This is a genomic window from Novosphingobium percolationis (genome assembly GCF_020179425.1).
Taxonomy (GTDB): domain Bacteria; phylum Pseudomonadota; class Alphaproteobacteria; order Sphingomonadales; family Sphingomonadaceae; genus Novosphingobium; species Novosphingobium percolationis.
The window spans coordinates 1-114,700 of the sequence record NZ_JAILYM010000001.1; the positions used below are offsets into that span (position 1 = coordinate 1).

Consider the following 114,700-nt stretch of genomic DNA (forward strand, 5'->3'; position numbering starts at 1 on the left):
GGTCATCGCGCTCGACTGCGTCAACATGGTCAAGGACTATGTGCAGGGCAAGAAGCTGGTCGAAACCCGCGCGCAAGTCCCGCCCGAAAAGCTCGCCGATGCAGGCGTGCCGCTCAAGGAAATGGTGGCGTAGAAGGAGCAGGTGAGAATTGCGCAGGGGCACACCGGCAGGCAGTACGAGGCCTGCCTTTAGCTGCAATGATAGTGCCAAAGGGCAGTGTAAAAGGATCGAATCTGCGGCAGTGCGGCAGATGAGGGGAGCGATTTGGGTTTTCCCAGCATCGTAAGCCAGCCAATTCGTTGCGGTATTTCCGCTTCCCGCTCGGGCTTCCGAACTGATCCTAGCCTATGCTCATGGCGGAAATACCGCGCCGGCGGATATAAAGAAAGCGCAGTTTTCGAGAAAATATATATATTTTTTTAATAATTTCACATCAAAATCGATATTTAAATTCGTATAATATGAGATTTTTACATAAAAATTAGAATCACCGGGAGTAAATTTATAATTTATATGTTACTGAATATTGTCGAATATATTATAATATATCAATATATTTATATATAATTATAGTTTTTGGTTGGTCATCATCGTCTAGATTGGGCTATGATGGGCCCATGAATACCTCCTGGTGCAGTATTGCATCACCATCGTACATGGCTTTCTCGCGGAGAAACATTTCGGGTTTGGCACGTGAAACCCTCGGGTCGACTTTGCCGAACCATATGAAGCAGCCTCTTATTTCGCCCCCATGGCCTGATCGGCTGCACCGGGCTGCAGCCGACTGGATCGAAGCTTCGCGACTGCCAGATCGATGAACGCCCTGACCTTTGCAGGAGCATGCTGGCCTTCGGGATGAAGCACGTGGATCGGAAATGCAGGTGGCTCATGGCTTTCGAGCACGACCTGCAATCTCCCATCTGCCAGGGCGGCACCCACCTGATAGTCTAGCACGCGGGTCAGGCCCCAGTCGCTGATGGCGGCATTGATGGCGGCATCGTTCGTGTTGCACAACAGTGCCGGTTCGGTGCGGATGCGCAGGTCGCCTGCGAATTGCCATTCGGGTGAGGCCCAGGCCGCAGTGGAAGCGGCGATGCGGAAGCGCTTCAGGTCTTCGGGACCGGAAGGCATGCCGTGGTGCTGGAAGTGGCCCGGAGCGCCGACCACCACCATTCGCGTGGTGCCGACCCGCGTGGCCACCATCGCGGAGTCCGCGAGGTGGCCTATCCTCACGGCAAGATCGACGCCTTCTTCGATCAGGTTGACGGGACGGTCGACGAAAAGGGTCCGACCCAGCACCTGGGGGTAACGGTCGAGATATTCGGTCAGGATCGGCAGCAGGTACATCCGCCCGAACATGGCTGGCGCGGTCACGGTCAGCGTGCCCGAAGGCGTGGCGTAAGCACCAGCGGCGACGGCTTCGGCCTCGTCGATGTCGGCAAGGATCCTCTGGCAATCGGCAAAGTAGCGTTCGCCCGGCTCGGTAAGCTTGACTGACCGGGTCGAGCGCAGCAGCAGCCTGGTGCCGATATGCTCTTCGAGCGTTGCCACGGCGCGGGTGACGGCCGGGGCGCTCATGTGCAGGCGTCGGGCTGCTTCGGCGAAGCTTGCGTACCGGGCGACTTCGGCGAAGATGCGCATCGATTGCCAGCGATCCACCGTGACCTCCTTGGAGACAGGCGCGTCAAAGCACCCGGGCGAGCGTTTCGGGCAAGGCAAGGCCCTGATGGTCGAGCGATGCACCGAGATAGTCGGGCCGCGGCGCAGCCCCGCGTCAGCGTCGGGCGAAGCCTAGCCGTTGGGCAATGGCTTGGCAAAGGCGCGCCGCGATAAGCATCAGAAACCGAAGTCGCTAAGGCCCGGACTATCGTCCGGGCGGCGACCGAGCGGCCAGTGGAACTTGCGATCCTGTTCGCGAATGGGGTGCTCGTTGATGCTGCAGTGGCGGACTTGCATCAGGCCATCTTCGGCAAACTCCCAGTTCTCGTTGCCATAGGCACGAAACCACTGGCCGCTGTCGTCGTGGTATTCGTATGCATAGCGGACCGCGATGCGATTGGCGGTGAAGGCCCAGAGTTCCTTGATCAGGCGGTACTCCAGTTCGCGGTCCCACTTGCGGCGCAGGAACACTTCCACCTGATCGCGCCCGGTGAGGAACTCGGCGCGGTTACGCCAGCGGGTGTCCGCGCTGTAGGCCAGCGCCACGCGGGCGGGCTCGCGGCTGTTCCAGCCATCCTCGGCAAGGCGAACCTTCTCGATGGCGCTGGTTTCGTCGAAAGGGGGGAGAGGGGGACGGGACATGGCACGATCCTTTCAGGACGGGATCAGGGGCAGGGCCGGGCAGCGCGGTCACCGCGCTGCCGGCAGGGACATCACGCGGCAAGCGGCAGCGTTTGCGGGAAATCGAGCGGGGTATCGAACGCCAGATTGACGTAGTTCGTCAGCGTATTGAGCGCGATGTGCGCCACGATCTCGACCAGTTCCGCATCGTTCAGCCCGGCCGCGCGGGCCTCTGCGACCGTGGTTGCATCGATCGCACCGCCTGCGGTGGCGAGCGCGACAGCGAAGCGCAGTGCGGCATCGGCCCTGGCATCGCCGGAGCGCCCGCTGCGCGCCTTGAGGATCTCTTCCTCCGCCAGCTTCGCAACGTTGCGACCGATGAAGCTGTGGGCGGCAAGGCAATAGTCGCAGCCGTTCACTTCGGCCATGGCCAGGGCGATGCGTTCGCGCAAGGGCGGGGCGAGCGCACCCTTTGCGAGCGCGCCGCTGAGGCCGAGATAGCCGTCGAATGCCGACGGGCTGGTAGCAAACACCCTAAAGATGTTGGGGATGCGGCCCATCTGCTTCTGAATGGCGGCAAGCTGGGGGCGCGACGCTTCGGGCGCGTCCTCGATGGTGGCGGGAATTGCAAGTCGGGACATGGGCATTCTCCAGTGGGGGGTGAGCGCTTTGCTCGTTGCAGTATCTGAACCTTGACGGCCGCCTGCGGAACGTTCGAACCGCGCACGACATCGTTGCGCCTCAGGCAATGAAGCGGTTTGTCTCACGCCTCGATCCGGACGGGGTCGGACCCTTCGGCCGGTGCGGCGCAGCACAACAGGACTTCGCCCTCGCCGATCGCGGCAGAGGGTGTCTTGGGGTAGGCCACGGTGCCGCCGACCAGCCTGACCTTGCACGATCCGCACGATCCGGAACGACAACCGAACGCAAGGTCCAGCCCGCGCGCCTCCGCCAGTTCGAGCAGCGATCCATCGCCCGGCGTCCACCGCGCTTCCTTCATCGATGCGTCGAACAGTACCGGCACGGCAACGCCGGAAGGAATCGCAGATAGGGTTCGGGCCTCGCCAGGATCTGGGCGGCGCTGCAACCCGGAAGGGCCGAAGGCTTCGGCATGGATGCGATGATCGGGCACATTCGCTCCGCGCAGGGCATCGTACACCGCCTGCATGAAGCCACCGGGGCCGCAGAGGTAGAAATCGTGATCGCCGAAGGGCAGGACGCTGGACAGAAGCGCGAGGTCGATGCGCCCGGCAACGTCGTAGTCGCGGCCCGCCTCGGCACCGCTTGGATCACCCAGCACGCGAACGCTCCGCACCTTGTCGGCAAGATCGGCCAGTTCGGCAGCGAAGGGGCGGTCTGCGGCCGATCGGGCGGACTGGAGCAGTACGACCGGGCGGGCAGGCACGCCATCCTGGCCTTCGTTCATCAGGTGCCGCAGCATCGACACCATCGGCGTGATGCCGACGCCAGCACCGATCAGCACCGCGAGCCGGGGGTGTTGCGGATCGATGTGGAAGCCCCCCGCAGGTGGGCGCGCCTCGATAACATCACCTTCACGCAGGTGATCGTGAAGGTGCGACGACACCAGCCCGTCCCGCTTCACGCTGATCCGGTAGAGGGGATCTGCAGGTGCCGAGGACAGCGTGTAGGTTCGCACCAGCGGCTGTTCCGTTCCCGGCACGAAGACCCGGATCGGCAGATGCTGGCCCGCGCGATGCTGCCAGCCGGGGTGGGGCGCCAGCGGCTGCAGATGAAACGAGCGGATAGTGGCGCTCTCCTCCACGATCCGCTCCACCCGCAATCGGTGCCATGACCCGCGCTGCCGCCATTGACCGGTGGCAAGCGCAGCGGGAGACCAGCCGTCTTCACGGAAGGACCATCGCAATGCCAGCGCGCCGGGGCGCATGACGATCTGGTCGGCCTTAAACGTCCAGAGCCGCTCCGCATCGGCGAAGGCCGCGATCTCGGGCGAATCCAGCAGGACCTGCGCCGTACCGCTCAATTGCAGCAGGTCGCCGCTCTGGAAATCGACGAAGACCAGCCCGGCTCGTCCGTTGAGCAGGATGTTGCCGAGCGTCGAGAAGAAGAGATTACCGGAGAAATCGGGGATGGTGAGCATGTCGTCCGGCCCCACCCGCACGAAGCCGGGCTTGCCGCCCCGGTGGGACACATCGACTTGCCGGTCGTTCCCGCTGCTGTCCGCATAGGACGCGACGAAGAAGGTATCGGCCGCAGCGATCATCGCACGCGCGCGCTCGTCAAGCGAAGGCACATGCTGCGCGCAGGCGGCCGAGGGGGTGCCCGGCTCGCGGCTGTAGGTGGCGTCGCGCAACTGGATGTATTGCGGACAGTTGCCGAAGCTCTGGCCCACCACCAGCGTGGGCACGTGATCCGGCGCCATGCGCACCGTGCCGTTCACGCGGTTGCGGCGGCGCGTGTGGAGTTCGATCCCCAGCAGGCCGAGTGCCGCGCCATCGGCGATGCCACCGAGGGCCGGGTCGTTGCGAAGCGGCAGCGCGCCGAGCGCAAGTTCATGGGGCGATGGCGAGGACAGAAAGCCGGGCTGGCCTTCGACCAGCGTTGCCCAGGCCGCACCATCGGGATCGACGCTGCCCAGCACGACGAAGGCAAGCTGTTGGTAGAACGTGCGATGCTGGTCGGGCATGAACGAACGGATCACGCGGGACCCCACCTCCTGCATGCGCTCGACCACGCCGACATGGGCCTGGATGGCGCGTTCGCCTTCGTGCCAGATGGGGGCCTGCGGGACCGCGTCGTCGGCCATGGCGTTCTCCTGCGGGTGTGCATTCGAGGTGGGGCGGTGGTTTGCGGCGGAGGCAGGCGGCAAACCACCGGCGCGCGATCAGGCTGCGGCGCGCAGGCCGGCAGCGGTTCGGACGAAGGGCACGAAGCCGGGCAGGCCTTCGATGCGGGCGAGAAGTCCGCGCACCTTGGGATAGGAATCGAGGTGGACATTGCCTTCGGGCGCGCTCGACAGGTAGCTGTAGAGCGCGATGTCGGCGATCGTCGGCGCGCTTGCGGCCAGCCAGTCGCGATGTTCGAGATGGCGTTCGAGGTTGCCGAGAAGGGCGTGCGTGCGTGCGATCACTTCCTCCGGGTTGTGGCGCGATCCAAATACGGTGACGAGCCGCGCCGCTGCCGGGCCATAGGCGACTTCGCCTGCGGCAACCGACAGCCAACGCTGCACCGCGGCGGCCCCGGCAGCGTCTTCGGGAAGCCAGTCGGTGCGATGATGCTTGCGCGCCAAATAGACGAGGATGGCGTTGGAATCGGCGACCACCGCACCATCGTCGTCGACCAGCACGGGCACTTGTCCCAGCGGATTGAGGGCGAGGAAGGTCGGGTGCTTGTGTTCGCCCGCCAGCAGGTCGACCTCGACCAGTTCGGCGTCGAGGCCGAGAAGGGCGACGAACAGGCGCGCGCGGTGCGAATGGCCCGACAGGGGATGGTGATACAGCTTCATCGTGATGCTCCTGAATGATGCCGGGTCCGTGGCCGGCCCGCCCGCTGCTGATGCGCTCCGCGACGCGCGCCGATAACGCGCATTCCGGACACGGCATCATTGCGTATCGCGGAACGTTGCCACCCCGGTCGGATGCGTGCCGAGTTCGCGCTTGATGCGATTGCGGTCGGTCGCCGGAGGCAGGCCGAAGAGCCGCGCATACTCGCGTGTGAACTGCGAGACGTTGTCGTAACCCACTTCACGGCCCACTGCCGCCACACCCGCGCCCGATGCAACCAGCACCGAGCGGGCGCGCAGCAGGCGCAGGTGCTTCTGGAATTGTACCGGGCTAAGCGTGGTGACAGCCTTGAACTGCCGGTGAAACGCTGAAGGGCTGAGCGATGCCGCGTGGGCCAGCTCGGCAACGGCCAGGGGCTGCGCGAAGCGCGTCCGGATCTGCTGGATGGAGCGACGGATACGGGCATAGGCACGGTCCGGCGTGGCAATCGCGCACAGGAGGGGGCCTTGCGGGCCGAGCAGCGCGCGATAGATGATCTCCCGCTCGTAGCCCGGCGCCAGCATCGGAATGTCTGCCGGGCAGCCACGCAACCGCAGCAGGCGCGCCCAGGCATCGAGCATTTCAAGGTTGACCGGCGCGTCCGGCGCGGTGCCGGGCGTTTGAGGCCGACTTTTCGCCGGTTCGGCCTCGCAAATGACCGCTTCGACGATCTGCGGATCGAGTGTCAACGAAAGCGCGAGATAAGCCCGACCGTCGGACTCCGGCGAGACCGAGCCTGCGGCAGGGCGGTCCATGCTCGTCACCAGACAGCTTCCGGGACCAAAGCGCAGCACGTCGTCGCCGATCGACAAGGTTCTGTAGCCCTGCAGGACCAGAGTGATCGTCGCCTCATGGTCGGCCGCTGGCGTCCGGTCGGGCTGCTGCCACCGCATCACTGCTAGGCGGGGTATCGCGGTCCGGGTCTGACCGTCCGGGCCATCCGAACAGAGCGCGCGCAGCACGGCGAGTCGCTCATCCATGTGCCGCCCCATCACCTGAAGCGGGCGGCCAGCGAGCAGGATCGTGCAAGTTGTTGGCAGGATTGGCTAAAGACCTGGTGAGCCAGGTCCCGCTATGCGGTCTCCATCGAACACGCCCGGAGAGACCATCATGCAGACAGTCATCGTCACAGGCGCCAGCCGCGGCATCGGCCGCGCCATTGCCAAGGCTTGCGCCACCAGGGGCATGGCAGTGATCGCGACCTATCGGACCGGAGCGGCCGATGCCGCAGCGCTCGTCGAAGAGATCGCGACCAGCGGCGGGCAAGCCGAAGCACTGTACCTCGACGTGGCACAGACGGACAGCTTCGCCGCCTTCGGCGAGCAGGTGCGAGCCGTGGCGTCGCGACGCTGGAGCGCCAGCGCGCTCGCGGGATTGGTCAACAACGCGGGCGAAGGTGGGTTCGAGCCGATCGAGACGTTCGGAGAAGACGCCTTCGACGCGCTTTATCGGGTCCACCTCAAAGGGCCATTCTTCCTGACGCAGACCCTGCTGCCCATGTTCGCGCGGGGCAGTTCGATCGTCAATATCGGCAGCGCCACCACGCGCGTCGCCAGCGTTGGCGTCGCCCCTTACGCTGCATTCAAGGGCGGCCTCGAAACGTTGACGCGATACATGGCCAAGGAGTTCGGCCCGCGCGGCATCCGAGTCAACACCGTCGCGCCCGGTGCGATCCGGACCAACCTTGCCGGAGGGATTCCTGAGGAGTTCGAAGTCATGGTCGAGCGCGAGACGGCGCTTGGCCGGGTCGGTGAAGTTGGCGACGTCGCCGGCGTCGTCGCATCGCTGCTCGGGACCGACTGGGCCTGGGTCAATGCCCAGCGGATCGAAGTGTCCGGCGGGTATTTCATCTAGAACGGAACCATGACCATGACCGACGCAACCGACATCCTGAACGTCCTCGGTCGCTACGCTCGCGCCCACGATTACCGCGATTCCGAAGCCATGGCCGCGCTCTTTGCCGACCATGCGACGATCGAGATCTTCAACGCCCGCGGCAGCACGATGACGCCGATCGGCAAGCTGGAAGGCCTCCCCGCCATTCGCGATGCCGTACGCCAGATGATGGCGCCGCACGGCGAACGGGCCTGGAGCCAGAACGTGATCAGCGCACCGATCATCGATGTGGGCGGCGATGAAGCCGTGATCGATGCGCAGTTCATGGTGTTCAGTATCGTCGCCGCGACCGAACCGGAGAACGGCTGGCCGGCGGCCACGTTCGGTGCGCAAGGTGCCATCGTGCCGATCGAGGCCGGCCAGTACCGCGCGCACCTGCGCCGGACTGCGCGTGGCTGGACGATCGCCGCGATGCGGATCGAACATCGGTTGCCGATGGTGTTTGGCCAAGGTTAGCAGGACAGCGAAGCTCAGGAAGGTGGCGAGGGTTTGGCGAGCAGTCCAGGGCATCGCGCTTCACCGCACGTCCGGCCGGTCAAAGCCGGTCGCTTCGGATGCAGCGCGCCAGGTCGCTATGTCTGCGGCAACGGCAGCCAGCTTGCCATCGATCCGGGCGAGGGCATCACGCCCGAGCGGCAGACGCAGGGGCGGCTGCTGCGCCAGAATGGCCTGCATAAGCACGGCTATGCCCCTTGCGGGATCCCCGGGCTGCGCGCCGTCGTTGGCATTGCTGAAGTCTCGCGTTGCGCCGCTGGTGCTATCGTATTCCGGCAGGCGCATGGCGCCGGTGGCGATCGAGCGGCCCAGAAATTCGGTGCGGAAGGCGCCGGGCTCGACGATGATCACCTTGATGCCGAACGGCGCGACTTCCTGGGCAAGGGCTTCTGACAGCCCTTCGACCGCGAACTTGCTCGCATTGTACAGGCCGAAACCCGCCCGCCCGGTAAAGCCCCCGACCGAGGACAGGTTGACGATGCGGCCGCCTCCCGTGCGCCGCATCAGGGGAAGCGCGGCGCGCGTCATCTCGATGACGCCGAACAGGTTGGTCTCGAACATTGGCCGGTATTCTGACGGTTGCAGTTCCTCGACTGCGCCGACAATCCCGAACCCTGCGTTGTTGACGAGAACGTCGAGCCGCCCGAACCGCGCGGCCACTTCCGCCATGGCTGCGGCGGGCGCCGCCGGATCGGTCACGTCAAGCGCAAGCGTAAGGACCGCGCCGGGAAAGCGGGCGCGCAGATATTCCAGTTGTTCGGGCCGACGTGCCGTGGCGACGACCCGGTCGCCTTGGGTCAGGGCCAGTTCGGCAAGGATACGGCCAAATCCGGAAGAGCAGCCGGTGATCAGCCAAGTTCTGCTGGCAGGAGAGGACATGGTCATCGTGGAATCTTTCGAAACGGAGGGAAAACGGGGCGTCGCCGCCCAATGGGAAAGGCGCGTGGCCGGTCAGCCGATCGACACCGCGATCTTGCCCTGTTGGCGCTTGGCCCCATTTCGCCCGAGGACTGCGTCGTAGGCTGCGTCCGTTTCCGCCAGCGAGAAGGCGCGCGGGTCAAGCCGGGGCAGCAGTCGCCCGCGCTCGGCAAGATCGGTAATCGTGGCCAGAATTTCGCCGAAATGTTCGCGGCCCTCATCAGCCAGCAGGGCGTGGAGAGTGAACACGCCCGAGTAGCTCGCTTGCTTGAACGAAAGCGGTGCCAGCGCGTGCGTGCCCCAGCCGAGGCAGCTTACCACGTGGCCGAACCGCGCCACGGCCTTGAACGAGGCGTCAAGGACGCTACCGCCCAGCGTGTCGTAGACGACGTCGAAGCCCCGCCCCGCGGTATGCTCGGCCACATAGCTTTCCACATCGCGCCTGGCGTCAATCGGCACCGCGCCAAGGCTGTGGACATAGGCGAGGTCATGGTCGAACGCGGTGGCGAACACCCTGGCGCCATGGGCCAGCGCGATCTGGACGGCTGCATGGCCCACGCCGCCGCCGCCGCCCTGGACAAGTACGGTCTGGCCCGGCGCGATTCGGGCCCGGTCGATCAAGCCTTCCCATGCCGTGATCACGACCAGCGGCAGGACGGCGGCTTCGCGCATCGAAAGGTTGGCGGGCTTGTGGGCCAGCAGCCGCGCATCGGCAGCAAGGTATTGCGCATGCGAGCCCGGCAGACCGGCAACGCCGCCGGTAAAGCCGTAGACTTCGTCTCCCGGCGCAAACGTGCTGACATCCGCGCCCACGCTTTCGACCACGCCTGCAACATCCATCCCGAGCACGGCGGGCAGAGCATGGTGGGCGTGAGGGGCCTGGCCCGCGCGGATCTTGGTGTCGAGCGGATTGGTCCCGGCGGCCACGACTCGAAGCAGCACTTCCCCGGCGCGTGGCGCGGGACGCGCGATTTCTCGGATGGTGAAAGGTCCGTCGAGCGTTTCGACGACAGCGGCGAGCATCGAACTTGTGGTGGTCATGGCAATTCTCCTCTGGATGCAAGGAGAATGGTCCGTTCAAAGTTGAACGGAAATCCAAATGACTGCATAACAGTCATGCGATTTTGTATGGACTGTGCTCATGGCAACCCTCTCGCTTGAATGGAGCGACCTTCCGGTCTTTCTCGCGATTGCAAGAGAAGGAACGCTTGGCCGTGCGGCGCGCAGCCTGGGACAATCGCAGCCGACGATGGGACGCAGGCTACGCGCGCTGGAGGACGCCATGGGGCTGACGCTATTCCAGCGCACAGCGGACGGCTTCGTTCTTACCGACGAGGGCGCAGTTATGCTTCGCCATGCTGAACGGATGGAAGCAGAGGCGCAGGCGCTGTCGCGCGAACTGGCGGGCAGCAGCGGCGGCCTCGAGGGCATGCTGCGGCTGACTTGTTCGGACTGGTTCGGCCGCATCGTGCTCGCTCCGGTGCTGGCCGAGTTCCACCGATTGCATCCCGGCGTCATCGTCGAGACGCTCACCGATCAACGGGTCTACAGTCTCGGTCGGCGCGAAGCCGACCTAGTGTTCCGGATCACCGGCTTTGACGAACCGGAAGTGATCGCGCGCAGGCTGATGACCGTGCCATATGCCGTGTACGGACAGATCGGCCGATGGTGCCCGCGCCCGGGCGATGGCGAGGCCTATCCCGTTGTCGTGATGGACACCGCCTTCGGCACCATGCCCGATGTGGGCTGGCTGTTGCAGACGCTTCCGGGAGCAAGGATCGTCGCCCGCAGCAACAGCCGGGAAATTCAGGCGGAGCTTTGCGGCTTGGGCACCGGCCTGGCGGTTCTGCCAAAACCTCTGGGGAATGCCACGCCCGGCATCGAACTGCTTGACCTCGGCGATGCTCCACCTGCGCGCGACACATGGTTGGGATATCACAGAGACCTGAAGCGCCTGCCGCGATTGCGCGCGCTGGTCGAACTCATGATCGATCGTCTCGTCACCAAGCGGGCTACTTAGATGGGCTGTGACCCTGCCCCGGATTTTCCGCAGGCCAGAGCGGGCGATCCAGCGCTTCCCGCCAACAACGATCTGTGGATGGATATTTCGGCGATCGCCTATTCCGCCAGGAATCCGCCGTCGATGACGAGCGGATGGCCGGTCATGTAGCTGGCGCGGTCGGAGGCGAGGAAAACCACGCCTTCGGCCATTTCTTCCGGCTCGGCGATGCGGTTCATGGGGTGGGCGCGCGCCTTGGTCTTGAGCGATTCTGGATCGTGGCGCTTGCTCATCATGCCGCCGAAGGTTGCGCCGGGGCACAGCGCGTTCACGCGGATGCCCTGTTCGGCATAGCGCAGCGCCGCCGCGCGGGTGAGGCCCATGACCGCGTGCTTACTGGCGACGTAGCCGGGCCCGGCAATGCCGGAGAAGGCGGCCGTCGAGGCGGTGTTGATGATGCTGCCCGCACCCTGCGGCACCATGTGGCGCAGCTGGGCGATCATGCAGATCATCACGCCGCGCACGTTCACGTCCATGGTCTTGTCGAACAGGTCGAGCCGGTCCCAGTGATCGCGCTTGTTCTCGATGTTGATCCCGGCGTTGTTGAAGGCGACGTCGAGGCGGCCCCAGCGTGCCACCAGAGCGTCGATGGCGGCATCGACTGCGCTCTGGTCGGTGACGTCGACCGCGACGGCATAGGCTTCGCCGCCTGCTTGCGCGATCATCGCGGCGGTTTCTTCCGCGCCGTTCAGGTCGGCAGCGAGCACCTTTGCGCCCTCGCGCGAGAAGGCCCTGGCGGTGGCGCGGCCTATGCCGCTGCCAGCGCCGGTGACGAAGGCGATCTTGCCCGCGAGCATTCCCGAAGGCGTGATCATGCCGCCAGCCTCCCGCCTTCGACTGCGACGGTCTGGCCGGTGACGTAGCTCGCCTGATCGGAGGCTAGGTAGCAGATGAGGTCGGCGGCTTCCTCGGGCTGGCCCAGCCGCTTCATTGGCGGGCCTGCGGCAATGTGGTCCTTGCCGCCGACCTTGAGCGCGACGCGATAGAGCATCGGGCTTTCGATCTGGCCGGGCGCGATGCCGTTGACGCGCACGCCCATGGCTGCGCCCTCGATCGCGCCCACTTTGGTCAGCCCTTCGACGGCGTGCTTGCTGGCGCAGTAGAGGCCGAGGTTGGGGCGCCCGCGAAAGGCCATGGTGGAAGAGATGTTGACGATGGCGCCGCCGCCGCCCCGCTGCATCGCCAGCATTTCATGCTTCATGCACAGCAGCAGGCCTCGGACGTTGACGTCGAAGCATTCGGCGTAGGTCTCGGCGGTATGCTCGACCAGCGGCAGCGATGCGCCATCGGTGCCGGCGTTGTTGATCGCGATGTCGAGCCGGCCGAAGCGGTCCATGGCGAAGGCGACGAGCGCGGCGATCTGGTCGGGCTTGCCGACGTCGCAAGGGGCGAACACGGCCTTGCCGCCATTGGCCTCGATCTGCGCTACCAGCGCGGCACCGACATCGGCCTTGCGGCCCGAAACGATCACGGTTGCACCGCGCTGCGCCAGCCCCACGGCCGTCGCGCGACCGATGCCCGAGAGTGCGCCGGTGACCAGCGCGATCTTGCCTTCCATGGATCCTGCCCTTTCGGTTCCGTCCTTGGAGACGATGGCTAAGGCGGCGGCGAAATATGGGCGATGGACGGGATTCCGTTGCTTTTCCACGAGGCCATTCGCGCGGAAAAGCGATCATGGCGGGGCCGCGTGCGCCCCCGACACGGGATTCCCTCGGGAGAGAACGATGCTGATCAAACACGACGATTATCCGGTCCACCAGACGGCGGAACCGCTGTCCTACATGTTCTCCAGCGAGCGCAACATGTACGCGCGCTACTGGTACAACGGGTACGATTTCGACGGTGAGTTCTACATCGGCATCGCCTTTGCCGCCTATCCCAACCGCGAAGTGATGGACGGGGCGGTCTCGATCGTGCGCAAGGACGGCACGCAGGACAGCTTCCGCGCCTCGCGCCACCTGACCGGCGATCGCACCGACCTGTTCGCCGGGCCGATGCGGCACGAGATCGTGGAACCGATGAAGACGGTGCGCGTCACCGTGGAGCCGAACGACACCGGCTTTGCGTGCGACCTGACGTTCCACGCGACCACCGTGGCGCACGAGGAACCCGCCGACCACATGAAGCAGGGCGTGCGGACGGTGGCGCAGATGAAGCGGTTCAGCCAATTCGGCCGCTGGGAAGGCTGGATCGAGGTGAACGGCAAGCGCACCGAGATCAGCCCGAAGACCACCTATGGCACCAAGGACCGTTCGTGGGGCTGGCGCTGGACCGGCGAGACCGAGAAGGGCGTTTCGCGCGACATTCCCAGCCAGTTCTTCTGGCTGTGGGCGCCGATCCACTGGGAAGACCGCTGCACCCACTGGGGCCAGCACGAATACGAGGATTCCAAGCGCTGGAAGGAATTCGCGCAGGTCTTCAAGACTTTCGACATGGGCAGCGACTTCGATACCCTGGATGAAGGACAAGTGTCGGCTGCGATCTGCGGCAATCACCGGCTCGAGTTCGCGCCCGGATCGCGCATGATCAGCCGCGCCGAGATCGACACAACCTATCCCGACGGCCGCACCGAGACGTTCGTGCTCGAACCGCTGCTGCGCTATCACATGTACGGCACCGGCTATAATCACCCCGAATGGGGCCACGGCTTCTACAAGGGCAAGGAAGCCTGGACGCTGGAAAGCTGGAACATCAACGACATCGACATCAACGCGCCGCAGTTCATGCACGTCCAGCACGTCGTGCGCGCCACCTGCGGTGACAAGGTGGGCGTGGGCGCACTGGAGCAGTACATCGTCGGCCCGCACACGCGCTACGGCATGAAGGGGTTCCTTGACCCGCTTTGACTTGCTGATGCTTGATCGAGCGTAACTTCTGGCAAAAGAAGGGCCGACCCTCCGCGGGGAGGGTCGGCCTCGAGTTTGCCCACAGGGAGGGCTGGACGCTGTAGAGAGCTTCAGCGCCCGAAGCGGGACAAATCGGTAAAGCGCACGTTCTGGCGTTCGAGGCCTTCGGTCAGTACATCGATCCCCCCGGCGCGGATCAGCCATTCGAGGCGATGGTCGCGGAACTGGCGCTTGAAGTCGCCCGCTTCGAGCAGCCCGGAATAGTGCGCCATGCCCGCGACGGAGGCAGCGGCCTCGCCAATGGTTTCGGCGACGGCGGGGCGCTGGATTACGCGTTCGAGCCAGGCATTGAGCGTCGAGCCCTCGGCGGGCGGGAAGCCGAAGATCTGCGACATGGTGACATAGGGCACGGCGGCGAGATCGGCCCAGCCGAAGCTGTCGCCGCTGAGCCAGCCGCCTGCGCCTATCTGCGCTTCGAGCCAGGATTGCATCGCGCGGGTTTCCTCGCCGGCCACCGCGCTCAGCGCATCGGCCTTTGCGGCGCCGCGCCCGAAGAAGCGGATCTCGCCAAGGCCCCAGTTGATCGCTTCGTAATGCGTGTCGCAGATTTCCTCGATCAGGCGGCAGCGCGCGCGTTCGAGCGGATCGGCAGGGCGCAGGGCGGGCGTGGGATGTGCGTCTTCGAGATATTCGAGGATCACCGTGGAATCGAACAGCGTGGTGTCGCCCACGACCAGCGCGGGGACTTCCATGCGCGGGTTGTGCGCGGAATAGCCCGTGTCCTCGCCCGAACCGAGGCCGTCGGGCACCTCGATCGAAAAGGGCAGGCTCTTCTCGCGCAGCATGATGCGCACCTTCTGCGCATAGGGCGAAAGCGGGTGGTCGTAGAGGATCATCGGCCCGTTTCCTTACATGTTCTTGAGCGTGTCGAGCTGCGCGCGGAACACGGTGCGAGCCGGACCATCGCTGGCTGCGACCCCGCCGCGTCGCTCGATCTCGGCGAGCACTTCATCGTCGGCGCTGAAGTCGTACTCGTACTTGTCGCGCCCGCCGTCGCGGAACCAGGCGAAGGAATCGGCGAGGCCTTCGGCCAGCGAGAACTTCGGTTCCCAGCCGAGGTCGCGGCGGATCTTGTCGATCGAGAAGACCATGCTGCCCCGGCTCGCTTCGAGCCAGTGGACGATCGGCGAGCGCATGTGTGCGGGCAGGTCGTCGGGCATGACGATGATCCCGGGTTCAACCCCGACGGCCTCGGCCATCAGGCGCATATAGTTGATGATGCTGGAGAACTGCTTGCCCGCGACGTTGTAGATCTGGCCGGAGGCCTGAGGCTTGCCCAGCACGGCGACCAGCGCGCGGGCGACGTCGCGGGTGTGGATGAAGTGGACCATCGCTTCGACCTTGCCTGCGATCAGCAGCGGGCGACCGAGTTCGAGGCGGCGGAACGTGCCCGGCTCGCGCGTGACGGCGGGGCTCATCGGGCCGCAGGAATGGGTGACGCGCAGGACGGTGTAGGGAAAGCCGTTTTCGGTGCGTTCGCGGGCCAGCCGTTCCTCGCACTGGACCTTGCCCGCAGCATAGGCGCCATAGAGCGCGGTGGCGGCATCGCGACCCACTTCGCCGCTTTCGTCGATGGGTTGGGCGGCTGCCATTTCATAGACCGCGACCGAGCTGGTGAAGACGAAGTGCTGCACGCGGCCGCGGAACAGCTCGATCATCGGTTCGAGGTGTTCGGGGGTATAGGCGGTGTTGTCGAATACCGCGTCGAAGTCGTCGCGCAAGGGGCCGAGCAGCGTTTCGAGCGTACCCGCATCGTGCCGTTGGCCGTGGAGGCGGCGGACGCTGGCGGGAAGGGGGGCTTCGTGGCTGTTGAGGACGGTGACCTCGTGGCCCTGTTCCACCAGTTCGTGGACGAGCTGCAACCCGATGTAGCGGTTGCCGCCCATCACCAGCACTTTCATGTCATCGCTCCCGCACTCGATTGTCCGTTGTGTGCTTCTGCGCCGGTAAACGGGGCGGGCAAAGGGACGGGATTCCGTCGGTCCTCGTCCCCGCGCGGGTGGCTAGGCTGGCTCCACAACAAGGATGGAGCGGATAATGCGGAATATCGGAAGGCATGGGATGGAGGACATCGGCCAGCTGATCGCGCTGGACGAACACCTCAACCACCAGATCGTCGATACGATGGCGACGGTGCACACTTCGGAACACAGCTGGACCGAGAAGATCTGGACCGCGCTGGTCAAGAAAGACGGCAGCCTTGCCATCGATTTCGGGCTGGGCCGCTACCACAACCGCGGCGTGATGGACGGCTGGGCGGCGGTGTCGCGGGGCACGCAACAGTGGACGGTGCGCGCGAGCCGCGAACTGCGCGACGATCCGATGCTGACTGAGGTTGGGCCGCTGGCCTATGCGATCGAGACGCCGTTCGAGCAGTTGCGCTTCACGCTGGCCGCCAACAATGAGCAGCCGATTGCCTACGACATCCAGTTCAATTCACTCTATCCGCCGTTCTTTGAAGACCGCCACCGCCAGCGCGAACCCGATGGCTTTCGCGTGGGGTCCGACGTGATCCGCTACCACCAATTTGGCGCGCCGAGCGGCTGGGTCGAAATCGAGGGCGAGCGCATCGAGATCGTGCCCGAGGAATGGTGCCAGGTGCGCGACCATTCGTGGGGCATCCGCCTCGACGTGGGCGCGCACAACCCGGACATCAAGCCCACCACCGACTTTGGCGGCGCGAGCTTCGGCAAGGACAGGTTCCTGCTGGTGTGGAGCCCGTTCCTGCTGACTGGCCCGGATGGCGAGCAGGTGGCGTACCACATCTATCACATGGCGAAGAAGGGGAGGGTCTTCTACTCGTCGGGCTATCGCAACCTGCCCGATGGCACGCAGGAGAAGATCAGCCGCGTGCGTCCCGAACTGCGCTATGACGACAAGACGCGGCGGCTGCTGGGGGGCAAGCTGCACTTCGACATGTTGCAGGGCGAAAGCCGCACGCTCGAGATCGAGGCGCTGGGGCCTTCCGGGGTCCACCTCGGGCCAGGGCTGTACCTCGGCTATGAAGGGCGCAAACACGGGATGTGGAAGGGGCCGCTCGAGGTCGAGGGTGACTACGTTGCCAATACGCTCGATGTCGAAACGCTGCGCCGCATCCACCAGCTGCGCGACTGCCCGATCCGCGTGACCGAAGGCGCGATGACCGGCCATGGCATCATGGAAACGATCATCCACGGTGCGGACGAGGAACTGGGGCTGACCGAGGCCGCGTCGATCATGTGACCGGCGTTGCAGGCGCAAACGGAAAGGGCGGCCTTGCGGGGCCGCCCTTTTTCTGTGCCTGCTGTTGCCGTCAGCTCAGTTCAGTACGCCGTTCATCCGGGCGACCAGCGCGGCGCGGTTGTGGATGCCTAGCTTTTGGTAGATGCGGCGCAGGTGGTTCTCCACGGTGCATTCCGACAGACTGGCTATCCACGCGATTTCCTTGTTCTGCTTGCCCTCACAGACCAGACGCGCGACTTCGGTTTCCCGCGCGGAGAGCGAGGCGAGCCTGGCGTCGACCGGTGCGGCCTCGGCACTGACCACGTTGAGCAGCGTACGATAACCCTTGCCGCCCGCGAGCAGGGAGGACAGCAGGTTCGAGGCGATCTTGGCCTGCAACACGTCCATGCCGAAGTTCAGCCGCTCGACCGGCAGGCTGCCGCGCTTGCGGTAGGGGTTCCGGTGCGCGCCAATCATCAGGTAGAGGCGCGGCTGGAGCTTCATCGTCGAGGCACCGACCACGTCGATGCTGTGCTGCGAAACGAACTGGAAATAGTCGCCCGCGCGGGAGCGGCTGCGTTCCAGCGCCGGATCGTTGGTGACGTGGAAGCGAGCACCGTCCATCGTTTCGAACAGGTTGGTGTCCGTGAACGGATCGACGTCGCAGATCTGCGTGCGGTAATAGCGGTCCAGCACTTCCTGATCGACGCCGAAATTGCCCAGATGAAAAATCTTCGTCTGCTTCGTCGTCTTGTCGGCGATGAACACGCACGTGCTGTCGATGTCGCAATCGCGCGCCAGCGTGTTGGCGTATTCACAGATATTGTTGCTCAATTCCATGGCAGCCTCCGGTGCGACGGGACGTTGTTCGTCCCTGTCCGCTCCTTGATCCTCTTCCTGACGGACGACGCTTTCCGCGCCTGTCCGGGCGGTTTCGCCCTTGCGCGATTGTCCTACCATCGCTGTCTTGCGATGTAAATATTCGCGGATGTTTCGAGCCGATGGCATACGGAAATCCGTCGATGTTCACCACAGAACCCGCTTGGCATGATCACATCATAGACGTCGGAAAGAGCAATAAAAATGCATTAAAACAAAATCTTGACGCGCATTTCGTGGTGTATTCCGGGCAGGTTCGACCGATCCGACAACCGGTCGTCCTGATCTAAAAACGTCTGACAATACCGTCGGTCGAAAAGGCCGGGCAGTTGGGAGTGGTATCTGGAGATCCGTACAGGGTTTCCGATGCCGGGAGAGAGGACAGCGATGTCGAAGAACGGCCATATCAAGCGCGACCTGGGTCACGTGACCGCCCGCCTCAAGGCGTGGCTTCCCGATGGCGACAAGGTCACGGGCCTGCGCGTGCTGTCGGCGGGCCATTCGAACGAGACCTTCTATATCGAGGGCCTGAACCGCGTGCTGCGGATGCCACCGTCGACCGGCGGGCTGTTACCGCCCTACGACATGCCCAAGCAGCACCGCATCCTCGCGGCGGTTGGCGCGATGCAGGACGGACCGCCGGTGCCGGCCGTGTTCGAGGTCTGCGAAGACCCTGCGGTGCTGGGCGATCCGTTCTTCATCATGGAAGCGCTCGTCGGCGAGGAATATGAATATGCTCCGCCGCAGTGGCTGCTCGATGCCAGCGAAGCGCAGCGCACCGCGATGAGCACGCGCTGGGTCGATGCCATCGCCTCGCTGCACGATCGCCCCGCGGAAGAGATGCCCGAGCGGCAAGTGTCGACGCGCGACTATGCCGAGAACTGCCTGCGCATGACGCAGGTGCCCAACGGCGATCCGCAACTGATCCGCCTGCTGGAAGACTTCGTGGCAAACCCGCTGGCGACCAGCGGTGCGCCTACGCCGGTTCATGGCGATCCCAAGATAGGCAACATGATGTGGCGGCCCGATGGCACGCTCGTCGCCATGCTCGATTGGGAAATGGCGCATCAAGGCGAGCCGTTGCACGACCTCGGTTGGGCGCTGTGCCTCTATAATCAGCCGCTCGCTTCGGCGGGGCTGGACCTGCCGGGCTGGCTTCAGCCTGAACAGATGGCCGAACGCTGGGAGGCGCGCACCGGGCGGTCTTCGGAGGGGCTCGACAAGTACATGGTGCTGGCCTTCGCCAAGATCTGCGCGATCAACACCTGGGGCATCCATCTCTACGAATCCGGCCAGACCAAGGACGAGCGCTATGCCGCCTGGGGTCGGGGGATGTCGCAGCTCCTCGAGATCCTGTTCAGGCGCGCAGACAGGATGTGATCAGCCAGACGACCGCGACGACAAATTCATAAAAGGGGGAGGACGAAATGTCCGCAATCACGATCAACCGTGCACTTCTAGCGACCGGTTCCGCGCTCGGCCTCGTGCTGGCCGCGCCGCAGGTTGCCTTCGCCGCCGACGACCAGACCGGGGCCAACGATCCCGTGGCCGCGAATGGCCCGTCCTACGGAGAGATCATCGTCACCGCGCAGAAGCGCGAGCAGAAGCTCTCCGACGTCGGTCTGACCATCTCGGCGATCAGCCCGGATGCTCTCAAGGATCGCTCCATTCAGTCGCTGGCGGACGTGGCCGCGGCCGTGCCGGGCCTGTCGTTCATCAACAGCGCCAACAACACGCCGGTCTACAACCTGCGTGGCGTCGGCTTCTACGACACCTCGCTGGGCTCGTATCCCACCACAAGCGTCTACCTGGACCAGGTGCCGTTGCCGTTCCCGGTGCTGACCAACCTGACTGCGTTCGATCTCGAGCGCATCGAAGTGCTGAAGGGGCCGCAGGGCACGCTGTTCGGCCAGAACTCGACCGGCGGCGCGATCAACTACATCGCCGCCAAGCCGACCAAGGAGCTGAAGTATGGCGCCGAGGCCAGCTATGGCCGCTTCGACGACTTCATCGGCAGCGCCTATATCAGCGGCCCGCTGTCCGACACGGTGCGCGCGCGCATCGCGGTGAAGGGCGAGAAGGGCGGCCCCTGGCAGTATTCCTATACGCGCCCGAACGAGAAGAATGGCCGCAATAAGAACATCGCCGGGCGCCTGCTGGTGGACTGGGATGCGTCGAGCAAGCTCAAGTTCGAGTTGAACCTCAACGGCTGGCAGGACCAGAACCAGCCGCAGGCGGTCGCCTATTCCAAGTTCAACGTGCAGGCGATCACCAACGTCTCCGATGCCGTGCGCAACTATCCTTTCGCACCGACCGACGATCCGCGCGCGGCGGACTGGAGCGCCAACAACGGGATGTTCCGCAACCTGAAGTTCGGGCAGGCCTCGCTGCGCGGCGACTGGGAGTTCGTGGACGGCGTGGCGCTGACCTCGATCACGTCCTATGTCGGCTTCACCGAACGCGGCGCGCTCGATCAGGATGGCATCAACTACCAGGACATCGACCTGCGCTTCTTCCGCGGCAACATCCAGTCGTTCTCGCAGGAACTGCGCCTTGCCAACACCGACAATGGCCCGCTGAAGTGGATCGTGGGTGGAAACTTCAGCAAGGACCACGTCTTCTATCGTGAGAACATCGTCTATGGCGATGGCTCGGGCGGCAACAACCAGTCGGCACCTTACCAGATCGAATCCTCGGAAAACTATTCTGACCAGCACATGAAGAACTACGCGGCCTTCGCGAACGTCGAATACAAGGTCGTGCCGCAAGTGACGCTGAAGGCGGGCATCCGCTACACCAAGGCCGAACGCCGCGCCGACATCTGCAATCTCGACGGCACCACCACCCGCGACGGGGGGCCTGCCAACCGCAACTTCCCGGTGGGCGGTGCGAACCGGCTGTTCAACCTGCTGGCCGACCTTTTGGCGCCGGGCAACGACTACCCCGACATCCAGCCCGGCCAGTGCTTCAACCTCAACGATCCCAGCCCCCTCAACCCGATGGCGAACCCGGCGCGACCCTATGAACCGGGGCTGTTCCGCAGCTCGATCAACGAGGACAACGTCTCGTGGCGGCTGGGCGTTGACTTCAAGGTGACGCCGGACGTGCTGCTCTATGCCAACGTCTCTAAGGGCTACAAGGCGGGCGGCTTCGGCAACATCAATGCCGCGATCAACTACCAGTTCCGCCCCGTCGTGCAGGAATCGATCCTCGCCTACGAAGGCGGCTTCAAGGCCTCGCTGGCCAACCGTCGGGTCGCTATCAACGGCGCGCTGTTCTACATGGACTATAAGAACAAGCAGCTGCGCACGAAGGACATCAACCCGATTTTCGGTATCATCGACGCGCTCAACAACGTGCCCAAGTCGCACCTCGAAGGCGGTGAGATCGAGGCGCACGTCTACCCGGTCGATGGCCTCGAGCTGGGCGCGGCGGCCACCTACATCAAGTCGGAGATCGACAAGTATTCGGGCATCAACGCCGGCGGCGTCGTGGCCGACTTCTCCGGCTCGGTGATGCCGTTCACGCCCAAGTGGCAGGTCGCGCTCAACGGTCGCTACGAAACCCCGGTGGCCGATGGCATCAAGGCCTTCGTCGGAGCGCAGATGAACTATCGCAGTTCGACTTATGCGGTGATCGGCGGCGGTATCGGGCTGGCCGACGGCTACGAGATCAAGTCGTTCACCACGGTCGATGCGCAGCTCGGCATCAAGTCAGACAAAGGCTGGCGCGCGATGCTCTGGGGCAAGAACCTCGGTTCGACCTACTACTGGACCAACGTGGTGGCCGGGCAGGACCAGGTCGTGCGCTACGTCCAGAAGCCGGCGACCTACGGCGTCACCCTCGGCTTCGACTTCTAAGGCAGGGGGAGCCTTCACATGACCGACCACATCCGGCAAACGCTTGAAGACGGCATTCTCCGCCTGACCAAGACCAACGTCGAAAGCCGGCAGGGCGTCAGCCTGTCAGTCCTCGCCGGGCTCTCGGCGGCGTTCGACCGGGTGCGGCAAAGCCCCGAAATCCGCTGCGTCGTGATCGACGCAGCGGGCGACGGGTTCCACAACGGCGCGGTCATGCTGGGCGAACTGGCCGACGACTGGAACGACCTGACGCCTGCAGATTATCGCAAGATCATCGATCTGGGCCACGGCGTCGGCCGCCAGATCGCGGCGTGCGAGGTGCCGGTGATCGGCATCGCGCCTACCGGAGGGCTGGGCGGTGGGCTGGAACTGCTGTGCCGCTCCGATCTCGTCTATACCACCGATGGCGCGCGCTTCAGCTTTCCCGAGGTGACGCTCGGGCTGGTCGCGGGATGGGGCGGCACGCAATGGGCGGGCCGTCTCGTTCCCTTCCGCAAGGCGCAGGAATTCCTGCTGCTCGGCGAGGAAATCGACGGGCGCGCCGCCGAGGACTGGGGCCTTGTCACCCGCTCCTTCGCCGATGCCGCCGCGCTCGATGCCCACGTCGTCAAGGTGACCGAGCGCTTCAAGCGCTGCGCGCCGGTCTCGGTGAAGTGGCACAAGGAATGCCTGCGCGCGCTGTGGCAGAAGAGCCTGACCGAAGGCGAGGCGGTGGAAGCCGTGGCGGTGCCCGCCGCGATGGAGACGCGGGCGTGGTTCGGCCCGACCGCCGCCTTCTTCGAGGGCAAGGGCTGGGACTACACCAAGAACGAGGCGATCGAGGCATGAAGGCTGCCGTCATTCACGAACAGGGTGGCCCCGACGTCCTGCGCTATGAGGACACGCCTGATCCCGTGCGGGGGCCGGGTGACGTGGTGATCGACGTCGAGGTCATCAGCCTCGAGGGCGGGGACCTGCTAAATCGGTCGATCCTGCCGGTGGCGCACTTTCCGCACGTGATCGGCTATCAGGCTGCGGGGCGCGTATCGGCGGTGGGGGCCAAGGTCACGCGCTTCAAGGTGGGCGACCGCGCGGTCTGCTTCGCCTTTTCCGGCAGCCACGCCGAAAAGTTCTGCGTGCCGGAACACCACGCCTTCGCCGTGCCAGATGAGCTCGATATGCGCATCGCGGCGACGATGCCAGTCACCTTTGGCACCGCCGACTACGCGCTGTTCGCAGCGGGCGATCTGAAGGCCGGTGAAACCGTGCTGATCCAGGGCGGTGCGGGTGGCGTCGGCCTCGCCGCGATCCAATTGGCCAAAGCGGCGGGCGCGCGCGTCTTCGCGACGGCGCGCAGCCATCATGCCGAGGCCATGCGCGCCTATGGCTGTGACCTGCCAATTGCTTACGACAAGGAAGATTTCGCCGAGGTCATCGCCGCCGAGACCGGGGGGCGCGGGGTCGATCTGGTGGTCGATCTCGTGGGCGGCGATGCCGCCATGGTGTCGAGGCTGATTTCGGCCGTCGCCTATCGCGGGCGGCTGTCTGTGGTGGGGCTGTCGAGCGGGGAAGCGCCGTCGATCCCGTTCTGGGAGATCGTGCCCAAAAACATGGCGGTGCTGGGCGTGCTGTTCGGCGCCGAAATGCATACCCCGCGCGCCCACGCGATGCTCGAGCGCCATTTCGCCAGCGCGGGGGCGGGCAAGCTGACGATGCCGATCGCGGCGGCGTTCCCGCTTGCCGAGGCGGCGGCGGCGCATCGCTTCGTCGAGGAAACGCGCCCGCTTGGTCGCGTGCTGCTGCTTCCCTAGAACCCCGTGCAGGGAGAGCCTTCCATGAGCGTCAGCGCCACCGACCTGATCGTCCACCAGTACAACCTCGAACCCGCCTTTTCGCGCAAGACGCGCGCGATGCTGGGTTTCAAGGACGCTGCATGGTTCGCCTGCGACCATTCCACGATCCTGCCCAAGCCCGAACTGGCGGCGCTGACGGGGGGCTATCGCCAGATCCCGGTGGCGCAGGTGGGGGCCGACATCTACTGCGGCAGCGAACTGGTGATGGACGTGCTCGAAGCGCGCATTCCCGAACCCTCGCTGACGCAGGCGAGCGGGCCGGGGCTGGGCCGGGGCCTTGCCTACTGGGCCGAGGATACGCTGTTCTGGCTGATCGTCCAGATCGTCTGCGGATCGGACTTCGCCTCGACCGAGCGCCCCGATTTCGATGCCGACCGCAAGCTGATGCTGCCCGGCATCTATGACGTGGCGGCGATGCAGGCGGCGCTGGCGACCAACATTCCGGTGCTGCGCGCGCATCTCGATCTGATCGAGCGGCAGCTGGCGGACGGGCGCCCGTTCATGCTGGGCGATGCTATGGACATAGCCGACATCTCGCTTTGGTTCCCGATCGACTTCCTGCGCCACTGCCGCAACGGCAACGAGCGCATTCCCGACGAATACCCGGCGATTGCGGCCTGGATGGGCCGTGTCGAGGCAATCGGCCATGGTCGGCGGCAAGAGATTTCGCGCAATGAGGCGCTGGCCGTGGCGCGGGCTGCAACGCCCACCGTGCGGCGGATCTCGACCGTGCGCGAAGGGCCGCAACCGGGCGACACAATCCGCTTCCAGTGGGGCGCTTACAGCCCGATCGACCTTGAAGGCGAAGTCGTGGAAGCCCATCCGCGCACACTGGCCGTGCTGCGCTCCGATCCGCTGGCGGGCGAGGTGGTCGTCCACGTACCTCGCAGCGCGGGCGTTCTCATTTCCTGAACGGCGACAGGCTCGCCAGAGGCGCAAGGTCGGTGAAGCGGATGGTGTCGGCGGCAAGGCCGTTCGCCACCACCACCGCACCGCCCGCGCGCATCATCCATTCCAGCCGGTGATCGCGGTAGTGGCGACGTAGCAGCCCTGCATCGAGCGCATCGGCCACGGTGTGCAGCAATTCGCTGCCCGCCTGCGATTCCGCGAACGTTTCCGCCACCGTCGGGCGCGCCGAGACGCGCGCGAACCAGCGCCCGAGTGGACGCGACGGATCAAGCGCCACACCGTTGAAGCGCGACCCTTCGATGAACGGCGCGACCACCACGTCGCCAAGGCCGAAGGCAGGGCCGCCGAACCACGGGTCGGCGCCCAGTTGAAGCTCCAGCCAATCGTGCAGCACGGCAAGGTCGGCGCGTGCGGCCGCGAACAGCGTTTGGGCAAGACCTTCGCCCTGGCCGCGTTTGAAGTAATTGAGTTCGAACAGGCCCCAGTTCACTGCCTCATAGTGGGTGTCGCAAACGTCCTCGATCATCCGCACCCGGGCCCGCGCGGCTGCGCTGGCCGGGCGTAACGGCACTTCAGGAAAGCGGTCCTCCAAGTATTCAAGGATCACCGTGGAATCGAACAGAACCACGTCGCCTTCGACGAGCGCAGGCGCTTCGGAGCGCGGGTTGGCAGCGATCAGCGCGTTCGAAACGCCCACCCCGATCCCGTCGGGCACTGCCGCGTCGAAAGGCAGCCCCTTTTCGCGCAGCGCGATCTTCACCTTCTCGACGAAGGGAGACAGCGGCGTGGACCACAGGAACATGCTCAATGGTGGGCTCAACCCGCGACGGCGGCCAATGCCACCACGGGCTGGCCAAATTCGATCAGCGCGCCCAGTGCATGGTGATGCGTCACAACTTCGCCGTCGCTCTCGGCCATGATCAGCGTTTCGCGGTCAAGCACGCGCAGCGTTGCAACAGCCTGGCCAGCCGATACGCGCTTGCCCACCGCAGCGACATCGGCCAGCGTGCCAAGGTGTGGCGCGGCCAGATCGTTGGCCGGGCCAACAGCGGCGGGAGGGGCCACCGCCGCCGGTTGGGCGGCGTAGCGCACCGTTGCGTCGCGGCTTAGGAACAGCGAGAGCCGGTCCGTCCGCACGTCGAGTGCGCGCGCCTTGGAATGAGCGAAAGTGCGCAATAGCGCGCGGGCTTCGTGCAGCGGCGTGGCTTCAGCCATGATTGGTCCCCAGTACGGCAAGATCTTGTGCCTCGGGCACGGCGATGTAGCGCGTGTCGCCCGCTGCTTCGGCCCAGGCCAGCAGCTTCGACAGCCAGGGATGGTCGTTGGCCTCGGGGGCGATCATCGGCAGGGTGCCGGCATAGACCCTGCCCCCTCCATCGACGGTCACGACCTGTCCCGCCAGCGCCATTACGCCGCCGCCGCAGCCGACCACGCAGGGGCGGCCCAGCGCGCGGCTGACGACCGCGGCATGGCTGGTCGCGCCGCCTTGCGCGGTGATGATCGCCTTGGCGGCGATCATGCCGTGGATGTCGTCGGGGCTGGTGGTCTCGCGGGCGAGCACCACCGCTTCGCCTGCACGTGCGCGCGCTTCGGCCTCGTCGGGAGTGGTGACGACCACGCCGCTGGCGACGCCGGGGCAGGCGCCTTCGCCGCTGGCGATCGCGGTCAGCGTATCGGCACTGTCCACCGCCAGACGCGGGCGCAGGATTTCGAGCGTCTGCTCACGCGAGACGCGGGCCAGCGCTTCAGCGCAGTCGATCAGACCTTCTTCGGCCATTTCGACCGCGCAGCGCACTGCGGCTTCGGGCGCGCGCTTGGCCGAGCGCGCCTGCAGCAGGTAGAGCTTGCCCTTCTGCACGGTGAACTCGATGTCTTGCATATCGCGCGAGTCCTGCTCGAGCGTTTCCGAGGCGGCGAGCAGCTGATCGTGCGCCGTGCGCACGCGCTCGTGCATGGCTTCAAGGCGCAGCGGGGTGAACTTGCCCGAAACGACATCCTCGCCCTGTGCCTTGGGCAGGTATTCGCCGAAAGGCACGCGCTCACCCGAGAGCGGATTGCGGCTGAACAGCACGCCGGTGCCGCTGTCCTCGTCGAGGTTGCCGAATACCATCGCCTGGATGGTGACGGCGGTGCCGAGATCGTCGGGGATGCTGTTGTGCTGGCGATACTTGCGCGCGCGGCGGCTGTTCCAGCTGTCGAAGACGGCTCGCACAGCGGCCTTCAGTTGTGCGCGCGGATCGAGCGGCACGTTCTGGCCGGATGCGGCTTCGATTTGGGCGCGCCATGTGGCCGGATCGGCACCTGCTTCCAGATGCGCAGGGGCTCTCAGGACGATGCTGGCGAAGAGTTCGAGGAAGCGGCGGTGGGTGTCGCGGGCAAAGCCCGGCTCACCGCTTTCGGCGGCCAGCGCGGCTTCGGTCTGATCCGAGATGCCGAGGTTGAGCACGGTGTCCATCATGCCCGGCATCGAAATTGCCGCGCCGGAGCGCACCGACAGCAGCAGCGGGGTGCTGCCGTCGAAGGTGCGCCCGGTCTGCGCTTCCAGCCAGGCGAGGCCATCAGCAATTTCGGCATCGAGGCCTTCGGGCCAGCCGCCGTCCTGATAGGCGGTGCAGGCCTTGGTGGTGACAACGAAGGCCGGGGGCACCGTCAGTCCCAGCGAGAGCATTCGGGCGATCGACCAGGCCTTGCCGCCGATCAGCGCGCGGTCGGGCAGGACCTGCCCATCGAGTTTCAGAGTCCACGACATCACTTCATTCCCATCATTCAACGCGCGTCTGGCCCATGATCCGCAGCAGGTCCTCGTGCAGTTCGAACCAGACAGTGTGGTAGCTGTCGCGGTGGATATCGCTGACCCACTCGGGTTGGCCGGATTCGACCCTGTCGAGCGCGGCTTCGAGCTTGCGGCCATAGATCGCCATGCGCGGCAGTCCGCGTGCAAGGCCCGCCAGCACCGTCTCGGCGCGTTCGTGCAGTGTGCAGAGCCGGTCGATTACCTTGTCGTCGTAGTCGGGATCGCTGTGGTCGTTGACCCGGCGTTCGCCGCGCACGTTCATCGTCTGCCAGTCGGTGATGACGGACTTGAGTTCGGGATTGATCCGTTCGAACCCATGGTACGCGGCGGCAAAACCCGCATCGGCGCGCTGGGCGGCGAAATCGACTTCGTACCGCGATTGCAGCGCGACGCGGGCGAGCGGGGTGAGAGTGTAGGCACCCTGCGCCTCGATCGCGCGTCCCGAGGCGACGGCCGTGGCGAGCTGTGCCTGCGCCGCGTCAGGCGAAAGGCCGGTGAGGTCTGCCACGGCTTCAGCCTTGGCGTGGCGCTTGATGGCAAGGCCGTGGAGCGCGAGGTTGCGATCGTCCATCATGCGGCGTCTCCCACGATCCAAACGCGACCGGTGCGCTCCGTGGCGGTCTGGTAGTCTTCGGTTGTGCGGGGGGGGGCGGTGGCTTCCATCTCCACCGTATCGCCATCGCGAATGCCGCTCAGCTTGGCGTTCATGAAGCAGGGGATGCCATATTCGCGCGACAGGATGCCGAGGTGCGATCGTACCGTGCCGCCCGCGCAGAGGATGCCGGCGAACTGTTCGATGATCGGCGCCGTGAGTGTGCCGCCCGAATCGTCGATGATCGCGATGGTGCCCGACGGCACGCCTTCGGTCAGGTAGGCCAATACGCGCTCGTTGGTGCGGATGTAGCGCGCGGTGCCGGTGACGTTGGCCTCGTGCCGGACAACGTTATCGCCCTGGCCCGCCAGCGCGCGGCCTTGTTCGTCTGCTTCGGCGGTGACCGCCTCGGGGTGATCGAACACCACCGCGCTGCTCTGGTCGCCGCCGCCCTTGTAAGCTTCAGGACGTTCGGCGAGCGAGATCGCCGCCGACCAGTCGAAGCGGTGCCCGGCATCGAGCAGGGCCTGTTCGACGACAGCAACGTCGTCCTTCGTGACGTTGCAGCCCAGCCCGGCAAAGGCGAAGTCGCCAAAGTCCGTGCCGCCGGCGGCCAGATGGGCGTCGAAAGCGGCGCGAACCTTCTGGTGGAGCAGGCCGAGCGTCGCTTCCACGATCGGGCTGGCGGGCGGCGGGACGGGCCGCATCTGGTCAATCGGCAGGCGTGCCATGGGGAAACCTCTCCTTCGTATGCTGCGACAATTCCACATTAGCGACGCCCGAACGACTGACGAATTTCTGTCAGTCGATCATCTGTCGTTTTTGTCTGACAAAGATGGTGACAAGGCAAGCGATTGAAGGTTAGGATTGGCGCTATGAGTGGAATGGAAGGCATTGCAGGCAAGCGGATCCTGATCGTCAACGACGACGGTATCGACGGCCCCGGCATAAAGCTGCTGGAAAGCATCGCGCGCGAGTTTTCGGACGATGTGTGGGTTGTGGCACCCGACGAGGAGCGTTCGGGCGCGAGCCAGGCGATCTCGATCTCGCATCCCATCCGCTACAGCCAGCGCGACGAGCGCCACTTTGCGGTGCGCGGCACGCCCACCGATTGTGCGCTGCTGGGGATCAACGTGTTCCTCGAAGGGCGCAAGCCCGACATCCTGCTTTCGGGTATCAACGCCGGGCCGAACCTGGCCGAGGATGTCCACTATTCGGGCACTTGCGCCGCCGCGAAGGAAGGCGCGCTGCTGGGCATTCCCTCGTTCTCGCTGAGCCAGATGCGGTCCTATGGGGTGCCGACGCTTTGGGAAGCGTCGGAGACGCACCTGCCGGGGATCATGGGCAAGCTGCTGGGGATGGACTGGCTGCCGGGCAGCTTCGTCAACATCAACGTGCCCAACCTGCCGGCCGCACAGATCGCGGGGGTGAAGGTCACGCGGCAGGGTCAGCGCCTGCCCGGTGGGTTCCTGCCGGTGCGCCGCGTGGACGAACGCACGGTGCCCTATTTCTGGGTCAAGATCAGTCCTAACGCGCCCGAACTGGTCGAAGGCACCGATCTGCACGCGGTGGCCCACGGCGCGATCTCGGTTACGCCGATGCAGCTCGACCTGACGCACACGCGCATCGCGGCGGAAATCGCCGGGATGTTCGGCGATGCGGACCTGACGGCGGCCGTGGTTGCGGGCGCGGAAGCGTGCATCTAGGGATGGTGGCGTGAACAAGACCGAGGTGATTTCCGATGCCGAAACCGGCGAGGTCAAGGACACCATCCAGCGCCTTGCCGATGGCATCATCTATTGCATCCGTGCCGGGCAAATGGTGCCGGGCCAGCATCTGGTCGAAGCCGACCTTACACGGCGCTTCAACGTCAGTCGCGGCTCGCTGCGCGAGGGCTTGAAGCACCTCGCCGCCGACGGCATCGTCACGCTCACCCGTTTTCGCGGCGCGTTCATCTCGGCGATGGACCGCAAGGCTGTACATGACCTTCTCGACGTGCTCGAACCGCTCTGCTCGCTGGCCGCGCGGCTTGCGGCGGAACGCGGCGGCACGCCCAAGCAGATGGAAACGCTACGGCTCATAGCGCAGGAAATCGCCCGGCGCGGCGCTGGTGCACAAATCGCCTCCTATCTCGAAAACCGCCGCCATTTCTACGATCTGTTGATCGAGATGGGCGGCAACGGTGAACTGGGCCGGGTGATCCCGCTGACGCGCACCGATCTGTTCCGCGCTCAATTCGACAAGGTCCAGACGCGCGAGCAGCAAAAGCGCCATGCCGTCGGCTATGGCCGCATTGCCGAGGCGGTTGTCGCGCGCGATCCAGGTAAGGCGGAAAAGGCCGTGCGCAAGCACTTCATTGGGACGCGCGCCACCGTCGACGAACTGCCCGACGAAGCGTTCAGTGCGACATATGTCTGAGCGGGGCTACAGCCGCTCCAGAATGGTCACGCAGGACATGGCATCTTCCACGCCGTAGAACCCGCCGCTGTTCTCCGCGAGCGCAATCTTTGCGCCTTCGACCTGACGCTGACCTGCAAGCCCACGCAGTTGCGTGACAAGCTCGTGGATCTGGGCAAGGCCCGTCGCCCCCAGGGGATGGCCTTTTGAGACAAGCCCTCCCGATACGTTGATCGGGCAGCGTCCGCCCAGCGAGAGTTCCCCGCGCAGCGCCGCGGGACCTGCCTCGCCGGGCGAGGCAAGGCCCACCGCCTCGATCTGGACGACTTCTCCCGAGGAACTGGCATCGTGGACTTCAGCAAGCTGGATGTCCTGCGGGCCGACGCTCGCATCCTCATAGGCAAGCCGCGAGACCCGTCCGCTGACATGCGCTGCATAGTCCGCCGGATCGCGGTCAGTGCCGGTCAGCGAACGGCAGGCGCGGATGCGGATGGCTCCGCGCGCGGCGAAGCGGGGCGTAAGCTCTGCTGCACAGACCACTGCCGCACTGGCCCCGTCGCTGATCGGCGCACACATCGGGACGGTCAGCGGCCAGGCTACGGCGGGCGCGGCCATGACCTCCTCGATGCTCATCGCGTTGCGGTACTGCGACAGCGGGTTCCACTGCGAATGCATGTGGTTCTTGGAACTGATCGCGGCGAAGTGCTGCTGCGTGGTGCCATAGGTCGCCATATGCAGGCGGGCCTGTGCGGCATAGGCCTCCATCAGCACATTAGGGCTAGGGCCATCGAAGCCTGCCGGAACCGGGGCAAGGCGACCGGTCGTGGTCGTGAGATAGCGCTGTGCTTCCACGACATCGAGTGGTTGCTGGAAGACCGCGAGCCGCTTGTCGCGGTCATCGTTGTAGAGCTTTTCGGCACCCACCGTGAGGACCACATCGGCAATGCCCGTGCGGACGAGATCGTAGGCTAGGTGCAGTGCCATCGTCCCGCTCGCGCAGGCCGCTTCCACCCGAAACGCGCGCACGCCGGTGATGCCGAGCGGACGCAAGGCGTATTCGCCGGGTATCGACATCTCGCCCGTGACGAAGGCCTGCACCACGTTGGCGTAGACCGTGGTGTCGAGATCGGAGGCCACGATCCCGGCATCGGCCATCGCTTCGCGCGCGGCCTGCTGGATCAGGTCTGTGTGGGTCAAGTCGCGGTGACGGCCGAAGGGCGTCATGCCCACGCCGATGATGTCGACGGCGCGCATCAGATCGTCCTCTCGCGGTTCTGCCAGTAGGGCTTGCGCAATTCGGCGCGCAGGACCTTGCCCGCGTTGCTGCGCGGCAGGCTGTCGATGTAGGTCAACTGCTTGGGCGTCTTGACCGCGCCCAGGCGTTCGCGCGCAAACGCCAGCAGGTCCTCGACCGGCGGCGGGGTGACCCCGGCGCGGCATTCGACCACGGCGGTCACCTGTTCGCCCCACTTGTCGTCGGGAGTGCCGAAGACGGCGCAATTCTGCACGGCGGGGTGGGCGTGGAGCGCCTGTTCGACTTCCGCCGGGTAGACGTTGAAGCCGCCCGAAATGATCATGTCCTTCTTGCGGTCGACGATGAAGAACCAGCCGTTGTCATCGCGATAGCCGATGTCGCCGGTGTGGTGCCAGCCGAAGCGTGAAGCCTCCGCCGTGGCTTCGGGGTTCTTGTAGTAGCCCGCCATCACCAGCGGTCCGCGCACCACGATTTCGCCGTGCTGGCCGGGGGGAAGCAGGTTGCCGTCATCGTCCATGATCTCGACGCGGCTGAGCAGGTTGGCCTGACCGCACGAACCGGGATGCGCCAATTCACCATCGGCGCCCAGATGCAGGTGCGGCGGCATGGCGGTGACGCACATCGGGCTTTCGGTCTGACCGAAGCTGGCGTTCATCACCGGGCCGAACACTTCGATGGCCTCTTTCAGCCGGTCGAGCGACATCGGCGCGCCGGCATAGGAGATGTATTCGAGGCTGGAGAAATCGCGGGTTCGCACGCCGGGATGCGACAGCAGCATGTAGATCGCCGTGGGCGGCAGGAACATGTAGGTCACGCGGTGCCGCTCGATGGCGTCGAGCACGGCGGCCGGCTCGAATTTCGGCAGCACCACCACCGTTCCCCCCAGCGCCATGCTGGCGAGCGCCAGCGGCCCAGCGGCGTGGGTCATCGGTGCGGCGACAAGGTTCACCGGCGGCTGCTTCATCGGCATCGAAGCGACGAGGCTGGAGACCAGCGATTGCCACACGAGGTTGGTCAGCATCACCCCGCGCGAACGCCCCGTGGTGCCCCCGGTGTTCGCGAGGAAGGCGAGATCGTCGGGCGCGCCGCTGCGGCGTTCGGGCACTTCGCCGTCGCCCGCCGCCGCGATCCAGTCGCCGAGGAAGGCGTCGGCTTCAGCCAAAGGCACGTCGATGCTGACATAGCGACGGATGTTGGGGCACTGCGCGCGGAACGCCGTGATGCGGTCGGCGACTTCGGAATGGAAGAACAGCGTGTCCACGTCGAGCAGGTCGAGCAGGTAGGCGTTTTCATCCACCGAGGCGCGGTTGTTGGCCATGGTCCACACGCCATCGGCGCGCAGGATGCCCAGGATCGCCTCGAACGCGGTGGGATCGTTGCCCGAAAGCACCGCCCCGTGCGCGCCGGGGGCAAAGCCGTCCGCGATCAGGGCATGGGCGATGCGGTTCGATCGCTCGCGCACCTCGCGGTAGCTGCGGCTGCCCGTATCGGTCACCATGCAGGGCCGGTCGGGCGCATTGCGCGCGCCCCGGTCGAAGAAGTCGATCATGCGCATCGTGTGTCGCCCGTCAGTTGCGCAGCGTCAGGTCGAGCGCTTCGGTCTTGAGCCGCACTACGGGCGCGGTCGCCACGCGCATCAGCTTTTCGACCTGTGCCAGTTCGGGCGAGGACAGCATGGGGAAGTCCTTGGCGGGCGGGCCCGACTTGCGCATCCGGGCAATGTCGGAGGCCGGAACCAGCGCGCGCAGGATCAGCTCGTCCTCGTCGTCGGTGCCGTGCTGGCGCTTGAGGTCGGCGAGGGTCGGTTCGGGCGGCGGGTTGTCGAAGATTTCCTTCGCACGCGGGGCCGAGGCGATGCGGTCCATCACGTTCGGATCGATCGGCGCGGGCGGCTCGCCATAGTAGCCCGCCGCATACTGGATCACCTCGTCGGGGATCGCGCCATAGCGCTTGCCGGTGACGATGTTGAGCACCGCCAGCGTGCCGATCAGCTGGGCAAACGGCGTCGCCATGCCGGGATAGCCCAGCTCTCGCCGCACCGCGCCCACTTCCTCGAGCACCACGGGCAACTGGTCTAGCATGTTCTGCTGCGCCAGCTGGTTGCGCAGGGTGCCCATCATGCCGCCGGGGATCTGGCTGGTCAGCGAGGTGACGTCGTATTCGTAGGACTGGTCGTGCAGGTAGCCCGCAGCCTTGGCCACCTTGCGGAAGTGGTCCGACACTTCCTGCAACTTCGACGTGTCGATGTCGTGGGTGTGGCCCAGCGCCTCCATGTTCTTGATCATGATGTCGATCGAAGGGATCGACGGGCCGTTCGCCATCGAGCGCGCAGCGGTGTGCAGCACGGTCACGCCGAATTCGACCGCATCGCAATAGGCCTTGGCGCTCTGGCCCAGCATGTTGTTCGAATGCAGCTCGATCGGCTTGCCGCGCGCCTTTGCCTTGATCGCGGGGATCAGCGTCTTGATCCGGTCGCGATCGAGCACGCCGCCGGTATCGTAGAGCAGCAGGCTGTCGACGTCGGGCAGCGCGGACAGCTTGTCGGCCTTGTCCGCCCAGAACGCATCGTCATGCACGGGCGAGAGCGTGAACAGCATCGTCGCGGCGACCTTGCAGTCGTACTTCTTCGACAGCTTGGCGAGGCGCGCCATCTTGTCGACGTTGAACAGCACGTCGTAGATCCACCACGAGCGCACGCCGTGGACGCACAGGCGCTCCATCCACAGGTCCATCAGCACCTGCGGGGTGAAACCGAACGTCACCGAGCCGTTCGAGCGGATGCCGCCGCGCACCGGGGTGTGCTTGATCTGGCTCATCATCAGGTCGAAGCCCGCCCAAGGGTCTTCATGGCAATGGCGGGTCAGCACTTCGAACAGCGAGGAGCCGGCAAGGCTGATCGTGGAATAGCCGGTCTTGTCGATGGTCGGCAGCACCGGATAGGCCTGTCCCGCCTGCATCCGCATACCCCAGAGGCTTTGCTGGCCGTCGCGGCAGGTTTCGTCGAGGAAGCTGATATGCGCCATGGCTTGTGTTCCGGCTTACTGGCCGAGGCTGGGCAGGAGGACCTGCTCGAGCCAGCGGGTGTGAATGGAATTGCTGCGGAAATCGGGGTGGGCAACGATCGCCCGGTGCAGGCCTATGGTGGTAGGCACGCCCTCCACCACGAAGTCGGCCAGCGCGCGTTCGAGCCGCGCGATCGCGTCAGCCCGGTTTTCCCCGGTAACTATCAGCTTGCCGATCATGCTGTCGTAGTAGGGCGGGATCGTCGCGCCCTCGCTCATGTGCGTATCGAGCCGCACGTCGTCGCCCGCAGGCGGTGACCAGCGCGTGATCGTGCCGGGCGAGGGGATGAAACCGCGCTCCCAGTTCTCGGCATTGATGCGGCATTCGATGGCGTGGCCGGTGACGGCGATGTCGGACTGGTCGATGTCGAACGTCTCGCCGCCCGCGATGCGCAATTGCCAACCGACAAGGTCGTGCCCGCTGACCATCTCGCTCACCGGGTGTTCCACCTGGATGCGCGCGTTGACCTCGATGAAGTAGATTTCCTCGCGCTCGACGTCGAACAGGAACTCGGCGGTGGCCGCGCCCTTGTACTTGACGCTGGAGGCGAGTGCGACGGCGCTGGCGTGGAGCTGGCGGCGCAGGTGCTCAGGCATCGCGGCAGACGGCGCTTCCTCGATCAGCTTCTGGTAGCGGCGCTGGACCGAACAGTCGCGCTCGCCGAAATGCAGCACCTTGCCGGTGCCGTCGCCCATCAACTGGACTTCGACGTGGCGGGCGCGGGGTACGAAGCGTTCCATGAACAGCGTGCCATCGCCGAACGCGCTTTCCGCCTCGGCGCTGGCCTTCCCGAACCCGGCTTCGACATCGGCGCGGTTGTGCGCGATTACCATGCCGCGCCCGCCGCCCCCGGCAGAGGCCTTGAGCAGCACGGGATAACCGATTTCCTCGGCCACGCGCACGGCATCGGCGGCGCTGGCGATCTGGTCGCTGCCGGGCACGAGGGGCACGTTGGCGGCGCGGGCCATGCCGCGCGCCTGGATCTTGTCGCCCAACGCCTCGATCGTGTCGGCGTCCGGCCCGACGAAGGCAATGCCGTTCGCGGCGCACAGGCGCGGCAGGATCGGGCGTTCGGACAGGAAACCATAGCCCGGATGGAGGCCATCGCAGCCGGTTTCGCGCGCGGCATGGACCACCAGCTCGGCGTCGAGATAGCTCTTCGCGGCAGGGCCGGGGCCGAGCACAACCACGCGGGTTGCCGCGCGCGCTGCGGCGCTGTCGCGGTCGGCCTCGGACACACCGAGCACGGTTTCGATGCCCAGCTTCTGCGCCGCGCGGATCACCCGCAACGCGATTTCGCCCCGGTTGGCGACAAAGACACGGGTCAGCGCCATGGCCTCAGCCCACCGGCTCGAGCGCGAACAGAGGCGCGCCTTCGGCCACCATCTCGCCGTCCCTGGCGAGGATCTGCCGGATGACGCCCTTACTCGGCGCGCTGACGGCGGTGAACAGCTTCATCACTTCGACAAGGCACAGGTCGGTGCCCGCCTCGACCGTCTGGCCCAGCTCGACGAAGTTCGGCTCGCCCGGCTTGGGCGCGCGGTAGAACGTGCCGAGGTAGGGTGCGGTGACCACCACGTGGCCATCGGCCACCGCCGTCGATGCAGCGGGTGCAGGTGTTGCCGCAGTCGCTGGGGCGGGGGGCGCTGCCGAGGTGCTGGCCTTAGGCGCAGCAGGAGCCGCTGCAACTGGAGGCGCAGCCATGGACACGCGGCCCATGGCGAAATCGGCATCGGGATTGCGCGACAGGAACAGCTCGATGTCGGCCGTACGCAAGTGCATCTCGGTCAGGTCCGAAGCCTGAAACTGGCGGACGAGGGCTTCGAGATCCTCATCCTGTTGCGGATTGGTCATGCTTATATCCTTCCGTTCGGGGCGCATCGCTCAGGCCTTGCCGCGCAAGCCCTCGATCTGCTCTGGCGTCAGCCCCAAGCCCTTGCCCCTGAGATTGCGCGAAAGGCGCTGTTCCAGCCGGTAGAGCTGGTCGACGCGCGGATCGGCAGGGTTCCACTTGATCCAGGTGTCGTTGAGGCCCCGCAACTCGGGCGCCATCTGCGCCGGGCGGCATGCCTTGGCACGCGCGTTGTAGTCGGCCAGCGTCAGCACGCCTTCGCTAGTGGTGTAGCTGTCGAGCTTTCTGGCGTGTGTGGTGACGCCCGGCGCAATATCGTTGCCCATGCTGGCACCGTGGCCATCGCACACCGTGAAGGGGATATGGGTAATGTAGCGTGCGCTCTGGTTGTTGTGCTGCATCATCACATGAGAGGGCTGGTGCTGGCTGGGCAGGTCCACGAGGCCGACCATCTCGCCCAGGAAATCGCGCCCGAACTCGTCGTTGAGTAGCGGGCGGAAGCGATCCGCGCGCTCGTCGATCGTCATCCAGTCGTCGTGCTCATAGACCCCGGCGACGTGGGCGAAGTCCTTGATCAGCGAGAAATAGACGAGCGCGCCCGAATCCATCATCTCGTCGCGGCTCCACCCGGCCACGCGCTTCCACAGCGCCGCGATCGCCTCGCGCACCTTCTCAGTCAGATCCTCGAAGGTGGTCGCCAGTTCCTCGGCGCTGCCCATGCCGACCGGGATGTGGCCGTCGGACAGAACGTCGGAGGTGTAGAGGCCCACGCCTACCAGCTTGTCTGCGGTGAACTCGGGCTTGCTTTCGAAGCTGCCCCAGTCGTCCATGAGGTAGAAGTGGCAGTCCTTCACTTCCATGGTGACGGTCAGATTGTTGTACGGGATCTTGTCGCCCACGCCGTCGAGCCAGGGGTAATCGCCCTGCGCCAGATCAGTGAAGTCGCGGATGATCAGTTCGCGGTCCGCGTCGAGGCGATAGGGACCGGAATTGTTGAGCGTGCAGCGGCTTTCGCAGCTGATCATGAAGCCGTATTGCGACACGGCGGCGAGGAAGCCGTGCGCGGCCTTGTGCAGCCTGTCCCCGGCAACGCAGCGATGCGCGTCGGCGTGGAACACCTGCACCGTGCGTTCGGGCAGAAGCTGCACGCGTTGGCCGAATTCGCGGGCGTTGAGATGGCCGTCCTCGCGCTGTTGCGCCAGCTTGAAGCGGCGCCAGAAGTCGAGCACGTAGACCACGTCTTCCGCCGCATCCTCGGGGCGCAGCATCCCGAAGTTGATCAGCATCTCGCGGCCCAGCAGATAGAACGTGGGCAGGCCCCAGCCGGGCAGGTTGCCGAACTTGCCGCTCATCGACCGGGCGCGGTCGCCTATTTCTTCGGCAGGCACCGACGCCTCGATCTTCCGCAGCAAGGCTGGATAGCGATAGAAGCAGTTGAGGTAGCTCAGCAGCATGTACGCCGGGACGGGGAAGAGCTTCGATTCCTGAACCGTGCGCGTGACGCAGAGCCAATAGGTATCGTCGCCGATCGTCTGGATTGCGTTGTTGGCCTCAAGCACCTGGCGATAGGTTAGGTTGCCGCTTTTGCCGGTATCCTGCATCGTCTCTCTGCGCCTCTTGTTTGCCGGGCATTTCGGCATCGTTTCGTGCCATTGGCCTGCCTCGGATCTGGCCTGCCGGGGCGATCGTCGCAATTGACGGGTATCCGTTCAAGGCCGGTTTGCGGCGGCTGGAACACCTCTTCATCGTGTGATGAAATTGTTTGACGAAATGGATGCTGCGCGCGTATCAGATGCCCCTGTCGACCGCCCGGCCAAAACGGGGGCGCAAGGAGAGGGAAAATGCATTCGACCCGGGACATCGCCGGTTTCACCGATCAACTCGTTGCCGATTGCGGCCTCGATACAGCCTCGGTGTTCTTCGTCGACCAGAGCGGCGAGGCGCCGCGCGTGTCCTATGTCCACCACTTCGGCGTCAGCGGTGAAGCGCAGCACGTTTACGCCGAAAGGCGCGTGTTCGTGGCCGATCCCTTCGCCTGTTCCGCCAATGGAGAGACCCAGTTCATCCGCTGGGGTGATCCGCGCATCGATGCGCTGGCAGACGAATGTGGCGATTATCGCGCTTTCCTGGCCCAGCACGACATCGGCGTCGTCGGGGCGCTGTCGCGTCGCGTCACCTCGCGGTTGTCACTTATCGTCGGCACGCACCGCTATCGCAAGTCGCGCCATGCCGGCGACGTGCCGATGGTGCTGCTGGACGAGCGCCTGCGTCGCTTGTCCGACATGGTCGTCGGCCACCTCATGGAAGACCTGATGGCTCATTCAGCTGGGCAGATCGCGCTGCGCGCGGCGCTGCCCTGCGTGGGTTCGGTGGGTGACGCCGACGTGGCGCTGTCGCGCCGCGAAAGCCAGATCGCCGCACTGATCTGCGAAGGAAAGCAGAACAAGCAGGTCGCCTTCCAGCTCGCGATTTCCGAGTTTACGGTCGAGAACCACTTGCGCCGGATGTATCGCAAGCTCGGTATCCACAGCCGGGCGGCGCTTGTCGCCAAGTACGCGCGCCAGCTGCACTGATCGGCATTAGCGGAAACTGGTCCGTATCCGTCGCCGCGCTGCGGACTAGGCTCGCTCCCACAACAAGGATGGGAGCGGACGATGAAGGCGGCGGTGCTTAAAGCAGGCAAGTTGACGATCGAGGACGTTGCGGAGCCAAAGCCGCGCAGCGGTGAGATCGTGGTCAAGCCGCTGGCTTGCGGCATCTGCGGCAGCGACCTGCACGCCAAGGACCACGCCGACCACTTGTGCGATCTGCTCCACCGTGCGGGCTTCAAGGGCTTCATGGACCCGACCCGGCCGGTGATCATGGGGCACGAATTCTGCGCCGAAGTGCTGGAAAGCAGTGGCGGCCTGAAGGCGGGCGATCGCATCGTCTCGCCACCGTTCCTCAACGGACCGGAAGGCATCGTGCTGCTCGGCTATTCCAATTCCTATCCGGGGGCATTTGCCGAACGGATGCTGGTGTCGCAGGCCGCGTGCCTGACCGTGCCCGATGACGTGCCGACCGAGATCGCCGCGCTGACCGAGCCTTTGGCCGTGGCGGTCCACGCCGTCGCTGAATCCGGGGCCGGTGCCGACACGGCCTGTGCGGTGTTCGGGTGCGGGCCGGTGGGGCTGTTCGTCATTTCACGCCTCAAGGCACTAGGCTTAGGCCCCGTGCTGGCGGTCGAGCCCAACCCGGCGCGGGCGCAGATGGCCGAGGCGATGGGGGCCGATGCCGTGGCCGATCCGACGCAGGGCGGTACGGGTGACTGGTGGAACGCGCTGGGCCTGCCGCAAGGGCTGTCCGCCGCGATGGCGGTCGATCCGGCGATGCGCCGCCGCAGTCGTGCGGTGCTGTTCGAATGCGTGGGCAAGCCTGGGATGCTGATGGCGCTGGCGCAGCAGGCGCCAGTCGGCGCGACGATCGTGGTGGTGGGCACCTGCATGGAGCTGGATGGGCTGGAACCGGCCTTCCTGATCCAGAAGGGCCTGAGCCTGCGTTTTGTCTTCGCCTACTCCGACGCCGAATTCGCCGATGCCTTCGCCATGATCCGCGCCAACCCCGAACGGCTCGCGCCGCTGGTGACCACGCGAGTCGATCTGGCGGGCATCGACAGCGCCTTTGCCGCGCTCACCGGCGGGACCGGCGCGATCAAGGCGCTCGTCAAGCCGACCGGCCTTTCGAATTGACGGATAGGCGTCACTGCCACCGCGCGGGGCGCCGCGATAATCAGACCACACTGGGACCATATAAAGTCCGGGAGGGGAATATCATGAGAACGAACCAGACTACCCGCCGCCTGCTGGCGTCGCTGGCGTTGACCACCGCGCTCGCCGCGCCGGGCGTCGCCTTCGCGCAGGCCGATGCTGCAGCCGCTGCGCCGAATGGCGAAATCATCGTTACTGCGCAGCGCCGCGCGGAATCGATCCTCAAGGTGCCGGTCGCCGTGACCGCGATGTCGCAGGACGACCTGACCAAGCGCGGCATCACCAACACCGCGCAGATGACGGGCATGGTGCCCTCGCTCCAGGTCAACAGCCCCTACGGCGACAGCCAGCCGAACTTCACCATCCGCGGCATCGGCGTGGCCAACGAGCACAACCCGAACCAGGCCTCGCCGGTCGGCATCTACTTCGACGATGCCTATATCGCGGCGCGCGCGGTGCATGGCCTGCAACTGTTCGACCTTGAACGCGTCGAAGTGCTGCGCGGGCCGCAGGGCACGCTTTACGGTCGCAACACCACGGGCGGCGCGATCAACTTCCTGTCGAAGAAACCTTCGCTTTCGGGCATGGGCGGCAACTTCCAGGTCGGTTACGCGAACTACAACACCTTCACCGCCTCGGGCGCGCTGGACACCACGCTGGCCGAAGGCAAGGCGGGCCTGCGCGTCTCGTTCAACTATGGCCACGGCGATGGCTACATCAAGAACATCGCGCAGGGGGAACCCGACGCCAACTCGACCGACTTCTTCTCAGCCCGCGCGATCCTGCTGCTGAAGCCTACCGACGATCTGACGGTGACGCTGAAGGGCACCTACGGGCGGTCTAACCCCACACAGGCGGGCGTGTTCAACCTCGGCACGGGCGAGAACGACCGCAACCCGGTGCTCGACACCGGCCGCAACGAGAAGGGCATGACCTTCTTCGAAACCGACAGTAAGCGTCTGGGGCACAGCTATGTCCGCGCCGAGGGCGTCGAGTTGACGGTGAAGTACGACCTGAGCGACACCCTGTCGCTGACTTCGTTGACATCTTACGACCATGCGCAGCAGGAGTTCACGCAGGAAGGCACCGGCCTGACCTCGGCTGTGCTGACCCAGCCGCTCGACACCCTCTACGGCAACCGTTTCAAGATGTTCAACCAGGAAGTCCGCCTGACTTACGCGCAGGGTGACACGAACATTCAGGCCGGCGGATACTACGGTTACGACAAGGATGCATCGAATTCGTACTACTGGCTGTTTGATGGCGCAGCCATGATCCACCAGTTCTACGACCAGATCCGCAAGTCCAGCGCGGTGTTCGCGCAGGCCGACCAGAAGTTCAACAGCCACTTCGGCGCGACGCTGGGCCTGCGTTACACTTGGGACCGTTCGAGCTACCAGAACTATGCATCGTCCATCGCACCGTCGGCAGGTTACACGGGTGATCGTAGCACTGACATCTTCCCGATCGACACCAGCTTCTACATCCATGGCAGCTACGATGCGGCCAGTGGCAAGGTGGTGTCCGGCCCGACGATCCCGCTGCGCTCGAGCGCGCTGACCGGGCGTCTGGCGCTCAACTACACCTTCGACAATGGCCAGATGCTCTATGCCAGCTACAGCCGAGGCTATCGCAGCGCGGCCTATTGCGGCCAGTGCTTCAGCGCGCCGATTAACACGACCAAGCCCGAAAAGGTCGACGCCTATGAAGTGGGCGCCAAGGGCCGCTTCATCGACAACATGCTGACCCTGTCGGTTTCGGCCTTCCTGATGAAGTACCGCAACCAGCAGATCAATGAGACCGATGGCGCGCAGACGCTGCTGGCGAACGTCGACAAGTCTAAGATCAAGGGTATCGAGTTCGAAGCCTCGCTCGCGCCATCGAGCACCTTCCGCATCAGCGCCAACGGTTCGTTCCTCGATGCCAAGTACCAGAAGGCTCAGCTGCTGTTCGGCAGCATCGCCGGTCAGCGCGTGCCCTATGCACCGCGCTTCCAGGCTTCGGGCAAGATCGACTGGGAACTGGCCAAGTATGGCGACGGGGCGTTCAACTTCACGCCTTCGGTCGTCTATTCCAGCCTGTCGTACTTCACTCCGTACAACAAGCTGAATGGCAATGGCCGCCTGAAGCAAGGCCCGAATGCCAAGGTCAACGCTCAGCTCAGCTACGATACCGACAAGTACACGGTGCGCCTGTGGGTGAACAACCTGTTCAACCGCAAGACCTTCGCCGACGGCTTGGACCTGCGTGGCGCGTTCGGTTACGACTACCTCGTCGCTGCGCCGCCGCGCCAGTTCGGCGGTTCGTTCGCCTATCGCTTCTGACCGATAGGGGCGGTCGGTTCGCAAGGGCGTCGGTGGGCAACCACCGGCGCCCTTCGTGCATGTATGGGGGCAGTCCCGTCTGCGCTAACGAACCCGATGAGTTGAGCATGGCGCGCGGTCGCCTTAGTTCAGGGAATACCGGCAGGAGCCGGTGGGGGTACGAGGTGGGAGAGCACGATGTTGCAGCACGCGCACATTGCAGGCACCAAGTTCGAGATCCGTGGCCGCGATGGCGCATGGAAGCGGACCTTGGTCGTCATGACCAATCTCTCGCTCGATCCAGAAAGTAGAGATTACCGGCCTGACGCAGAGGCCGAGTTACTGGACGCGATCACGGCTTACTGGAAAAGCTCGACCGGTGCGATCGACGCCGTGAACGTTCGGTCGACCCGCGATTATTGAAGGTGGAGCGGGCGGCCCCGCAACTAAAAACGCCGGAGATCCTTGCGGATCTCCGGCGCTTCGAGGGAGGCGAGAAACTCAGAAGTTGGCGGAGGTGATCCGGCGTTCGTTGACGGTGCGGGCGAGTTCGGCCCAGATCGCGTCGAGCAGGGCTTGCGCGGGCGCGCTAGCGTCGTCTTCTAGGCGGGCCATCAGGTCGGTGATCGCCCCGCGCAGGCGGTCGTTCTCGGCGGTGAGGGCGGAGACGCGCAGGTTCTCGTCATCGCCGCCAGGGGCAGGCGTGGCATAGAGCGCGGCGCCCTGATCGAGCAATGCGCGAAAGGCGCGGTTTTCGCGGACGAGGCGGGCAACCGCGCCGTCCCATTCGTCGGCCACCATGTCGAGCATGGCCGCGCCCATGGCGGCGACGTTGGCGCGAAAGCCGGTCAGTTCGGCCAGCAGGTCGGTGCGCAGGCGGTTGGCGAGTTCGGCCACCGCGAGAGAGACGTCGGGCTTCACAGCTTCCCCATCAGTTCGAGGGCGGCCTTGTCCTGCGCGTTGCGCAGCCACCAGGCGGCATAGGCGTGGATGATCTCGCGGCCTTGTCCGGTCGCCCAGACGTGGGTGCCCGCGTTCCAGATCGCTTGCGTCTTCACGCAGATGAACAATTCCCACCAAGCGAGGGCTTCCGGATCGGCCTTCATGCCGCTGCCTTCTTCCCACAGGCGGATCGCTTGCTCGCGCGTGGCGAGGCCGGAACGCAGGTCGTTCTTGCCGAAGCAGAAGGTGCGCGTGATCGACCAGGCGAGGTCTTCGAGCGGATCGCCGCAGTGCGCCATTTCCCAGTCGAGCACGGCCTTCAGGTCGCCCGCATCGTCATAGAGGAAGTTGCCCGCGCGGAAATCGCCGTGGACGAGGGCGAGCTTGGTTGCCACCGGATACCAGCGGCGCAGCTTGCGGATCGCGGCGCGGATGATCGGTTCGGGGCCGATGTCGTGCGCATCGAGCGAGGCGACCCAGTAGTCCAGTTCCTGCTGCGCGGTGTTCTCGCGCGTGGCGGGGCGGGTGAACGACAGGTCGAGGTCCTCCACCGGTACGGCGGCGAGCTTGCCCATCGTGGTCCACATCTGCTGCGCGATGTGCGGCAGCCGATCGGCCCACGCCGGGTCCTGAAACTGGTATTCGCTGTTGTGGTAGCCGCGCAGGTCTTCGGCGAGCGAGATCGCGCCGTCGAAATGGCTGGCATCTTCTTCCAGCAGGATCATGCGCGGCACGGGGATGCCGTGGCCGTAGATGGCGCGATAGGCTTCGTATTCGTGCCGACGGTCGCTGTCGACGTTCGAGGCGGGCGGATCGCGCCGCAGGATGACCTTCAGCGACTGTTCGCCTTCGGCATCGCTGGCATAGGCAAGATCGAAGCGGAAGGTTTCGCGCGAGGCGCCCATCGGCAGGCGGTGCAGCCCGGTGACGCGGATATCGCGCCAGTCCGGCATCTTGGCGGCAAGGTAGGTTTCCAATGCCGTTTCGGTCAGGTCGCGCATGGTATGCGGGTCTCGCCATCGTGTGGTTTGGCCGTGCATAATGGGCGCAGGGGCAGCGAAGGAAATTGACGGATAGTCGCTAGCGGGGAAACACTCCGGCAAGATCAATAGGGATTGCCGGGCGCTGTGCTGACGCATCCCTGCGTAGGTCGGCCTGTGTAAGATCTGGGCATCTGGAACGACAAAACCGGCGAAGATCCGCACGGCGATGCGGATAGGCCAGGAAAGTCAGGGGGAATCTTGCGCTACCAGTCCAAGTTCGTTTGCGCCGGTGCGGTTGGCGCACTGGCCATCGCGGCTGCCACGCCCGCGAACGCGCAGCAGGCGGGGCTGCAGATCGCGCTCGTCGATGGCCGGACCGGCGCGCCCGCCGCCGGGGTCGAGGTGCTGGTGGAAAACCCCGACATCGGCTTTGCGCGCACGTTGCGCAGCGATGTTCGCGGGCTGGTACGGCTGGAAGGCGTTTCCACCGCCGGGCGCTACCGCGTCCGTGCGGCAGGCACTGTCCCGGCCGATGGCGTCGATGTGGCATTGCGCGCCAATTTCACCAGCAGCGTCACCCTGCGCCTTCCCGAAGGCCATGCCACCGGCAGTGCGATCGTGGTTACCGGCCATCGCGCGGTCACCGGCATCAACGCCGTCAACGCGGAAGTTTCCGCCTCGCTCGACAGGTCCGAACTGGTTTCCCTGCCGATCGAAGGGCGCGACGTCGTCGGTGCGCTGGTGCGGCTGCCCAACGTGGTGCCATCCACCGGCTTCTTCGCGGAATCGCCGTCCATTTCGATCAACGGGGCCAATGGGCTGGACGCCAACTATCTGTTCGACGGGATGGACAACAACGAGAACTTCCTCGGCGGGATCAAGTTTCCCGTGCCGCTGGGATTCACCCGCAACGTCACCGTCCTCGCCAACTCCTACTCGGTGGCTTACGGTCGCACGGCGAACGGCGTCGTCAACTATACCTCGCCATCGGGCACCAACGACTATCACGGCGAAGTCTACGCGCTGGTGCGGCCGGGCCGGCCGCTCGATGCGTCCTCGCCCTATCCGCGCCGCGACCTGTCGGGCAACGCGGTGGGCGAAAGCTTCGAACGCTATCAGGCAGGCGGCAGCATCGGCGGGCCGATCGCGCGCGACCGCACGTTCTTTTACGCCAACCTGGAATATACCCGCGACCGCAACGTGCAGGTGGTCGATGCCCCGGCGCTGGGCGCGGTCGGTAACGTCACCGGTCACAACGAGGCCGTCCTCGGCTCGATCAGGATCGATCATCGCCTGGCCGAGGACTGGACGCTGGGCCTGCGCGCCAATGTGGGCCGCGTCACCATCGACCGGCCCGGCGGCAGCCTTGGCGGCGGCAATGCCACGTTCCCGTCGGCCGGTTCGGACCAGCAGCGGTTTTCGACGCTGGTTGCCGCGACGGCGAGCTATGCCGGGCAGGACTGGAGCTATGACGGGGCGGTCCAGTTCAGCCGCTTTCGCTGGGACTATGCGCGGCCCAAGGGCGCTGCCGGGGCGCAAGTCGCCATCCGCGACCCATCCGGGTTGACCGTGGGTGTGGTCGGGCATCCCGGCTACGTGTTCAACGATCTGGAGGAGACCTGGCAGACCACGCACCGCCTGCAGCGCAAGATCGGCGCGCACAAGCTGACGGTCGGGGCGGACCTCATCCATTCGGACTTCGCCCTGCTCGGCGGCGGCAATCCCGACGGGAACTATATGGTGGACCTGACCGACGCCCAGCTCGCCACGCTGGCGGGCAGCGGCAAGGGCCTTGGGCTGACCGCGCAGGACGTGCTCGCTCTCGATCCCGTGGTGGCCAACTATGCGGTGGAACTGCGCCCGCGCGCCTTCGGCACCGGGCAGACGCAGCTTGCCGCCTATGTCGAGGACGAATGGCAGATCGGCCCCCGGTTCACCGCCACGCTCGGCCTGCGCTGGGATTACGACAGCCTGACGGGCAAGGGCGGCAAGGGAGCCGATCTCGACAATTTCGCGCCTCGCCTGTCGCTCAATTATCGCCCGGATGCCCGCTCCACCGTCCGGTTCGGCGCAGGGGTCTTTACCGGCAAGCTGGCCTATTCGGTGATTTCGGATGCCCTGCAACGCAACACCACCGCCCCGGGCTTCCTGTCGCAACTGACCGCGCTTCAGGCCAAGGGGATCATTCCGGCGGGCACCGATCTGCAAAAGATCACGTTCGACGGCAATCTCGCCGTGTCCGCCCCCTGTGCCACGGCGGCGGCCTGTCCGGCGCCCGAACAGGTGCAGGCGCTGCGCGACAGCGCAACGCTGGGTGAAGCGCGCATTCTAAATCCCGATGGCTACAAAAGCCCGTGGAGCCTGCAATTGAGCGCAGGCTATCAGGTCCAGGCCACCAACACGCTGACCTTCAGCGCGGACGTGATCTACAGCCGCTCGCACAACCTCGTGCGGCTGCGCGACCTCAACGCGCCGTCACTGTTCACGCCCAACTTGGCCGCGCTGACCGATGCCAACATCGCGCTGCTCAAGGCGCAGCCGGACAATGCCGCGCGCTTTGCGCTGGCGCGCTCGCTGGGCCTCGTCCGCAGCCAGGCCGATGCCGATGCCACCCGCCCGGTCGCGCTGGTGGCCGGCGGCGCGCGCCAGATCACCGTGTCCGAGACGAGGGGGCAATCCGAATACAAGGCGCTGATCGTGCAGCTGAACAAGGCGCGGGGCGACGATTTCTACGCTTTCCGCATCAGCTACACGCTGTCCAAGCTCACCAACGACACCGACGATATCAACTTCCGCGCCGCCAATGCCAACGATTACAGCACCGAATGGGGACCGTCGGCCAATGATCGGCGCCACGTGATCTCTGCGGTGGGCTATCTCTATCCGGTGGACGGGTTGAGCCTTAGTATCGCGGGCCTGTTCCAGTCGGGCCAGCCGGTCAATCTGGTGCCCGATGCGCGCATCTTCGGCACGCAGGACTTGAACGGCGATGGCGCCTCGTTCGGAGAAAACTACGTCGGCAATTCGGACCGTTACCCCGGCAGCAAGCGCAATTCCGCGCGACTGCCATGGTCAGCCACGGTGGACGTGGGCTTGCGCTATGCCATCCCGGCCTTCGACGGGCGGCTTGAATTGAGCGCGGATGTGTTCAATCTGCTCAACGCCAACAACCGGTCCGGTTTCGCCAACGCAGCGACCACGTCCAACCAGGTGCAGTTCGGCGGGGGCGCGCCGTTCGTGCAACGCAATGCCGGCCCGCCGCGCCAGTTCCAGTTCGGGCTGGCCTGGAAGTTCTGAGGGCGAAGTTCTGACGGCGGCTTGAAGGGGGGAAGCGGCGAAATGGCGATCTTGCAACAGGCACAGGGGCTGATCGGCATCGCGCTGATCTTGGCTGTCGCCTGGGCGTTCTCGGAAAATCGCCGGGCTATGCCGGGCTGGCGCTGGATCGCGGGCGCGCTGGTGATGCAACTGGCGATTGCACTTGCCTTCGTGCGCGTGCCGCTGGTCTGGCGCGGGGTGGAGGCGATCAATCGCGGCGTCAGCGCCATCGAACAGGCGACGCTGGCCGGATCGAGCTACATGTTCGGCTATCTGGGCGGGGCGGAGCTGCCCTTCGTGCTCAAGCCGGGCGTGGCGCCGCCGATGGTCATCGCCTTCCAGGTCCTGCCGCTCATCATCGTGTTCTCGGCGCTGACCGCGCTGTTCTGGCACTGGGGCGTGCTGCGCTGGCTGGTCAACGGCCTCTCCTGGGTGCTGCGCCGCACATTGGGCGTGACCGGCGTGGTCGGGTTGAACGCGGGGGCCAACATCTTCCTCGGCGTGGTCGAAGCACCGCTGATCGTGCGGTCGTGGTGCGCCACGATGTCGCGGTCGGAACTGTTTGCGGTCATGGTGCTGTCGATGGCGAACATATCGGGGGCGCTGCTGGTGCTTTACGCAACCACGCTGGCGCCGATCCTGCCCGATGCGGTCGGCCACATGATCGTCGCCTCGTTCCTTTCCTTGCCCGCCGCCATCCTGATCGCGCGGATGATGGTGCCCGCGGGCGAGGGCGAAGCCGACAGCGACGCGGTCGAACCCGAAGTCCACTATGACGATACGATGGATGCGATCCTGCGCGGCACGACTGAAGGCGTCCAGCTTGTGCTGGCGGTGATCGGCACGATCATCGTGATCTTCGCGCTGGTCAACCTGACCGACCAGATCCTTGCCGCCGCCCCCTTGGTCGATGGTGCGCCGGTGACGCTGCGCCGCCTGTTCGGCTGGCTGTTCGCGCCGTTCATGTGGGCGATCGGCGTGCCCTGGGGAGAGGCGGGTGCGGCGGGCGCGCTGATGGGCACCAAGACGATCCTCAACGAATACGTCGCCTACCTGCAATTCGCGCAAGTTCCGCCGGGCACCTTCTCACCCCGCAGCGCGCTGATCGTCACCTATGCCCTGTGCAGCGTCGCCAATCTCGCCAGCGTCGGCCTGCTCGTCACCACGATCGGCACGCTCGCGCCTGCGCGGCGGCGTGAGGCGGCGCAACTGGGCATGAAGAGCTGGGTGGCGGGCAATCTCGCCTCGGGCATGTGCGGGGCGATCATCGGGCTGGTGACGTTCCCGGCATGAAGAAAGATTGACGCCATGTTCGATGCCCGGCTGCGCCCGCTGATCGATCCTCCGCTCAACCGCTTGGGACAGGCGCTGGCGGGGATGGGGGTGTCCGCCAACATGGTGACGCTGGCGGGCATGGTGCTGGGGCTGGGCGCGGGGGCGGCCATGGCATTCGGCCATTTCGGCCTCGGCCTGGCGCTGGTCATCGCCAACCGCCTGCTCGATGGCCTCGACGGAGCGATCGCGCGCGCCACGCGGCTGACCGACTGGGGCGGCTATTTCGACATCGTCGCCGATTTCGTGTTCTATGTTGCGGTGCCGGTAGGCTTTGCCCTGCAATCGCCCGACAACCTGCTGCCGGGCGTGCTGCTGATCGCCAGCTTCACGCTGACCGGCACCAGCTTCCTCGCCTTTGCCACCATCGCGGCCAAGCGCGGCCTTGAAACCAGCGCGCACGGACGCAAGAGCTTCTTCTACAACACCGGGCTTGCCGAAGGCGGCGAAACCATCGCCGCCTTCGTCGCCATGAGCCTGCTTCCGGCCCATTTCCCGCAGATCGCCTACGCCTATGCCGCGCTGTGCGGGGCGACGGTGGTGCAGCGCACCCTCGTCGCCCGCGCAACGTTCCGTCAGACGCCCTGAAGCTCCTTCAGAAACGCGCGGATGCGCTTGGCGTTCACGCCCATGTCGGACACGCCGACGCGGCTGACCGAGCGCACGTCGACCACGCTGGCCGCGCCGTTGTCGGCCGGGGTGACCCGCACCGCAATATCGTCGTGGAAGCGGATGAACGAGACCGAGGCCGTCGCCTCCAGCCTGCCCGCCGCCGGATCTTCCACCGCGATCTCCCAGCCCTGCGCCTTGGCGATCCGCGCGGCATCGGCGATCACTTGCGCAGGCGCGCGGGCGATCCGCACGGGCTTCAGGTCGCCATAGGCGGCGGCGTGGATACTGCGCCAGTTGTCCACCGTGCCGACACCGGTCAGGTTGTCCGCGCGCAGCGGCAGCTTGGTGAAGGCCGGCGGATTGGCAAGGTCGGTGGTGATGTCGTGGATCGCGGGCACGGTGCCCGACAAGGCCGGGCGCGTCACCATGAAGGCCACGAAGGGCAACGACAGAACCAGCGCCAGCACGGCGCGCCCGCGCGTCGGCGTGGGATGGCGGAGATTCAGCACCAGCCCGATCAGGCCGAGGACGAACGCCAGCAACGCCAGCAGCCCGCCGAACGCCAGCCCGCCAAAGCCCGCCAGCTTGGGTATGGCGTCATAACGGGCGAGCGTGACGCCCGCGGCGGCGATCGCCAGCCCGGCCACGGCCATCGCGCGCGCGCTGGTGCTGATACGCCGTGTCCATTTCGGATCGTTTGCATGTGTCGACATCGTTTCCCCTCCTGCTTGGCAGCGAACGTCGGCGCGACCGGCATCCACCGCACCCGCGCGACCCTCGTCGAAAGTCTTCGCTGCGCTTTGGTCGGCGGGCGTCGCGCATTCTTACACGTGGCTCGGCAATCTCCACCAAAACTTGCGGAGTCGAAAACGCTGTAAGGTTCTCGCCGATGGTGCGACCAAGCAGGCGAGGGATCGGGGGAAGAGGCAATCGCGATGAAGCCGGGGATGCAGGAGCACGGGACACGCGGCGCGCCTTCGCGGCGGGTGCGGCTGCTGCTTGTCGGCGGCGGGCATGCGCATCTGGGCGTGCTGGCAAGCTGGATCGCCCAGGCACCGCAGGGCCTCGAAACCTGCCTGATCACCAGCGACCGCCACGCCATCTATTCGGGGCTCGTGCCCGGCTGGATCGCGCGCCCCACCGATGGCGACCCGTTTCGCATCGATCTGGCCGCTCTGGCGACGCGTGCGGGTGTCCGGCTGATCCTGGCCTCGATCGTCGGGCTGGATGCCGATGCGCGCGAGGTCATGCTCGATGACGGTGCCCGCGTTCCGTTCGATCTGCTGTCGCTGGCGACGGGGGGCGAGGTGGATACCTCCAGCCTCGCGGCGCTCGGGCCCCGGCTGCTGCCGGTGCGTCCGATGCACGCTTTCGTGGAGCGTTGGCCCGGCGTTCGCGCCGCCGCCCGCGTCACCCCCGGCTACCGCGTCGTGGTGGTGGGCGGCGGAGCAGCCGGGGTCGAACTCGCGCTCGCGGCCCGGCAATCGCTCGCAGGCGGCGCATCGGCGCCGGTGATGTTGCTCTCCGACGATCCGGCACTGCTGCCCGGCCATGCGGCGCGGGCAGGGCGTCTGGCCCGCGCGCGGCTGAAGGCGGCGGGCGTGGAACTCATCACAGGCCATGCCGTCGGCGTGCCGGACGGCGTTCATCTGGCCGATGGGAGGATCGTGACGGCCGGATGCGTGATCACTGCGACGGGGCCTAGGCCGCCCCGCTGGCTGCGCACGTCCGGCCTCCAGCTTGACGTGCGCGGTTTCGTCGCGGTCGGACCGGACCTGCGCAGCGTGTCGCACGCGGGCATCTTCGCGGCGGGCGATATCGCGGGCCGCGTGGACAATGTGCTGGCGCACAACCTGTCGCGCTCGGGCGTCCATGCGGTGCGGGCAGGTCCTGTCCTTGCCGACAACCTGCGGCGGGTAGCCCGTGACCCTGGCGCACGCCTGCGTCATTACCGGCCGCGCTGCCACAGCCTCTACCTGATCTCGACCGCCGATCGCAGGGCGATCCTGTCGTGGGGCCGGCTCGTCCTCTCGGGCCGCTGGGTGCAGTGGATCAAGGACAGTATCGACCGGCGGTTCGTGGCCCGCCACGCCCGGCTTGGCCGCAGGGGGGAGGCTCCGGCGTGGACCCGCTGACAGCCATGGGCGAGCCGCAGCAGGCGGCTCTGGTCGTGATCGACGATGCGCTCCTGCGCGCGGTGCGCCCCGATCTGTTGCGCTTCGCCCGTCTCCAGCTCGGCAACGACGACGAAGCCGAGGACGCCGTTCAGGAAGCCATTGCGGGCGCGCTGCGCAACGCCCGCGGGTTCCGCGCCGAAGCGGCGCTGAAGACCTGGATGATCGCGATCCTCAAGAACAAGGTGGCCGACATCCTGCGCCATCGCCAGCGCGGTCCGGTCCCCGCCAGCCAGCTCGGCACCGGCACTGAGGACGAACCGCTGCCCGACCTGTTCAACCGCTTCGGCGTCTGGCGCAACGCGGCGCGCCCCGCCGCGTGGGAGGATCCCGAGGCCGATATCCACAGTCGCCAGTTCCTCAAGGTGTTCGACGCCTGCCTCAACTGCCTGCCGCCGCAGCAGGGCCGCGTGTTCCTGATGCGCGAGGTGGTCGATCTGGGCGTCGATGACATCTGCGCCGAACTCGGCCTGTCCACCGCCAACGTCTACGTCATCCTGCACCGCGCGCGCCTCGCCTTGCGCGAATGCATGGAAAAGAGCTGGTTTTCCCGAAAGGTGCAGACCTCATGAACTGCCACGACGCCACGTTTCTGCTTTCGCAGCGGCGCGAGCGCGCGCTGACGCGCCTCGAACGGCTACGGCTGAAGGTCCACGCGGTGATCTGCCCCGCCTGCGCGCGCTTCGGCGATCATGTCGACATGCTGGGCACCGCGGCCCGCAACTACGCCACTCTCGCGGACGACGATGCCGCCAACAGCCATGGGGCAGACCAATGAAGCGTATCGTGCTCCTCGCAGGCCTGGCGTTGGCCGTGGCCGCGTTCCTCCATTTCGACGTGGGCCACATGCTCACGCTCGCCAACCTCAAGGCGCAGCAGGGCGCGATCGAGGCCTATCGCGATGCCGCGCCGCTACAGGCGGCGGGCCTGTTCGTGCTGCTCTACGTCGCGCTGACCGCCATCTCTTTTCCGGGCGCGGCGATCCTGACGCTGGCGGCGGGCGCGATCTTCGGCCTCGGCGTGGGGCTGGCGCTGGCCTCGTTCGCCTCGACCATCGGGGCGACGCTGTCGTTCCTCAGCTCGCGCTATCTGTTCCGCGATGGCGTGCAGGGGCGCTTCGGCGAGCGGCTCAAGGCGCTCAATGCGGGGATCGAGCGCGACGGCGCGTTCTACCTCTTCTCGCTGCGGCTGGTGCCGATCTTCCCGTTCTTCATGATCAACCTGGCGATGGGCCTTACCCCCATCCGCGCCTGGACCTTCTTCTGGGTCAGCCAGGTCGGCATGCTGATGGGCACGGCGGTCTACGTGAACGCGGGCACGCGGCTGGCGGAGATTTCCAGCCTCAAGGACGTTGCCTCGCCCACGCTGCTTGCCTCTTTCGCCGCGCTGGGCCTGCTGCCATGGGCGGGCAAGGCGATCATGGGCATGATCAAGCGCCGCCGCGTCTATGCCCGCTTCACGCGCCCGCGCCGCTACGATCGCAACATGGTGGTGATCGGCGCGGGCGCGGCGGGCCTCGTCACCTCGATCATCGGCGCCACGGTCAAGGCCAGGGTGACGCTGGTCGAGGCGCACAAGATGGGCGGCGATTGCCTCAACTACGGCTGCGTGCCTAGCAAGGCGCTGATCAAGAGCGCGCGCGTGGCCGACCAGATCCGCCGTGCCGGGGCGTTCGGGCTTGCCGCCTCTGAACCGCACGTCGATTTTCGCGCGGTGATGGCGCGCGTGCGCAGTGTCATCACGGCGATCGAACCGCACGACAGCGTCGAGCGGTACACCGGCCTCGGCGTCGACGTGGTGGCGGGCTATGCGAAGATTGTGGATCCCTGGACGGTGGAAATCGCCCGCGTCGATGGCACCGTGCAACGCCTGACGACGCGCTCGATCGTCATTGCCGCCGGGGCCGAGCCGATTGTGCCGCCGCTGCCGGGGCTGGAGCAGTCGGGCTACCTGACCAGCGATACGCTGTGGGATGCCTTTGCGCAGCTGGACCGCGTGCCTGGGCGCGTGGTCGTGCTGGGGGGCGGGGCGATCGGCTGCGAACTGGCACAGGCGCTGGCGCGGCTCGGCGGCAAGGTCACGCAGGTCGAAATGGCCGACCGCGTGCTTGCCAGCGAGGATGACGACGTTTCCGCCCATGCCCGCGCCGCTCTCGAACACAGCGGCGTCGAGGTGCTGACCGACCACACCGCGCTGCGCATCGAGCCTGACGGGCTGGACAAGCGCATCGTCGTGGCAGGGCCGGAGGGCGAGCGCGCCATCGGCTTCGACGCCTTGATCGTCGCGGTTGGGCGCAAGGCGCGCCTGACGGGTTACGGGCTTGAAGACCTCGGAATCACGACCGACCGCACCGTCCTGACCGACGAATACCTCGCCACCGAATTTCCCAACATCTTCGCTGCGGGCGACGTGGCGGGGCCGTTCCAGTTCACCCACACCGCCTCGCACCAGGCATGGTATGCGGCGGTGAATGCGCTGTTCGGGCAGTTCCGCAAGTTCAAGGCCGACTACCGCGTGATCCCGCGCACCACCTATATCGATCCGGAAGTCGCGCGCGTCGGTCTCAACGAGCGCGAGGCGCAGGCGCAGGGCATTCCCCACGAGGTGACCACCTACCACCTCGATCACTTCGAGCGCGCGATCATGGAAGGGGCGACCACTGGCTTCGTCAAGGTGTTGAGCGTGCCGGGCAAGGACCGCATCCTCGGCGTCACCATCGTCGGCGAACACGCGGGCGAGCTGTTGGGTGAATACGTGCTGGCGATGAAGCACGGGCTGGGGCTCAAGAAGGTCATGGGCACGATCCACGCCTATCCCACGATGATCGAGGCCAACAAGTTCGCCGCCGGCGAATGGCGCCGCGCGCATGCGCCGCAGGGGCTGTTGGCCCTCGTCGAACGCTACCACACCTGGCGCAGGGGGTGACGCGCTCCGCTGCCGACTCCCGCCGAACCCCAAAGGCTCGGCGGGAGCGACGTGCAGGGCGAGCGCTACGGACCTTGCCCAGCCTCAGCAGACGCGGGGCACCCACCGGGCACGCTGCCAGTGGTGCGCGCGGTGCTTCCACGGGTCGATCACGACCAGGTTGATCCACCCGTTCTCGACCAGCTGGGACAGCCCGTCATGGGCAAAGACGATCTCTTCCACCCGGCGCAGCGGGCTCTGCACGAAGACTGTCAGGCGGCGCGGCACGTGGTAGGGCGTGCCATCGTCGCGGAACAGCGACTGGCGCGGCAGGCCAGTACACAAGTCGCCGCCCGCGCCCTGGACCACGCCGAAGCCGCCCACGACGTTCTGGGTGATCTTGTCGCCCGCCCCGAACACGGCATTGTCGATGGTCGAGAACAGGTACTGGCAGTTGATCCACTGCGCGACGACCATCGGCGCGGTCAGGATCGCGGTCAGCGCGCTGCCGTCCTTGTCCTGTTCCCAGTCGTAGCTGTGGAGGAAGGCCCCGCCTTCAAGGTCGAGCGCAGCGGTCAGCCTGCGCGGCCCGACGATGAAGGCGGCATTGCCCGAAAGGCCCCATTCCGGCCGAACCTCGCCCCAATGCGCCGCGCCGGTCAGCAGGTCGTCGGGCGCGCGGTCATGGCGCTGCGCGCGCTCTGCAAGCGCCTTGTGCCCGGCGATGGCCAGCGCCTCATCCAGCCGCGCAAGGTCCTCGCGGTGGCTGGCGGGGACCATGTGCCGGTCGAACACCGTCACCGCATCGCGCGTGGTGTCGTGCTGCGCTGCCAGGAACACCGTGTCGGGCGAAAGGGCCAGCCCTTGTTCCGCAAGACCTTCGCGCACCGCCGGATCATTGAGCATACCGGCCATCAGCCGCGCGTTCGGGCCACCGGGGTGCCCGCCACAGGCCCCGCAATCGAGGCTCGCGGCAAAGGCATTGTTGGTGGTGTGGCCGCCGTGGCCGACCAGCACGACCAGCCGCGCCGCCCGCGCAGGCAGGCCGGTCAGCGCGAACATCGACCGGGCGTAGCGGACCTTGTCGGCCAGCGGGATCGACGGTTCATCATCGTTCGAAGCGTGCGGGGCAAGCACCTCGTCTGGCTCGCCCAGCACCATGCGCGCCAGCCGGTCGGAAAGCCTTGGCGCCAGCGTGCGCGCCAGCAGCGCGACGGCGGCCAGCGGCCCTACCGCCTCGGCCGTGGCAAAGCCGGTGGCGCCGGACTTGGTGGCATCGAGCATGCTCTGCGCATCGTGGGCACAGGCCCGCCGCGCGACAATGCTGTCGGCTTGCGCCGTGCGGCCCGGCAGCGGGGCTTCGCAGACATGGTGCGCGGGCGACAGCAGCACCGGCAGCTGCTTGCGCGGTGCGGCCGACAGGATCGGCTGGATCGCCACCGGCAGTCCGAAGAAGCCGGCATAGCCGAAGGTCTCGAATGCACCTTGCGCCTCAATCGCGCGCCGCATCGGTTCGGAACGCACGTCGATGCAGAACACCAGCTGCGCATCGGGGCGGGCCGATGCCGGGGTGGCGGCAGCGCGCGAAGCACGTTCGAGCGCGGGGCCGGTCTGCGCGATCACGCTGGCTTCCGCAGCCTGTTGGAACAGCAGGCCGAGGCGACCTTCGTCCAGTCCTGCCACCAGCGCGAGGCGGCTGCGGGCCTCATCGCTCCACTGCGCGGCCGCGTCGGGGGACAGTTGGAAGTGGGCGAGCAGCGCCTGCGTCACCGCTTCGCCATCATGGGCCGGTGCCGGTGTGGCAACGGCGACGTCTTCGCCCGCGACATGGCTGGCAAGCGCGACGAGGGCGGCAAGGTCAGCCATTGTCGCCGGAGCCTTCGCGGTCTGCGCAGGCTCGGCATGGTCGGTCCGCCAGCGCACGTGCGCGGACCAGCCTGGCAGGCGCGTGAACAGCGCGCGCAGCTGGTCGAGCCGCCGGACCGGTGGCACCGCTTGCGCATCCAGCACTTCGGCCAGCAGGTCGAACGGATCGGCAGGCGCGGCGTCGAGCAGGGCAAGTCGGTCCCCCGTTGCCAGCGCGCGCAGAGCCGTATCGTTGCGCAGCAGGCCTGACAGGCAGCGCCACAGGCCGAACGAACGCCCCGCGAGCGGCGGCGCGGCGCGATCGAAGAACACCGCCAGCCAGCGCGCCAGGATCGCCATCGCGGGCGACAGCGGGGGCCGGGGCGCTACGTCGGTCGCCACCGGCAGGGTGGTCAGGCGCGCCAGCAGCAGGTCATAGGCGTTGAGGTCCGGCCCGAGCTGCGCGAAGGCCTGATCCAGCCCGCCGAGCGCTGCGACAGCCGTCTTGCGCAAGGCAACCTCATCGATCCGCCCTTCGGCCAGAAGCGCGCGCCACTGCGCCAGCGGCAGCGAGGTGCGCGCGCCGAACAAGCGGGCGGCCTGCTCCAGCGCGCTTTCGAAGGGCAGGTCTTCGAACCCCGACAGGGGGTTGACCGCGATCGCGCTGTCGAGCGGCCAGAGCGGCGCGACGGTCTGCGCGGCGAGTGCAAGCTGCGCTTCCAGCCCGGCGCGCGCAAGGCCGATGGATGAGAACGGGGACGGGGCTGCGGCGGTGATCGTCGACATGGGTCAGTCCTTCCGGGAAGATGTGGCAGGCGCACCGGCGTGGAGCAGCCGGGCATGGAGGGCAGGCGGCAGGGCGCGGCGACCGGCGGCCAGGTCTTGCTGGACGACCCAGCCTGCCAGGAACAGCGAGAGCAGCGCGATCTGCCATGGCGGCGAAAGCAGCGGCGCGGTAGTATCGGGCTGGACCGCGCCGATCAGCGCCAGTGCGCCGACGTTGAGCGCGATCAGCAAGGCGGGCACGGCGATCAGAACCAGGCGGACATGGTCGCGGCGCAGGCTGCTGGCCGCCACGAGCAGCGCCGAGAGCAGCGCTGCGAGCGCGAGGCCGAGCGGCAGCAGCGCGGTTTCGGCGATGCCGGCCTCCATCGCCAGCGCGGCGATGATCAGGACCGCCAGCGCGATCAGCGCGGGGACCGCCTGCGGCAGGGCTTTGGCCTGCCGGGGCCGGCCGATAGTGCCCGCCGAGCCGAGGAACAGCCAGGCCTTGAACAGCCCGTGCGCGACCATGTGCCAGAGCGCTGCGGCATAGGCGCCCAGCGCGCAGGTCAGCAGCATGAAGCCCATCTGCGCCACGGTCGAGGCCGCCAGTGCGCCCTTCACGTCGCTGCGCACCAGCATCAGCGCCGATCCCCACAGCGCGCCGCCGATACCAATGGCCAGCAGCAGGGCGCGGGCGGCGGGCGCGGCTTCCAGCACGGGCGCGAAGCGGATCAGCAGGAAGCCGCCGGCGTTGACGAACCCCGCGTGCATCAGCGCCGAAACCGGCGTCGGTGCGGCGACCGAGGACAGCAGCCATCCCGAAAACGGCGGCGCCGCGCAGCGTGCCACGGCGGCGAGCACGAGCAGCCCGGCGGCCGCGAGCACGGCCGCCGGGGGCAGGGCCGGCACGGCGGCGAGGATGCCACCGATGGTCGCCGACTTTGCCGCGAAGGCCAGCGTGCCCAGCGCCCCAACCAGCGCAAGGTCGGCGATCAGCGCGGCGCGGGTTACGCGGCGTGCGGCAGCACGGGCCTCGGCCCAGTCTGCCGCATGGCCGACCAGCGCGGTCATCACCCGTCCCGCCGCGATCCAGCCTGCGGCCAGTAGCAGTACGTTGTCGGCCAGCGCCAGCAGCACCGTCGCCGCGGCCAGCGCTGTGGCAAGGCGCCCATGCGCGGCACGGCGCGGGTCGGCGCGCAGGTGGCGCCGGGCAAAGACCAGCACCAGCGGCGTGAGCAGGATAGAAAGCCCCGCCAGTGCAAGTCCCGCAGGCGTTGCCGTCACCAGTCCATCCGCGCCTGCGGCGACGAGGGCGATCGCCATCACGGCCAGCGCGGCGCGCGGTGCGAGCGAAGTGGCGGTGGATGGGGCGGGTGCGGTCGCAAAACCGCTCGGGGAATACGTCGAAGCCATGGAACACCTCCTTGCAGAGGCGCTGATGTCAGGTTGGGATGTATGAGTGAAACGAATTATTGAAATGTTGAAAATTGCAAAGTGAAATGATAACGCGTCGGCCATGGCGTTTCGCAATCTCGATATCGACCTGTTGCGCTGCTTCGTGACGATCGCCGACACCGGCAGCCTCACACGTGCCGGCCAGCGGCTGGGGCGCACCCAGTCGGCCGTTTCGCTGCAGTTGAAGCGGCTGGAGGAGCAGCTGAACCGTTCGCTGTTCGATCGCAGCCCGCGCTCGCTCGCGATCACCTCGGATGGCGAGCGGCTGATCGGCCCGGCGCGGCAGATCCTGCGGCTGAACGACGCCACGGTGGCCGAAATGTTCGAGCCCGACATCACCGGGCAGGTGCGCATCGGCGTGCCCGAGGATTTCGCCACCGCGCACTTGCCCGGCGTGCTCGCCGCCTTTGCCGAGGCGCATCCTCTGGTCGAACTGGAAGTGACCTGCGATCTCACGCTCAACCTGCTCGAGCGCTTCCACGCCGGGGCTTTCGACCTGGTGCTGGTCAAGCGCCAGCCCGAGCAGGAACGCCAGCCCGGCGTGCGCGTTTGGCGCGAACCGCTGGTGTGGGTGGCGCGCGACCGGCACGCCGTTGCCGACTTGCGCCGCGTGCCGCTGGTCGTCTCGCCCGAACCCTGCGTCTACCGCAAGCGCGCCAGCGAATCGCTCGACGCCATGGGCCGCGCCTGGCGGGTGGCCTATACCTCGACCAGTCTCGGCGGCAGCCTGTCGGCGGTGCGCGCGGGCCTTGGCATAACCGTGCTGCCGCTGGAAATGGTGCCACCGGGGCTGACGGCGCTCGGCGAGGATAGCGGCCTGCCGCCGCTCTACGATACCGAAATCGCGCTGATCGAGGCGCCCGGCCTGTCCGATACCGCGCATCGCCTGGCTCAGCACATCATCGCGGCGCTGGAGCGCGGGGCATGAGCGATCCGGCCAGCCTGCCCACGCTGCGCCAGCTGCAGTACCTCGTCGCGCTGGCCGATTGCGGCAGCTTCACGCGCGGCGCGGCGCAAGTCGGCGTGTCGCAGCCTTCGTTCAGTCAGGCGATCGGGCAGGTGGAGGACCTGCTCGGCGGGCGCGTGGTCGAACGCGGCGGCCGCGCCTTCCTGACGCCACTGGGGCGTGAGGCGGCGGCTGCGGCCCGGCGCGTACTGGCCGAAGCGGATGCCTTTGCCGCGCTGTCGCTGCGGCACCGGGCAGGCGAACTGGGTGGCACGATCCGGCTCGGCGTGTCGCCCACGCTCGGGCCTTACATCCTGCCGCAGCTGGTTGCGCGCCTGCACGCCACGCATCCCACGCTCAAGGTCCACGTGCGCGAGGGGCTGCCCGATACGCTCGTCACCCAGCTGGGCGATGGGCGGCACGATGTCCTGCTGGTCCAGTTGCCGGTCGATGATACGCGTTTTCACGTCGAGCGCCTGTTTCGTGAACCGATGTTTCTCGCCATGGCAGCGGACGACCCGCTGCGCGCGGTGACGACGATCCGCCCGGAACATCTGGCGGGGCGCGGCCTGCTGACGATGCAGCCCGAATACCGCATGAGCACCCAGGTCGCCGCGCTCGCCGAACGCGCCGGGGCGCAGGTGCTGCGCGACTACGAAGGCACCAGCCTGGATGCGGTGCGACAGATGGCGGGCATGGGCATGGGCCTTGCCCTCCTGCCCGAACTCTACTGCCGACAGGAAATCCGCGACGATGGCGACGTCATCGTCCGGCCGTTTGCCGGCGGACGTCCCTATCGCGACATCGGTCTGGTCTGGCGCAGCGGTGCCGGGCCATCAGACGATCTCATGCTGCTGGCCGACACTTTGCGGAGCATTGCCGTGCGATAGGCAAAGCCTATTGAATTGATAGATGGTTCCCCATTGAACCTATGGTCGCTCGCGGCCACTTTCCTTTGCTGCAACTGCGAAGGAAGGAAGAGCGACCGCGATGGCCAGCCCGGCACCCGATCACCCAGAGGCTTCCGGCCCGACCATGCGCGACCTCGGTCGATGGAGCGCGCGCGTGCTTGCGCCCGATCGCGGGTTCATCCGGCTGGCGCTGCTATACGGCGCGGCGATCTCGCTGCTGTCGCTGGCGACCCCGATCTCGGTGCAGTTGCTGATCAATTCGGTTGCCAACACCGCATTGCCCGCGCCGCTGTTCACGCTATCGCTGCTGCTCTTCGCGTTGCTGGCGCTGGCGGGGCTGCTGATGGCGCTGCGCGTGCTGCTGATGGCGCGGTTCGAGCGGCGCTTCTTCGCGCGGCTTGTTGCCGAAATCACGCTGCGCGCGGTCCATGCGCAGAACCCGTTCTTCGTCGATGCGCGCCGGGGCGACCTGTTCAACCGCTTCTTCGATCTCGGCACGGTGCAGAAGGCGCTGACCAGCCTTGTCATCGGCGGCTTCACCATCGTGTTGCAGAGCCTTGTCGGGCTGGTCGTCACCAGCTTCTACCATCCTTTCTTTCTCGCCTTCAACGCTCTGCTGGTGCTGCTGGTGCTGGCGATCTGGCGCATCTGGCTGAACGGATCGCTGTCCAGCGCGGTTGCCAAGAGCCATGCCAAGCATGCGGCGGCGCACTGGCTGGAAAGCGTTGGCGGCTCTAACGGCTTCTACAAGTCGAGCCGCCACATGCGCTTTGCCATCGACCGCTCGGAAGACGTGACGGCCAGTTACGTTGCCGCGCACCGTCGCCATTTCCGCTACACTTTCGGCCAGACCGTGGCGCTGCTCGCGCTTTATGCGCTGGCGAGTGCGGGGCTGCTGGCAATGGGCGGCTGGCTGATCCTGCAGGGCGAGCTGTCGATCGGCCAGCTGGTGGCGGCCGAACTGATCCTGTCGGGCGTGTTCTATGGCATCGCCCAATTGGGCGCCTACCTCGAAACGTTCTACGATCTGGCGGCCGGGCTGGAGGAACTGTCGCTGTTCTGGGACGTGCCGCAGGAGGCTGTGGCCGAAGCCGACGCACCGGGCCTGAGCGATGGCGCGATCCGCCTGCACGGCGTGCATCTGGGCGCGCACCGCTATGACTTCGCGGTGGGCAGCGGCGAACAGGTCGGCGTGATCGCCGCGCCGGGCGTCGAGCGCGGCATCGCCACGCTGCTCAAGCGGTTGCAGGCGCCCGAACGCGGCTTCGTCAGCGTGGGCGGCGCCGACCTCGGCACGTTCGACATGTACCGCCTGCGTTCGGACGTGATCGTCCTGGACCGGCCGACCATCGTCGAGATGACGTGCCGCCAGTTCCTGGCGCTCGCTTCGCCCGATCGCACGGGCATGATGCTCGAAGCGCTGTCGCTGGTCGGGCTGGAGCGGCGCATCGGCGCATTGCCGGGCGGGCTGGACACATCGCTGTCGGGCTCGGGCTGGCCGTTGTCGGTGGGCGAGACGATGGCGCTCAAGCTCGCCGGCGCGATCCTGGCGCGGCCGCGCGTGCTGGTGCTGTCGCCGCTCTACGATCTCCTGCCGCCCGACCGGCTGGACCGCGTGCTGGCCGAATTCCGCCGCCATGGCACCACCGTTCTCCAGTTCACCGCGCGGCCCGAGGGCCTGATGCGTGATGCCTGGCTGTGGCTGGGCGAAACCCGGCAGCGCCGCGCGGCCAGCGCGCCCGAGGCCATGGCGGCCCCTGCCGCCGGAAAGGAGGGCTGAACCATGGCGAGCCGTTCCGATACCTTCGACCATTTCCACACGCTGGCGGCGATCCGCGCGCCGCGCCTGATCGTCGCGATCGGCTGGATGATCGGCATCGCCATTCCGCTGGTGGCGCTGGCGCTGGTCTTCGTGCCCTGGGTCCAAACCGCGCCGGGGCGCGGGCAGGTCGTCGCGCTCGATCCGCAGGACCGGGTGCAGCAGGTCACCGCGCTCGTGCCGGGCCGCGTCGAGCGCTGGTACGTGGTCGATGGCCAGCAGGTGAAGCAGGGCGACCCGATCGCCCGCATCGCCGACAACGATCCCGACCTGCTGGCGCGGCTGGGCGCGGAACGCGCGCAGGTTCTGGCGCAAATCGCCGCCACCGAGCAGGCGATGGCCACCGCCCGCATCGACGTCGGCCGGTCGGGCGCACTGTTCGCCGATGGCCTGGCCGCGCGGCGCGATCTCGAAGGCGCGCAGATCAAGGTGGCCGAACACGCCGCCAAGCTCGCCGAGGCGCGCGCCAAGCTCAGCCGGGTGGACATCGCGCTCAGCCGGCAGTCCGCGCAGCTGGTGCGCGCCCCGCGCGACGGGCGGATCCAGTCGCTCAACACCGCCGCCGCCGCAACGCTCGTCAGTGCGGGCGATTGGCTCGCGACGCTGGCGCCCGAGAACTCGCCCCGCGTGGTCGAGCTGATGGTCGATGGCCGCGACGTGGCGCTGGTGCGGCGCGGGCAGCCGGTGCGGCTGCACTTCGAAGGCTGGCCCGCCATCCAGTTCAGCGGCTGGCCTTCGGTGGCGCAGGGCATGTTCGATGGCCGCGTGCGCGCGATCGATCCGTCGGCGCAAGGGACCGGCCTGTTCCGCGTGCTGGTCGAACCGATGCCGGGCAAGCCGCGCTGGCCCGACGACAACTTCGTGCGGCTGGGATCCAAGGTGCGCGGCTGGATCCAGATGGAGACGGTCAGCGTCGGCTACGAACTGTGGCGCCAGCTCAACGACTTCCCGCTCGAATTCCCGACGCCGGTCGACACCGGCCCGCGCAAGGGGGCGGGCAAGGGGCTGGCCGACAAGGCCAAGGACGGCAAGAGCGCCGGAAAGGACGGCTACGGCGATGCGGCCAAGGATGGCGAGGAGGCCAAGTGATGCGTCGTCTGCTCGCCCTGTTCGCGCTGTTCTTCGCTGTGCCCGTGCAGGCAGCACCGCTGACCCTCGCCGAAGTGCTCGCATCGTCCGCGCGGCACCAGCCGCTGATCCTGGAAGCCATGTCGCGCGAGCGGCAGGCCGATGCGCGTGTCCTGACTGCGCAAGGGCAGTTCGACCTGGTGTTCGAAGCCGACGCGCAGGCCAGGCCGCTCGGCTACTACGATGGCGCCAGTGCCGATCTCAAGGCAACCCGCCCGCTGCAGGGCAACGGCGGCAACATCTATGGCGGCTACCGCCTGTCGACCGGGGCCTTCCCGCTCTATGAAGGCAAGTCGGTCACCAATGCGCTTGGCGAAGTGCGCGCGGGCGCGGTCTTCGCGCTGTTGCGCGACCGGCTGATCGACGAGCGGCGGGGGCGACGCGACCTGGCGCAGGGCGATGTCGAGATCGCCGCGTTCGAACGCGAAGTCGTGGCCATCGGCGTCCAGCGCCGCGCCATCGACGCCTATCAGCAGTGGGTCGCGGCGGGCCTGCGGCTGGCCCTCTATCGCGAACTTGCCGATCTTGCCCGCAACCGGCAGGCCTCGATCGAAAGGCAAGTGCAGCTGGGCGCGCGGCCTGCGATCCTCGCGGTCGAAAACCGCCAGAACATCGTGCGGCGCACCGCGCTGGTGGTGCGCAGCGAACAGGAACTGGCGCTACTTGCCAACGCGCTGTCGCTGTTCCTGCGCGATGGCCTGGGGCGTCCGGTGGTCCCGGCCGCCGACCGCCTGCCGCGCGACTTGCCCGATGGCGTGCGCCCGCGCTTGCAGGAGGTCGAACTGCACCGCGCCGAACGGCCAGACCTGCGCACGCTGGTGGCGCGCATCGCGCAGGCCGATCTGCGCGCGCGCCTTGCCGAAAACGAACTGCGCCCCCGGCTCGACGTGCGCGTCGAAGGCTCGAAGGACTTCGGTGCGGGCAGCCCGACGCGCACCCCGGCCGAGGCGATGGTCGGCCTGCGCTTTTCGATGCCGCTGGAACAGCGCGCCGCGCGTGGGCGCATCGCCGAAGTCGCGGCGGAACGCGATGCCCTGTCGCATCGGCGGCGGCTGCTGGAAGAACAGATCGACGTCGATATCGCCAACCTGCAGACCCAGGTCGGCGGCGCGGGCAAGCTGGTGCAACTGGCAGGCGACGAAGCCGCGCTCGCCCGGCGCATGGCCGAAGCCGAACGCCGCCGCTTCGATCTTGGCGCCAGCGACTTCCTGCTCGTCAACCTGCGCGAAGAAAGCGCCGCCGATGCCGCCCTGCGCACGCTCGATGCCCGCCTGCGCGAAGCTGCGGCCCGCGTTGAACTGGCAGCCGTGCTGGCAGACAGGCAGGCACTGGGGCTCTGACGGCAGAGGTCGGGACACTGTTCCGGTTCAGGCCACGCTGCCTTCCAGGATCTGCAAGGTCTTCAGGTCCGAATGGAAATCGAGCGCATAGTCGCCGCCCTCGCGCCCGATCCCCGATATGCCGATCCCGCCGAACGGTGCGGTCAGGTCGCGGATCAGGAAGGTGTTGACCCACACCGTGCCGCCGCGCACCGCGCGGCCCACACGCTCGGCGCGCTCCGCGCTGCCGGTGTAGACGATGCCCGACAGGCCATAGGCGGTCGAATTGGCGAGCGCCACGCCCTCGGCCTCGTCCCTGAAGGTCTGGAAGGTCAGCACCGGGCCGAACACCTCGCTCTGCACCACTTCGCTGTCGTTGCTTTTGGGCACGATCAGCGTCGGCTCGATCCAGTTTGCGCTCTCCTTCCACAGCTTGCCGCCGCGCACTATGGTGTCGCCCTCCGCCCTCGCGCGCTCGATGAACCCCAGCACGCGCTCGACATGCACCGGGTGGATCAGCGCCGACATGGTCGTCGCCGGATCGCGGCTGTCGCCCATCACGTGGCCGTCGGCATAGGCATGGAACTTGGCGAGGAACTGCTCCTTCACACTCTCTTCCACGATGATCCGCGTGCCCGCCATGCACACCTGGCCGCTGTCGTCGAACTGGCCCGCTGCCTTCTTCGCGGCGGCGTCGATGTCGGCGTCGGCGAAGACCAGCAGCGGCGACTTGCCGCCAAGCTCGGCGGTGAAGGGCACGATGTTCTCGGCCGCCGCCTTGCCGATCACGCGCGCGGTCGGCACGCTGCCGGTAAAGCTGATGCGCTTGATGCGCGGGTCGCTGACAAGGGCATTGCCCAGCTCCGATCCCAGACCCTGCACGATGTTGAACACGCCTGCGGGGAAGCCCGCCTCATCGATCAGGTCGGCCAGCAGCGAGGCCGACAGCGGCGACCAGTCGGCGGGCTTGAGGATCACCGTGTTGCCTGCCGCCAGCGCGGGCGCGCACTTCCACGTCGAGAGCATGAACGGCGCGTTCCACGGCGTGATGATCAGGGCAGGGCCGGAGGGCATCCGGATCACCCGGTTCAGCGTCCCGCGCGAGGACCACACGCGCTCTTCGTGCTCGCTCGCCAGGTCGGCATAGTTGCGGAAATTCGCCGCCCCGCGCGCGATCACGCGCAGCCGCAGGCTTTCCAGCAGCATCCCCATGTCGAGGCATTCGATCAGCGCCAGCTTTTCGACATTGGCTTCGATCAGGTCGGCGAGCCGGTGCAGATAGGCCCCGCGCTCCGCCGCGCTCAGCGCTGCCCACGCGGGGAAGGCGTCGGTCGCGGCCTGCGCGGCCAGCCCCGCCGTGGTCACGTTCCCGCGCGAAACGTCAGCCAGCTTGCGCGACCAGTAGAACGGGCAACGCGTTTCGAAGGTATAGGGCGAACGCACCCGCCTGCCGCCTATATAGTGATCGGGGGAAACGGAAATGCCTTCGATGTCAATGCGTTCGCGCGTAGTCATGGGATCGCTTCTCAAACGTAGTGGAGGTAGTATGGGACGTGGTCCTCGGGCGCGGTTTCGCCCAGGATGCGCACTTCCTCGCGCTTGATCGCCACGTAGTTGGCGATCAGATCCGGCCCCACGGCCTGCGTCAGCAGGCTGTCGGCCTCCAGCGCATCCAGCGCCGCGCCCAGATCGTGCGGAGTGTGGCGATCGGTGTTGATCGTCTCCAGCCCGTCGTTGGTTTCAGCAGGCGGCAGGGCATAGCCGTTTTCCACGCCCAGCAGCGCCGCCTGCAACATCGCGGCGATGGCGAAGTAGGGGCTGGCCGCGCAATCGGCGAGCCGATGCTCGATCCGCGCCGCAGGGCCGGTCTCGGCGGAGACACGCACGGTCACGCTGCGATGGTCCACGCCCCAGTTGGCCCAGTATCCCGAAAGGCTCGCGGGCTGGAGCCGGGCATAGGAGTTGGTGGTGGGGGCAAGGATCGCCGACAGCGCCTCGTGGTGGTGCAGCAGCCCCGCGATCGCGCCCTTCATCACGTCCGAAAGCTGGCCCGTCGCCACGTCGTCGGCAAACACATTGCTGCCGTCGGACTGGTTGAAGCTCAGGTTGAAGTGCAGCCCGCTGCCGCTCTTGTCGGCAAAGGGCTTGGGCAGGAACGACAGCAGGTAGCCGCGCTTGTACAGGATCTCGCGCGCCATCTGGCGGAACAGGAAGGCATCGTCTGCCGCCTTCATCGCATCGGCATAGCGCAACGTCAGCTCGAACTGCGGCGCATCGTATTCGGCATTGATCGATTCGATCGGAATGCCGCAGGCCTGCGCCATGTCCCAGATATCGTCGATCAGTCCGGCGGGGTCGGTGAACGGCCCGGTGCCGTACACGAAGGCGCCCGGCGTATCATAGGGCACCCATTGCCCATCGGCATCGCGCTGGAAGACATAGGCTTCCATCTCGATCCCCACCATCGGATCCAGCCCGCGCGCGCGCCACGCCGCGATCGCGTTCTTCAGCGCGGTGCGGCCGCACAGCGCAAAGGGCTGGCCCTTGAACCACAGCTCGCCCAGCGCGATCTGCGTGCTCGCCTCCCACGAAGGGCGCAGGGCTTGCGGATCGAAGCGCACTTCCATGTCGGGCAGGCCGTCGAGCATCCCGCCGCCGGGCGCGGCGACCAGCGCCTTGTCATAGGTGACGGCAAAGGTGCCCACGCACATCCGCGCATGGCCCTTGCGCGCTTCGGACATCGGCACGTACTTGCCGCGCGCAAGGTTGAGCTGGTCGGCGAACAGCACGCGGCATCGCTGCGTGGTTGCCGCTTGCGCCAGCGGCGCCGGGATCGTCGACATGGTGTTCATTTGTCTCCCCATCAGCGCGCTTGGACGCGCACCGGCAAATATTTGATTCCGTGAATGAAATTGGACCGCAGATAGCTGTGGTCGGAAACCTGCTCGATCGCGGTCAGGCGCTTGGCCAGTTCCTGCATCACGATCGCCACTTCCAGCTTGGCCAGCCACATGCCGAGGCAGATGTGCGGGCCGCCCTGGCCGAACGACAGGAACGGATTGCGCGCCCGGCTCAGGTCGATGTCATAGGGCCGCTCGATCGCGGTCTCGTCGCGGTTGCCCGAAAGGAACCACAGCAGCACCTTGTCGCCGGCCTGCACCTGCTTGCCGTGGAACTCGAACGCGCGCGTCGCGGTGCGGCGGAAATGCGTGGTGGGCGAGGCATAGCGGATCATCTCGTCCGCCGCCGCTTCCCAGCTGTGGAACTCGCCGTTCTGCAACTGGCGCAGGATCTGCGGGTTGTTGGCGATGGCGTGGATCGTGGCCGAGATCGAATAGCGGGTGGTGTCATTGCCCGCCGCCACCAGCAGGCAGAAGAAGTTGCGGAACTCGTCGCGGCTCATCCGTTGGCCGGTGCTGGTCGGCTCGCGCACCAGGTTCAGCACGCCGATCTGTTCGCCCGCGTCCATGCGGTCGAGCAGGTCGTTTGCGTAATCGAACAGTTCCATCGCAGCGGGCGAACGGAACGGCAGCATCCTGTAGGCATCGGTGTTGACCTGATCGACCACGAAATCGGTGTAGTCGGGGTCGGAATTGGAAATCAGCGCGTCGCCCTTTTCCACCAGCCATGGCCCGTCTTCCTGCGGCACGCCCATGATCTGCGCCAGCATCTGCATCGGCAGGCGGCGGGCGATGCGGTCCACCGCGTCGAACTCGCCTTCGGCCAGGCCCACGTCGAGCAACTCGGTCACGATCTTGCGGATCTGGTCCTCGAAGGTGGCAACGGTGCCCTTGGCAAAGGCCTTGGACACCAGCGCGCGGAAGCCGCGATGGTGCGGGGCGTCGGTTTCCTGAAAGGTCTTGCGCGCCTCGAACTCCTCTTCAGTCTGGTCCTCCATTCGGATGCCCTTGGCCGAGGATAGCAGGTCGGCCTGCCGGTTCAGTTCCAGCAGGTCGGCATGGCGCGTGACCGACCAGAAGCCCTTGTCGCCGTTCAGCATCTCGCTCCAGGCCATCGGATCTTCGCGGCGCATCCGCGCGAAGGTGGCGAACGGCGCGCCTTCGTTGAACGCGTCGAGCGAGGAAAGATCGACGTGTGCGTCGGTCGAGCGCGAAAAGGGAAACTGCATTCGAAGGCCTCCTGTCCTGAGGCTGTGCTAGTCCGGCAGGTGGCCGCGGGACTTGGCAGAACCGGACAGACTCTTGGCAGAAGCGGTCAGACTGGGCGGGGGCTATTCAGGTCGGCAGCCAAGGTCCCTACTAGGGCAGGCGATCCAGTAGCTTTAAGGGAGAGCCTGCCATGGGCGAGATCATCGGAGCCGGCCTTGTCGCACATGCGCCGACCATCATGTTGCCGAAGGAAATCCGTTACGAACTGAACGAAGGCAAGGAGATCAGCCTCGTTCCCGGCCTCCAGCGGCTCAAGCGCGAAGTGCTCGACGTGTTGAAGCCCGACACCATCGTGCTGTTCGATTCGCATTGGTTCACGATCGTCGAATTCTGCATCGCCGCGCAGGACCGCCGCTCCGGTCTTTATACTTCGGATGAACTTCCGCGTGGAATGTGCAGGATTCCCTATGATCTGAAGGGAAGTCCCGCGCTCGCCCACGCCATGGCCGATGGCGCCAGCGCCGCCGGCGTGCGTACCACCGCGATCGACGATCCCTACCTTCCGGTTCACTATCCCACGGTGAACCTGTCGACCTACCTCAACGGTGGCGAGGAATGGGTCTCGGTCAGCCACGCCTATTCGGCGGAACCCGACGACTTCCTGAAAGTGGGCGAAGGTATTGGAAAAGCCATCGCCGAATCCGACAAGCGCGTGGTGCTGATCGCCAGCGGATCGATGAGCCACCGTTTCTGGCCCTTCAAGCAGATCCCGCTGCACGAATCCTCTGACCCGATCCACATCTCCACCCCCGAAGCGCGCGAGGCCGATTACGAACGCCTGCGCTGGTTCGCGGAAGGGAACCACGCCGCCGTGATCGACACGATGCCCGAATACCTGCGCCACGCCCCCGAGGCGCGCTTCGGACATTACCTGATGATGGCGGCGGCTTGCGGCGGGCGGAACTGGAAGGCGAAGGGGCGGCAGTTTTCGGACTACGAGAACGCCACCGGGACCAGCCAGGTCCACGTCTGGTTCGACAAGCCGGAGGATGGCTGGAACTGATTGTTTCGGGTACGAAAAAGGGGGGGCTTCAGGCCCCCCTTGGTATCGCTCGGGTCGCTTTAGGTGTCGTTAGGTGTCGTTCAGGACACGCGTTTCGATCCATGCGATGATCTCGGCGCGGCGGGTGCGGTCGCAGGTCACGTCCTCGTCCACGCCCAGCTGCCAGGCGAGGCCCGCCTGCGAAGGGTCGGCGGCCAGCGCGGCGATCTTGTCGCGATAGGCGGCAAGGTCTGCCTGATCGGCGAAAAAACCCTGCGAAATCATGTCGTCGGCATAAAGCGTGTAGAGCTGGACGAGCTGCGCCAGATCGAACTCGGGATGGTACTGCACCGCCCACACCTCGCTGCGCCCCAACGGGATCACCGCCGCCTGCACCTGGCTGTGCGTATTGGACGCCAGCAAGGTCGCCCCCTCGGGCAACCGCACCACTTCGTCGTAGTGGATGCAGGGCGCATCGAACACGGGTGCTTTATCGCGGAACATCAGATGCTTGGAGCCCTGATCGTTGAGCGCGATCTTGCGCGCGAACCCCACTTCGCGGCCCTTGGGATTGAACGCCACTTCGCCGCCCGCCGCCACCGCCGCGATCTGCAGGCCCCAGCACGATCCGAAGATCGGCAGCCCTGCTTCCGCAGCCTCTGCCACCAGCGCGATCTGGTTTGTGACGGCGAAATCGGGATCGTAAGCGTGGAGCGAGGAGCCGGTGATGACGACGCCGGCATAGTCGGCCCATGTCCGTCCTCCGGGGATCTGTTCGCCCGGATCGGCGCCGTTGAGGACGTCGAGCGCGATTTCCGGGAAGTGCGCAGCGATCGCCTGCGCGTAGATTTCACTTGAGCTTCGCACGCCAAGTTGCTGCGCCTTGGCGCGTTTGTCGGCGGTGTTGCCTTCCAGAAGAAGCAGTCGGGTCATGGGATCTCTCAGGCTCTGCAATCAGTGCGCGGTGCGGGCGAGGCTGGCGCGCCAGGCGTGGGGCGAGGTGCCGGTCCAGCGGTGGAACGCGCGGGTGAAGTTGCTGTGTTCGGCATAGCCGAGCCGCAGCGCGATCTGCGCGATCGACAGATCGGGCCGGGTGCGGAACTCGAACAGCGCCTGCCGCATCCGGCATTCGTCGAGCACCTGCTGGAACGAGGAGCCTTCCTCGGCCAGCTTTCGCCGCATCGTCCGGCTCGACATGCCGATTTCGCGGGCGATCCGTTCCTGCTCGATGCCGTGGCTGTTGAGATCGCGGTAGACCACTTGCGCCAGCCGTTCCACCAGCGGGGTGCGGCGGCGCTGTTCGACGATGGTGCGCCCGATCTGGCGCACGTCCACGGTGCCCAGCGCATTTTCGGGGAGCGCGAGATCGAGCATCGCGGCGGGGAAGCGGATCTGGTTGCTGTCCGCGCCGAAGCTGCACGGCGCGCAGACCACCTTGCCGATATCGCCACGCATTTCGTACTGTTCCGCCTCGAACGAGAACTCCACCTTGTCCCAGGCGCCGCGCGTGCCGCGCCGGATGATCTGGCCGACGATGCCGAGGCTGAACATGGCATCGTGGTGGCGTGGCCAGATTTCGGGATCGAGGATGCGGTAGCTGACCGAGGCCATGTCCTCTTCGCGATCGAGCCGGATGTCAGTGCAATCCTGCAACAGTGAGAAATAGTCGACCAGCCGCCGCAGCGCGGTGCCGACCTTGCCTGCGGCGTTGATCGCATCGCCGACCACGCCGAGCGAGCCGAGGTCATAGTGCACGCCGACCAGCCAGGGGATCGCGACATCGCGGGTGCGATCGACCACGCTTTCGGAAAAACGCACGAATTCGGCGAGCGAGATGGCGCCCGGCGCGCGTTCGCAGGGGCGCGAGGAAGCCGCCGGGGCATGGGGCTCGGGCGGGGTGGCGGTGACGAAGTTTTCCCATCCTTCGAGCGCAGCAGCGCGCACGGTCGCTTCCGACATGATTTCTCCCCTTTGTTTGTTCTGTGGGAAGGCTACTGATTCGGATGGGACCTAGATTGATCGAATGTTTCAGAAACTGACTTGAAGTTGCAGCATCGTGAAAAGGGTGGCGTGCGTGCCACGCAGGCCGGAAATGTCCGCTCCTGCCAAGCCTGCGCGACGGCAGATGGTGCAGCTTCAAGGCGATCCCAGTGAAGGTCCGCCGATGTCCGATCCCGAAGTCTTGCGCCACGATATCGACGTGAACGGCTGGCCCGCCGTGCTGAGCGCGGTGGTGCTGGGCACGATCGGCGTGCTGTCGTTCATCATCCAGCCCGGCATCGTGCAGGCCTATGTCACGCAGCTGAAGCTGGACGAGGCCGGGGCCGTGGGGCTGGCCGGGATTGAGATGCTGGGCGTGGCGCTGGCGACGATCTTCATGGCGGCGTGGGGCAACCGCCTGAACTGGCGGCATGTCGTAATCGGCGGCCTCGTGATCGCGGCGCTGGGCAACTTCGCCTCGATCGTCGCGCCGCAGGGACCGGCCTTCGAACTGGCGCGCTTCGTCACCGGGCTGGGCGAGGGGACGATCACCTCGATCAGCTTCACCTTCGTCGGCCTGACGATAAAGGCCGAACGCAACGTCGCGCTCTACCTGACGCTGCTGCTGACCTATGGCGCCTTCGGGCTGTGGTATCTGCCGCAGTTCGTGGCGGCCTTCGGGCTTGCGGGGATGTTCGGCGCGTTCGGCGTGCTGACGCTGCTGGCGCTGGCGACGGCGCGCTTCGTGCCGCACGGCTATGACGCCGAAGAAATGATCAATCCCGAGGCGCGGCAGCTGTCGCGCGCGCTGCTGCTGGTCGCGTTGGCGGGCGTGCTGTCGTACAACCTGGCGCAGGGCATCGCCTGGGCGGTGCTGTTCCTCGTGGGAGTCGGCGCGGGGCTGGGCGAGCAATCGGTCGCCGATGCGCTGTTCCTTTCACAGATCCTCGCGGTCGGCGGGGCGCTGTCCTCGGTGTTTCTGGCGGGCCATGTCAGCCGCAACGGCGCGATCGCCTTCGGCATCCTGATGGGTGCGGCGAGCATCGCGCTGCTGGTGGGCCGTCCGAGCCTGCCGCTGTTCACCGCCGGGGTCTGCGGCTTCAACGTGCTGTGGAACTTCGTGCTTCCGTTCATCCTCGGCCGCGTCTGCGATTTCGACGAAAGCGGGCGGATGATGTCGTTCGCCATTGCCATGCAGATGATCGGGCTGGGCGGCGGGCCGATCATCGCCTCGCACCTGCTCGACGGCTCGGGCTACCGCTCGGCCGAACTGCTGTGCATCGCGCTGTTCGTCGCGAGTTTCGTCCTGCTGCTGATGCCGATGCGCCGCCACCGCGCGCTGTCGGCGCTGCGTCCTTCCACCACCTGATCAGGGTTTCCCGATGCTGTTCGAGACTGTTCCGCCGGGCGCGGGGCTGGAGGTCGTCAATCCTGCGACCGAAGCCACCGTGGCCACCGTCAAGGCTTACGATACCGGCGAAATCGCCGCGCTGATCGCCGCCGCCGATGCCGCGCGTCCGACATGGGCGGCACTGACCGCCAAGGAACGCGCCACCGTGCTGCGGCGCTGGCACGCGCTGATCCTCGACCATCAGGAGGATCTGGCCGCGCTGATCACCGCCGAATGCGGCAAGCCGCTGGCCGAGGCGCGGGGCGAAGTCGCCTATGGCGCGTCGTTCATCGAATGGTTCGCCGAGGAAGCCAAACGCGCCTACGGCGAGACCATCCCGACCTTCGCGGCGGGCAAGCGCGTGCTGACCGTGCGCCAGCCGGTGGGCACCTGCGCAGCGATCACGCCGTGGAACTTCCCCGTGGCGATGATCACGCGCAAGGTCGGCCCGGCGCTGGCGGCGGGCTGCGCGATGATCGTCAAGCCGGCAGAGGCGACGCCGCTGTCGGCGCTGGCGCTCGAAACGCTGGCCCACCGCGCGGGCGTGCCTCGCGACGTGTTCCGCGTGACGCCAAGCGCCGATCCGGCGGCGACGGGCGCGCTGTTCTGCACCGATCCGCTGGTGCGCAAGCTGAGCTTCACCGGATCGACCCGCGTGGGCAAGATCCTGATGGCGCAGGCCGCGCACAACGTCACGCGGCTGAGCCTGGAACTGGGCGGCAACGCCCCCTTCATCGTGTTCGACGATGCCGATCTGGATGCGGCGGTCGATGGCGTGATGGTGTCGAAGTATCGCAACGCCGGCCAGACCTGCGTCTGCGCCAACCGCATTCTGGTGCAGGACGGCGTGCACGACGCCTTCGTCGCGAAACTGCGCGAGCGCGTGGCCGGGCTGGTCGTGGGCCACGGCGCGGCGGCTGGGACGACGATCGGCCCGCTGATCGAACGCGCGGCGGTGGGCAAGGTGGCAGGGCTGGTCGAGGCCGCGCTGGCCGATGGTGCGGCGCTGGTGACGGGCGGCGCGGCGGCAGACGCGGGCCCGCGCTTCTACCAGCCCACCGTGCTCACCGGGGTGCGCCCCGACATGGCCATCGCGCAGGCCGAGATCTTCGGCCCCGTCGCTCCGGTGATCCGCTTTGCCGACGAGGCCGAGGCGATCGGCATCGCCAACGACACGCCCTACGGCCTCGCCGCCTACTTCTACGCCCGCGACATGGGTCGGGTGTGGCGGGTGATGGAAGCGCTCGAATACGGGATGGTCGGCGTCAACGATGGCATCATCTCCACCGAAGTCGCGCCGTTCGGCGGCATCAAGCAATCGGGCCTCGGCCGCGAAGGATCGCGCCATGGCCTCGATGAATATCTCGAACTCAAATACTGCCTGATGGGAGGCATCGACCGATGACCAGCAATTCCGACCTGTGGACCCGCCGTGAAGCCGCCGTGCCGCGCGGCGTCAGCTCGATGCACCAGCGCTTCTTTGCGCGGGGCGACAATGCCGAGGCCTTCGACGCCGAGGGCAACCGCTATATCGACCTCGCCACGGGCATCGCCGTCTGCAACACAGGCCACGGCGACCCGCGCATCGTCGCGGCGGTGAAGCGCCAGCTCGACCTGTTTTCGCACTGTTCGTTCCAGGTGACGCCCTATGAAAGCTACATCGAGTTGGCCGAGCGGCTGAACGCGATCGCGCCGATCGAGGGACCGGTGAAGTCGATCTTCTTCACCACCGGGGCCGAGGCGCTGGAAAACGCGGTGAAGATCGCGCGCGCCCACACCGGGCGTCGGGGCGTGATCACGTTCCAGGGCGGCTATCACGGTCGCACGCTGCTGACGCTGGCGATGACCGGCAAGGTGCTGCCCTACAAGGCCAAGTTCGGGCCGATGCCGGGCGATGTGTTCCACACGCGCTTTCCCATCGATTACCACGGCTTTTCGGTCGAACAGGCGATGGCCGGGCTGGAGGCGCTGTTCGCGTCGTCGATCGAGCCCTCCGCCGTTGCCGCGATCGTGCTGGAGCCGGTGCTGGGTGAGGGCGGGTTCTACAACGCCAGCTATGCCTTCTTCAAAGCCCTGCGCGAGGTGTGCGATCGCCACGGCATCCTGTTGATCGCGGACGAGGTGCAGGCAGGATTTGCCCGCACCGGGCGGATGTTCGCGATGGACTGGGTGAAGGAAGCCACCGGCGTGACGCCCGACATCATGACCATCGCCAAGGCCATGGCGGGCGGCTTCCCGATCTCGGGCGTGATGGGCAAGGCCGAGATCATGGACGCGCCCGATGCGGGCGGTCTGGGCGGCACCTATGGCGGCTCGCCGCTGGGGTGCGTGGCGGGGCTGGAAGTGCTCGACATCATCGCCAGCGACAAGCTGTGCGAACGCGCGGTGGTGATCGGCGACCGGATCAAGGGCGCGCTGCGGGCGCTCCAGCAGGACGGCATGGCGGTGATCGGCGACGTGCGCGGGCCGGGCGCGATGATCGCGCTGGAGCTCGTCCACGATGGCGATGCCAACCGGCCCAACCCCGAACTGACCAAGGCAATCGTTCAGGAAGGCGCGAAGGAGGGGTTGCTGCTGCTGTCGTGTGGCCTTCGCGGCAACGTGGTGCGCTTCCTGCCCGCGCTGACCATGCCCGATGCCCTGCTCGACGAGGCGATCGACAAGCTCACCCTTGTTCTCAAGCGGCTGGCACCGGCTTGAATTGGCCGGATCTGGCAAGCGGACGAGGGCCGCACACAGCAGGTTGAGCCTGCTCAATAAACATACACTTCGCGCTTTCCGGACCCTGAGGGACCGGGCCGGAAGGCGCGGACGGTGGGGGAAATTCCATGTCGTTCATCAAGACGTCGCTCGCTTCGGTTTCGCTGATCGCGCTGGGGGCCATGGCTGCTCCCGCGTGGGCGCAGGATGCCGCAGCTCAGGCCGGTTCTGCCGATGCGGGCCAATCGGCCACCGCCTTCGGCGATATCGTCGTCACCGCGAACAAGCGCAGCGAGAACGCGCAGCGCGTGCCGATCGCGATCACCGCCTATTCGGGTGAGCAGCTGAAAGCGCTGGGCGTGACCGACGCCACGCAGATCACCCAGCAGGTGCCGGGGCTCCAGCTCAACGCCTGGTCGCCCAACGTGACGATCTTCAACTTGCGCGGCATTTCGCAGAACAACTTCACCGACTATCTCGAAGCGCCTATCGCGGTTTATGTCGATGATGCCTACATGGGGTCGATGAACGGGCTTTCGGGCCAGCTGTTCGACATCCAGCGCGTGGAAGTGCTGCGCGGGCCGCAGGGCACGCTGTTCGGGCGCAACGCGACGGGCGGCCTGATCCAGTACGTCAGCACCGACGCCAGCAAGGCTGAACTGAACGGCTACGTCAATGCCAGCTACGAACGCTTCAACCGTCGCGCGATCGAAGGTGCTGTGGGCGGCGCGCTGGCCGAGGGCTTGCGCGTCCGCGTGGCGGGCCGCGTGACCAAGGCGGATGGCTACATCAAGTCTGCCGCCGCGCTGCCGGGCGTGTTCGACGCCAATGGACAGGACCTGGGCGGCGAGAACGGCTGGGCCTTGCGCGGCACGGTGCAGGCCGACCTTGGCCCCAACGGCAAGCTGGACCTGTGGGTCAAGCACAGCGAGGACAACCACGTCGCCACCGGCGGCTATGTGTTCGACAACTGCAACCTGCAGGACAACGGCTATTGCACCACCGATGCGGCGGGGCTTGGCAATGGCTCTGGCGGGGTGATCAACGGGATCACGGGCGCAAAGGCCAGCCCGTTCGAGAACTTCAGCAACACGCCGGGCCTGTTCAACCGCAAGACCGACATCTTCCAGGGCAAGCTCCAGTACGACCTCGGCGGGGTGAAGCTGACCTCGATCACCAACTACACCAAGCTGTCGAAGTCCTATCAGGAGGATGGCGACGCGCTGCCGGTGACGGTGATCGTGTTCCAGACGCAGGCGCGCTATCAGCAGTTCAGCGAGGAACTGCGCCTTTCGGGCGAGATGGACCGCTTCCGCTGGCAGGCGGGCGCGTACTACCTCGACATGAAGATCAAGGGCCACATGGCCACGATCGGCGCGCCTGCCGTGGGCGCGGCGCTGGCGGCGGGGTTGCCGGGCGTCGATCCGACGATCGACGAGGACTATGACCTGCATTCGAAGAACTGGTCGGTGTTCGGTCAGGCGGAGGTCGACCTTGCCGACAAGCTGACGCTGATCGGAGGCCTGCGCTATTCCAAGGACACCAAGACGGTCGACTACCTGTCGAGCGTGGTCGAAGGCGGGCAATCCGCGCCGATCGCCTCGGACGAGAGCTTTTCGGCCACGCGGCCCGGCGCCTCGCGGATCTCGCATGGCGACGTCGCCGCGCGGGTGACGCTGAACTACAAGGCGAACAGCGACACGCTGCTGTTTGCATCGTGGAACCGGGGCATCAAGGGTGGCAACTTCACGCTCAACGGCTACGTCACCGCCGATACCTTCCAGCACAAGCCGGAGACGCTCAATTCGTTCGAAGGCGGGGTGAAGTGGTCGAACCCGACGCACAGCGTACGGGTCAACGCCACCGTCTATCACTACATCTACAACGACTACCAGACTTTCGCGCTGATCGGGGGCGTGCCGCAGGTGGGCAACAGCAACGCCCATGCAACGGGGGCGGAACTGGAAACGTTCTTCCAGCCCAACAGGCACATCAACATCAACCTGGGCGCGACCTGGGAAACGTCGAAGGTCGACGTGGTGCAGGCGGCGGGCTCGCAGTACCTGTCTGTGCTGGTGCCGGGCGCTTCGGTGCCGAAGTACTGCACCGACCAGAATGATGGCACGTACTTCTGCAACTACCCGGCCAAGACCGTCACCGGCGGGCGGTTCCCCAACCAGCCCAAGTTCAGCCTGAACTACGTGCTGCGCTACAATTTCGACGCGCTGGGCGGCAACGTGGCGGCACAGCTGGATGGCGTGTGGTACGACAAGCAGTACCTGGAAGTGACCAACGGCCAGTCCTCGATCCAGCCTGCCTATAACGTCACCAACGCCTCGCTCAGCTGGACGTCGGACAACGACCGCTTCTCGGTGCAGGTGTTCGGCCGCAACGTGTTCGACAAGGCCTATCGCGCCTACACGCTCAACCTCGGCCCGCTCGGCACGACTTCGGTCTATGCCAAGCCCGCGACTTATGGGGTTTCCGCCACCGTCAAGTGGTGAGCCGGAGCGGATCTACCCTGACTGGGCGCCGTCGGTTCTCAAACCGGCGGCGCTCTTTGTTTCCGTCCCCGTTCCACCATTGCGGAAGCGGTGCGGAGGCTGGCCGAAGTGGCGCGCAAAGCTGCGAATGAAGCTGGCGCTTTCGGAATAGCCGACAGCCAGTGCGATCGCGCTGATGCTGCGGCGGCTTTCACGCAACAGGCGCGAGGCGGCGACCATGCGGTGGTCCTGCAACAGCTCGCGCCAGCCGGTGCCTTCGGCGCGGAGGCGGCGATGCAGCGTCGGCACCGACAGGCCGAGCCGGTCGGCGGTATCGGCGACGCAGGGCGGTGCATCGAGCGGCGCCGCCGCGATCAGCGCCTTCACCCGGTGGGCGTAGGAACCGGCCAGCGCCTCTCCCGCCTTGCGGCGAAGGTGGTCCTCCAGGATGGGGTGCAGGCTTGAACTCAGCACGCGCCCGCGCAGGTCGAGGAAGCGGCCTTCCATGGTGAAGGCGTTGCAATCCTGTTCGAAGAACACGTCGCAGCCGAAATGGTCGCGATAGCGGGCATAGTCGCCCACGCGTTCGTGTTCGAAGCGTACCTCGCGCAGCTCGATCTCGCCCCCGGTGAACTGGCGGGCGAGGCTGAACATCGCGCTGATCGAATATTCGGCGTCCTGCCGCCTGCGCGTCAGCGACTGGTCGAGCACGCCGTAGGAGAACGTCGCCCAGCCGCCTTCGTCGTCGAACTGGTTGCGCGCGGCCTGCTGCATCGTCGAAAGGTAGCGGGTGAAGCTGGCAAACGCGGTGCGCAGCGTCGGCGCGCTGAGGAACAGGAAGCTCAAGGGGCCGAGGCTGTCCGAGCCCGAAAGGCGGCCCGCGTGCAGCCCGAAATGGGGATTGCGCAGCAGGGCCGCCGCATCTTCGAAGAAGGACAGGAAGTGGGCGAGGGGGATCAGCCCTTCGGGATCTTCCAGCAGATCGCGCGACACGGCGATGCGGTCGAGCAGTCCTGCGGCGGAATGACCGGTCAGTTCGACGCAATTGGCGACGTGGCGCAGGATCTGCGCCGAGATCGTCGGCTCTCCCATGGTCCCCAGCTTATCGGCCCGGTTCCCGCAATCAAGCCTCAGCGCCACCGTAGATCGATTTCACTTCGAGAAATTCCTCCAGCCCGAAGCGGCCCCATTCGCGGCCGTTGCCCGACATCCTGTAGCCACCGAACGGCGCGGCGCTATCGAGCGAGGCCCCGTTGAGGTGGACCATGCCGGTGCGCAGCCGCCGCGCGACGGCGCGGGCGTCTGCCATGCTGGCGCCCCAGACATAGCCCGACAGGCCGTATGGACTGTCGTTGGCGAGCGCGACCGCTTCGTCCACGCTGTCGTAGGCCAGCACTGCCAGCACCGGGCCGAACACTTCCTCGCGCGCGATGGTCATGGCCGGGGTGACATCGCGGAAGATCGTCGGGGGCACGAACAGCCCGCCTTCAAGCCCTGCGGGCGGCGTCGCCCCACCGGTGAGCAGCGTCGCGCCCTCGGCCACGGCCTGTTCGATCATGGCGATGACTCGCGCGTATTGCGCGGCGTTGGCGACCGGCCCCATGTCCGGGTCGTCGGTCGGCAGGCCGACGCGGATGGCTTCCGCTGCTTGCTTGGCCAGCGCGCAGGCCTCGTCCAGTCGGGCGCGGGGCACGAGCAGGCGGGTGGGGGCGTTGCAGCTTTGCCCGGTGTTGAGCATGCATCCGCGTACGGTGGCGGGGATGGCGGCGGCAAAATCGGCGTCGGGCAGGACGATGCAGGCGCTCTTGCCGCCCAGTTCCAGCGCGACGCGTTTGATCGTGGGCGCGGCATTGGTGGCGATGGCGACGCCCGCGCGGGTCGAGCCGGTGAAGCTGACCATGTCCACGTCCGGGTGGCCGGTCAGTGCATTGCCGATCTCCGGCCCGGAGCCGTGGACGAGGTTGAACACGCCCTTGGGCACGCCCGCCGCCTCGATGATCTCGGCGAGGATAGCGGCGTCGAGCGGGGCGACCTCGCTGGGCTTAAGCACCATGGTGCACCCGGCGGCGAGCGCGGGCGCGACCTTGGTGGCGATCTGGTTGATCGGCCAGTTCCAGGGCGTGATCAGCACGCAGACGCCGATCGCCTCGCGCTGGAGCAGGGTGGAGCCGAGCGGCGTTTCGAAGGGGTAGTCCTTCAGCACGCGGATCACTTCGCCGAAGTGCTGCGGCCCCGATCCTGCCTGCGCCCCGCGCGCAAGGCTCAGCGGCGCGCCCATTTCGGCCATGATCGCATCGCCGATCTCGTCCGCGCGGGCGATCAGCGCGGCGTTGATCTTTTCAAGGATCGTCAGCCGCTCCTCGCGCGTGGAGGCAGACCACGCGGGGAAGGCGGCCCGGGCGGCGGCGATGGCCGCTTCGGCGTCGGCGGGGGTGCCAAGGGCCACCTCGCCGACCACCGAGCGGTCGGCCGGGTTGACGATCGCCGCGCGCGCGTCACCCGAAGGCGCGACCCACTGGCCATCGATGTAGAAGCGGGTCGCGTCGGCCATGGCGCTTACTTCTTCTCGTCGAGCGCGGATTCGTAGAAGGCCGCGCCCTGTCCGCCCGCGGCGCGCAGGCCGCGGAATTCCCAGTCGCCGCCCATCGCGGTGGAGATCACTTCCTCGCTCTCGGTCGGCTGCGCGCCGCAATCGTCGCGGATCGGCGTGGGGCCGTGGACGATGGTGTTCGACAGGCGACCCAGCCCTTCGACCTCGACATCCACCACGTCGCCGATCTGCACCGGGCGGCTGTTGGCGGGCGTGCCCGAGAGCAGCACGTCGCCCGGTTCGAGCGTGATGGTCCGCGCGATGTCGGCCACCAGGTAGTGCATGTCCCATTCCATGTTGTTGGTGTTGTCTTCCTGCTTCAAGACGCCGTTGACGTAGGTGCGGATCATCTTGTCGCGGAAGTCCCAGCCGGTGACGAGGCCGGGGCCGATCGGGCAGAGCGTGTCCGAACCCTTCACGCGCAGCATCGAGCCCGCGTCGGTGTCGCGGAAATCGTGGAGGCCGTAGTCATTCGAGACCGAGTAACCGAGAATGTAGTCGCCGGCCTCTGCGGGCGAGATGTTGCGGCAGGTCTTGCCGATGACGATGGCGATCTCGCCTTCGTAGTTCAGCCACTTGCAGCGTTCGGGGCGCACGATTGCGCCCTTGTGGGTGTTGAGCGCGGTCAGCGGCTTCTGGAAGTAGGTCGGCGCGGGCGGCAGCTTGGTGATGAATTCCTGCACGCGGCTGTGATAGTTGAGGTGGACGCAGATGATCTTGCTGGGGTTGCACGGGGCAAGGTGCACGGCATCGTCCACGCCGATCGCGCGTCCATCGCGGGTGACAAGCTCGTCGCCATGGCGGGTGGTGAGGATCGGGTAGCCATCGAGCAGGATGCGGCGGTATTCGGTGGTCATCGTGTGGCCCTTCGTGGAATCTCTGGGCCATAGTTCTAGCGCGGATGCCTCGTTCGGGCTTTGGCCGTTGCGGCCAAGCTGACGTCTTCGGTTTGGCGCACAACCGCTCTCGGAGAAATCTTCGAGGGAACCATGAGCGAACTGAAGGGCCTGTTCTATCCGCGCACGCCGACCGGCAAGGCGAGCATCGTGCCGCCCGTGCCGTGGCACTATTCGGGTGAGCTGATCACGCTGGAATATCGCACCGACCCGGCCAAGGTTGCCGCGCTGCTGCCCGAAGGGTTCAGCCTGGCCGACGAGGATCCGGGCGCGGTCGCCGCGATCTGGGCGGACTGGCAATCGACCGGGGAAGACCCGGCGCAGTTGCTCGACCCCATCCGCGTGCAGTACAAGGAGATGTTCATCGTCGTCCGCTGCAAGTTCCAGGGGAAGACCTATTCGCGCTGCGTCTACATCTGGGTGGACAAGGAATTCGCCATGCTGCGCGGGCAGCATCAGGGCTATCCCAAGAAGCTGGGCTCGATCCACATGAGCCGCCCGGTCAACGTGGGCAAGGCTGGGCCGAAGCTGGAAGCGGGCGGCACGTTCGGCGTGACGCTGGCCGCGTTCGACCGCCGTCTGGCGGAGGGACGCTTCACCATCACCGAGCCTTGCGACAAGCCCGGCTTTGTCAACGGCCACCCGATGGCGCACAACCGCTGGATGCCCGCGATCGAGACCGACGGGACGCAGAGCCTGAACGAGGTCGTGACGATGTCGAGCTATGACGTCGACTTCGGGCGGTGCTTCAAGGGCGACTTCGACCTGTCGTACTTCGACAGCCCGGTCGAGGAACTGCTCGACATCGCGCCGCAGGAGATGATCGCCGGATACTGGCACGAAGTCGGCGTGTCGTGGCGCGCGGGCACGACGCTGTGGCGGGACAATCTGGTGGGCTGATCCCTTCAGCCGCTGGCAAGGATAGGGCCCGCACGGTTCGCCCGCGCGGGCCTTTCCATGTCGCTTATTCCCGGCGGTAGACCCGTTCGCCGCCGATGTAGGTTTCCAGCACGCGCGTATCGTGGATCTGGCCGAGCGGGGCGGTCAACGGATCGCGGTCGAGCACGATCAGGTCGGCTTCCTTGCCCACTTCGATCGTGCCGCCCCGGTCGAGCCGGCCCATCAGCGCCGCGCCGTTGCGGGTGAAGATGGTGATGGCCTCGGCCCTTGTGATGCGCTCGGCCTCGCCTTCGGTTGGGCCAGTCGCGCCCGGGGCCTGGCGGGAGACCATGGTTTCGATCGCCAGCCAGGGATTGACCGAGGGCACCACCGGCCAGTCGGACCCCGAGACGACCAGCGCGCGGCTGTCGAGCCCTTCGCGGATCGGCCAGAGCCGCTTCATCCGCTCTGCCCCCACGGCGCGGGCGATATCGACCGAGGTGATCGGCGTGGGCCACCAGATGTAGGGAGAGAACTCCCACGCAAAGCCCAGCCCGGCGGCGCGGGCGAGGTCGGCGGGCGCGATGAAGGTGTTGTGGCCGACTTCGTGACGCGGGCCGGCAAAGCCGTTGGCAGCGCGCGCGGCGGCGATGGCATCCACGGCGGCGCGGGTCGCACCATCGCCCGCGGCATGGAACTTCACTTCGAGGCCCTGCCGGTCGAAGCCGGTGACGAGCGCGTTCAGCTCTGCCTGCGCGATCAGCAACATGCCGCGCTCGTTATCGTGGGCGTCGCCATGCGCATGGGCACCGGCGCCTGCGGCATAGGGCTCGATCATCGCGCCGGTGCGGCTTTCGGTGGGCACGCCATCGAGGAACAGCTTCACGCAATCGAGCCGAAGGTTCCCGCCCGACAGGGCCTGCCGCTGTGCCACCAGCCCTTCGCTGCCGACCGAGTTCGGTCCCCACACCACGCAGCCGCGCGCGTGCTGCTTGAGGCCGCCCGCCTTGGCATAGCGTGATAGGCCCTCGACATTGGCCTTGCGCACGGCGGCGTCGGTGAAGCCGACGATGCCGTAGGACAGCATCTCGTCGCTGGCAGCCTTCACTGCCGCGACCTGCGCCTCGACGCCGGGGGCGGGGGCCTTGTCCTCCACCAGCCGCGTGGCCAGTTCGCGCAGCACGCCGGTCGGCTCGCCGCGCGCGTCGCGGTCGATGCGCCCGCCTTGCGGATCGGGCGTGGCGCGGGTCACGCCCGCCAGCGCCAGCGCGCGCGAATTGACCCAGACGCTGTGCAGCGCTTCGTCGTTCAGCAGCACCGGGTTGTTCGGCGCCGCGGCGTCGAGCGCCTTGCGCGTCTGTTCGCCGGGAGGGAAGGCCGCGCCGACCCAGCTGCCGCCGATGATCCACTCGCCCTGTTCGGCTTTGCCTGCGCAGGCGCGCACGGCAGCAGCGATGGCCTTGACGCCCGCGCCCTGCGGCAGCTTGCAGGAGAGCTTGTCCTGCCCGGCCATGAAGACGTGCACGTGCATGTCGTAGAGCCCCGGCATCAGCGTCCTGCCGGAAAGGTCGACCACTTCCGCGCCGTCGTGGGGCAGGGCGAGCACGTCGGCATCGCTGCCCACGGCAACGATCGCCTTGCCCCGCACCGCGACGGCCTGCGCCACGCCATCGGGCGTGATGACGTTGCCATGGAGGAACAGGCGGTCGGCGCGCGGCGCATCCTGGGCGTGTGCGGTGCCGGCAATCACGAGGGCCAGCGCGGTAGCGCATCCGGCGAAGGTTGGACGGTCGAAGCGGTTCATGAAAGTCTCCCCGATTTCCGCCGGATGTCCGGCCTGCCTGCGGGCCAAGTCAACAAAGCGCTGGCCTCGCCCCGAATATGGCCGAATATGACAAGCCCCGCTGAGACGGCGGGGATCATTCATGGGGCCGCAGGAACCGGGCGAGGTGCGGGACAGACACGCATCCACCTGGAACGAGGAACAGTCCCGCGACGGGTGCGCATCTGCGCCCCGCGTGGTCCATTGCTCGCCCTGCGGAGGGAGAAGGTATGACCAGCACGCCGTACAACGTGGCGAAGGATTTCGAGGCGGGCCTCGATGTCGTCTATGGCAAGTTCAGTTCCCGCGAGACCGGCGCGCGCAGCCGCTATCATATCTCGTGCAACGAAAACCATTTCCTGCGGCCGGTGCGGATCGTGTCGCAGTGCCTTGTCACCCATCGCCAGGCCAATGGCCTCAACAGCGAATGGGACGAGCACTTCTTCATCATGCAGCAGGTCTCTGGGCAGATGCGCTTGGCCAGCAACGCCAGCACCGGAATGCTGCGCGCCAACGACATGGTGCTGCTCGATTCCTGCTCTGCCTATGAATACCTCAACGCCCGTTCCAGCGAGACGGTGCTGGTGCCGTTCCACTTTGATTTCGTGGAAAGCCGCCGCAACCTGTTCGCCTCGTGCGGGCAGCGCATCGACGGATCGGCCGGTGTGGGCAAGGTGCTCGCAACGACGCTGTCTTCGCTGCTCAACCTGGGCGACACGCCGTGTGAGGCGGACCGCCGCGCGATGCTCGATGCGGTGCGCGTGCTGCTGTCGCGCGTACTGGACCAGGCTCCGGCAGAGGCGCCCAGCGGGGGCAGGGGCCTGCTCGCCATGGCCGAACAGATCGTGCTGCGCGACCTGGCCGATCCGGCGCTGTCGCCCGACGCGATCGCTGATGCGATCGGACTGTCGCGGCGCCAGCTCTATCGCCTGTTCGCCGAACAGGGCACCACGCCATCGAGTTGGCTGTGGCGGATGCGGCTGGCCGAAGCGCATGCCCGCATCGTCTCGACAGAATGGAGCGGCGTTTCGCTGACGCAGATCGCCTTCGACGTCGGCTTCAACGACATGGCGCACTTCTCGCGCCTTTATCGCGCGCAATTCGGCACGGCCCCGCGCGACATGCGCCGTCGCCACGCTTGTCCGGCCGCGCGGTGAGCGGCACCACGAGACAAGTCGCGGTGGCACGCAGGGGCAAGAACGAGGCTGCCGCCTGATCTAGCATCCCCGGCATAGGGAACGCGGCCTGTCCAGGGCCGCCTGTCAGGGGGAAACGCATGAACACGCACACTTCGGCCCGGATGCTCGCCAGCCTGCTGGCCTCCACCGCCGTCCTGCTTCCGCTCGGCGCGCAGGCACAGGAAACCGGGGCTTCGTCGGATGCAGCGGCGGGCGAGATCGTCGTCACCGCGCAAAAGCGCAGCCAGGGCATCAACGACGTGCCGATCGCGATCACAGCGCTCGCCGGAACCACGCTGGCCGATGGCGGTATCAAGTCGCTCGATCGCCTTTCGGCGGTGACGCCGGGTCTCAACGTGTCGGAGACCTCGGCCACGGGCGTGCCGATCTACACCATTCGCGGCATCGGCTTCTCCGACTATTCGACCAGCGCCTCGTCCACCGTGGGGCTCTACGCCGATGAAGTGGCGCTGCCCTATGCGGTGATGAGCCGCGGCGCGTTCTTCGATGTCGGTCAGGTCGAAGTCCTCAAGGGCCCGCAGGGCGATCTCTATGGCCGCAACACCACCGCTGGCCAGATCAACGTCAACAGCGCCCGCCCGACCGACCACTTCGCTGCCGGACTTTCGGCAGAGGTCAACAACTTCGGCGAAACCGACGTGGAAGGCTACGTCAGCGGGCCTCTCGCCGAGGGCCTGAACGCGCGGCTTGCGGGCAAGTCCACGCAGGGCGGTGCCTGGCAGCGCAGCCTGACCCGTCAGGGCGATACGCTGGGCGACAAGAACGTCCTCGCGCTGCGCGGATCGGTCGAATACAAGGGCACCCCGGGGCTGGACCTGTTCCTGTCCGCGCACTGGATCCGCGACAAGTCGGACAACCTTGCCCCCACCGCCTATGACGGCGCGCTGATCGGCCAGCCGACGCTGCGCCTGCCGGTCGATACCAGCGGCCCGGACGGATCGCCGGTCGACGTGTTCAGCACCGGCGACAACCGCGCCGCCGACTGGTCGAACGGCATCTTCACCCCGCGCCGCGACAACGAACTGGCGGGCTTCGTCGCCAAGGCGAGCGTCGACCTCGGCCTCGCTTCGCTGACCTCGGTCACGGGCTACGACCACTTCCGCCGCCGCGAGGCCAACGACTGGGACGGCTGGGCCGGCAACGATTCCGGCAACATCAACGTCACCAGCATCAACGTGTTCAGCGAGGAGCTGCGCCTGTCGTCCAACGGCAACGGTCCGCTCAGCTGGATCGTCGGCGGCTACTACTCGCGCGACACGATGCACGAGAACTACAACTACTTCATGCAGGACAGCTTCTACGCGCTCGTCCTCGGCATCCGCACGCTCGATACGCGCTATGAACAGACCACGCGCTCGCTGGCCGGTTTCGGCCATGTCGAGCTGAAGCTGGGCGATGGCTGGCGCGTGCTGGGTGGCCTTCGCTACACCGACGAAAAGCGCAAGTGGACCGGCTGCACCTATGACAGCGGCGACGGATCGCTGGGCGGTTTCCTCGGCATCCCGGCGGGTGCCTGCGGCGTGTTCGACGATATCGCGGGCACGCCCGATTTCGGCACGACGGCAGTGTTCTCCGACACGATCACCACCCGCCGCGCGATGTGGAAGGCGGGCATCGACAAGAAGATCGGCCGCAACCTGCTCTACGCCACCGTTTCCAACGGCTTCAAGTCGGGCGGCTTCAGCGGCGTGAACAGCAACCTGTGGTCGCAGCTGCTGCCCTACAAGCCGGAAACCGTCACCGCCTATGAAGTGGGCGCCAAGCTGGTGCTGGCGCACAACAGCCTGCGCCTCAACGGCTCGGCCTTCTGGTATGATTACAAGGACAAGCAGGAAGCCCATTACATCAACACGTTCGTCGGCGCGCTGGTGCAGTTGACCAACGTTCCCCGCTCGCGCGTGCGCGGTGTCGAACTGGACGCGCAGTGGAAGCCGATCGAACAGCTCTCGTTCGATGGCTCGATCACGTACCTCGATGCTAAGATCACCCGCTGGCCCAATGCGGGTGTCAACAATGGCGCCAACCTTGCCGTTGCCACCGATCTTGCGGGCGTGCGCCTTGCCAACTCGCCGCGCTGGCAAGGCAATGCCGCCGTCACCTGGACGCAGCCGGTCAACGAACGGCTCAACGCCTTCGTCACGCTGGCGATGAACGGCCGCACAGGCACTTCGGGCCGCGTGCTGGCGCTCGATCCGGCGACGGCGGTGCCGGGCTATGCGCTGGTCGATGCGCGCGTCGGCGTGAAACAGGCGGACGACAAGTGGCAGCTTTCGCTGTGGGTGCGCAACCTCGGCGACCGCTACTACTACACCTCGGCCTTCGTCGGGAACGGCGTGTTCGTGCGCACCAACGGCGTGCCGCGCACCTTTGGCGTCAGCGGTCGCTTCTCGTTCTGATTTCCCCCGGCGCGGCCTGTCTTGAGCAACGGGCCGCGCCACCTTTTGCCAAGGGGCGCCAAGCCATGCGCAATCTCGCGATCTATTCCGACGAACGAACCTTCTGGCACGCCACGGGGATGCAGGCGTTGTTCCTGCCGGTGGGGGGCTGGGTGCAGCCGCCCGCAGGCGGGGTGGGGGCCGATACCCCTGAAAGCAAGCGGCGCATCCTGTCGTTGCTGGCCGCATCGGGCGTGCTCGATCTGGCGCAGCGGCCCAGGGCGGTCCCGGCCACGCCGGAAGACCTCGGGCGCGTCCACACCGCGCGCTATATCGACGAGTTCAAGCGCGTCAGCGATGCGGGCGGCGGCGATATCGGCGATGTCGCGCCCTTCGGCCCCGGCGCGTTCGAGATCGCGCTGCTTTCGGCAGGCCTCGCCAAGCAGGCAGTGGCCGACGTCGTGACGGGCAAGGTCGAGCGGGCGTGGGCGCTGTGCCGCCCGGCGGGCCATCACTGCCTGCCCGACCGCTCGATGGGCTTCTGCCTGCTGTGCAACATCCCCATCGCGATCGAGGCTGCCAAGGCCCAGCATGGGCTCGGCAAGGTCGCCGTGGTCGATTGGGACGTCCACCACGGCAACGGCACGCAGGCGGTCTATTACGACCGGGGCGATGTGCTGACCATCTCGCTACACCAGGAAAACTGCTTCCCGCCGGGCTACTCGGGTGCCGAGGACCGAGGCGAAGGCGCGGGCGAAGGGGCCAACATCAACATCCCGCTGCCCCCCGGCAGCGGCCATGACACCTACCTGCGCGCGATGGAGACGATCGTGATCCCCGCGCTGGAACGCTTCGCCCCCGACCTGATCGTGGTGGCGAGCGGCCTCGATGCCAACGGGCTCGATCCGCTGGCGCGCCAGTTGCTGCACAGCGACACATTCCGCGCGATGGCGCGGATGGTGGGCGAGGCCGCCGACCGCCTGTGCGGCGGCAAGCTCGTGGTCGTCCACGAAGGTGGCTATTCCGAAGCCTATGTGCCCTTCTGTGGGCAGGCCGTGGTCGAAGCGATCATGGGGGCCACCAGCGACGTGGTCGATCCCGCGCTGGAGATGATCGTCGCGCAACAGCCATCCGCCGCGACGCTGGCGTTCCAGTTCGACCAGGTTGATCGCGTCGCAAGGCTGTTCGCCACTCCGCCGATAGCGGTTGCCGACCAGGGTTAGCGGCCTTGAGGCCGCCCCTGCGACCATCAGCCGTCCGGTGACGGGTGGACATCAAATCTATGCTGTGTAGACCGGCTGCATCCAACCAGCAGCAGGCGTTTCATGGAAGAAAAAGTCGCCCGAAAGACCACTGTCGCGCGCAAGCCCAAGGCGGCGGCGGGGGCAGCAGCCCCGACGCAACGCGTGCCGCGGGCAGGGCGCCCGGCTTCGCCGCTGATCACGCGGGAGGCGGCGGCCGACGCGGCGCTCGCGATCATCGATCGCAGTGGCCTCGAGGGCCTGAGCCTGCAGGCCGTGGCGCAGCAGATGGGCGTGCGCGCGCCCTCGCTCTACCACCATTTCCGCGACAAGGAGGCGCTGCTCGTCAAGGTCGCGCGGCTGCTGCTGCACAAGATCAACGTCGAACAGGACACGTGGTCGGACGACTGGGAGACGCGCACCATCGAACTCGCCCTTGCCACCTATCGCGTCACCATGCGCCACCCCAACGCCGCACCGCTGGCGCTGCGCTTTTTCCCGCGACAGGTGGTGCTGCCCGCTTACGAACGCACCTTGGCGACCTGTCCCTATCCGCCGGAAAACCATGTCGTCGTGCTCGAAGCGATCGAGCGTTTCACGTTCGGCTTCACCCTCTTCGCCGCCGCCGCTGCGAGCCACCACACCCCGCCCACGCCCGAACCGGATCGCGAGCAGTTCCCCTTCCTTGCCGCAGCACTCGACGCCGCGCCCAAGGACGAGGAGGAAGTCTTCGTCGAAGCCCTGCGCGTCATCCTCGACGGGTTGCGCGCGCGCTATCATCCGTCCTGAACGGCTGAGGGTTTCGCGCACAAAAAGGGGGCGGCCACCTTGCGGCGCCGCCCCCCAGTTTTTCCCTGGGAGAGGAAAGGGTCAGAACTTGAAGCCGACCTCCACGAAGATTTCGCGGGGGTTATCGACGAAGGCGGACATGTCGGCCACCGTGCCGCTCGCGGTACCCGTGCCGGTGCCGCCCGCGAACGGGATGTCGTTCGCCGCCGTCACCACCAGCTTGTTGGTCAGGTTGCGGCCGATTACCGAGACCGTCCACAGGCCGTCCTTGCCCGTCAGGCTGGCCGAGGCGTCGACCTTGGCATAGCCCTTCTGCACGGCATCGGGGCGCAGCGCGTCGGTGAAGTTGTACTTCGAGGTATAGCCGACATCGCCGTTCAGGCGCAGCGACATGTCACCGCCCACCGGAGTCTCATACGTAAACCCGGCGCGGCCCGCGAAGTGCGGCGCCTTGGGCGGGGTGCGGCCCGAATAGTCCTGTCCGTTGAACACCCCGCCTGCGGGCAACTGGTTGCACCCTTCGGCCACGGTCTGGCCCGGATAGCACTGGCCGATGAAGTTCTGGTACTCGGCGTCGTTCAGCGCGGCCGAACCACGCAGCGAGAAGCCGTCCAGTCCCGGCACCCGAAGGTTGAAGTCCGCTTCGATGCCCTGCGTGCGCAGCTTGCCCGCGTTGCCCGCCGTCAGCGATACCGTTACCGGGTCGAAGAACTGCACCTGAAGATCCGAATAGACATAGCGATAGGCCGTCAGGTTGAAGCTGAGGTGCCGGTCCAGCAGCAGCGCGCGCAGGCCCACTTCGCCGCCTTCCGCCGTCTCCGACTTGTAGCGACCGGCTGCAACCGAGGCCGCCGCGGTCAGCGCCTGCGAGATGTTGAATCCGCCTGCCTTGAACCCCTGCTTGTACGCGGCATAGAGCGTGAGGTCGCTCGAAGGCTTGTAACGCAGCGTGACCTGCGGCGACAGATTGCCCTCGTCGTATTTGTCGTTGAGATCCTTCTTCGGCAGGAATGCGCCCGCGAACGCGATGTGGCCGGGCAGCGCGCGCTGGTAGCTGTCGCGCGATTCCCGGCTGTAACGTGCGCCGCCCGACAGTTCGAGCTGCTGCGTCAGGTTCAGCGTCCCTTCGGCGAAGAACGACAGCGAGTCCGTGGTGAACCCGTCGTCGCGCTTGAAGGTGACATACGTGTTGTTGACCGGATCGAGCGGCACCGGGAAGATGTAGGCATCAGTGTTGAATACGAACTTGCCGTGGGCATAGAAGGCGCCGAACAGGATGTTGAACGGTCCGTCGAACTTCGACTGGAAGCGCATTTCCTCCGACACCTGCTTGAAGTCCGCATATTGCGAGAAACTGGCCGGGTAGGATTCGCCACTGACGTTGTTCAGGTCGGTCTGCTTGAAGTGGTAGTAGCCGGTGATCGAGGTGACATCGAACGGATCGCTCTCGATGGTGCCGGTCAGCACCACGTATTGCGATTTGAAGTCGGCATAGAGCTTGCCATCGCGGGCATAGCGCATGCCGGTGGTGGCGACCTGGATGGGCAGGGCGGAGCTGTCCGCGCGACCGTCGATCTTGCAGTCGGTATTGGGGCTGGTCGGGATGCCGTTGGCCGGCAGGGGCGTGGTGCGCCCGCCACCGCACAGGCGCTCCAGCGTGTCGGTCGGTCCGCCATCGACCACGCTGGTCAGGCCCGCCTTCAACTCCAGCTTGAAGCTGTCGGTCACCTGCGCATCGATCGTGCCGCGCAGGCCATAGCTTTCCCCCCCGCCGCGACGGTCCGCGTTGCGCGTACGGAACTGGTCCGGAATGTAGTTGGTGTAGCTGTCCGCCGCCGTGTTGGTGAACGCGCCGTCGCTCTTGGAATAGCGCCCGGCGATGCGCGCGCGGATCGTGTCACTGACCGGGCCGGAAACGAAGCCCTCGACATAGCGTTCGCGCGCCTTGAAGCCGTAGCCGCCCTTGATCCCGGCTTCGAAGGTATCGGTCGGGCCATTGCTGGTGACCGAGATCAACCCGCCGGTGGTGTTCTTGCCGAAGAACAGCGCCTGGGGGCCCTTCAGCACTTCGACGCCCTTGATGTCGAACTGCGGCAGCGCGATTTCGCGCCCACGGCTCATGGCAAGGCCGTCGATCACGAACGAGACCGACTGGTCGAAGCCGGCGCTGAGCGCGGTCGAGCCGACGCCGCGCAGGAAGATCGAGGCCGACGAACCCGACGCCGCCTTGCCCGCGATCAGCGAAGGCACCATCGTCGCGATGTCCGACACGCGCGTCGCCTGGTACTGGCTCAGCGTCTGGCCGGTCACGGCGGTGATCGCGACGGGCGCGTCGATCAGGCGTTCGGTGCGGCGGCGCGCGCTGACGATGATTTCCTCGGCATTGCCGGCCTGTGCGGCATCAGCCGCCGCAGGTGCAGTCGCGGGCGCTTCTTCTGCCGCAAAGGCAGGCGCCGCGCCAAGCAGCGCCAGCGATGTGGCCAGCGCCGATCCCAGCGGCAGCGCGCGCATGATATTGGAACGGGTCATAGGTATTCCTCCCCTTTTTAATCTAATGAACGTAGGATAAAAATCAGGACGCACGAACCCCGGCACCGGCAGAGGCCGTGCGGAATTTCAGGCGGCTTGGGCGAGCGTCTCCCGGTCGGCGAGAATGAGGTCCGCCGCGCGCCACGCCATGGCCATCGTCGGCCCTTGCGTGTTGCCGGCGGGGATCGCGGGCATGATCGAGGTATCGACCACGCGCAGCCCCTCCACCCCGCGCACGCTCGTCCGCGGATCGACCACAGATTCCGCGTCCTTGCCCATCCGGCACGATCCCACCGCATGATATCCGCAGGTGCCGAAGCGGTCGTACGCGGCCAGGATTTCGGCGTCGCTGGCAAAGTCCGGCCCCGGCATCGTCTCGGCCTCGATCAGCGCGGCCAACGGGCGCTGGCCTGCCCATGCGCGCACCACGCGCACCGCGCCGACCATCGCCGCGCGGTCTTCCGGCGTGGCACGATAGTTGGGCTGGAAGCTCGCCGCCGCATCGGGATCGCGCGTGGCGATGTGGATGGACCCGCGCGAAGTCGGGCGTAGCGGATAGACCACCACGTGCATGCCCGGATGCCGCTCCACGTCCTGCCGGTTCTTGGCGAAATCGAACGAGAACGGCGCGATCAGCATCTGTGCGTCGGGGCGGTTGAGGCCGGGCCGCGTGCGGAACCAGGCCCCCAGCTCGTAGGCCGCCGCCGCCATCGGGCCGTCCTTGGCGAGATAGTAACGGAGCACCGAGCGTAGCAGCCGCCAGCCCTTGAACTCCTTGTTCTGTGACATGTCGCGCTTCAATTTCCACTGCACGATCAGCCCGCGATGCTCGATCAGGTTTTCACCGACCTCGGCGCTGGCATGGACCACCGGGATCCCCAGCGCTTCCAGTCGTGCCGGATCGCCTATCCCTGAGCGCTCGAGGATCGCCGGGCTGGCCATGGCCCCGCCGCATACGATCACTTCGCCATGGCAGCCGATCACCTCGCGCACGCCCCGGCGCAGCACTTCCACGCCGGTCGCACGCTTGCCGGCAAACACCACGCGATCGACCGTGCACTCGGTCAGCACGGTCAGGTTGGAGCGGGCTTCCGCCGGCCGCAGGAACGCGGTTGCGGCGCTCTGGCGCTTGCCCTTGTGGATCGTGCGCGGGGTATAGCCCACCGCCTCGCCGTTGTCGGGTGCGTTGACGTCGGCCTTGCGCGGCCAGCCCATCGCTTCGCCCGCCGCGATCTGTGCATCGGACAGTGCATCCTTCAGTGTCGGCATCGACACCTTGAGCGGGCCCGCCGCCCCGCGCGTCTCGTCCGCGCCCAGTTCGTGGCTTTCCAGCGCGGCATAGGCCGGGCCGATATGCTTCCACGCCCAGTCGTCGCTCGTCACTTCGGCAATCGCGTCAAAGTCCGCCGGTTGCCCGCGCACGTACATCATGCCGTTGACCGAGCTGGACCCGCCCAGCACGCGCCCGCGCACCCACGTTTCCGAAGCGCCGCCGGTCGAAGCTTCAGGTGTGCTGGCGTGGGCCCACAGGTGCTTGGGGTCTGCCATCACCTTGGCCAGCCCCTTGGGCATGGCGATGAAGGGGTGGGTATCGCGCGGTCCGGCTTCGATCAGGCACACGCGAATCGCCGGGTCGGCAGACAGCCGATGGGCCAGCACGCACCCGGCTGCGCCAGCCCCTGCAATGATGTAGTCAAACCCTTCCACGCGATCTCATCCCCACACGTCGCGCCGTTGCACGATCTATCTAATGCTCATAGATTGACAGGTCCGAATGCATTGCGCAAGCCGGTTTAAGCGTCCGGTTAGAAAATCTATTGCTATTAGGTATCGGCCGCGTTAGCGTCGCTCCAACACAGACAGGGGCCGGCATCGATCGGCGCGGGAAGGGGAGACAATGGCGCAGACAGTGTCCAATGCGATTGCCTGGTGGGCGCGCATGAGAGGCGAACAGCCCGCCGTGATTTTGGGCGGAGACGCGCTGACCTATCGCGATTTGCGCGACTGGTCCGAGCGCGTCGCGGCCATGCTGATCGACGCGGGGCTGCAACCGGGCGAGCGCGTCGCCATCTGCGCGACCAACAGCCTCGCGTATGTCGCGCTGATCTTCGGCACGATACGCGCAGGCGGCATCGTCAGCCCGATCAACTTCCGCTACAAGCCGCGCGAGATCGCCGAGCTTGCCGAAACCACCGAGCCGACGCTTGTTTTCGCCGCGCCCGATCAGACGCACGCCGTGCGCGAAGCAGGCCTCGATCCGCGCCCGATGGATGATGTGCTGGCCCTGCGCCTCGGCGATCGCGCCGGCGTCGCGCACGATCCCGAACCCGATGCCGCCGTGGTCATCATCGCCACATCGGGTTCGACCGCCAAGCCCAAGGGCGTCGTCTACACCAACCGCACGATGACCGCCTATGCCGCCAACTGGTCGGTCGAGGAAACCTCCGCCGCTGCGGGCGCGCGCGTCATCACGCTCGCCCCGCTCAACACCTCCGCGGGCTTCGTCCAGCTGGTCCACTACACCACGCTTGGCTGCACGCTCTACATGGAGCCGCAGTTCGACCCGGCGCGCGCGCTGCACCTGATCCAGCACGAACGCATCACCTGCTTCGGCGCGGTCCCGGCCTTCTTCGAATTCATCGCCGCGCTGCCCGAATTTGCCGACGCGGACCTCTCCTCGCTGCGCCTCGCCACCGCAGGCGGCGCGCGCGTCAGCCGGCAATTGCTCGAGACCTACCGCGCCAAGGGCGTCGTCATCCGCCAGATCTACGGCCAGACCGAAGTCGGCGGCAACGCCACGATCATGCCCGAACACCTCGCGCTCGCGGCCCCCGAAAAGTGCGGCTGGGGCGGGGCCTTCATCGACATCCGCGTCGTCCGCCCCGATGGCACCGATTGCGATCCGGGCGAACAGGGCGAGATCGTGATGCGCTCGCCCGGCATGATGATCGGCTACTGGCGCAACCCGCAGGAAACCGCGAAGGTCCTCCGCGACGGCTGGCTCTGGTCCGGCGACATCGGCGTGCTCGACGAACACGGGCTGCTGACGTTCGTCGATCGCCTCAAGGACCTGATCATCTCGGGCGGCCTCAACATCTCCGCCGCCGAAGTCGAGCGCGTGGTGTGCGAATTTCCCGGCGTGACCGAGGCGCTGGCCATCGCCGCGCCCGATCCGAAGTTCGGGGAAACCCCGCTCGTCGTCTATCACGGCCCTGCCGCAGTCGATGTGCCCGCGCTGATCGCCCACTGCGACGCCAATCTCTCGAACTACAAGGTGCCGCGCTACGTCGCCTTCTCGGCCGAGCCGCTGCCGCGCCTCGCCACCGGCAAGCTGTCCAAGCCCGCCGTGCGGGAAGCTTACGCAGGCGCGCACGAACGCCTTCCCAAAGTCCGCTGACATTTCTCCGACAGGGAGTGAACCCATGACCGAAACCCTTGCCATCGCGCGGGCGATCCCGCCGCACGTGCCCGCCCACCTCGTGTTCGATTTCGACATCTATGCCGACGAACGCATCGGCAGCGACGTCCACGGCACCTATGTCGCCGCCATCGCCGATGCGCCCGACATCTTCTGGACCCCGCTCAATGGCGGACACTGGATGGTCCGCCGCATGGATGCGATCGCCGCCGTCGCCACCGATCCCGAACACTTCTCGGTGCGCGAAATGCAGATCCCGCGCGTGCCCAACCCGCCGTTCTTCATCCCGCTCAGCCTCGATCCGCCGGAAAACCTGCCCTACCGCCGCGCCATGGCGCCGCTGTTCGGTCCGGTCGCGGTCAAGGCGATGGAGCCGGGCCTGCGCGAATGGGCGGGCAAGATCATCGACGCCGCGCTGGCCAAGGACAGCGTCGATTTCATGGCCGACGTCGCCAAGGTCTTCCCGGTCAGCGTGTTCATGGAACTGATGGGCATGGACCTGTCGCGCCTCGGCGAATTCCGCGACATCGCCGAACGCTTCTTCGAGAACCAGAACGATGCCGCGCAGATCGAAGCGCTCAGCGGCCAGATCCTCGGCATTCTCAAGGGGCTGGTGGACGACAAGCGCGCCAACCCCGACGGCAAGCTGATGAGCCACTTCATCGAAGCCGACATGGGCGACGGCCGCCGCATGAGCGAGGAGGAAATCCTCGCCATGAGCTTCGTGCTGTTCCTCGGCGGCATGGACACCGTCACCAACGTCACCGGCTTCGCCTTCCAGCAACTCGCGCAAATGCCCGATCTTCAGGCGCGCATCGCCGCCGATCCCGAGGGCCTGTCTACGGCCTTCGCCGATGAAGCCGTGCGCCTGTTCGGCGTGGTCAACACGCCGCGCCTCGTGGTCAAGGACATCGACCTGCTGGGCGTGCCGTTCCGCGAAGGCGACATGGTGCTGAACCTCTTGCCCTGCGGCAGCCGCGACGATCGCAAGTTCGACCAACCGAACGTGCTCGATATCGACCGCAAGAAGACCACGCACATCACCTTTTCGACCGGCCCGCACTTGTGCATCGGCCACGTCCTCGGCCGCGCCGAAATCCGCGTTCTGACCGAGGAATGGTTCAAGCGCGTCAAATCCTTCCGCCTCGCCACCGACGATCCGCGCCCGTTCCGCACCGGCACGGTCATGGCCCTCGAAGCCCTGCCGATTGTCTGGGACGTGAAATGAACCATCGCCTCGACGGGGCCGACGCCCCCTACTGGCAGGGCCTTGAACAGGGCCGCCTGCTCCTGCCGCGCTGCGCGCATTGCGCGTGCTGGCTCTGGCCCGCCGGGCACCGCTGCGCCAGTTGCGGCGGCATCGGCATGGTCTGGGAAGAACGGCCGCTGCGCGCCACGCTCTATTCGTGGACGCGCACCTGGCACCGCTTCGGCTTCACCGAAAGCCTCGATCTGCCCTACGTCAGCGTGGTGGCCGAAGTCGAAGATTGCGGCGTCCGCCTGATGGGCCGCATGGACGATGTGCGAAACGGGGCTGGGCCCGACAACCCCCGCATCGGGGAAGCCCTCGTCGGCCGCATCGGCGAAACCGTGGTCGGCGACGACCGCATTCCCACGATCATCTGGAGCCGCGCGGCATGACGCATCCCCTCTACGGCACCACCGCCATCGCGGGCGTCGGTCTGCGCCAGTTCAAGCGCGGCACCGCGCCGCTGCCCGAACGCAGCCTGCTGGTCGAAGCGATCCTTGATGCCTGCGCCGAAGCCGGGCTGGACCCGGCCGAAGTCGACGGCTTCGTCTCCTATGGCGACGACAAGAACGAACCCGTCCGCCTGATGGGTGATCTCGGCACGCGCCGCCTGTCCTACTCCGCCGCGGTCTGGGGCGGCGGCGGGGGCGGCATCGCCGGGGCTTTCGGCGTCGCGGCGGGCGCGATCCTTTCGGGGCAGGCGAGCGCGGTGATCGTGTTCCGCGCTCTGGCCGAAGGCGCAAGCGGGCGCATGTCCGCCGCCGTCATGGCGCACCACCTCAACGACCACCTGCTCGCCGCAGGCCTCGTCGCGCCCGCGCAGATGTGCGCCATCCGCGCCCAGCGCCTGTTCGAACACCACGGCGTAGATCCCCGCATCGTCGAGGATCTCGTCCGCGCCTCCTACCACCACGGACGCGCCAACCCGGAGGCGGTCGCCTACGGCGAGGACTTCGACATCGAGACGCTGCGCACCAGCCGCTGGATCGCCGAACCCTTCCGCCTCTACGATTGCAGTCGCGAAAACGACGGGGCAGGGGCGCTGCTCCTCGTCAGCGCCGAACGCACCCGCGATCTGGCGAAACCGCCGGTCTACCTGCTCGGCTGCGCGCAAGGCACCGAGGCGGGTTGGGGCGACCTGATGGAGAACGACGCCGACGCGCTCTACGCCACCGGCGGCTTCCGCCCCGTCGCGCGCGATCTCTACGCCCAGACCGGCCTTACGCCGTCCGACATCGACTGCGTCCAGCTCTACGAGAACTTCGACGCGCAAGGCGTGATGTCGCTGATCGACCACGGCTTTTGCACGGTCGAGAACGCCGCCGAGGTGATCCGCTTCGACAACCTCATCGCGCAAGGCGGCAAGCTGCCCGTGAACACCGCTGGCGGCAATCTGGCGCAGGGTTTCATCCACGGCATCGGCCTGCCCATCGAAGCGGTCCGCCAACTGCGCGGGGAGAGTTCCAACCCGGTTTCGGGCGCTCGCACCTGCCTGCTCGCGGGCGGTCCGGGGGCGCCCACCGTCAGTTCCGCGATCTTCGCCAGTCAGGTGCTTTGAAGTGCCGTTCCGGGGGGCCTTGGTGCCCCCCGGAACATTCTAGGTGTCGTTCAGGTGCGTTTAGGTGTCGTTCGGGTCACCCCTGCAAAACGCGGGGAACCTGTGGCAGGAACACCGTCTTGGTCTCGCAGAAGGCCTCCAGTCCCTCGACCCCACCTTCGCGACCGATCCCCGATTTCTTGAACCCTCCGAAGGGGTTAGTCAGGTCGAACTCGCGCCCGTTCTGCGTGAACGTGCCCGTGCGGATACGGCGCGCCACGGCATAGGCGCGGTCGGTGTCGGGCGTGAACACCCCGCCCGACAATCCGAAGTCGCTGGCATTGGCGAAGGCGATCGCCTCCTCCTCGCTGTCATAGGGGATCACCGCCGTGACCGGACCGAAGATTTCCTCCTGCGCGATGGCCATGTCATTGGTCGCATTGGCAAAAACGGTCGGCTCGATGAAATAGCCGCGCTCCAGCGCCGCGGGACGCACGCCGCCTGTTGCCAGCCGCGCCCCTTCAGCAAGGCCTTGTTCCACATAGGAAAAGACCTTGTCCCGATGTCGCGCCATGGCCAGCGGCCCCATCATCGTCCCCGCCGCTTCGGGATCGCCCACCACGACCGCCTTCATCGCGGCGGCTAGGCTCTCGACATAGGCGTCATGCTTGGAACGCGGCACCAGCACGCGGCTGAAATTGATGCAGACCTGCCCGCACAGCAGCGTGATCAACGGCGCCAGCGCCGGGCCGAGCGCGGCGGGATCGAAATCGTCGAGCACGATCGCCGCCGATTTTCCGCCCAATTCCATGGTATAGCGCGCCATCCTTCCAGCGCAGACCTGCGCGATGTGCAGACCCACGGCGGTCGATCCGGTGAAGGCCACCTTGTCCACGCCGGGGTGCCGCACCAGCAGGTCCGATGCCTCGCGGTCGGCGGGCAGCAGGTTGACGACGCCGGGGGGCAGGTCGGCTTCCTCCGCCGCTTCGGCCAGCAGGAAGGCTTCGAGCGGCGTTTCGGGCGAGGGCTTGAGGATCACCGTGCAGCCTGCCGCAAGGGCAGGGGCCAGCTTGACCAGCAGCGAGGCGAGGGGGCCATTCCACGGCGCGATCGCCGCGACCACGCCCGCCGCTTCCTTCACCACCACGGCGGTCTTGCACACCATGCCCTGCGCCGGGCCGACGCGCTCGAAGGGATAGGTTTCGGCCATGGCTGCATACATGTCGAGCAGCCCCGCCGCGCCCGCGCTCGCGCCAGTGGCCATCCACGCCGGCACGCCCACCTGTCCCAGCCAGCAGGCATCCGCCGCCGCGCCACGCCGGGCGAGCGCGGCGGACAGGCGGCGCATGGCAGCGGCCCGCTCGGCAGGCGCCATGCGCGGCCAGGGGCCGTGGTCGAAGGCGTCGCGCGCGGCGGCGACGGCCTTGTCCACTTCGGCAGGGCCAGCGGCGGCGACATCCTGCAAGGGCTGTTCGGTCGCCGGGTTGACCGGGCGCAGCCGCGCGGTTCCGGCAACGTCGATCCAGCGCCCGCCGATGAACAGGCGGTCGGGCTGCGAAACGCGCGCCTGCGCAGCGGAAATCGTGGTCATGCATCTCTCCCCAAGGTCGCGCGAGGCGCGCCGATGCTTAATCTAACACCATAAGATAAGTGACCCGGCAAGTGATTTTGCGGCGCGCCCCGTGCATATATCTATTGTCGATAGATTTAAGCGATGATACCCCAATGGGCGAATCAGAAATGAAAGAGGATGATCCCGATGAACGCTCCCGCTGCGCTTGAGGCCGGTCCCGCGATGCCGCTGGTCCAGACCTTCGACATGCTGAGCGAGAGCCAGCGCGCCGCGATGAAGCGCATCGTCGCGCACGATGCCGCGCCCGCGCCACAGATCGAGTTCACGACGCCCGCATCGATGTTCACTTGTCCCGAACGCTTTGCGCTTGAGCAGCAGCACCTGTTCCGCGCGCGCGCCGTGCCGCTGGCGGTGTCCGCACTGGTGGCCGAACCCGGCACCGCGATGGGCCACGATGCGCTGGGCATCCCGCTGATCATTTCGCGCGACAAGCAGGGCGAAATCCACGTCTTCCTCAACGCCTGCCAGCACAAGGGCGCCAAGCTGCTGGAAAGCTGCGATCCGGTGAAGTCGGCGCGGATGACCTGCCCGTACCACGCCTGGACCTTCGGCCTCGATGGCAAGCTGATCGCGGTGGCGCGGCCCGAAACTTTCGCCAATCTCGACAAGTCCAGCCGCAACCTTGCCGAACTGCCTGCGCGCGAACATGGCGGGATCATCTGGGTGATGCTCGACCGCACGGCAGAGCCCGACTTCTCGCCGCTGGTGCCTGACCTCGCCTCGGATCTGGAAGCGCTCGATCTGCCGCGCCTCCATGTCTACGGGCGCAAGCGGTTCGAGATCGCCGCGAACTGGAAGCTGGTGCTCGAACCCTTCCTTGAAGGCTATCACGTCCAGCGCCTGCACGCGCAGACGGTCGGCCCGATGTTCGCCGACGTGCCCAACGTGGTCGACCTGCTCGGCCCCACGATCCGCCAGATTTCGGGCAAGGCCAACTTCGCCCCCGCTGACCTCGATATCGAGGGCGAGAACATCCACAAGACCGTCACCACGGTCTACAACATGTTCCCCAACTGCGTGGTCATCACCAGCCCGTGGTACGTTTCGGTAATGCTGCTGCACCCGCGCGCGGCGGACCACACCACGGTCGAATACCACATGCTGACCCGCGCCAAGCCCGACAATCCCAAGGCCGAGGAGCTTTACGCCAAGTCCTATGCGATGATCCTCAACGTCTTCGGCAACGAGGACTTCCGCGCGGCGGAGATCAGCCACGCCGGGCTTTCCACCGGCGCGCTGGATACGTGCGTCTATTCGGGTCTCGAAGCCTCGATCGCCACCTATTACGGGGTTCTCGACAGCTACCTTCCGTGACGATGCAATTGCTCTGGATTCCGCGCAAGCAGCGTGGGAAGGGGTAATTTAATCGAACGATTAGGAAGCGCTGATTCACATGAGCACGATTGCGGTTGACCGTCCGCTGGCGGGGATTCGGATTGTCGATGCGGTAGGTGGGCCGCTGGCCGCGATCACCCGCCACCTTGCCGATCTGGGCGCGCGGGTCGACCGCTTCGGCAGCAGTGAAGCCGCGTCGCCGTGGCAGGCGGGCAAGGTGCTGCACGATGCGCCGGTGACGTCGGACGAAGGCATGGCCGCCGCGCGCGCCGCGCATATCGTCTTGGTCGATGCCGCGCTCTGGCCCGCGCTGGCCCCGCTGCGTGGCCACCGGCCCGATCTCGTGACCATGGCGGTCAGTCCCTTCGGCACCGGCACCTGCCTGTCGGACTGGCACGCGACCGGGCCGGTGATCCATGCGCTGACGGCGATGCTGTCGCGCTCGGGCATCGGGCTCAACCAGCCGTTGCTGCCGCCGGGCGATCTGGCGCAGCTCTGCGCGGCGGCGCAGGCCGGGTTCGCGCTCGTCAGCGCGCTCTATCGCGCGCTCGGCAGCGGACGGGGCGCGCACTTCGATTTCTCGGCGCTCGAAGGCGCGGTGCAGGCGCTCGATCCGGGCTTCGGCATCAATGGCAGCGCCACGCTGGGCAAGCCGGTGGGCCTGCTCGATCGTGCGCGTCCGCCCAAGGGCACGCTCTACCCGATCTTCCCCTGCGCCGATGGCTACGTGCGCATCTGCCTGCTGGCCAAGCGGCAGTGGCGGGGCATGTTCACCTGGATGGGCGAGCCCGAACAGTTTGCCTCGCCCGAGTTCGACCAGCTCGCGCACCGCTATGCCTCGCCCGATCTGGTGCCCTACATGGCCGCGTTCTTTGTCACGCGCACCCGCGCCGAATGCGAGCGCGACGGGCAGGTGCATGGCGTGCCGATCGCGGGCTTGCGCGACATGGCCGAATTCATCGCCTCCGACCATGCCGTGGCGCGCGGGGCCGTGACGACGCTCGCCGACGGGCGCGTACTGCCCAATGGCATGACCACCGTGGACGGCGCGCGCATGGGGCCGCTGGCCGCTCCGGTGGAGGCCGATTTCGGAACGGCGCGAGAGACGACGCCGTACGGTCTGCCCTTCGCGGGTCTGAAGGTGCTGGACTTCGGCGTGATCGTGGTCGGCGCGGAGCAGAGCCGCTTGCTGGGCGATTACGGCGCCGACGTGCTCAAGATCGAAAGCCAGGCCTTTCCCGACGGCAGCCGCCAGTCCTACCTGCGGCACGGCATGTCGGTCAGCTTCGGCGCGGGTCATCGCAACAAGCGCAGCATCGGACTCGATCTGCGGTCGGAGACAGGCCGCGCGCTGTTCCTCGATCTGGTGCGGCAGGCGGATGTGATCTGCTCCAACTTCAAGCCGGGCACGCTGGAAAAGCTGGGCTTGGGGCGCGACGTGCTGCGCGCCGCCAACCCGCGCATCGTGCTGTCCGAAAGCTCGGCCTTTGGGGACAGCGGGCCGTGGAGCGGACGCATGGGCTATGGCCCGCTGGTGCGCGCGGCCACCGGCCTGACGCTGGCTTGGCGTTATGACAACGATCCGACAAGCTTCAGCGATGCGATCACCGTCTATCCCGACCACGTCGCCGGGCGGATCTGCGCGATCGGCGTGGTCGCGCTGCTGATCCGCCGCCTGCGCACGGGCGCGGGTGGGCTGTCGTGCGTTTCGCAGGCCGAGGTCATGCTCTCGCACTTCGCCGACTATGTGGAGCAGGGCGCGATCACGCCCGCGCGGGAGGCGCCGTGGGGCGTGTTCCCGGCCAAGGGCGAGGACGAATGGGTGGCGGTGACGGTGCGCTCGACCGCCGACTGGCTGGCGCTGGCGGGCGTGATCGGCTTTCCGGGCGCAGCCGCGCTCGACAGCGCCGACAAGCGTTTCGCCGCGCGCGATGCTATCGGTGCGGCGCTGACCGCATGGCTGGCGAGCCGCACTCCGGTGGAGGCCGCGCAGGCGCTTCAGGCCCTCGGCGTGCCCGCTGCGCCGATGCTGCGCCTTGCCGAACTGCCCGAACATCCCTGGTATCGCGAACGCGGCTTCTTCCGCGTGGAGGATCATCCGTGGATGCTCGAAAAGGTGATGGGCGAGGGCTTCGTTGCCCATGGCGCGGATATTCCGCCGCCGCCTGCTGTGCCCGCGCCGCTGGCGGGCGAACAGACGCTGGAAGCGCTGGGCGACTGGCTGGGGCTGGACGCCGCGACACTGGCAGGGCTGACCGAAGGCGGCGTGCTGGAGCCGACCGCCGAGGCGGTGCTGGTCGAAGCCCGCAAGCACCTGGCGAGCGCGCCCGCGTAAGCCGGGGGCGGTTGCCCGATCGCGTGCGCCGCGCCACAGTGCGCGCGATGGTCAATCTCTCCCGCTTCGATCTCAACCTGCTGCGCGTGTTCGATGCCGTGTTCGAATGGAACGGCGTGTCGACCGCCGCCCGCCACCTCAACCTGTCGCAGCCCGCCGTCAGCCATGCGCTGGCCAAGTTGCGCGCCGAATTGTCTGATCCGCTGTTCGTGCGGCAGGGCAACCGGCTGGTGCCCACGCCCGTTGCCAACACCATCGCCGTGCCGGTGCGCGAGGCGCTGCGCCGGATCGAGACCGCGCTTGCCAGCACCACCACCTTCGCACCCGAGCATTCGACGCGCGAATTTCGCATCGGCATTCGCGCCACGGGCGAAACGCCGCGCTTTTCGTCGCTGTTCACGCGCGTGCGGGACAAGGCGCCCAATGTGCGGCTGGCCAGTATCAGCTTCCGTCGGCGCGACGTGTACCGCCTGCTGGCGAGCGGCGAATGCGACGTGATCATCGACATCGACCTGCCGCACGACGATCGGCTGTGCCGCGAGCGGCTGACCTCCGAGCCGATGGCCGTGGTCGCGCGCTTCGATCATCCCGCTGTCCGGGGCGGACTGTCGCTGGAAACCTACCTTGCCGCTGACCACGTGGTCGCCTCGCCACGTCCGCGCGGGGCGGGGCTGGAGGATACCGTGCTGGGGCAGGCGGGGCTGCAGCGCCGCATCGTCGCGCGCTGCCAGCACGCTTTTACCGCCTGCCAGATCGTGGCGGGCACCGATCTGTTCTGCACGCTGCCGCGCCGCCATGCCGAAAGCATCGCGCAGGCCTGGCCGCTTGCGATGTTCGACCTGCCGATCACGGTCCCGGCCAATCCGGTCACGGTCTACTGGCACCGCGACAGCAGCACCGATCCCGGCAACGTCTGGCTGCGTGCGCAGATCGCGCGGGGGTGATATTCTCCATGGGAATACCGCATATGCAGTGACTTCATTTCTGCGAATGCAGCAGAAGGCGTACGCTCCTCACCACATAGATGGGAGAGTGGACATGTCCTCAATCGATCTCGAAGCCGAAATGAACGACCTGCGCATGTCGGAAAAGGCGCGCCCTCTGTTCGATGCGGTCAAGCAGCACATTGCCGAAAACGTCGATCCGATCACCGAGGAATTCTTCCGTCTGGGCGAAGGCCGTGCCGACCGCTGGAGCTGGGCGCCCGGTCAGCTCGAATTGCTCGATGGCGCCAAGGCCAAGGCCAAGGCCGCGGGCCTGTGGAACTTCTTCCTGCCGCATGGCGATACCGGCACAGCGCTGAGCAACCTCGACTATGCCTACATCGCGGCGGAACTCGGCAAGTCGCCGCTCGCTTCGGAATCGCTGAACTGCTCGGCGCCCGATACGGGCAACATGGAAGTGCTGCAGATGGTCGGCACGCCCGAGCAGCAGGAAAAGTGGCTCAAGCCGCTGCTCAACGGTGACATCCGCTCGGCCTACGTCATGACCGAACCCGACGTTGCCTCGTCGGATGCCAGCAACATCGCCACCACCGGCGTGCTTGATGGCGATGAATGGGTGATCAACGGCGAAAAGTACTTTGCCAGCGGCGCGGGCGACCCGCGTTGCAAGATCATGATCGTGATGGTCAACACCAATCCCGGCGGCCCGCGCAAGGCCCAGCATTCGCAGATCCTCGTGCCCAAGGACACGCCCGGCGTCGAAATCCTCGGCGCGATGCACGTATTCGGCAAGGATCACGCGCCGCAGGGTCACATGCACCTGCGCTTCACCAACGTCCGCGTGCCCAAGGACAACATGCTGCTGGGCGAGGGCCGTGGCTTCGAGATCTCGCAGCTGCGCCTCGGGCCGGGCCGCATCCACCACTGCATGCGCACCATCGGCAAGTGCGAGCGTGCGCTCGACCTGATGGTCAAGCGCGGCAATTCGCGCACCGCTTTCGGCAAGCCGCTGTCGATGCTGGGCAAGAACATCGAAGTGATCTCGCGCGCAAGGATCGAGATCGAGGCGATGCGCCTGATCGTGCTAAAGGCGGCCAAGGCGATGGACGTGCTCGGCAACCGCGAGGCGCGCGTGTGGGTGTCGATGGCCAAGGCCATGGTGCCCGAACGTGCCTGCAAGATCATCGACGATGCCATGCAGATCCATGGCGCGACGGGTATCTCGCAGTGGACGCCGCTGGCCGAGCTCTATGCCGACATCCGCCACCTGCGCTTTGCCGATGGCCCGGATGAAGTCCACCACATGGTCGTCGGCCGCGCCGAACTCGGCCGTCACTGAGGGGAAGGGCGTGCTGCGGCACGCCCTCCTGCGCCTGCCGTCGCGCTAGATCCGCGTGGCGCCCTGCGCGCAGGCCAGCAGCGCGTCGACGTCGAGATGCGTTTCGAGGCCTTCGGCAATGGCATCGAGCGCGGCGTCGACGCTGGCTGCATGGTCCGCCCCATCGGAATCCACGCCCAGCGCGGCCAGCAGCGCCCCGCGCAACGCCGTCCCGCCCAGCGCCCCGTGGACATAGCTGCCCATGACCTGGCCATTCGCGCTGCACGCGCCATCGGTGCGCCCGTCGTCGATCATCGCGAAGGGGCGGCTGCAATCGGGACCGGCGGTTTCGCCCATGTGCATCTCGTAGCCTTCGAACGGTTGACCCAGCGCCTGGCCGCGAACGCGGCGCAGCGCCTTGTCCTGCGTCAGCACGGTTTCCACGTCGAGCAGGCCCAGCCCGTCGATCGCCCGGTCCGGCCCTTCGATGCCATGGGGGTCCAGGATGCGGCGGCCCAGCATCTGGTAGCCCCCGCAGATGCCCAGGATGCGGCCACCCCGGCGATGGTGCGCCAGAATGTCGATATCCCACCCCTGCTGCCGCATCGCCGCCATGTCGGCGATCGTGGCCTTCGATCCGGGCAGGACGACCAGCGCGCAATCGGCGGGGATCGGCTGCCCCGGCGGAACCATCACCAGCTGGACCGCGCTTTCGGCCTTGAGCGGGTCCAGATCGTCGAAGTTGGCGATGCGCGGCAGAATCGGGCAGGCGATGCGGATCGTGCCTGCCGCGTGCCGCGCATGGCGTTCCAGTACCACCGCATCCTCGCTCGGCAGGCGCGCGCTCGCGGCGAGCCAGGGCACGACGCCAAAGCCGCGCCACCCGGCCAGCGCCTCGATCTGGCGATAGCCGTCCTCGAACAGCGCGGAATCGCCGCGAAACTTGTTGATGATGAAGCCCTGGATCATGACGGCGTCGGTCGGATCGAGCACCGCGCGGGTGCCGACGATCGCCGCGATCACCCCGCCACGGTCGATATCGCCGACCAGCACGACCGGCACGTTGGCGGCGCGGGCGAAGCCCATGTTGGCGATGTCGCCCGCGCGCAGGTTGATCTCGGCGGGCGAACCTGCGCCTTCGACCACGACGATATCGCACTGCGCGCGCAGCCGTGCCCAGCTTTCCAGCACTTCGGGCAGGAGCGTGCCGCGCTTTGCGCGAAAGTTGCCGCCGCCCAGCGTTCCGCGCACGCGCCCATGCACGATCAGTTGCGAGGTGTGGTCGGCCTGCGGCTTGAGCAGCACCGGGTTCATGTCGGTGTGCGGCTCTGCCCGGCACGCCAGCGCCTGCAAGGCCTGCGCCCGCCCGATCTCTCCGCCATCGACCGTGACGGCGGCATTGTTCGACATGTTCTGCGGCTTGAACGGCAGCACGCGCAAGCCGCGATTGGCGAAGGCGCGGCACAGCCCGGCGACCAGCACCGACTTGCCGACATCCGACCCCGTGCCCTGCAACATCAGCGCGCCCATCGTCATCCTCCCTCGCACCGCGCGCTTCTATGCGAAAGCAGGGCTGAGGCAAGGTCCGCACCGATGCGCGCGCCATAGTGGTTTGTGGCAATGGCGCAGCCAAAGATGGTTAAATTTCCTGTGCGAAACGTGGTGGGCCGATTGGAGAATCCTGCCCGTGAGAAACGCCCGGAACGACAGCGCCGCCCCGCTCGATGTCATCCATCCGCTCGATGACGGCAATTACCGCCACTACGGGCGGATCAAGTCGATGGTGGGCCGCTATGCGCAAGGCGCGCTGGACAAGCTCTACGATGCGATCGCGCGCAATGCGGCCACCGCGAAGATCCTGCCCGAAGCCGAGCAGCGCCAGCGCGCGTCCACCGCGCAATACGCGCATTGGCAGGCGCTCTTTTCCGGGCCCTTCGACGCGGAAAACCGTGCCCGCTCGCAACGCATCGGCCAGATCCACGCCGACGTGGGGCTGAGCCCCGGCTACTACATCAGCTCCTACGCCTTCGTGATCGAGGAGATCATCACCCGCGCGCTGTCGCGCACCGTGGTCACGCCGCTCAACGGCAGGGCCACCGGCAAGATGATCGGCACTTTCGTCAAGGCCGCGCTGCACGACATGGCGACCGCGCTGGGCGCCTATTTCGATGCCGAGACGAGGGGGCGCGAACGGGTCATTTCGGAAATGAGCCGGGCGCTGGGCGAAGTTTCCAAGGGCGACCTGCGCGCGCAGCTCGACGAGTTGCCGCCCAGCTATCAGGAACTGGCGAAGCACTTCCATGCGATGCGCTACAATATCAGTTCACTGGTCACCCAGATGACGGATTCGGCCGCCAGCGTGCGGATCGGTGCGGAAGAGATCAGCTCGGCCGCCAACGACCTCGCCAGCCGCACCGAAGTCCAGGCCGCCACGACCACGCGCATTGCGCAGGTGATGCGCGACGCCACGCATTCCATCGGGCGCACGGCGGCACTGGCACAGGAAGTCGATGCCAGCATGGCCGATCTTTCGCGCCACGCCGAACATGGCGGCAAGGTGATGAGCCAGGCCGTCACCGCGATGGACAAGATTCAGGATTCCTCGGCGGAGATCGCCAAGATCATCGAGGTGATCGACGCGATCGCCTTCCAGACCAACCTGCTGGCGCTGAACGCCGGGGTGGAGGCCGCGCGTGCCGGGGATGCGGGCAAGGGCTTCGCCGTGGTCGCCTCGGAAGTGCGCGCGCTGGCGCAGCGCACCAGCGAATCCGCCAGCATGATCAAGCAACTGGTCGTGACGTCGACCGGCGACGTGCAGGTCGGCGTCGATCTCGTCGGGCAGACGCGCCAGTCGCTGGGCACGATCATCTCGGGCCTCGAAGGCGCATCGACCAAGGCGGCGGAAATCTCCACCTTCGCGCGCGATCAGGCCTCGAGCATCCAGATCCTCAACGGCGATCTCGAAAAGATCGATCTCAATTCGCAGCACAATGCCGCGATGGTGGAGCAGTCCAACGCCGCCGCGCGCAGTCTGTCGCAGGAAGCGCAGACGATGGCGTCGATCATCGGCACGTTCAAGTTCGAACGCCGTTCGTCCTTGCGCCCCCCCGGCGAGGCGAAAGGCCATGGAGCAGCCACTTCCGACAGCGCGGCGGCGAAGCGGCGGGCAGCCGCCTGATGCGCCGGTGCGTCAGCGCTGCTTCTTGGCGATGGTCGCGGTGAAATCGGGGTCCTTGTTCGCCACCCAGTCGACGAACTTGCGCACCGCCGGGTTGGCGAGCAGGCCCTCCACGTCCATCCCGAAGCGCTGAAGCTCCGAATTGGTGAAGTTGACGATCAGCGTCTGCTGGCAGATCGAATGCATCGGCACCACGTCGCGCCCGCCCCGGCTCTTGGGGACGGGGTGATGCCACACGATGGTCGAGCCGGTGGGGCGCCCGCACAGCCAGCAGGGGACGGGCGGCGGCGCTTCTTCCTCGCTCTCGTCCTGCCAGTCGTCGCGGTAACCGTGCTTGGAATGCTTGCGCGCCATGGGTCTGCCTAATGCGGGGGTCAGGGCCTGCGTATAGCGGCAGCGCGCGACAATGCCACCATGCTCAGGACGAAGGCAGCGTTCCGGGGCGCAGGTAGGGGAACATATGCGCCACATAGTCCGCCTTGCCCAGCGGCACGCCCGCGCCGCGCAGGATCGCGTAGGCGGTCATCAGGTGGAAGTAGAACTGCGGCAGCAGCCAGTCGCGCACGTATTGCTCGGCTGTCAGGTCGAAGATCATGCCGTTGGGCAGCGCGTGCGCGATCGGCGCGTCCGCCTCGGCGTCCAGAGCATCGGCGCCAAGGCCATCGAGCAGCGCCAGCGCCTCGGCGATGCGGGCCTTTGCCTGGGCCAGCGTGCCGGGGGCCTCGCCCGCGTCGCGCCCTTCGTTCAGCAGCACGGTCAACGAGGCGGGGAAGTCCTCGCCCTTGAGGCGGTGCACGCCTTCGTGGACCTGCACGCAGGCAAAGCGGATCTGGGTGGCGAGTGGAAACATGTCGGGCGCGAGCCGGGCGGAGAGCAGCGCATCGGCTTGCGCTGCGGGCAGGTGCCCCTGCGCCTTGTCCAGCCAGCCCGAAAGCGTGCCCAGCATCTGCCGGAAGGTCGGAACAACAAGGTTGTTCAAGGACATGCGGGGCTCCATCGGTTGCGCCAGCGCTGTCTAGGCGAGGGCGCCCCGGTTCCGCAATGGTCCTCTGTCAGCGGGCGGGAACGGCGCGGTCGAGCTGTTCGGGCAGGGTATAGTAGCGCGTGTTGCGGCCAAGGTTCGCCCCCACGCGGGCCAGCTCGTCCCTGGCGATCAGCCGCAGGTGAACCTCGTCCGGCCCGTCAAGGAAGTGCAGCGCGCGGCCCCAGGTGTAGAGGTAGGCGAGCGGCGTGTCCGATGTCAGCCCCATCGCCCCGAACACCTGGATCGCGCGGTCGAGCACGCGCGTCTGCAACTGCGCCGCCACCAGCTTGATCGCGGACACGTCGACCTTGGCCGCCTTGTTGCCGTGGCTGTCCAATCGCGCGGCGGCCTTCAGCACCAGCAGCCGCGCCATGTCGATCTCCACGCGCGACTGCGCGATCCAGTCCTGCACGTTGGCATTGGCCGAAACCTGCCGCCCGAAGGTGCGCCGTTCGAGCGCGCGTTCGCACATCAGGTCGAGCGCCAGCTCGCACTGGCCGATGGTCCTCATGCAATGGTGGACGCGCCCCGGCCCGAGCCGGGCCTGCGCCAGCGCGAAGCCTTCACCTTCTGCCCCCAGCAGGTTGCCGACGGGCACCCGGCAGTTGCGGAACACGATCTCGCACTGGCCCTCGATCGCGTGGTGATGCAGGATCGGGATGTTGCGCACGATCGTCATGCCGGGGGTGTCCATCGGCACGATCACCATCGAATGCCGCGCATGGACGGACGTGTCGTCGTCATCGCCGGTCACGCCCATCACGATGGCGAACCGGCACAGCGGATGCAGCGGCCCGGTGATGAACCACTTGCGCCCGTTGAGCACGTATTCATCGCCTTCGCGGCGGATCGATGTGCGGATGTTGGTGGCATCGGACGAAGCGACGTCGGGTTCGCTCATCGCGAAGCACGAGCGGATTTCGCCTTCGAGCAGCGGCACCAGCCATTGCGCGCGCTGCTCGGGCGTGGCGAACAGGTGCAGCAGTTCCATGTTGCCGCTGTCGGGCGCGTTGCAGTTGAAGGCCTCGGACGCCCACGGCAGCCGCCCCATGATCTCGGCCAGCGGGGCGTATTCCAGGTTGGTCAGCCGCGTGCCCGGCTCGTCGTCGCGCAACGCAGGCAGGAACAGGTTCCACAAGCCCTCGGAGCGCGCGATCTGCTTGAGCGGTTCCATGATATCCAGGGGAAAGCGCCCGGCCATGGTCTCGCGGTGCCATTGCGCGTTGTAGGGCAGCATGTAGCGGTCGAGGAACTCCTCCACCTGCTGGCGTAACGCATTGACCCTCGCGCTGAATTCGAAATCCATGGCCTTCGCCTCCGACGATCGTCCCCTCGCGCTGTCGGTTGGAGAGCAGCGCTGATGGCTCCGCCTTTGGCCAGCGCGGGGTCGCGGTCATTGTCCTCGATCAATCGTCGGCGGGGTCATTAATTATTCGATTGATTGACGGGCGATCGCCTCTGCCTCTAAGCCAGCACGCAGGAGCGGGTGAACGGGAAAATACATGGACATCGCATTCAGCGCCGAGCTTGAGGCCTTCCGGCGCGAGGTCGCCGCATTTCTCGACACTGCGCCCACGCCGGAAATCCGCGAGGCAGGCGCCAAGACCACCAGCGTCTTCGCCCCGTTCGAACAGGTCATGGCCTGGCAGAAGATCCTCCATGCCAAGGGCTGGGCCGCGCCGGGCTGGCCGAAAGAATACGGCGGCACCGGCTGGTCGGTCGAACAGCGCTACATCTTCGCCGAGGAATACTGGGCGCGCGACCTGCCGCCCTTGCTGCCCAACGGCCTTGGTATGGTTGGGCCGCTGCTGATGGAGCTGGGCACCGAGGAGCAGAAGGCCAAGTACCTGCCGGGCATCCTCTCGGGCGAGGACTACTGGACGCAAGGCTATTCCGAACCCGGCGCCGGGTCCGACCTTGCCAGCCTCAGCTGTTCCGCTGTGGCCGATGGCGACGACTACGTCATCAACGGCAGCAAGATCTGGACGACGCTGGCGCACAAGGCCAACCGCATGTTCATGCTCGTGCGCACCAGCCGCGAGGGCAAGAAGCAGCAGGGCATCACTTTCCTGCTGCTCGACCGGGTGGACTATCCGGGCATGGAAATCCGCCCGATCGTCGGGCTCGATGGCGTGCCCGAACAATGCGAGGTGTTCTTCACCAACGTGCGCGTGCCCCAGTCGGGCCGCGTCGGGGCCGAGAACGATGGCTGGACCGTGGCCAAGGCGCTGCTCAAGCACGAACGCGGCGGTTCGGCGCAAAGCCCGGCGATGTACCGCAAGCTCGACCAGTTGCGCGCCGCGGCGGCTGCCACTGCCTCGCCCAACGGCGGCACCTTCGCCGCCGATCCCGTATTCCAGCGCGATCTGGGCGAGCTGGAGGCCGAAATCGCCGCCTACGCCGCGTTCGAGAAGATGGTGCTCACCGGCCACCCCATCGGGCGCGATCCCGCGATGCCGTCGATGAACAAGGTGATGAGTTCGGAACTCGCGCAGCGCGTCTCGGTGCTGATGACGCGCGTGGCGGGCCTCAACGGCCTGCCGCTGCAACTGGGGGCGCTGGAGGTCGATAGCGGCATCGCGCCGCTCGGCTCGATGCACGATCTGGTCGCCATGCCCTATTACCTCAATTCGCGCGCCACCACGATCTACGCCGGGACCAACGAGGTCCAGCGCGACCTGATCGCCCGCACGCTGCCTGTCGGCTGAAGGAGCACGCCCCCATGGATTTCACCTTCACTCCCGAACAGCAGATGCTGACCGATTCGCTCTCGCGCCTGCTCGGCCAGCACTATGCCTTCGACCAGCGCCGCAAGATCGTGGCTTCGCCCGAGGGCCGCTCGACGCGCGTCTGGAACGAATTGCGCGACATGGGCCTGCTGGCCCTGCCATTGCCCGAAAGCCTTGGCGGGCTCGGCGGGTCGATCGTCGATGTCGTTGCCATCGGGGAACTGATGGGGCGCCATATCGTGGTCGAGCCGTGGTTGACGTCGGCTGCGGTTGCCGCTGCCGTCGTCGCCGCGACCGATCCCGCGCGCGCCGAAGCCCTGCTCGATGGTTCGGCGCTGGCCGCGCTGGCGCACGAGGAAGGCGCAGGCACCGCAGACCCTGCCACGATCGCCACGCGCATCGACGCGGCGGGGCGCCTGACCGGCGAAAAGGCGCTGGTCATCGCGGGCGACGCCGCCTCGGTGTTCATCGTCTCGGCCAAGGGCGCGGACGGTGCGCCCGCGCTCTATCTGGTCGATGGCGCCGCCGAAGGCCTGACCCGCCAGAGCTTCACCACCATCGACGGCCGCCGCGCCGCGCACCTGCGTTTCGCAAGCGTCGCGGTCACGCCCGTCGCGGGCGATCCCGCCGCCGTGCTGCGCGAGGTGCTGGCCACCGCGCTGATCGGCTTCAGTGCCGAAGCGGTCGGCGCAATGGGCGCGCTGCTCGAAACCACCGCCACCTATGCCTCGACGCGCAAGCAGTTCGGCGTGCCCATCGCCAGC

94 protein-coding genes and 1 pseudogene (1 of these 95 cut by a window edge) are annotated in these 114,700 nt (G+C 66.7%); 50 read left to right on the top strand and 45 right to left on the bottom strand.

Going from position 1 to position 114,700, the window contains the following annotated elements:
- On the top strand, positions 1-133 hold a 133-nt coding region (locus K3A84_RS00005), incomplete at its 5' end, for an oxidoreductase C-terminal domain-containing protein (protein ID WP_318248280.1).
- Between the two features lie 606 nt (positions 134-739).
- Here the strand turns inward: K3A84_RS00005 and K3A84_RS00010 are convergent.
- From K3A84_RS00010 to K3A84_RS00035, 6 genes are all read right to left on the bottom strand, one after another.
- Positions 740-1,660 (bottom strand): LysR family transcriptional regulator, encoded by a 921-nt coding sequence (locus tag K3A84_RS00010; protein WP_225007009.1) that lies wholly within the window; start codon positions 1,658-1,660, stop codon positions 740-742.
- Positions 1,661-1,837: 177 nt separating this feature from the next.
- Positions 1,838-2,302, bottom strand: a complete 465-nt coding sequence (locus K3A84_RS00015) for a nuclear transport factor 2 family protein (RefSeq protein ID WP_225007010.1) — start codon at positions 2,300-2,302, stop codon at positions 1,838-1,840.
- A gap of 71 nt (positions 2,303-2,373) precedes the next feature.
- Positions 2,374-2,922 carry a carboxymuconolactone decarboxylase family protein gene (locus K3A84_RS00020; protein ID WP_225007011.1) on the bottom strand — a complete coding sequence of 183 codons (549 nt, stop codon included), beginning with the start codon at positions 2,920-2,922 and terminating at the stop codon, positions 2,374-2,376.
- Between the two features lie 122 nt (positions 2,923-3,044).
- Entirely contained in the window at positions 3,045-5,066 is a 2,022-nt protein-coding gene (locus K3A84_RS00025; RefSeq protein ID WP_225007012.1) for a 2Fe-2S iron-sulfur cluster-binding protein, read from the bottom strand.
- 78 nt (positions 5,067-5,144) lie between these two features.
- Positions 5,145-5,765, bottom strand: coding sequence for a glutathione S-transferase family protein (locus K3A84_RS00030; protein WP_225007013.1), 621 nt, complete (start codon positions 5,763-5,765; stop codon positions 5,145-5,147).
- 96 nt (positions 5,766-5,861) lie between these two features.
- Positions 5,862-6,782 (bottom strand): AraC family transcriptional regulator, encoded by a 921-nt coding sequence (locus K3A84_RS00035; RefSeq protein ID WP_225007014.1) that lies wholly within the window; start codon positions 6,780-6,782, stop codon positions 5,862-5,864.
- Between the two features lie 130 nt (positions 6,783-6,912).
- On the opposite strand from K3A84_RS00035, the gene K3A84_RS00040 reads away from it, so the two are divergent.
- Positions 6,913-7,656: an SDR family NAD(P)-dependent oxidoreductase gene (locus K3A84_RS00040; RefSeq protein ID WP_225007015.1), complete on the top strand. Its 744-nt coding sequence runs from the start codon at positions 6,913-6,915 to the stop codon at positions 7,654-7,656.
- 15 nt (positions 7,657-7,671) lie between these two features.
- A complete protein-coding gene (locus K3A84_RS00045; RefSeq protein ID WP_225007016.1) occupies positions 7,672-8,154 on the top strand; it encodes a nuclear transport factor 2 family protein in 483 nt (160 codons plus the stop codon).
- Positions 8,155-8,214: 60 nt separating this feature from the next.
- On the opposite strand, the gene K3A84_RS00050 is transcribed toward K3A84_RS00045, so the two are convergent.
- Both K3A84_RS00050 and K3A84_RS00055 read right to left on the bottom strand, forming a co-directional pair.
- Positions 8,215-9,078 (bottom strand): oxidoreductase, encoded by an 864-nt coding sequence (locus K3A84_RS00050; protein ID WP_225007017.1) that lies wholly within the window; start codon positions 9,076-9,078, stop codon positions 8,215-8,217.
- 66 nt (positions 9,079-9,144) lie between these two features.
- Positions 9,145-10,152, bottom strand: a complete 1,008-nt coding sequence (locus K3A84_RS00055) for a zinc-dependent alcohol dehydrogenase family protein (protein ID WP_225007018.1) — start codon at positions 10,150-10,152, stop codon at positions 9,145-9,147.
- A gap of 100 nt (positions 10,153-10,252) precedes the next feature.
- Between K3A84_RS00055 and K3A84_RS00060 the strand changes: the two genes are divergently transcribed.
- Positions 10,253-11,131, top strand: coding sequence for a LysR family transcriptional regulator (locus K3A84_RS00060; protein ID WP_225007019.1), 879 nt, complete (start codon positions 10,253-10,255; stop codon positions 11,129-11,131).
- A 98-nt stretch (positions 11,132-11,229) separates the two neighbouring features.
- On the opposite strand, the gene K3A84_RS00065 is transcribed toward K3A84_RS00060, so the two are convergent.
- Entirely contained in the window at positions 11,230-11,985 is a 756-nt protein-coding gene (locus K3A84_RS00065) for an SDR family oxidoreductase (RefSeq protein WP_225007020.1), read from the bottom strand.
- Positions 11,982-12,728, bottom strand: coding sequence for an SDR family NAD(P)-dependent oxidoreductase (locus tag K3A84_RS00070; RefSeq protein ID WP_225007021.1), 747 nt, complete (start codon positions 12,726-12,728; stop codon positions 11,982-11,984). Before K3A84_RS00070 ends, K3A84_RS00065 begins: the two co-directional genes overlap by 4 nt.
- A gap of 166 nt (positions 12,729-12,894) precedes the next feature.
- Between K3A84_RS00070 and K3A84_RS00075 the strand changes: the two genes are divergently transcribed.
- Positions 12,895-14,016 carry a hypothetical protein gene (locus tag K3A84_RS00075; RefSeq protein WP_225007022.1) on the top strand — a complete coding sequence of 374 codons (1,122 nt, stop codon included), beginning with the start codon at positions 12,895-12,897 and terminating at the stop codon, positions 14,014-14,016.
- A gap of 110 nt (positions 14,017-14,126) precedes the next feature.
- On the opposite strand, the gene K3A84_RS00080 is transcribed toward K3A84_RS00075, so the two are convergent.
- Complete coding sequence (locus K3A84_RS00080) at positions 14,127-14,912, bottom strand: glutathione S-transferase family protein (protein WP_225007023.1); 786 nt, start codon at positions 14,910-14,912, stop codon at positions 14,127-14,129.
- A gap of 12 nt (positions 14,913-14,924) precedes the next feature.
- The gene (locus tag K3A84_RS00085; protein ID WP_225007024.1) at positions 14,925-15,977 is read right to left on the bottom strand and encodes an NAD-dependent epimerase/dehydratase family protein; all 1,053 of its coding nucleotides are present in this window, start codon (positions 15,975-15,977) and stop codon (positions 14,925-14,927) included.
- Positions 15,978-16,113: 136 nt separating this feature from the next.
- On the opposite strand from K3A84_RS00085, the gene K3A84_RS00090 reads away from it, so the two are divergent.
- Positions 16,114-17,298 carry a hypothetical protein gene (locus tag K3A84_RS00090; protein WP_225007025.1) on the top strand — a complete coding sequence of 395 codons (1,185 nt, stop codon included), beginning with the start codon at positions 16,114-16,116 and terminating at the stop codon, positions 17,296-17,298.
- 75 nt (positions 17,299-17,373) lie between these two features.
- Here K3A84_RS00090 and K3A84_RS00095 read toward each other — a convergent pair whose 3' ends face one another.
- Positions 17,374-18,117 (bottom strand): helix-turn-helix transcriptional regulator, encoded by a 744-nt coding sequence (locus K3A84_RS00095; RefSeq protein ID WP_225007026.1) that lies wholly within the window; start codon positions 18,115-18,117, stop codon positions 17,374-17,376.
- A gap of 426 nt (positions 18,118-18,543) precedes the next feature.
- Here K3A84_RS00095 and K3A84_RS00100 point away from each other — a divergent pair, with 426 nt between their 5' ends.
- Genes K3A84_RS00100 through K3A84_RS00120 form a run of 5 tightly spaced genes read left to right on the top strand, consistent with a single transcriptional unit; the run spans position 18,544 to position 24,760 of the window.
- Positions 18,544-19,536, top strand: a complete 993-nt coding sequence (locus tag K3A84_RS00100; RefSeq protein ID WP_225007027.1) for a phosphotransferase family protein — start codon at positions 18,544-18,546, stop codon at positions 19,534-19,536.
- A 47-nt stretch (positions 19,537-19,583) separates the two neighbouring features.
- Positions 19,584-22,016, top strand: a complete 2,433-nt coding sequence (locus K3A84_RS00105; protein ID WP_225007028.1) for a TonB-dependent receptor — start codon at positions 19,584-19,586, stop codon at positions 22,014-22,016.
- 18 nt (positions 22,017-22,034) lie between these two features.
- Positions 22,035-22,844, top strand: coding sequence for an enoyl-CoA hydratase/isomerase family protein (locus tag K3A84_RS00110; protein WP_225007029.1), 810 nt, complete (start codon positions 22,035-22,037; stop codon positions 22,842-22,844).
- Complete coding sequence (locus tag K3A84_RS00115; protein WP_225007030.1) at positions 22,841-23,806, top strand: quinone oxidoreductase family protein; 966 nt, start codon at positions 22,841-22,843, stop codon at positions 23,804-23,806. The genes K3A84_RS00110 and K3A84_RS00115 overlap by 4 nt, the downstream gene beginning before the upstream one ends.
- 24 nt (positions 23,807-23,830) lie before the next feature.
- Positions 23,831-24,760, top strand: coding sequence for a glutathione S-transferase family protein (locus tag K3A84_RS00120; RefSeq protein WP_225007031.1), 930 nt, complete (start codon positions 23,831-23,833; stop codon positions 24,758-24,760).
- Between the two features lie 580 nt (positions 24,761-25,340).
- Here the strand turns inward: K3A84_RS00120 and K3A84_RS20605 are convergent.
- From K3A84_RS20605 to K3A84_RS00145, 5 genes and pseudogenes are all read right to left on the bottom strand, one after another.
- Positions 25,341-25,559, bottom strand: a pseudogene (locus K3A84_RS20605) (glutathione S-transferase family protein); the annotation flags it as partial.
- Positions 25,560-25,573: 14 nt separating this feature from the next.
- Positions 25,574-25,972, bottom strand: coding sequence for a hypothetical protein (locus K3A84_RS00130; protein WP_225007033.1), 399 nt, complete (start codon positions 25,970-25,972; stop codon positions 25,574-25,576).
- The gene (locus K3A84_RS00135; protein WP_225007034.1) at positions 25,965-27,506 is read right to left on the bottom strand and encodes a pyruvate, phosphate dikinase; all 1,542 of its coding nucleotides are present in this window, start codon (positions 27,504-27,506) and stop codon (positions 25,965-25,967) included. The genes K3A84_RS00130 and K3A84_RS00135 overlap by 8 nt, the downstream gene beginning before the upstream one ends.
- A 13-nt stretch (positions 27,507-27,519) precedes the next feature.
- The gene (locus K3A84_RS00140; protein WP_225007035.1) at positions 27,520-28,125 is read right to left on the bottom strand and encodes a hypothetical protein; all 606 of its coding nucleotides are present in this window, start codon (positions 28,123-28,125) and stop codon (positions 27,520-27,522) included.
- Positions 28,122-28,874, bottom strand: a complete 753-nt coding sequence (locus tag K3A84_RS00145; RefSeq protein WP_225007036.1) for a PEP-utilizing enzyme — start codon at positions 28,872-28,874, stop codon at positions 28,122-28,124. Before K3A84_RS00145 ends, K3A84_RS00140 begins: the two co-directional genes overlap by 4 nt.
- Positions 28,875-29,018: 144 nt before the next feature.
- Here K3A84_RS00145 and surE point away from each other — a divergent pair, with 144 nt between their 5' ends.
- A complete protein-coding gene (gene surE, locus K3A84_RS00150; RefSeq protein ID WP_225007037.1) occupies positions 29,019-29,849 on the top strand; it encodes a 5'/3'-nucleotidase SurE in 831 nt (276 codons plus the stop codon).
- 10 nt (positions 29,850-29,859) lie between these two features.
- Positions 29,860-30,561: a GntR family transcriptional regulator gene (locus tag K3A84_RS00155; protein WP_225007038.1), complete on the top strand. Its 702-nt coding sequence runs from the start codon at positions 29,860-29,862 to the stop codon at positions 30,559-30,561.
- Positions 30,562-30,567: 6 nt separating this feature from the next.
- On the opposite strand, the gene K3A84_RS00160 is transcribed toward K3A84_RS00155, so the two are convergent.
- Genes K3A84_RS00160 through K3A84_RS00185 form a run of 6 tightly spaced genes read right to left on the bottom strand, consistent with a single transcriptional unit; the run spans position 30,568 to position 38,311 of the window.
- On the bottom strand, positions 30,568-31,794 hold the full coding sequence (locus tag K3A84_RS00160) for a thiolase family protein (RefSeq protein WP_225007039.1): 1,227 nt from the start codon (positions 31,792-31,794) through the stop codon (positions 30,568-30,570).
- On the bottom strand, positions 31,794-33,350 hold the full coding sequence (locus K3A84_RS00165) for an AMP-binding protein (RefSeq protein WP_225007040.1): 1,557 nt from the start codon (positions 33,348-33,350) through the stop codon (positions 31,794-31,796). Before K3A84_RS00165 ends, K3A84_RS00160 begins: the two co-directional genes overlap by 1 nt.
- Before the next feature lie 13 nt (positions 33,351-33,363).
- The gene (locus K3A84_RS00170; protein WP_225007041.1) at positions 33,364-34,818 is read right to left on the bottom strand and encodes a pyruvate carboxylase; all 1,455 of its coding nucleotides are present in this window, start codon (positions 34,816-34,818) and stop codon (positions 33,364-33,366) included.
- 15 nt (positions 34,819-34,833) lie between these two features.
- A complete protein-coding gene (locus K3A84_RS00175) occupies positions 34,834-36,192 on the bottom strand; it encodes an acetyl-CoA carboxylase biotin carboxylase subunit (RefSeq protein WP_225007042.1) in 1,359 nt (452 codons plus the stop codon).
- Positions 36,193-36,196: 4 nt separating this feature from the next.
- Positions 36,197-36,712 (bottom strand): acetyl-CoA carboxylase biotin carboxyl carrier protein, encoded by a 516-nt coding sequence (locus K3A84_RS00180; protein WP_225007043.1) that lies wholly within the window; start codon positions 36,710-36,712, stop codon positions 36,197-36,199.
- 30 nt (positions 36,713-36,742) lie between these two features.
- Positions 36,743-38,311, bottom strand: coding sequence for a hypothetical protein (locus K3A84_RS00185; protein WP_225007044.1), 1,569 nt, complete (start codon positions 38,309-38,311; stop codon positions 36,743-36,745).
- Between the two features lie 240 nt (positions 38,312-38,551).
- On the opposite strand from K3A84_RS00185, the gene K3A84_RS00190 reads away from it, so the two are divergent.
- The 4 genes from K3A84_RS00190 to K3A84_RS00205 all read left to right on the top strand — a co-directional run bounded on the left by K3A84_RS00190 (position 38,552) and on the right by K3A84_RS00205 (position 43,182).
- Positions 38,552-39,283 (top strand): helix-turn-helix transcriptional regulator, encoded by a 732-nt coding sequence (locus K3A84_RS00190; RefSeq protein ID WP_225007045.1) that lies wholly within the window; start codon positions 38,552-38,554, stop codon positions 39,281-39,283.
- An 81-nt stretch (positions 39,284-39,364) separates the two neighbouring features.
- On the top strand, positions 39,365-40,438 hold the full coding sequence (locus K3A84_RS00195; RefSeq protein ID WP_225007046.1) for a zinc-binding dehydrogenase: 1,074 nt from the start codon (positions 39,365-39,367) through the stop codon (positions 40,436-40,438).
- 83 nt (positions 40,439-40,521) lie between these two features.
- The gene (locus K3A84_RS00200) at positions 40,522-42,780 is read left to right on the top strand and encodes a TonB-dependent receptor (RefSeq protein ID WP_225007047.1); all 2,259 of its coding nucleotides are present in this window, start codon (positions 40,522-40,524) and stop codon (positions 42,778-42,780) included.
- 177 nt (positions 42,781-42,957) lie between these two features.
- Positions 42,958-43,182, top strand: a complete 225-nt coding sequence (locus K3A84_RS00205) for a hypothetical protein (RefSeq protein ID WP_225007048.1) — start codon at positions 42,958-42,960, stop codon at positions 43,180-43,182.
- 78 nt (positions 43,183-43,260) lie between these two features.
- Here K3A84_RS00205 and K3A84_RS00210 read toward each other — a convergent pair whose 3' ends face one another.
- Complete coding sequence (locus K3A84_RS00210) at positions 43,261-43,680, bottom strand: hypothetical protein (protein WP_225007049.1); 420 nt, start codon at positions 43,678-43,680, stop codon at positions 43,261-43,263.
- Positions 43,677-44,702, bottom strand: a complete 1,026-nt coding sequence (locus K3A84_RS00215) for a phosphotransferase family protein (protein WP_225007050.1) — start codon at positions 44,700-44,702, stop codon at positions 43,677-43,679. Before K3A84_RS00215 ends, K3A84_RS00210 begins: the two co-directional genes overlap by 4 nt.
- A 240-nt stretch (positions 44,703-44,942) precedes the next feature.
- Between K3A84_RS00215 and K3A84_RS00220 the strand changes: the two genes are divergently transcribed.
- Genes K3A84_RS00220 through K3A84_RS00230 form a run of 3 tightly spaced genes read left to right on the top strand, consistent with a single transcriptional unit; the run spans position 44,943 to position 49,922 of the window.
- A complete protein-coding gene (locus K3A84_RS00220; protein ID WP_225007051.1) occupies positions 44,943-47,981 on the top strand; it encodes a TonB-dependent receptor plug domain-containing protein in 3,039 nt (1,012 codons plus the stop codon).
- Positions 47,982-48,023: 42 nt separating this feature from the next.
- Positions 48,024-49,295, top strand: a complete 1,272-nt coding sequence (locus K3A84_RS00225; RefSeq protein WP_225007052.1) for a NupC/NupG family nucleoside CNT transporter — start codon at positions 48,024-48,026, stop codon at positions 49,293-49,295.
- 15 nt (positions 49,296-49,310) lie between these two features.
- Positions 49,311-49,922: a CDP-alcohol phosphatidyltransferase family protein gene (locus K3A84_RS00230; protein ID WP_225007053.1), complete on the top strand. Its 612-nt coding sequence runs from the start codon at positions 49,311-49,313 to the stop codon at positions 49,920-49,922.
- Here the strand turns inward: K3A84_RS00230 and K3A84_RS00235 are convergent.
- Positions 49,910-50,659 (bottom strand): DUF1499 domain-containing protein, encoded by a 750-nt coding sequence (locus K3A84_RS00235; protein ID WP_225007054.1) that lies wholly within the window; start codon positions 50,657-50,659, stop codon positions 49,910-49,912. The two genes, K3A84_RS00230 and K3A84_RS00235, sit on opposite strands and share 13 nt — an antisense overlap.
- A gap of 222 nt (positions 50,660-50,881) precedes the next feature.
- On the opposite strand from K3A84_RS00235, the gene K3A84_RS00240 reads away from it, so the two are divergent.
- The 4 genes from K3A84_RS00240 to K3A84_RS00255 are packed head-to-tail and all read left to right on the top strand — an operon-like array spanning position 50,882 to position 55,045.
- Positions 50,882-52,081, top strand: coding sequence for an FAD-dependent oxidoreductase (locus K3A84_RS00240; RefSeq protein WP_225007055.1), 1,200 nt, complete (start codon positions 50,882-50,884; stop codon positions 52,079-52,081).
- Positions 52,069-52,692: a sigma-70 family RNA polymerase sigma factor gene (locus K3A84_RS00245; RefSeq protein WP_225007056.1), complete on the top strand. Its 624-nt coding sequence runs from the start codon at positions 52,069-52,071 to the stop codon at positions 52,690-52,692. Before K3A84_RS00240 ends, K3A84_RS00245 begins: the two co-directional genes overlap by 13 nt.
- Positions 52,689-52,898 (top strand): anti-sigma factor family protein, encoded by a 210-nt coding sequence (locus tag K3A84_RS00250; protein ID WP_225007057.1) that lies wholly within the window; start codon positions 52,689-52,691, stop codon positions 52,896-52,898. Before K3A84_RS00245 ends, K3A84_RS00250 begins: the two co-directional genes overlap by 4 nt.
- A complete protein-coding gene (locus K3A84_RS00255; RefSeq protein WP_225007058.1) occupies positions 52,895-55,045 on the top strand; it encodes an FAD-dependent oxidoreductase in 2,151 nt (716 codons plus the stop codon). Before K3A84_RS00250 ends, K3A84_RS00255 begins: the two co-directional genes overlap by 4 nt.
- An 84-nt stretch (positions 55,046-55,129) precedes the next feature.
- On the opposite strand, the gene K3A84_RS00260 is transcribed toward K3A84_RS00255, so the two are convergent.
- A complete protein-coding gene (locus K3A84_RS00260) occupies positions 55,130-57,655 on the bottom strand; it encodes a DUF2309 domain-containing protein (RefSeq protein ID WP_225007059.1) in 2,526 nt (841 codons plus the stop codon).
- A gap of 3 nt (positions 57,656-57,658) precedes the next feature.
- Positions 57,659-59,047: a proton-conducting transporter transmembrane domain-containing protein gene (locus K3A84_RS00265; RefSeq protein WP_225007060.1), complete on the bottom strand. Its 1,389-nt coding sequence runs from the start codon at positions 59,045-59,047 to the stop codon at positions 57,659-57,661.
- Between the two features lie 103 nt (positions 59,048-59,150).
- On the opposite strand from K3A84_RS00265, the gene K3A84_RS00270 reads away from it, so the two are divergent.
- The 5 genes from K3A84_RS00270 (at position 59,151) to K3A84_RS00290 (ending at position 65,233) form a co-directional block, all read left to right on the top strand.
- Complete coding sequence (locus K3A84_RS00270; protein ID WP_225007061.1) at positions 59,151-60,017, top strand: LysR substrate-binding domain-containing protein; 867 nt, start codon at positions 59,151-59,153, stop codon at positions 60,015-60,017.
- On the top strand, positions 60,014-60,925 hold the full coding sequence (locus K3A84_RS00275; RefSeq protein ID WP_225007062.1) for a hydrogen peroxide-inducible genes activator: 912 nt from the start codon (positions 60,014-60,016) through the stop codon (positions 60,923-60,925). Before K3A84_RS00270 ends, K3A84_RS00275 begins: the two co-directional genes overlap by 4 nt.
- Before the next feature lie 100 nt (positions 60,926-61,025).
- The gene (locus tag K3A84_RS00280; RefSeq protein WP_404823077.1) at positions 61,026-62,726 is read left to right on the top strand and encodes an ABC transporter transmembrane domain-containing protein; all 1,701 of its coding nucleotides are present in this window, start codon (positions 61,026-61,028) and stop codon (positions 62,724-62,726) included.
- 3 nt (positions 62,727-62,729) lie between these two features.
- Positions 62,730-63,854, top strand: a complete 1,125-nt coding sequence (locus K3A84_RS00285) for an efflux RND transporter periplasmic adaptor subunit (RefSeq protein WP_225007063.1) — start codon at positions 62,730-62,732, stop codon at positions 63,852-63,854.
- Positions 63,854-65,233, top strand: coding sequence for a TolC family protein (locus K3A84_RS00290; RefSeq protein WP_225007064.1), 1,380 nt, complete (start codon positions 63,854-63,856; stop codon positions 65,231-65,233). The genes K3A84_RS00285 and K3A84_RS00290 overlap by 1 nt, the downstream gene beginning before the upstream one ends.
- Positions 65,234-65,260: 27 nt before the next feature.
- Here K3A84_RS00290 and K3A84_RS00295 read toward each other — a convergent pair whose 3' ends face one another.
- The 3 genes from K3A84_RS00295 to K3A84_RS00305 are packed head-to-tail and all read right to left on the bottom strand — an operon-like array spanning position 65,261 to position 69,341.
- Positions 65,261-66,727 carry an aldehyde dehydrogenase gene (locus K3A84_RS00295; RefSeq protein WP_225007065.1) on the bottom strand — a complete coding sequence of 489 codons (1,467 nt, stop codon included), beginning with the start codon at positions 66,725-66,727 and terminating at the stop codon, positions 65,261-65,263.
- Positions 66,728-66,738: 11 nt separating this feature from the next.
- Positions 66,739-68,064, bottom strand: coding sequence for a glutamine synthetase family protein (locus K3A84_RS00300; RefSeq protein ID WP_225007066.1), 1,326 nt, complete (start codon positions 68,062-68,064; stop codon positions 66,739-66,741).
- Positions 68,065-68,075: 11 nt separating this feature from the next.
- Positions 68,076-69,341, bottom strand: coding sequence for a cytochrome P450 (locus tag K3A84_RS00305; protein ID WP_225007067.1), 1,266 nt, complete (start codon positions 69,339-69,341; stop codon positions 68,076-68,078).
- 170 nt (positions 69,342-69,511) lie between these two features.
- Between K3A84_RS00305 and K3A84_RS00310 the strand changes: the two genes are divergently transcribed.
- Positions 69,512-70,384 carry a 3,4-dihydroxyphenylacetate 2,3-dioxygenase gene (locus K3A84_RS00310; RefSeq protein WP_225007068.1) on the top strand — a complete coding sequence of 291 codons (873 nt, stop codon included), beginning with the start codon at positions 69,512-69,514 and terminating at the stop codon, positions 70,382-70,384.
- Between the two features lie 69 nt (positions 70,385-70,453).
- Here K3A84_RS00310 and K3A84_RS00315 read toward each other — a convergent pair whose 3' ends face one another.
- Positions 70,454-71,296: a type 1 glutamine amidotransferase gene (locus K3A84_RS00315; protein ID WP_225007069.1), complete on the bottom strand. Its 843-nt coding sequence runs from the start codon at positions 71,294-71,296 to the stop codon at positions 70,454-70,456.
- A gap of 21 nt (positions 71,297-71,317) precedes the next feature.
- Positions 71,318-72,322: an AraC-like transcriptional regulator QhpR gene (qhpR, locus tag K3A84_RS00320; RefSeq protein ID WP_225007070.1), complete on the bottom strand. Its 1,005-nt coding sequence runs from the start codon at positions 72,320-72,322 to the stop codon at positions 71,318-71,320.
- Between the two features lie 133 nt (positions 72,323-72,455).
- Between qhpR and K3A84_RS00325 the strand changes: the two genes are divergently transcribed.
- From K3A84_RS00325 to K3A84_RS00340, 4 genes are all read left to right on the top strand, one after another.
- Positions 72,456-73,712 carry an MFS transporter gene (locus tag K3A84_RS00325; protein WP_225007071.1) on the top strand — a complete coding sequence of 419 codons (1,257 nt, stop codon included), beginning with the start codon at positions 72,456-72,458 and terminating at the stop codon, positions 73,710-73,712.
- 13 nt (positions 73,713-73,725) lie between these two features.
- Complete coding sequence (locus K3A84_RS00330) at positions 73,726-75,138, top strand: NAD-dependent succinate-semialdehyde dehydrogenase (protein ID WP_225007072.1); 1,413 nt, start codon at positions 73,726-73,728, stop codon at positions 75,136-75,138.
- Positions 75,135-76,433: a 4-aminobutyrate--2-oxoglutarate transaminase gene (gene gabT, locus K3A84_RS00335; RefSeq protein WP_225007073.1), complete on the top strand. Its 1,299-nt coding sequence runs from the start codon at positions 75,135-75,137 to the stop codon at positions 76,431-76,433. The genes K3A84_RS00330 and gabT overlap by 4 nt, the downstream gene beginning before the upstream one ends.
- Before the next feature lie 128 nt (positions 76,434-76,561).
- Positions 76,562-78,937, top strand: coding sequence for a TonB-dependent receptor (locus K3A84_RS00340; RefSeq protein WP_225007074.1), 2,376 nt, complete (start codon positions 76,562-76,564; stop codon positions 78,935-78,937).
- A gap of 12 nt (positions 78,938-78,949) precedes the next feature.
- Here the strand turns inward: K3A84_RS00340 and K3A84_RS00345 are convergent, their stop codons facing one another.
- From K3A84_RS00345 to K3A84_RS00355, 3 genes are read right to left on the bottom strand one after another with little or no spacing between them, the layout of a single operon-like run.
- Positions 78,950-80,008 carry an AraC family transcriptional regulator gene (locus tag K3A84_RS00345; RefSeq protein WP_225007075.1) on the bottom strand — a complete coding sequence of 353 codons (1,059 nt, stop codon included), beginning with the start codon at positions 80,006-80,008 and terminating at the stop codon, positions 78,950-78,952.
- 31 nt (positions 80,009-80,039) lie between these two features.
- Positions 80,040-81,467, bottom strand: coding sequence for an aldehyde dehydrogenase family protein (locus K3A84_RS00350; protein WP_225007076.1), 1,428 nt, complete (start codon positions 81,465-81,467; stop codon positions 80,040-80,042).
- Between the two features lie 5 nt (positions 81,468-81,472).
- Complete coding sequence (locus tag K3A84_RS00355) at positions 81,473-82,363, bottom strand: fumarylacetoacetate hydrolase family protein (RefSeq protein WP_225007077.1); 891 nt, start codon at positions 82,361-82,363, stop codon at positions 81,473-81,475.
- 132 nt (positions 82,364-82,495) lie between these two features.
- On the opposite strand from K3A84_RS00355, the gene K3A84_RS00360 reads away from it, so the two are divergent.
- Complete coding sequence (locus tag K3A84_RS00360) at positions 82,496-83,302, top strand: acetoacetate decarboxylase family protein (RefSeq protein ID WP_225007078.1); 807 nt, start codon at positions 82,496-82,498, stop codon at positions 83,300-83,302.
- A gap of 64 nt (positions 83,303-83,366) precedes the next feature.
- On the opposite strand, the gene K3A84_RS00365 is transcribed toward K3A84_RS00360, so the two are convergent.
- Positions 83,367-85,085: an amidohydrolase gene (locus K3A84_RS00365; protein WP_225007079.1), complete on the bottom strand. Its 1,719-nt coding sequence runs from the start codon at positions 85,083-85,085 to the stop codon at positions 83,367-83,369.
- A 248-nt stretch (positions 85,086-85,333) separates the two neighbouring features.
- On the opposite strand from K3A84_RS00365, the gene K3A84_RS00370 reads away from it, so the two are divergent.
- The 4 genes from K3A84_RS00370 to K3A84_RS00385 all read left to right on the top strand — a co-directional run bounded on the left by K3A84_RS00370 (position 85,334) and on the right by K3A84_RS00385 (position 90,707).
- Positions 85,334-86,260 (top strand): helix-turn-helix domain-containing protein, encoded by a 927-nt coding sequence (locus K3A84_RS00370; RefSeq protein WP_225007080.1) that lies wholly within the window; start codon positions 85,334-85,336, stop codon positions 86,258-86,260.
- A gap of 119 nt (positions 86,261-86,379) precedes the next feature.
- Positions 86,380-88,698 (top strand): TonB-dependent receptor, encoded by a 2,319-nt coding sequence (locus tag K3A84_RS00375; RefSeq protein WP_225007081.1) that lies wholly within the window; start codon positions 86,380-86,382, stop codon positions 88,696-88,698.
- Positions 88,699-88,763: 65 nt separating this feature from the next.
- Positions 88,764-89,900 carry a class II histone deacetylase gene (locus tag K3A84_RS00380; protein WP_225007082.1) on the top strand — a complete coding sequence of 379 codons (1,137 nt, stop codon included), beginning with the start codon at positions 88,764-88,766 and terminating at the stop codon, positions 89,898-89,900.
- A gap of 102 nt (positions 89,901-90,002) precedes the next feature.
- The gene (locus K3A84_RS00385; protein WP_225007083.1) at positions 90,003-90,707 is read left to right on the top strand and encodes a TetR family transcriptional regulator; all 705 of its coding nucleotides are present in this window, start codon (positions 90,003-90,005) and stop codon (positions 90,705-90,707) included.
- A gap of 81 nt (positions 90,708-90,788) precedes the next feature.
- On the opposite strand, the gene K3A84_RS00390 is transcribed toward K3A84_RS00385, so the two are convergent.
- Positions 90,789-93,236: a TonB-dependent receptor gene (locus K3A84_RS00390; protein ID WP_225007084.1), complete on the bottom strand. Its 2,448-nt coding sequence runs from the start codon at positions 93,234-93,236 to the stop codon at positions 90,789-90,791.
- Between the two features lie 87 nt (positions 93,237-93,323).
- Positions 93,324-94,943: a GMC family oxidoreductase gene (locus K3A84_RS20485; protein WP_225007085.1), complete on the bottom strand. Its 1,620-nt coding sequence runs from the start codon at positions 94,941-94,943 to the stop codon at positions 93,324-93,326.
- Positions 94,944-95,133: 190 nt separating this feature from the next.
- Here K3A84_RS20485 and K3A84_RS00400 point away from each other — a divergent pair, with 190 nt between their 5' ends.
- The 4 genes from K3A84_RS00400 to K3A84_RS00415 are packed head-to-tail and all read left to right on the top strand — an operon-like array spanning position 95,134 to position 99,461.
- Positions 95,134-96,633 carry a class I adenylate-forming enzyme family protein gene (locus K3A84_RS00400; RefSeq protein WP_225007086.1) on the top strand — a complete coding sequence of 500 codons (1,500 nt, stop codon included), beginning with the start codon at positions 95,134-95,136 and terminating at the stop codon, positions 96,631-96,633.
- Between the two features lie 25 nt (positions 96,634-96,658).
- Entirely contained in the window at positions 96,659-97,882 is a 1,224-nt protein-coding gene (locus K3A84_RS00405) for a cytochrome P450 (protein WP_225007087.1), read from the top strand.
- Positions 97,879-98,295: a Zn-ribbon domain-containing OB-fold protein gene (locus tag K3A84_RS00410; RefSeq protein WP_225007088.1), complete on the top strand. Its 417-nt coding sequence runs from the start codon at positions 97,879-97,881 to the stop codon at positions 98,293-98,295. The genes K3A84_RS00405 and K3A84_RS00410 overlap by 4 nt, the downstream gene beginning before the upstream one ends.
- Positions 98,292-99,461 carry a thiolase C-terminal domain-containing protein gene (locus K3A84_RS00415; RefSeq protein ID WP_225007089.1) on the top strand — a complete coding sequence of 390 codons (1,170 nt, stop codon included), beginning with the start codon at positions 98,292-98,294 and terminating at the stop codon, positions 99,459-99,461. Before K3A84_RS00410 ends, K3A84_RS00415 begins: the two co-directional genes overlap by 4 nt.
- Before the next feature lie 76 nt (positions 99,462-99,537).
- Here the strand turns inward: K3A84_RS00415 and K3A84_RS00420 are convergent, their stop codons facing one another.
- On the bottom strand, positions 99,538-101,031 hold the full coding sequence (locus tag K3A84_RS00420; protein ID WP_225007090.1) for an aldehyde dehydrogenase: 1,494 nt from the start codon (positions 101,029-101,031) through the stop codon (positions 99,538-99,540).
- A 168-nt stretch (positions 101,032-101,199) separates the two neighbouring features.
- Here K3A84_RS00420 and K3A84_RS00425 point away from each other — a divergent pair, with 168 nt between their 5' ends.
- The 4 genes from K3A84_RS00425 (at position 101,200) to K3A84_RS00440 (ending at position 107,026) form a co-directional block, all read left to right on the top strand.
- Positions 101,200-102,387: an aromatic ring-hydroxylating oxygenase subunit alpha gene (locus tag K3A84_RS00425; RefSeq protein ID WP_225007091.1), complete on the top strand. Its 1,188-nt coding sequence runs from the start codon at positions 101,200-101,202 to the stop codon at positions 102,385-102,387.
- 79 nt (positions 102,388-102,466) lie between these two features.
- Entirely contained in the window at positions 102,467-104,743 is a 2,277-nt protein-coding gene (locus K3A84_RS00430) for a CaiB/BaiF CoA-transferase family protein (protein WP_225007092.1), read from the top strand.
- A gap of 47 nt (positions 104,744-104,790) precedes the next feature.
- Complete coding sequence (locus tag K3A84_RS00435) at positions 104,791-105,687, top strand: LysR family transcriptional regulator (RefSeq protein ID WP_225007093.1); 897 nt, start codon at positions 104,791-104,793, stop codon at positions 105,685-105,687.
- Positions 105,688-105,781: 94 nt separating this feature from the next.
- The gene (locus K3A84_RS00440) at positions 105,782-107,026 is read left to right on the top strand and encodes an acyl-CoA dehydrogenase family protein (RefSeq protein WP_225007094.1); all 1,245 of its coding nucleotides are present in this window, start codon (positions 105,782-105,784) and stop codon (positions 107,024-107,026) included.
- Between the two features lie 45 nt (positions 107,027-107,071).
- Here K3A84_RS00440 and K3A84_RS00445 read toward each other — a convergent pair whose 3' ends face one another.
- The gene (locus tag K3A84_RS00445; protein ID WP_225007095.1) at positions 107,072-108,535 is read right to left on the bottom strand and encodes a cobyric acid synthase; all 1,464 of its coding nucleotides are present in this window, start codon (positions 108,533-108,535) and stop codon (positions 107,072-107,074) included.
- Between the two features lie 157 nt (positions 108,536-108,692).
- On the opposite strand from K3A84_RS00445, the gene K3A84_RS00450 reads away from it, so the two are divergent.
- Complete coding sequence (locus K3A84_RS00450; protein ID WP_225007096.1) at positions 108,693-110,183, top strand: methyl-accepting chemotaxis protein; 1,491 nt, start codon at positions 108,693-108,695, stop codon at positions 110,181-110,183.
- A 12-nt stretch (positions 110,184-110,195) separates the two neighbouring features.
- Here K3A84_RS00450 and K3A84_RS00455 read toward each other — a convergent pair whose 3' ends face one another.
- The 3 genes from K3A84_RS00455 to K3A84_RS00465 form a co-directional block, all read right to left on the bottom strand.
- Complete coding sequence (locus tag K3A84_RS00455; RefSeq protein WP_225007097.1) at positions 110,196-110,537, bottom strand: hypothetical protein; 342 nt, start codon at positions 110,535-110,537, stop codon at positions 110,196-110,198.
- Positions 110,538-110,601: 64 nt separating this feature from the next.
- A complete protein-coding gene (locus K3A84_RS00460) occupies positions 110,602-111,168 on the bottom strand; it encodes a DUF1993 domain-containing protein (RefSeq protein WP_225007098.1) in 567 nt (188 codons plus the stop codon).
- A gap of 67 nt (positions 111,169-111,235) precedes the next feature.
- Positions 111,236-112,513, bottom strand: coding sequence for an acyl-CoA dehydrogenase family protein (locus K3A84_RS00465; protein WP_225007099.1), 1,278 nt, complete (start codon positions 112,511-112,513; stop codon positions 111,236-111,238).
- A 196-nt stretch (positions 112,514-112,709) separates the two neighbouring features.
- Here K3A84_RS00465 and K3A84_RS00470 point away from each other — a divergent pair, with 196 nt between their 5' ends.
- Both K3A84_RS00470 and K3A84_RS00475 read left to right on the top strand, forming a co-directional pair.
- The gene (locus K3A84_RS00470; RefSeq protein ID WP_225007100.1) at positions 112,710-113,915 is read left to right on the top strand and encodes an acyl-CoA dehydrogenase family protein; all 1,206 of its coding nucleotides are present in this window, start codon (positions 112,710-112,712) and stop codon (positions 113,913-113,915) included.
- A 14-nt stretch (positions 113,916-113,929) separates the two neighbouring features.
- A protein-coding gene (locus tag K3A84_RS00475) for an acyl-CoA dehydrogenase family protein (RefSeq protein ID WP_225007101.1) crosses the window boundary here: on the top strand, positions 113,930-114,700 show its 5' portion. 303 nt of this gene lie beyond the right edge of the window; the window shows 771 of its 1,074 coding nt (coding positions 1-771); the start codon lies at positions 113,930-113,932; its stop codon lies off the right edge, out of view.

What these genes read in the sequence shown, in the direction of transcription:
- K3A84_RS00015 (WP_225007010.1), bottom strand. Translation starts at nt 2,302, where the DNA reads ATGTCCCGTCCCCCTCTCCCCCCTTTCGACGAAACCAGCGCCATCGAG.
- K3A84_RS00020 (WP_225007011.1), bottom strand. Translation starts at nt 2,922, where the DNA reads ATGTCCCGACTTGCAATTCCCGCCACCATCGAGGACGCGCCCGAAGCG.
- K3A84_RS00025 (WP_225007012.1), bottom strand. Translation starts at nt 5,066, where the DNA reads ATGGCCGACGACGCGGTCCCGCAGGCCCCCATCTGGCACGAAGGCGAA.
- K3A84_RS00030 (WP_225007013.1), bottom strand. Translation starts at nt 5,765, where the DNA reads ATGAAGCTGTATCACCATCCCCTGTCGGGCCATTCGCACCGCGCGCGC.
- K3A84_RS00035 (WP_225007014.1), bottom strand. Translation starts at nt 6,782, where the DNA reads ATGGATGAGCGACTCGCCGTGCTGCGCGCGCTCTGTTCGGATGGCCCG.
- K3A84_RS00040 (WP_225007015.1), top strand. Translation starts at nt 6,913, where the DNA reads ATGCAGACAGTCATCGTCACAGGCGCCAGCCGCGGCATCGGCCGCGCC.
- K3A84_RS00045 (WP_225007016.1), top strand. Translation starts at nt 7,672, where the DNA reads ATGACCGACGCAACCGACATCCTGAACGTCCTCGGTCGCTACGCTCGC.
- K3A84_RS00050 (WP_225007017.1), bottom strand. Translation starts at nt 9,078, where the DNA reads ATGACCATGTCCTCTCCTGCCAGCAGAACTTGGCTGATCACCGGCTGC.
- K3A84_RS00055 (WP_225007018.1), bottom strand. Translation starts at nt 10,152, where the DNA reads ATGACCACCACAAGTTCGATGCTCGCCGCTGTCGTCGAAACGCTCGAC.
- K3A84_RS00060 (WP_225007019.1), top strand. Translation starts at nt 10,253, where the DNA reads ATGGCAACCCTCTCGCTTGAATGGAGCGACCTTCCGGTCTTTCTCGCG.
- K3A84_RS00065 (WP_225007020.1), bottom strand. Translation starts at nt 11,985, where the DNA reads ATGATCACGCCTTCGGGAATGCTCGCGGGCAAGATCGCCTTCGTCACC.
- K3A84_RS00070 (WP_225007021.1), bottom strand. Translation starts at nt 12,728, where the DNA reads ATGGAAGGCAAGATCGCGCTGGTCACCGGCGCACTCTCGGGCATCGGT.
- K3A84_RS00075 (WP_225007022.1), top strand. Translation starts at nt 12,895, where the DNA reads ATGCTGATCAAACACGACGATTATCCGGTCCACCAGACGGCGGAACCG.
- K3A84_RS00080 (WP_225007023.1), bottom strand. Translation starts at nt 14,912, where the DNA reads ATGATCCTCTACGACCACCCGCTTTCGCCCTATGCGCAGAAGGTGCGC.
- K3A84_RS00085 (WP_225007024.1), bottom strand. Translation starts at nt 15,977, where the DNA reads ATGAAAGTGCTGGTGATGGGCGGCAACCGCTACATCGGGTTGCAGCTC.
- K3A84_RS00090 (WP_225007025.1), top strand. Translation starts at nt 16,114, where the DNA reads ATGCGGAATATCGGAAGGCATGGGATGGAGGACATCGGCCAGCTGATC.
- K3A84_RS00095 (WP_225007026.1), bottom strand. Translation starts at nt 18,117, where the DNA reads ATGGAATTGAGCAACAATATCTGTGAATACGCCAACACGCTGGCGCGC.
- K3A84_RS00100 (WP_225007027.1), top strand. Translation starts at nt 18,544, where the DNA reads ATGTCGAAGAACGGCCATATCAAGCGCGACCTGGGTCACGTGACCGCC.
- K3A84_RS00105 (WP_225007028.1), top strand. Translation starts at nt 19,584, where the DNA reads ATGTCCGCAATCACGATCAACCGTGCACTTCTAGCGACCGGTTCCGCG.
- K3A84_RS00110 (WP_225007029.1), top strand. Translation starts at nt 22,035, where the DNA reads ATGACCGACCACATCCGGCAAACGCTTGAAGACGGCATTCTCCGCCTG.
- K3A84_RS00115 (WP_225007030.1), top strand. Translation starts at nt 22,841, where the DNA reads ATGAAGGCTGCCGTCATTCACGAACAGGGTGGCCCCGACGTCCTGCGC.
- K3A84_RS00120 (WP_225007031.1), top strand. Translation starts at nt 23,831, where the DNA reads ATGAGCGTCAGCGCCACCGACCTGATCGTCCACCAGTACAACCTCGAA.
- K3A84_RS00130 (WP_225007033.1), bottom strand. Translation starts at nt 25,972, where the DNA reads ATGGCTGAAGCCACGCCGCTGCACGAAGCCCGCGCGCTATTGCGCACT.
- K3A84_RS00135 (WP_225007034.1), bottom strand. Translation starts at nt 27,506, where the DNA reads ATGTCGTGGACTCTGAAACTCGATGGGCAGGTCCTGCCCGACCGCGCG.
- K3A84_RS00140 (WP_225007035.1), bottom strand. Translation starts at nt 28,125, where the DNA reads ATGATGGACGATCGCAACCTCGCGCTCCACGGCCTTGCCATCAAGCGC.
- K3A84_RS00145 (WP_225007036.1), bottom strand. Translation starts at nt 28,874, where the DNA reads ATGGCACGCCTGCCGATTGACCAGATGCGGCCCGTCCCGCCGCCCGCC.
- surE (WP_225007037.1), top strand. Translation starts at nt 29,019, where the DNA reads ATGAGTGGAATGGAAGGCATTGCAGGCAAGCGGATCCTGATCGTCAAC.
- K3A84_RS00160 (WP_225007039.1), bottom strand. Translation starts at nt 31,794, where the DNA reads ATGCGCGCCGTCGACATCATCGGCGTGGGCATGACGCCCTTCGGCCGT.
- K3A84_RS00165 (WP_225007040.1), bottom strand. Translation starts at nt 33,350, where the DNA reads ATGCGCATGATCGACTTCTTCGACCGGGGCGCGCGCAATGCGCCCGAC.
- K3A84_RS00170 (WP_225007041.1), bottom strand. Translation starts at nt 34,818, where the DNA reads ATGGCGCATATCAGCTTCCTCGACGAAACCTGCCGCGACGGCCAGCAA.
- K3A84_RS00175 (WP_225007042.1), bottom strand. Translation starts at nt 36,192, where the DNA reads ATGGCGCTGACCCGTGTCTTTGTCGCCAACCGGGGCGAAATCGCGTTG.
- K3A84_RS00180 (WP_225007043.1), bottom strand. Translation starts at nt 36,712, where the DNA reads ATGACCAATCCGCAACAGGATGAGGATCTCGAAGCCCTCGTCCGCCAG.
- K3A84_RS00185 (WP_225007044.1), bottom strand. Translation starts at nt 38,311, where the DNA reads ATGCAGGATACCGGCAAAAGCGGCAACCTAACCTATCGCCAGGTGCTT.
- K3A84_RS00190 (WP_225007045.1), top strand. Translation starts at nt 38,552, where the DNA reads ATGCATTCGACCCGGGACATCGCCGGTTTCACCGATCAACTCGTTGCC.
- K3A84_RS00195 (WP_225007046.1), top strand. Translation starts at nt 39,365, where the DNA reads ATGAAGGCGGCGGTGCTTAAAGCAGGCAAGTTGACGATCGAGGACGTT.
- K3A84_RS00200 (WP_225007047.1), top strand. Translation starts at nt 40,522, where the DNA reads ATGAGAACGAACCAGACTACCCGCCGCCTGCTGGCGTCGCTGGCGTTG.
- K3A84_RS00205 (WP_225007048.1), top strand. Translation starts at nt 42,958, where the DNA reads ATGTTGCAGCACGCGCACATTGCAGGCACCAAGTTCGAGATCCGTGGC.
- K3A84_RS00215 (WP_225007050.1), bottom strand. Translation starts at nt 44,702, where the DNA reads ATGCGCGACCTGACCGAAACGGCATTGGAAACCTACCTTGCCGCCAAG.
- K3A84_RS00225 (WP_225007052.1), top strand. Translation starts at nt 48,024, where the DNA reads ATGGCGATCTTGCAACAGGCACAGGGGCTGATCGGCATCGCGCTGATC.
- K3A84_RS00230 (WP_225007053.1), top strand. Translation starts at nt 49,311, where the DNA reads ATGTTCGATGCCCGGCTGCGCCCGCTGATCGATCCTCCGCTCAACCGC.
- K3A84_RS00235 (WP_225007054.1), bottom strand. Translation starts at nt 50,659, where the DNA reads ATGTCGACACATGCAAACGATCCGAAATGGACACGGCGTATCAGCACC.
- K3A84_RS00240 (WP_225007055.1), top strand. Translation starts at nt 50,882, where the DNA reads ATGAAGCCGGGGATGCAGGAGCACGGGACACGCGGCGCGCCTTCGCGG.
- K3A84_RS00250 (WP_225007057.1), top strand. Translation starts at nt 52,689, where the DNA reads ATGAACTGCCACGACGCCACGTTTCTGCTTTCGCAGCGGCGCGAGCGC.
- K3A84_RS00255 (WP_225007058.1), top strand. Translation starts at nt 52,895, where the DNA reads ATGAAGCGTATCGTGCTCCTCGCAGGCCTGGCGTTGGCCGTGGCCGCG.
- K3A84_RS00260 (WP_225007059.1), bottom strand. Translation starts at nt 57,655, where the DNA reads ATGTCGACGATCACCGCCGCAGCCCCGTCCCCGTTCTCATCCATCGGC.
- K3A84_RS00265 (WP_225007060.1), bottom strand. Translation starts at nt 59,047, where the DNA reads ATGGCTTCGACGTATTCCCCGAGCGGTTTTGCGACCGCACCCGCCCCA.
- K3A84_RS00270 (WP_225007061.1), top strand. Translation starts at nt 59,151, where the DNA reads ATGGCGTTTCGCAATCTCGATATCGACCTGTTGCGCTGCTTCGTGACG.
- K3A84_RS00275 (WP_225007062.1), top strand. Translation starts at nt 60,014, where the DNA reads ATGAGCGATCCGGCCAGCCTGCCCACGCTGCGCCAGCTGCAGTACCTC.
- K3A84_RS00280 (WP_404823077.1), top strand. Translation starts at nt 61,026, where the DNA reads ATGGCCAGCCCGGCACCCGATCACCCAGAGGCTTCCGGCCCGACCATG.
- K3A84_RS00285 (WP_225007063.1), top strand. Translation starts at nt 62,730, where the DNA reads ATGGCGAGCCGTTCCGATACCTTCGACCATTTCCACACGCTGGCGGCG.
- K3A84_RS00290 (WP_225007064.1), top strand. Translation starts at nt 63,854, where the DNA reads ATGCGTCGTCTGCTCGCCCTGTTCGCGCTGTTCTTCGCTGTGCCCGTG.
- K3A84_RS00295 (WP_225007065.1), bottom strand. Translation starts at nt 66,727, where the DNA reads ATGACTACGCGCGAACGCATTGACATCGAAGGCATTTCCGTTTCCCCC.
- K3A84_RS00300 (WP_225007066.1), bottom strand. Translation starts at nt 68,064, where the DNA reads ATGAACACCATGTCGACGATCCCGGCGCCGCTGGCGCAAGCGGCAACC.
- K3A84_RS00305 (WP_225007067.1), bottom strand. Translation starts at nt 69,341, where the DNA reads ATGCAGTTTCCCTTTTCGCGCTCGACCGACGCACACGTCGATCTTTCC.
- K3A84_RS00310 (WP_225007068.1), top strand. Translation starts at nt 69,512, where the DNA reads ATGGGCGAGATCATCGGAGCCGGCCTTGTCGCACATGCGCCGACCATC.
- K3A84_RS00315 (WP_225007069.1), bottom strand. Translation starts at nt 71,296, where the DNA reads ATGACCCGACTGCTTCTTCTGGAAGGCAACACCGCCGACAAACGCGCC.
- qhpR (WP_225007070.1), bottom strand. Translation starts at nt 72,322, where the DNA reads ATGTCGGAAGCGACCGTGCGCGCTGCTGCGCTCGAAGGATGGGAAAAC.
- K3A84_RS00325 (WP_225007071.1), top strand. Translation starts at nt 72,456, where the DNA reads ATGTCCGCTCCTGCCAAGCCTGCGCGACGGCAGATGGTGCAGCTTCAA.
- K3A84_RS00330 (WP_225007072.1), top strand. Translation starts at nt 73,726, where the DNA reads ATGCTGTTCGAGACTGTTCCGCCGGGCGCGGGGCTGGAGGTCGTCAAT.
- gabT (WP_225007073.1), top strand. Translation starts at nt 75,135, where the DNA reads ATGACCAGCAATTCCGACCTGTGGACCCGCCGTGAAGCCGCCGTGCCG.
- K3A84_RS00340 (WP_225007074.1), top strand. Translation starts at nt 76,562, where the DNA reads ATGTCGTTCATCAAGACGTCGCTCGCTTCGGTTTCGCTGATCGCGCTG.
- K3A84_RS00345 (WP_225007075.1), bottom strand. Translation starts at nt 80,008, where the DNA reads ATGGGAGAGCCGACGATCTCGGCGCAGATCCTGCGCCACGTCGCCAAT.
- K3A84_RS00350 (WP_225007076.1), bottom strand. Translation starts at nt 81,467, where the DNA reads ATGGCCGACGCGACCCGCTTCTACATCGATGGCCAGTGGGTCGCGCCT.
- K3A84_RS00355 (WP_225007077.1), bottom strand. Translation starts at nt 82,363, where the DNA reads ATGACCACCGAATACCGCCGCATCCTGCTCGATGGCTACCCGATCCTC.
- K3A84_RS00360 (WP_225007078.1), top strand. Translation starts at nt 82,496, where the DNA reads ATGAGCGAACTGAAGGGCCTGTTCTATCCGCGCACGCCGACCGGCAAG.
- K3A84_RS00365 (WP_225007079.1), bottom strand. Translation starts at nt 85,085, where the DNA reads ATGAACCGCTTCGACCGTCCAACCTTCGCCGGATGCGCTACCGCGCTG.
- K3A84_RS00370 (WP_225007080.1), top strand. Translation starts at nt 85,334, where the DNA reads ATGACCAGCACGCCGTACAACGTGGCGAAGGATTTCGAGGCGGGCCTC.
- K3A84_RS00375 (WP_225007081.1), top strand. Translation starts at nt 86,380, where the DNA reads ATGAACACGCACACTTCGGCCCGGATGCTCGCCAGCCTGCTGGCCTCC.
- K3A84_RS00380 (WP_225007082.1), top strand. Translation starts at nt 88,764, where the DNA reads ATGCGCAATCTCGCGATCTATTCCGACGAACGAACCTTCTGGCACGCC.
- K3A84_RS00385 (WP_225007083.1), top strand. Translation starts at nt 90,003, where the DNA reads ATGGAAGAAAAAGTCGCCCGAAAGACCACTGTCGCGCGCAAGCCCAAG.
- K3A84_RS00390 (WP_225007084.1), bottom strand. Translation starts at nt 93,236, where the DNA reads ATGACCCGTTCCAATATCATGCGCGCGCTGCCGCTGGGATCGGCGCTG.
- K3A84_RS00400 (WP_225007086.1), top strand. Translation starts at nt 95,134, where the DNA reads ATGGCGCAGACAGTGTCCAATGCGATTGCCTGGTGGGCGCGCATGAGA.
- K3A84_RS00405 (WP_225007087.1), top strand. Translation starts at nt 96,659, where the DNA reads ATGACCGAAACCCTTGCCATCGCGCGGGCGATCCCGCCGCACGTGCCC.
- K3A84_RS00410 (WP_225007088.1), top strand. Translation starts at nt 97,879, where the DNA reads ATGAACCATCGCCTCGACGGGGCCGACGCCCCCTACTGGCAGGGCCTT.
- K3A84_RS00415 (WP_225007089.1), top strand. Translation starts at nt 98,292, where the DNA reads ATGACGCATCCCCTCTACGGCACCACCGCCATCGCGGGCGTCGGTCTG.
- K3A84_RS00420 (WP_225007090.1), bottom strand. Translation starts at nt 101,031, where the DNA reads ATGACCACGATTTCCGCTGCGCAGGCGCGCGTTTCGCAGCCCGACCGC.
- K3A84_RS00425 (WP_225007091.1), top strand. Translation starts at nt 101,200, where the DNA reads ATGAACGCTCCCGCTGCGCTTGAGGCCGGTCCCGCGATGCCGCTGGTC.
- K3A84_RS00430 (WP_225007092.1), top strand. Translation starts at nt 102,467, where the DNA reads ATGAGCACGATTGCGGTTGACCGTCCGCTGGCGGGGATTCGGATTGTC.
- K3A84_RS00435 (WP_225007093.1), top strand. Translation starts at nt 104,791, where the DNA reads ATGGTCAATCTCTCCCGCTTCGATCTCAACCTGCTGCGCGTGTTCGAT.
- K3A84_RS00440 (WP_225007094.1), top strand. Translation starts at nt 105,782, where the DNA reads ATGTCCTCAATCGATCTCGAAGCCGAAATGAACGACCTGCGCATGTCG.
- K3A84_RS00445 (WP_225007095.1), bottom strand. Translation starts at nt 108,535, where the DNA reads ATGGGCGCGCTGATGTTGCAGGGCACGGGGTCGGATGTCGGCAAGTCG.
- K3A84_RS00455 (WP_225007097.1), bottom strand. Translation starts at nt 110,537, where the DNA reads ATGGCGCGCAAGCATTCCAAGCACGGTTACCGCGACGACTGGCAGGAC.
- K3A84_RS00460 (WP_225007098.1), bottom strand. Translation starts at nt 111,168, where the DNA reads ATGTCCTTGAACAACCTTGTTGTTCCGACCTTCCGGCAGATGCTGGGC.
- K3A84_RS00465 (WP_225007099.1), bottom strand. Translation starts at nt 112,513, where the DNA reads ATGGATTTCGAATTCAGCGCGAGGGTCAATGCGTTACGCCAGCAGGTG.
- K3A84_RS00470 (WP_225007100.1), top strand. Translation starts at nt 112,710, where the DNA reads ATGGACATCGCATTCAGCGCCGAGCTTGAGGCCTTCCGGCGCGAGGTC.